The 115,343-nt window shown below is 38.8% G+C and carries 103 protein-coding genes and 3 pseudogenes (2 of these 106 cut by a window edge); 21 read left to right on the top strand and 85 right to left on the bottom strand.

What is annotated here, in order from left to right:
• The 5 genes and pseudogenes from IGJ95_RS03125 to IGJ95_RS03105 all read right to left on the bottom strand — a co-directional run.
• Window positions 1–20, bottom strand: the 5' portion of a protein-coding gene (locus IGJ95_RS03125) for a hypothetical protein (protein ID WP_023519169.1). 211 nt of this gene lie to the left of the window's left edge; only the first 20 of its 231 coding nucleotides appear in the window; its start codon is at window positions 18–20; its stop codon lies off the left edge, out of view.
• Window positions 21–405: 385 nt separating this feature from the next.
• Complete coding sequence (tnpB, locus tag IGJ95_RS03120) at window positions 406–1,557, bottom strand: IS200/IS605 family element RNA-guided endonuclease TnpB (protein WP_153830454.1); 1,152 nt, start codon at window positions 1,555–1,557, stop codon at window positions 406–408.
• A 42-nt stretch (window positions 1,558–1,599) separates the two neighbouring features.
• Window positions 1,600–1,926, bottom strand: a pseudogene (locus IGJ95_RS03115) (transposase).
• 140 nt (window positions 1,927–2,066) lie between these two features.
• The gene (locus IGJ95_RS03110; protein ID WP_153830453.1) at window positions 2,067–2,420 is read right to left on the bottom strand and encodes an MmcQ/YjbR family DNA-binding protein; all 354 of its coding nucleotides are present in this window, start codon (window positions 2,418–2,420) and stop codon (window positions 2,067–2,069) included.
• 130 nt (window positions 2,421–2,550) lie between these two features.
• The gene (locus IGJ95_RS03105) at window positions 2,551–3,177 is read right to left on the bottom strand and encodes a pentapeptide repeat-containing protein (protein ID WP_077151555.1); all 627 of its coding nucleotides are present in this window, start codon (window positions 3,175–3,177) and stop codon (window positions 2,551–2,553) included.
• A 233-nt stretch (window positions 3,178–3,410) separates the two neighbouring features.
• Here IGJ95_RS03105 and IGJ95_RS03100 point away from each other — a divergent pair, with 233 nt between their 5' ends.
• Window positions 3,411–3,587: a hypothetical protein gene (locus tag IGJ95_RS03100; protein WP_019724362.1), complete on the top strand. Its 177-nt coding sequence runs from the start codon at window positions 3,411–3,413 to the stop codon at window positions 3,585–3,587.
• Window positions 3,588–3,712: 125 nt separating this feature from the next.
• Here the strand turns inward: IGJ95_RS03100 and IGJ95_RS03095 are convergent, their stop codons facing one another.
• Window positions 3,713–4,096 (bottom strand): DUF7006 family protein, encoded by a 384-nt coding sequence (locus IGJ95_RS03095; protein WP_019724361.1) that lies wholly within the window; start codon window positions 4,094–4,096, stop codon window positions 3,713–3,715.
• A 1,035-nt stretch (window positions 4,097–5,131) separates the two neighbouring features.
• Between IGJ95_RS03095 and IGJ95_RS03090 the strand changes: the two genes are divergently transcribed.
• The gene (locus IGJ95_RS03090) at window positions 5,132–6,619 is read left to right on the top strand and encodes a helix-turn-helix domain-containing protein (protein ID WP_153830452.1); all 1,488 of its coding nucleotides are present in this window, start codon (window positions 5,132–5,134) and stop codon (window positions 6,617–6,619) included.
• Between the two features lie 241 nt (window positions 6,620–6,860).
• Here the strand turns inward: IGJ95_RS03090 and IGJ95_RS03085 are convergent, their stop codons facing one another.
• The 4 genes from IGJ95_RS03085 to IGJ95_RS03070 form a co-directional block, all read right to left on the bottom strand.
• The gene (locus IGJ95_RS03085) at window positions 6,861–11,732 is read right to left on the bottom strand and encodes a WxL domain-containing protein (protein WP_226076762.1); all 4,872 of its coding nucleotides are present in this window, start codon (window positions 11,730–11,732) and stop codon (window positions 6,861–6,863) included.
• Window positions 11,733–11,745: 13 nt separating this feature from the next.
• Entirely contained in the window at window positions 11,746–12,831 is a 1,086-nt protein-coding gene (locus IGJ95_RS03080; RefSeq protein WP_153830450.1) for a DUF916 and DUF3324 domain-containing protein, read from the bottom strand.
• A 75-nt stretch (window positions 12,832–12,906) separates the two neighbouring features.
• Window positions 12,907–13,710 (bottom strand): WxL domain-containing protein, encoded by an 804-nt coding sequence (locus IGJ95_RS03075; RefSeq protein WP_071866713.1) that lies wholly within the window; start codon window positions 13,708–13,710, stop codon window positions 12,907–12,909.
• Between the two features lie 22 nt (window positions 13,711–13,732).
• The gene (locus IGJ95_RS03070) at window positions 13,733–14,104 is read right to left on the bottom strand and encodes a hypothetical protein (protein WP_023519160.1); all 372 of its coding nucleotides are present in this window, start codon (window positions 14,102–14,104) and stop codon (window positions 13,733–13,735) included.
• Between the two features lie 265 nt (window positions 14,105–14,369).
• Here IGJ95_RS03070 and IGJ95_RS03065 point away from each other — a divergent pair, with 265 nt between their 5' ends.
• A complete protein-coding gene (locus IGJ95_RS03065; RefSeq protein ID WP_023519159.1) occupies window positions 14,370–15,887 on the top strand; it encodes a helix-turn-helix domain-containing protein in 1,518 nt (505 codons plus the stop codon).
• 216 nt (window positions 15,888–16,103) lie between these two features.
• On the opposite strand, the gene IGJ95_RS03060 is transcribed toward IGJ95_RS03065, so the two are convergent.
• From IGJ95_RS03060 to IGJ95_RS03030, 7 genes are all read right to left on the bottom strand, one after another.
• Window positions 16,104–17,267: a hypothetical protein gene (locus IGJ95_RS03060; RefSeq protein ID WP_023519158.1), complete on the bottom strand. Its 1,164-nt coding sequence runs from the start codon at window positions 17,265–17,267 to the stop codon at window positions 16,104–16,106.
• A 144-nt stretch (window positions 17,268–17,411) separates the two neighbouring features.
• A complete protein-coding gene (locus tag IGJ95_RS03055; RefSeq protein WP_438761433.1) occupies window positions 17,412–18,557 on the bottom strand; it encodes a pectate lyase-like adhesive domain-containing protein in 1,146 nt (381 codons plus the stop codon).
• Window positions 18,558–18,767: 210 nt separating this feature from the next.
• On the bottom strand, window positions 18,768–19,133 hold the full coding sequence (locus tag IGJ95_RS03050; protein WP_010736245.1) for a hypothetical protein: 366 nt from the start codon (window positions 19,131–19,133) through the stop codon (window positions 18,768–18,770).
• Window positions 19,134–19,173: 40 nt separating this feature from the next.
• A complete protein-coding gene (locus tag IGJ95_RS03045; protein ID WP_010736246.1) occupies window positions 19,174–19,731 on the bottom strand; it encodes a hypothetical protein in 558 nt (185 codons plus the stop codon).
• Window positions 19,732–19,756: 25 nt separating this feature from the next.
• A complete protein-coding gene (locus tag IGJ95_RS03040; protein ID WP_010736247.1) occupies window positions 19,757–20,275 on the bottom strand; it encodes a hypothetical protein in 519 nt (172 codons plus the stop codon).
• 32 nt (window positions 20,276–20,307) lie between these two features.
• On the bottom strand, window positions 20,308–23,151 hold the full coding sequence (locus IGJ95_RS03035; RefSeq protein ID WP_438761431.1) for a BspA family leucine-rich repeat surface protein: 2,844 nt from the start codon (window positions 23,149–23,151) through the stop codon (window positions 20,308–20,310).
• Window positions 23,152–23,417: 266 nt separating this feature from the next.
• Complete coding sequence (locus tag IGJ95_RS03030) at window positions 23,418–24,893, bottom strand: helix-turn-helix domain-containing protein (RefSeq protein ID WP_153830448.1); 1,476 nt, start codon at window positions 24,891–24,893, stop codon at window positions 23,418–23,420.
• Window positions 24,894–25,976: 1,083 nt separating this feature from the next.
• Here IGJ95_RS03030 and IGJ95_RS03025 point away from each other — a divergent pair.
• Window positions 25,977–26,597, top strand: a complete 621-nt coding sequence (locus tag IGJ95_RS03025; protein ID WP_023519152.1) for a hypothetical protein — start codon at window positions 25,977–25,979, stop codon at window positions 26,595–26,597.
• A 172-nt stretch (window positions 26,598–26,769) separates the two neighbouring features.
• Window positions 26,770–26,913 (top strand): hypothetical protein, encoded by a 144-nt coding sequence (locus tag IGJ95_RS03020; protein WP_153830447.1) that lies wholly within the window; start codon window positions 26,770–26,772, stop codon window positions 26,911–26,913.
• 142 nt (window positions 26,914–27,055) lie between these two features.
• Here IGJ95_RS03020 and IGJ95_RS03015 read toward each other — a convergent pair whose 3' ends face one another.
• The 3 genes from IGJ95_RS03015 to IGJ95_RS03005 form a co-directional block, all read right to left on the bottom strand.
• Window positions 27,056–27,652, bottom strand: a complete 597-nt coding sequence (locus IGJ95_RS03015) for a YitT family protein (RefSeq protein ID WP_023519150.1) — start codon at window positions 27,650–27,652, stop codon at window positions 27,056–27,058.
• A gap of 384 nt (window positions 27,653–28,036) precedes the next feature.
• Window positions 28,037–28,879: an S-formylglutathione hydrolase gene (gene fghA / locus IGJ95_RS03010; protein ID WP_375148370.1), complete on the bottom strand. Its 843-nt coding sequence runs from the start codon at window positions 28,877–28,879 to the stop codon at window positions 28,037–28,039.
• On the bottom strand, window positions 28,860–29,999 hold the full coding sequence (locus tag IGJ95_RS03005) for an S-(hydroxymethyl)glutathione dehydrogenase/class III alcohol dehydrogenase (protein ID WP_153830445.1): 1,140 nt from the start codon (window positions 29,997–29,999) through the stop codon (window positions 28,860–28,862). The genes fghA and IGJ95_RS03005 overlap by 20 nt, the downstream gene beginning before the upstream one ends.
• 312 nt (window positions 30,000–30,311) lie before the next feature.
• Between IGJ95_RS03005 and IGJ95_RS03000 the strand changes: the two genes are divergently transcribed.
• Entirely contained in the window at window positions 30,312–30,560 is a 249-nt protein-coding gene (locus IGJ95_RS03000) for a winged helix-turn-helix transcriptional regulator (RefSeq protein ID WP_231867632.1), read from the top strand.
• A 131-nt stretch (window positions 30,561–30,691) separates the two neighbouring features.
• Here the strand turns inward: IGJ95_RS03000 and IGJ95_RS02995 are convergent, their stop codons facing one another.
• Entirely contained in the window at window positions 30,692–30,991 is a 300-nt protein-coding gene (locus IGJ95_RS02995; protein WP_023519146.1) for a hypothetical protein, read from the bottom strand.
• A 414-nt stretch (window positions 30,992–31,405) separates the two neighbouring features.
• Window positions 31,406–33,234: pseudogene (locus tag IGJ95_RS02990) on the bottom strand (glucose PTS transporter subunit IIA).
• Between the two features lie 273 nt (window positions 33,235–33,507).
• On the opposite strand from IGJ95_RS02990, the gene IGJ95_RS02985 reads away from it, so the two are divergent.
• A complete protein-coding gene (locus IGJ95_RS02985) occupies window positions 33,508–34,707 on the top strand; it encodes an enolase C-terminal domain-like protein (protein ID WP_010736254.1) in 1,200 nt (399 codons plus the stop codon).
• A 374-nt stretch (window positions 34,708–35,081) separates the two neighbouring features.
• Here IGJ95_RS02985 and mazE read toward each other — a convergent pair whose 3' ends face one another.
• The 6 genes from mazE to IGJ95_RS02955 form a co-directional block, all read right to left on the bottom strand.
• On the bottom strand, window positions 35,082–35,312 hold the full coding sequence (gene mazE / locus IGJ95_RS02980; RefSeq protein ID WP_010736255.1) for a type II toxin-antitoxin system PemI/MazE family antitoxin: 231 nt from the start codon (window positions 35,310–35,312) through the stop codon (window positions 35,082–35,084).
• Between the two features lie 661 nt (window positions 35,313–35,973).
• Window positions 35,974–36,681 carry a GntR family transcriptional regulator gene (locus IGJ95_RS02975; RefSeq protein ID WP_010736257.1) on the bottom strand — a complete coding sequence of 236 codons (708 nt, stop codon included), beginning with the start codon at window positions 36,679–36,681 and terminating at the stop codon, window positions 35,974–35,976.
• Between the two features lie 189 nt (window positions 36,682–36,870).
• Complete coding sequence (locus tag IGJ95_RS02970) at window positions 36,871–37,770, bottom strand: LysM peptidoglycan-binding domain-containing protein (protein ID WP_071866708.1); 900 nt, start codon at window positions 37,768–37,770, stop codon at window positions 36,871–36,873.
• A 117-nt stretch (window positions 37,771–37,887) separates the two neighbouring features.
• Window positions 37,888–38,055 (bottom strand): hypothetical protein, encoded by a 168-nt coding sequence (locus IGJ95_RS02965; protein WP_010736259.1) that lies wholly within the window; start codon window positions 38,053–38,055, stop codon window positions 37,888–37,890.
• On the bottom strand, window positions 38,055–38,732 hold the full coding sequence (locus IGJ95_RS02960) for an NAD(P)H-dependent oxidoreductase (RefSeq protein WP_010736260.1): 678 nt from the start codon (window positions 38,730–38,732) through the stop codon (window positions 38,055–38,057). Before IGJ95_RS02960 ends, IGJ95_RS02965 begins: the two co-directional genes overlap by 1 nt.
• Before the next feature lie 68 nt (window positions 38,733–38,800).
• Entirely contained in the window at window positions 38,801–39,706 is a 906-nt protein-coding gene (locus IGJ95_RS02955; protein WP_010736261.1) for an AraC family transcriptional regulator, read from the bottom strand.
• Window positions 39,707–39,933: 227 nt separating this feature from the next.
• On the opposite strand from IGJ95_RS02955, the gene IGJ95_RS02950 reads away from it, so the two are divergent.
• Together IGJ95_RS02950 and IGJ95_RS02945 are read left to right on the top strand one after the other, a co-directional pair.
• Window positions 39,934–40,974 (top strand): aldose epimerase family protein, encoded by a 1,041-nt coding sequence (locus IGJ95_RS02950; protein ID WP_023519140.1) that lies wholly within the window; start codon window positions 39,934–39,936, stop codon window positions 40,972–40,974.
• Window positions 40,971–42,137 carry a galactokinase gene (locus tag IGJ95_RS02945; RefSeq protein WP_010736263.1) on the top strand — a complete coding sequence of 389 codons (1,167 nt, stop codon included), beginning with the start codon at window positions 40,971–40,973 and terminating at the stop codon, window positions 42,135–42,137. The genes IGJ95_RS02950 and IGJ95_RS02945 overlap by 4 nt, the downstream gene beginning before the upstream one ends.
• A gap of 271 nt (window positions 42,138–42,408) precedes the next feature.
• Here IGJ95_RS02945 and IGJ95_RS02940 read toward each other — a convergent pair whose 3' ends face one another.
• The 10 genes from IGJ95_RS02940 to aroF form a co-directional block, all read right to left on the bottom strand.
• Window positions 42,409–42,918 (bottom strand): type 1 glutamine amidotransferase domain-containing protein, encoded by a 510-nt coding sequence (locus IGJ95_RS02940; protein ID WP_010736264.1) that lies wholly within the window; start codon window positions 42,916–42,918, stop codon window positions 42,409–42,411.
• A 124-nt stretch (window positions 42,919–43,042) separates the two neighbouring features.
• Window positions 43,043–43,498, bottom strand: coding sequence for a type II toxin-antitoxin system HicB family antitoxin (locus tag IGJ95_RS02935; protein WP_010736265.1), 456 nt, complete (start codon window positions 43,496–43,498; stop codon window positions 43,043–43,045).
• Between the two features lie 34 nt (window positions 43,499–43,532).
• Complete coding sequence (locus IGJ95_RS02930; RefSeq protein ID WP_023519139.1) at window positions 43,533–43,694, bottom strand: type II toxin-antitoxin system HicA family toxin; 162 nt, start codon at window positions 43,692–43,694, stop codon at window positions 43,533–43,535.
• A 163-nt stretch (window positions 43,695–43,857) separates the two neighbouring features.
• Window positions 43,858–44,724, bottom strand: coding sequence for a prephenate dehydratase (pheA, locus tag IGJ95_RS02925; protein WP_023519138.1), 867 nt, complete (start codon window positions 44,722–44,724; stop codon window positions 43,858–43,860).
• A complete protein-coding gene (locus IGJ95_RS02920) occupies window positions 44,721–45,227 on the bottom strand; it encodes a shikimate kinase (RefSeq protein ID WP_010736267.1) in 507 nt (168 codons plus the stop codon). The genes pheA and IGJ95_RS02920 overlap by 4 nt, the downstream gene beginning before the upstream one ends.
• Complete coding sequence (gene aroA, locus IGJ95_RS02915) at window positions 45,227–46,510, bottom strand: 3-phosphoshikimate 1-carboxyvinyltransferase (protein WP_023519137.1); 1,284 nt, start codon at window positions 46,508–46,510, stop codon at window positions 45,227–45,229. The genes IGJ95_RS02920 and aroA overlap by 1 nt, the downstream gene beginning before the upstream one ends.
• Window positions 46,511–46,514: 4 nt before the next feature.
• The gene (locus tag IGJ95_RS02910) at window positions 46,515–47,594 is read right to left on the bottom strand and encodes a prephenate dehydrogenase (protein WP_010736269.1); all 1,080 of its coding nucleotides are present in this window, start codon (window positions 47,592–47,594) and stop codon (window positions 46,515–46,517) included.
• A 13-nt stretch (window positions 47,595–47,607) separates the two neighbouring features.
• On the bottom strand, window positions 47,608–48,774 hold the full coding sequence (aroC, locus tag IGJ95_RS02905) for a chorismate synthase (protein WP_010736270.1): 1,167 nt from the start codon (window positions 48,772–48,774) through the stop codon (window positions 47,608–47,610).
• Window positions 48,775–49,839: a 3-dehydroquinate synthase gene (gene aroB, locus IGJ95_RS02900; protein WP_438761428.1), complete on the bottom strand. Its 1,065-nt coding sequence runs from the start codon at window positions 49,837–49,839 to the stop codon at window positions 48,775–48,777.
• A gap of 14 nt (window positions 49,840–49,853) precedes the next feature.
• The gene (gene aroF / locus IGJ95_RS02895) at window positions 49,854–50,873 is read right to left on the bottom strand and encodes a 3-deoxy-7-phosphoheptulonate synthase (RefSeq protein ID WP_153830442.1); all 1,020 of its coding nucleotides are present in this window, start codon (window positions 50,871–50,873) and stop codon (window positions 49,854–49,856) included.
• Window positions 50,874–51,425: 552 nt separating this feature from the next.
• Between aroF and IGJ95_RS02890 the strand changes: the two genes are divergently transcribed.
• From IGJ95_RS02890 to IGJ95_RS02880, 3 genes are read left to right on the top strand one after another with little or no spacing between them, the layout of a single operon-like run.
• A complete protein-coding gene (locus IGJ95_RS02890) occupies window positions 51,426–52,817 on the top strand; it encodes a Y-family DNA polymerase (RefSeq protein ID WP_153830441.1) in 1,392 nt (463 codons plus the stop codon).
• Window positions 52,780–53,289, top strand: coding sequence for a hypothetical protein (locus tag IGJ95_RS02885; RefSeq protein ID WP_153830440.1), 510 nt, complete (start codon window positions 52,780–52,782; stop codon window positions 53,287–53,289). Before IGJ95_RS02890 ends, IGJ95_RS02885 begins: the two co-directional genes overlap by 38 nt.
• Before the next feature lie 16 nt (window positions 53,290–53,305).
• Window positions 53,306–53,545, top strand: a complete 240-nt coding sequence (locus IGJ95_RS02880) for a hypothetical protein (RefSeq protein ID WP_010736276.1) — start codon at window positions 53,306–53,308, stop codon at window positions 53,543–53,545.
• Window positions 53,546–53,694: 149 nt separating this feature from the next.
• On the opposite strand, the gene IGJ95_RS02875 is transcribed toward IGJ95_RS02880, so the two are convergent.
• The 12 genes and pseudogenes from IGJ95_RS02875 to IGJ95_RS02820 all read right to left on the bottom strand — a co-directional run bounded on the left by IGJ95_RS02875 (window position 53,695) and on the right by IGJ95_RS02820 (window position 69,307).
• On the bottom strand, window positions 53,695–54,561 hold the full coding sequence (locus IGJ95_RS02875) for an RsiV family protein (RefSeq protein WP_228760936.1): 867 nt from the start codon (window positions 54,559–54,561) through the stop codon (window positions 53,695–53,697).
• Between the two features lie 18 nt (window positions 54,562–54,579).
• Complete coding sequence (locus IGJ95_RS02870) at window positions 54,580–55,008, bottom strand: RNA polymerase sigma factor (protein WP_023519128.1); 429 nt, start codon at window positions 55,006–55,008, stop codon at window positions 54,580–54,582.
• A gap of 954 nt (window positions 55,009–55,962) precedes the next feature.
• Window positions 55,963–56,219: pseudogene (locus IGJ95_RS02865) on the bottom strand (type II toxin-antitoxin system YafQ family toxin); the annotation flags it as partial.
• A gap of 278 nt (window positions 56,220–56,497) precedes the next feature.
• Window positions 56,498–56,989, bottom strand: a complete 492-nt coding sequence (locus IGJ95_RS02860) for a glycosyl-4,4'-diaponeurosporenoate acyltransferase (RefSeq protein ID WP_071866705.1) — start codon at window positions 56,987–56,989, stop codon at window positions 56,498–56,500.
• Between the two features lie 9 nt (window positions 56,990–56,998).
• Window positions 56,999–58,078, bottom strand: coding sequence for a glycosyltransferase (locus tag IGJ95_RS02855; RefSeq protein ID WP_096081376.1), 1,080 nt, complete (start codon window positions 58,076–58,078; stop codon window positions 56,999–57,001).
• Window positions 58,079–58,093: 15 nt separating this feature from the next.
• Window positions 58,094–59,590, bottom strand: coding sequence for a phytoene desaturase family protein (locus tag IGJ95_RS02850; protein ID WP_071866704.1), 1,497 nt, complete (start codon window positions 59,588–59,590; stop codon window positions 58,094–58,096).
• 260 nt (window positions 59,591–59,850) lie between these two features.
• Window positions 59,851–61,380, bottom strand: coding sequence for a cardiolipin synthase (gene cls / locus IGJ95_RS02845; RefSeq protein WP_438761425.1), 1,530 nt, complete (start codon window positions 61,378–61,380; stop codon window positions 59,851–59,853).
• Between the two features lie 362 nt (window positions 61,381–61,742).
• Complete coding sequence (locus tag IGJ95_RS02840) at window positions 61,743–65,192, bottom strand: WxL domain-containing protein (protein ID WP_228065606.1); 3,450 nt, start codon at window positions 65,190–65,192, stop codon at window positions 61,743–61,745.
• Between the two features lie 5 nt (window positions 65,193–65,197).
• Complete coding sequence (locus IGJ95_RS02835) at window positions 65,198–66,265, bottom strand: DUF916 and DUF3324 domain-containing protein (protein WP_438761422.1); 1,068 nt, start codon at window positions 66,263–66,265, stop codon at window positions 65,198–65,200.
• A 129-nt stretch (window positions 66,266–66,394) separates the two neighbouring features.
• Window positions 66,395–67,207 (bottom strand): WxL domain-containing protein, encoded by an 813-nt coding sequence (locus IGJ95_RS02830; RefSeq protein WP_010736295.1) that lies wholly within the window; start codon window positions 67,205–67,207, stop codon window positions 66,395–66,397.
• 18 nt (window positions 67,208–67,225) lie between these two features.
• Window positions 67,226–67,579, bottom strand: a complete 354-nt coding sequence (locus tag IGJ95_RS02825) for an LPXTG cell wall anchor domain-containing protein (RefSeq protein WP_153830439.1) — start codon at window positions 67,577–67,579, stop codon at window positions 67,226–67,228.
• Between the two features lie 249 nt (window positions 67,580–67,828).
• Window positions 67,829–69,307, bottom strand: a complete 1,479-nt coding sequence (locus IGJ95_RS02820; protein ID WP_153830438.1) for a helix-turn-helix domain-containing protein — start codon at window positions 69,305–69,307, stop codon at window positions 67,829–67,831.
• Window positions 69,308–69,508: 201 nt separating this feature from the next.
• On the opposite strand from IGJ95_RS02820, the gene IGJ95_RS02815 reads away from it, so the two are divergent.
• The 3 genes from IGJ95_RS02815 (at window position 69,509) to IGJ95_RS02805 (ending at window position 72,467) form a co-directional block, all read left to right on the top strand.
• Window positions 69,509–69,805 carry an ArsR/SmtB family transcription factor gene (locus tag IGJ95_RS02815; RefSeq protein WP_010736298.1) on the top strand — a complete coding sequence of 99 codons (297 nt, stop codon included), beginning with the start codon at window positions 69,509–69,511 and terminating at the stop codon, window positions 69,803–69,805.
• Between the two features lie 76 nt (window positions 69,806–69,881).
• Window positions 69,882–71,252, top strand: coding sequence for an aldehyde dehydrogenase family protein (locus IGJ95_RS02810; RefSeq protein ID WP_010736299.1), 1,371 nt, complete (start codon window positions 69,882–69,884; stop codon window positions 71,250–71,252).
• Window positions 71,253–71,264: 12 nt separating this feature from the next.
• Complete coding sequence (locus IGJ95_RS02805) at window positions 71,265–72,467, top strand: NADH:flavin oxidoreductase/NADH oxidase family protein (protein WP_153830437.1); 1,203 nt, start codon at window positions 71,265–71,267, stop codon at window positions 72,465–72,467.
• A gap of 145 nt (window positions 72,468–72,612) precedes the next feature.
• On the opposite strand, the gene IGJ95_RS02800 is transcribed toward IGJ95_RS02805, so the two are convergent.
• From IGJ95_RS02800 to pfkB, 17 genes are all read right to left on the bottom strand, one after another.
• Window positions 72,613–72,789, bottom strand: a complete 177-nt coding sequence (locus IGJ95_RS02800; RefSeq protein ID WP_157733673.1) for a BspA family leucine-rich repeat surface protein — start codon at window positions 72,787–72,789, stop codon at window positions 72,613–72,615.
• Window positions 72,790–72,793: 4 nt separating this feature from the next.
• Window positions 72,794–73,435, bottom strand: coding sequence for a hypothetical protein (locus IGJ95_RS02795; protein WP_010736301.1), 642 nt, complete (start codon window positions 73,433–73,435; stop codon window positions 72,794–72,796).
• Between the two features lie 587 nt (window positions 73,436–74,022).
• The gene (locus tag IGJ95_RS02790; protein WP_153830436.1) at window positions 74,023–74,784 is read right to left on the bottom strand and encodes a tyrosine-protein phosphatase; all 762 of its coding nucleotides are present in this window, start codon (window positions 74,782–74,784) and stop codon (window positions 74,023–74,025) included.
• A gap of 45 nt (window positions 74,785–74,829) precedes the next feature.
• A complete protein-coding gene (locus IGJ95_RS02785; protein ID WP_153830435.1) occupies window positions 74,830–75,798 on the bottom strand; it encodes a dimethylarginine dimethylaminohydrolase family protein in 969 nt (322 codons plus the stop codon).
• A 32-nt stretch (window positions 75,799–75,830) separates the two neighbouring features.
• Window positions 75,831–76,124 (bottom strand): hypothetical protein, encoded by a 294-nt coding sequence (locus IGJ95_RS02780; RefSeq protein WP_438761418.1) that lies wholly within the window; start codon window positions 76,122–76,124, stop codon window positions 75,831–75,833.
• Window positions 76,125–76,405: 281 nt separating this feature from the next.
• Window positions 76,406–77,836, bottom strand: a complete 1,431-nt coding sequence (locus tag IGJ95_RS02775; protein WP_438761416.1) for a glycoside hydrolase family 1 protein — start codon at window positions 77,834–77,836, stop codon at window positions 76,406–76,408.
• A gap of 175 nt (window positions 77,837–78,011) precedes the next feature.
• A complete protein-coding gene (locus IGJ95_RS02770) occupies window positions 78,012–78,413 on the bottom strand; it encodes a PTS sugar transporter subunit IIA (RefSeq protein WP_023519111.1) in 402 nt (133 codons plus the stop codon).
• Between the two features lie 13 nt (window positions 78,414–78,426).
• A complete protein-coding gene (locus IGJ95_RS02765) occupies window positions 78,427–79,236 on the bottom strand; it encodes a PTS system mannose/fructose/sorbose family transporter subunit IID (protein WP_010736307.1) in 810 nt (269 codons plus the stop codon).
• Window positions 79,223–80,113: a PTS mannose/fructose/sorbose/N-acetylgalactosamine transporter subunit IIC gene (locus tag IGJ95_RS02760; RefSeq protein ID WP_062805684.1), complete on the bottom strand. Its 891-nt coding sequence runs from the start codon at window positions 80,111–80,113 to the stop codon at window positions 79,223–79,225. The genes IGJ95_RS02765 and IGJ95_RS02760 overlap by 14 nt, the downstream gene beginning before the upstream one ends.
• 13 nt (window positions 80,114–80,126) lie before the next feature.
• A complete protein-coding gene (locus IGJ95_RS02755) occupies window positions 80,127–80,606 on the bottom strand; it encodes a PTS system mannose/fructose/N-acetylgalactosamine-transporter subunit IIB (RefSeq protein ID WP_010736309.1) in 480 nt (159 codons plus the stop codon).
• 57 nt (window positions 80,607–80,663) lie between these two features.
• Window positions 80,664–81,641 carry a tagatose-bisphosphate aldolase gene (gene lacD, locus IGJ95_RS02750; RefSeq protein WP_010736310.1) on the bottom strand — a complete coding sequence of 326 codons (978 nt, stop codon included), beginning with the start codon at window positions 81,639–81,641 and terminating at the stop codon, window positions 80,664–80,666.
• A gap of 20 nt (window positions 81,642–81,661) precedes the next feature.
• On the bottom strand, window positions 81,662–82,840 hold the full coding sequence (locus IGJ95_RS02745; RefSeq protein WP_010736311.1) for an SIS domain-containing protein: 1,179 nt from the start codon (window positions 82,838–82,840) through the stop codon (window positions 81,662–81,664).
• 1 nt (window position 82,841) lies between these two features.
• A complete protein-coding gene (locus IGJ95_RS02740) occupies window positions 82,842–83,585 on the bottom strand; it encodes a GntR family transcriptional regulator (protein ID WP_023519107.1) in 744 nt (247 codons plus the stop codon).
• A gap of 376 nt (window positions 83,586–83,961) precedes the next feature.
• A complete protein-coding gene (gene lacD, locus IGJ95_RS02735; RefSeq protein WP_023519106.1) occupies window positions 83,962–84,945 on the bottom strand; it encodes a tagatose-bisphosphate aldolase in 984 nt (327 codons plus the stop codon).
• Window positions 84,942–85,397: a fructose PTS transporter subunit IIA gene (locus tag IGJ95_RS02730; protein WP_062805688.1), complete on the bottom strand. Its 456-nt coding sequence runs from the start codon at window positions 85,395–85,397 to the stop codon at window positions 84,942–84,944. Before IGJ95_RS02730 ends, lacD (IGJ95_RS02735) begins: the two co-directional genes overlap by 4 nt.
• Before the next feature lie 19 nt (window positions 85,398–85,416).
• Entirely contained in the window at window positions 85,417–86,808 is a 1,392-nt protein-coding gene (locus tag IGJ95_RS02725; RefSeq protein ID WP_077152070.1) for a PTS fructose transporter subunit IIC, read from the bottom strand.
• Entirely contained in the window at window positions 86,808–87,740 is a 933-nt protein-coding gene (gene pfkB / locus IGJ95_RS02720) for a 1-phosphofructokinase (protein WP_023519103.1), read from the bottom strand. The genes IGJ95_RS02725 and pfkB overlap by 1 nt, the downstream gene beginning before the upstream one ends.
• A gap of 155 nt (window positions 87,741–87,895) precedes the next feature.
• Here pfkB and IGJ95_RS02715 point away from each other — a divergent pair, with 155 nt between their 5' ends.
• Complete coding sequence (locus tag IGJ95_RS02715) at window positions 87,896–88,648, top strand: MurR/RpiR family transcriptional regulator (protein ID WP_153830434.1); 753 nt, start codon at window positions 87,896–87,898, stop codon at window positions 88,646–88,648.
• 129 nt (window positions 88,649–88,777) lie between these two features.
• On the opposite strand, the gene IGJ95_RS02710 is transcribed toward IGJ95_RS02715, so the two are convergent.
• From IGJ95_RS02710 to IGJ95_RS02630, 17 genes are all read right to left on the bottom strand, one after another.
• On the bottom strand, window positions 88,778–89,044 hold the full coding sequence (locus tag IGJ95_RS02710; protein ID WP_019723856.1) for a hypothetical protein: 267 nt from the start codon (window positions 89,042–89,044) through the stop codon (window positions 88,778–88,780).
• A gap of 383 nt (window positions 89,045–89,427) precedes the next feature.
• Window positions 89,428–89,709, bottom strand: coding sequence for a hypothetical protein (locus tag IGJ95_RS02705; protein WP_010736319.1), 282 nt, complete (start codon window positions 89,707–89,709; stop codon window positions 89,428–89,430).
• 289 nt (window positions 89,710–89,998) lie between these two features.
• The gene (locus IGJ95_RS02700; protein WP_010736320.1) at window positions 89,999–91,378 is read right to left on the bottom strand and encodes an FAD-dependent oxidoreductase; all 1,380 of its coding nucleotides are present in this window, start codon (window positions 91,376–91,378) and stop codon (window positions 89,999–90,001) included.
• A 120-nt stretch (window positions 91,379–91,498) separates the two neighbouring features.
• On the bottom strand, window positions 91,499–92,671 hold the full coding sequence (locus IGJ95_RS02695; protein ID WP_023519102.1) for a pyridoxal phosphate-dependent aminotransferase: 1,173 nt from the start codon (window positions 92,669–92,671) through the stop codon (window positions 91,499–91,501).
• Between the two features lie 35 nt (window positions 92,672–92,706).
• A complete protein-coding gene (locus IGJ95_RS02690; RefSeq protein WP_023519101.1) occupies window positions 92,707–93,801 on the bottom strand; it encodes an amidohydrolase in 1,095 nt (364 codons plus the stop codon).
• Complete coding sequence (locus tag IGJ95_RS02685) at window positions 93,761–95,110, bottom strand: aspartate kinase (protein WP_023519100.1); 1,350 nt, start codon at window positions 95,108–95,110, stop codon at window positions 93,761–93,763. Before IGJ95_RS02685 ends, IGJ95_RS02690 begins: the two co-directional genes overlap by 41 nt.
• Window positions 95,107–96,102, bottom strand: a complete 996-nt coding sequence (locus tag IGJ95_RS02680; RefSeq protein ID WP_438761414.1) for an aspartate-semialdehyde dehydrogenase — start codon at window positions 96,100–96,102, stop codon at window positions 95,107–95,109. Before IGJ95_RS02680 ends, IGJ95_RS02685 begins: the two co-directional genes overlap by 4 nt.
• A gap of 20 nt (window positions 96,103–96,122) precedes the next feature.
• On the bottom strand, window positions 96,123–96,818 hold the full coding sequence (dapD, locus tag IGJ95_RS02675) for a 2,3,4,5-tetrahydropyridine-2,6-dicarboxylate N-acetyltransferase (RefSeq protein ID WP_019723553.1): 696 nt from the start codon (window positions 96,816–96,818) through the stop codon (window positions 96,123–96,125).
• 1 nt (window position 96,819) lies between these two features.
• A complete protein-coding gene (gene dapB, locus IGJ95_RS02670; protein ID WP_019723554.1) occupies window positions 96,820–97,539 on the bottom strand; it encodes a 4-hydroxy-tetrahydrodipicolinate reductase in 720 nt (239 codons plus the stop codon).
• Window positions 97,536–98,417 (bottom strand): 4-hydroxy-tetrahydrodipicolinate synthase, encoded by an 882-nt coding sequence (gene dapA, locus IGJ95_RS02665; protein ID WP_153830431.1) that lies wholly within the window; start codon window positions 98,415–98,417, stop codon window positions 97,536–97,538. Before dapA ends, dapB begins: the two co-directional genes overlap by 4 nt.
• Window positions 98,414–99,220: a diaminopimelate epimerase gene (gene dapF / locus IGJ95_RS02660; protein ID WP_153830430.1), complete on the bottom strand. Its 807-nt coding sequence runs from the start codon at window positions 99,218–99,220 to the stop codon at window positions 98,414–98,416. The genes dapA and dapF overlap by 4 nt, the downstream gene beginning before the upstream one ends.
• Entirely contained in the window at window positions 99,207–100,463 is a 1,257-nt protein-coding gene (gene lysA, locus IGJ95_RS02655) for a diaminopimelate decarboxylase (RefSeq protein WP_153830429.1), read from the bottom strand. The genes dapF and lysA overlap by 14 nt, the downstream gene beginning before the upstream one ends.
• 274 nt (window positions 100,464–100,737) lie before the next feature.
• Window positions 100,738–101,379, bottom strand: a complete 642-nt coding sequence (gene trhA / locus IGJ95_RS02650; protein ID WP_010736330.1) for a PAQR family membrane homeostasis protein TrhA — start codon at window positions 101,377–101,379, stop codon at window positions 100,738–100,740.
• A gap of 91 nt (window positions 101,380–101,470) precedes the next feature.
• Window positions 101,471–102,316, bottom strand: a complete 846-nt coding sequence (locus IGJ95_RS02645) for a class C sortase (protein WP_065096265.1) — start codon at window positions 102,314–102,316, stop codon at window positions 101,471–101,473.
• Window positions 102,317–102,355: 39 nt separating this feature from the next.
• Window positions 102,356–104,224, bottom strand: coding sequence for a SpaH/EbpB family LPXTG-anchored major pilin (locus tag IGJ95_RS02640; RefSeq protein WP_438761410.1), 1,869 nt, complete (start codon window positions 104,222–104,224; stop codon window positions 102,356–102,358).
• On the bottom strand, window positions 104,221–105,573 hold the full coding sequence (locus IGJ95_RS02635) for an isopeptide-forming domain-containing fimbrial protein (protein ID WP_023519095.1): 1,353 nt from the start codon (window positions 105,571–105,573) through the stop codon (window positions 104,221–104,223). Before IGJ95_RS02635 ends, IGJ95_RS02640 begins: the two co-directional genes overlap by 4 nt.
• Complete coding sequence (locus IGJ95_RS02630; RefSeq protein ID WP_153830427.1) at window positions 105,570–109,013, bottom strand: vWA domain-containing protein; 3,444 nt, start codon at window positions 109,011–109,013, stop codon at window positions 105,570–105,572. The genes IGJ95_RS02635 and IGJ95_RS02630 overlap by 4 nt, the downstream gene beginning before the upstream one ends.
• A 354-nt stretch (window positions 109,014–109,367) precedes the next feature.
• Here IGJ95_RS02630 and IGJ95_RS02625 point away from each other — a divergent pair, with 354 nt between their 5' ends.
• The gene (locus tag IGJ95_RS02625) at window positions 109,368–110,864 is read left to right on the top strand and encodes a helix-turn-helix domain-containing protein (protein WP_010736335.1); all 1,497 of its coding nucleotides are present in this window, start codon (window positions 109,368–109,370) and stop codon (window positions 110,862–110,864) included.
• A 61-nt stretch (window positions 110,865–110,925) separates the two neighbouring features.
• Here IGJ95_RS02625 and efp read toward each other — a convergent pair whose 3' ends face one another.
• Window positions 110,926–111,486 (bottom strand): elongation factor P, encoded by a 561-nt coding sequence (gene efp, locus IGJ95_RS02620; RefSeq protein ID WP_010736336.1) that lies wholly within the window; start codon window positions 111,484–111,486, stop codon window positions 110,926–110,928.
• Window positions 111,487–111,859: 373 nt separating this feature from the next.
• On the opposite strand from efp, the gene IGJ95_RS02615 reads away from it, so the two are divergent.
• From IGJ95_RS02615 to IGJ95_RS02600, 4 genes are all read left to right on the top strand, one after another.
• Complete coding sequence (locus IGJ95_RS02615; protein ID WP_023519093.1) at window positions 111,860–112,777, top strand: PLP-dependent cysteine synthase family protein; 918 nt, start codon at window positions 111,860–111,862, stop codon at window positions 112,775–112,777.
• A 48-nt stretch (window positions 112,778–112,825) separates the two neighbouring features.
• Window positions 112,826–113,974, top strand: coding sequence for a cystathionine gamma-synthase (locus IGJ95_RS02610; RefSeq protein WP_019724150.1), 1,149 nt, complete (start codon window positions 112,826–112,828; stop codon window positions 113,972–113,974).
• 152 nt (window positions 113,975–114,126) lie between these two features.
• A complete protein-coding gene (locus tag IGJ95_RS02605) occupies window positions 114,127–114,585 on the top strand; it encodes an S-ribosylhomocysteine lyase (protein WP_019724149.1) in 459 nt (152 codons plus the stop codon).
• A gap of 297 nt (window positions 114,586–114,882) precedes the next feature.
• On the top strand, window positions 114,883–115,343 hold the 5' portion of the coding sequence (locus IGJ95_RS02600; protein WP_010736340.1) for a glutathione peroxidase. The gene runs 10 nt beyond the window's last position; the window shows 461 of its 471 coding nt (coding positions 1–461); the start codon lies at window positions 114,883–114,885; its stop codon lies off the right edge, out of view.

The following is a 115,343-nucleotide window of genomic DNA, read 5'->3' as shown; positions in this document are numbered from 1 at the left end:
TTTGTTCCTTCTTTCATCATAAAAAACCATCCTCTTCTATTTGTTTTAGTTATGTTTCTCTTGTTATATTTACTATCATACATAACAGACCTATTCTCTTTCTAAAGCTAATCTGTTTTTTGTGTAATTTTTTTGGTAATTTTTTTTGAACAAAAAGATAGCGCTTAAATTTCACACAAAAAAAAAACAACCCAAGTGATCGTTGGATTGTTTTGATGAAAGTGAAATCTTCCACTATTATTTTTAGCACTCATTCGGTGAACTACTCACCACTTTGCTAAACCTAACGGTTCTTAACACTTGAAGTGGGAGCTTCTTGGGAATAGAGCATACCTGTAAGTGTATTTCTTTACTCACAGCGGTTTCTCTTGTTTACCAAGCGATCTCCGTAGTTCCTACGGTTCTTTATGTTATCTCAGTCAGCGATTTTATGCGTAGTCCTTCGGTCAGAATATTGATACTAGCATTGATATCTCGATCATGATGCGCGTGACAAAGAGGGCACGTCCATTCTCGAATTTCGAGGGATTTCTTGCCGTCTTTCTGTCCACATTTCGAACAGATTTGACTAGATGGAAACCATTGATCCACCTTGATCATTTTCCGACCGTACCAGTCAGCTTTGTACTGTAGTTTTTTCACAAAGCTAGACCAAGACACATCAGAAATGCTTTTTGCTAATTTATGGTTACGCAACATACCTTTGGTATTCAAGTCTTCAATACAGATAATATCGTGATTTTTGATCATTTCTGTACTCAATTGATTTAGAAAATCATTCCGTTGATTCATTACTTTTTCGTGTAATCGAGCGACTAACCGTTTTTGTTTTTGATAATTCTTCGCTTCAAACAGATTGAACCCTCTCTGTTTAGCTAATAACGCACGTCTTGACAATTTAGGTTGTTCATGTTTAAGTTTCTTTGCCATTTTTGAGGTAAATTTATTGTTATCAATCTTTTGAACAGTTGAAAAAATGGCAAAATCAGTGATCCCAAGGTCAATCCCAATAGCGGAATTCGTTTGAGGTAGTTCGCTAATTTCTTCTTTACACAACAACGAAATATAGTATTTACCACTTGAATGACGCGAAATGGTCGCTGATTTGATCATTCCTTTCGGTCTTCTATGAAGCTTGATTTTAATTAATGACTTCAATTTAGGAACTTTGACGAATTTATGATCAATCAAACTAACTGTTCCATTTTGATTGTTGGTGGTGTAACTTTGAACTGGATTTTTTTTGCTTTTGAAACGAGGAAATCCAACGGATTTATCACGAAAGAAGTTCTTGTACGCCTTGTCTAGATTGAGTTGTGCATTCGCTAAAGCAAGGCTATCTACTTCTTTCAAAAACGGAAATTCTTCCTTGTATTTAGCGGGTGTTGGAAAATTCATTTTTTTAGAAGGATCATTTTTTACTTCTTGATAGGCTTTTTTTCGGTCATCAAGCATTAGATTGTAGACCTTACGGACACAACCAAAAGATTTGGCAAAGAAAATTTCTTGTTCTTCTGTTGGATAAATTCTAAATTTATATGCTTTCAGTCGTTCCATCAGCTTCATCTACTCCTTGTGATTGTTTCCTTGGCTTTGACTCTATTTCTTGATGTCACTAATAGATACGTCACCAGTAGTCAAAAATTTTTAGACGAAACCATTTCTTTTCAAAGAAACTGTTTGATTCGTGGGAAATCACGTTGATAAGCAGTGATGAATATTGTCAGTCCTGTTTTAGATGGGTTTTGCACATGATCTTTCTCATGATGCCACTCAACTAGAGGGATAAGATTCTGCCATTCGTACAAAAGTGGTTTTAGCAAATTCAGATCGTTCAGCGTCAATCACTTGTCTACGGTATTTAGTTACCAACACAAGGTGAGAATAGAGGAGAAATTCTGAATGGTGATTCGTGTCGAATGCCATTGTTCTATCCACTCATTTCTCCTATAGATTGATAATAACGTCGAACATAATAACCTGTCGGGTTTCGAGTTGCCAACGGCAATCCTCATACCGAACGACATTCATCACCCACCTAGAGAGGATGGGCGACTTCTGCCTAATTACGTTAAATCATAACTCTCTTTCAGTAGATAAAAGAGTTGCTTTTCTGTGACTGCACCATTCAAAGCTACACTGATCCAATGTTGTTTATTCATATAATAAGCAGGATAATAGCCTTTACTCTTTTTCAGGATGGAGATGATCTCTGGATCTGCTTTGACATTGACGAGGGGGACTTGACCTTCGCCTTCTATGCCTAATTTGTCTTTTTCAACAGATACGATCAAACCAAACCATTTACCTGTCGATTGATGTCGAAACACGATATAATCTGGAAATTTTCCAAAAGGATGATCCATTTGGACGGCTTCCAAGGTAGTAGCAAAATCGACAAGTTTTTCTGTCAAATCCATTGGTAAGTTCTCCTTTCTGCCAATAAACTAAATTAAGTGGTCATGAAATAATTCAACTATGCTCTAGGTTGATTCTAGGATGTATTCGATCAGATTGACTAATTTCTTAACATTGTTCGTTCTGTTTTATCTATTCAATTACCAATCCCAACCCAGCCGAAATAATGATCGCTTGTTCCTGATTGACGATCAGTCCGCGAAGTAATTCCATAGATAGATTGATTTGAGAAAATGTATTCGTTGTAAAATCTAATCCTTTCAGTGGCGTATTGACCCAATTTGAGCCTGAAAGGTCATTGTTTTCCACTACTAGATCTTTCCAATTGCTATCGAAAAAATCAGTATTTTTTAATTGATTGTCGCTAAATCGAACGAACTTCATATTCGTATAGCTAAAAGAAGAGAGATTTGCTACACACTCTTCGAAAACACAATCATGCAAGAAGCTGTCTGAGAAATTGGTTCCGGTCAATTTGCATTGCTTGAAATGCACACGATGAAAGCTTGCGCCAAACCATTCTAAATTTGAGAAATCACACTTCTCAAAAATGACATCGCTACATTCAAACCGCTCTAAACGAGATTTTTGCATCGCTAATTTTTTGATATGGCTACTCTTCAACACGATATTGCGAGAACTAAGATAACTTTGATCTTCCCCTTCAGAAAAAATACCTGAAAAGGTTGTTTCATCCTCTAAATAAAAGTTTCCCTCAACTAATTCGGGCAGCTCTGGAGAAGCAATTTTCTTTGCCATACATTCAGCTCCTTTCTATCTATTTGTTTTACTACCCTTATCATAACAGAATAAAGATAAGATAACGTGATTTATCTCATATAGATAAACTTGCTTTTACTCATATCTTATTGCAAGCTAATCGGCTTTATCCCCTGTCGATATTTGACAATGAAACAGCTTTCACCGTACACTATAAGTAACTAGTATTTTATTGTTTAAATAGGATATGTATCTTTCAGGAGGCTTTTATTTTGACTAATTATCATTCCAAACCATTCACATTCCTGCGCTTGGCATTATACACCCTTTGCAGTTTAAATCTATACTACCAATTCATCACAAATTCGATCTTTACTTGGGCGCTTTATTTGCTTGCAATGGGATTTGTTGCTTATGACGTTTTTGATATGATCAAGACACGGAAATAATCTATTAATTTTTATATGTATATGAGGTCGGGATAGAGATAACTTCTCTTGTCCCGACCTTTGTTTTTTTACCTGCGACTAGTTCGTTGAATTTTTTCTACCTTAATGAGAGCAATCAAGCTTCCTCAAGATTCACTAAGATAAATCAACTGCCATGGTACTGAGTGATTCATGTCAAGACCTGTTAGTTCTCTGTAAAAACATTTTTTATCTTTGGCGATCATTGAAATGATTTCTGATTCTGTCATCCCTAATTCTTCACATAAACTTTTGTTTGTACTTTTGATCAATTCTAATAGGATCTGTAGCTGTGCATCAATATCTAATAATATTGCTAATTTCAGAAAAAGAGTGGCATCTGTTTGCTGATAAGTCATTAGGAATTTTGTTCGTAAATCAAGATAAAATTCAAACATTTCTGGATGTTTACTGATAAAAGAATGATTGATTACTCTCTGATCATAATAGGCCAAGTATTCTTCAGGCGTTTCAATTCTTTTCGTTTCCATTCGCTCCCTCCTTAAAACATTAAAAACCACATTAATGTTTCTTTTAAGATTTATTTGTCAGATTCACTAAATTTAATTACGCTTACATTTTGATACTTCACTCAAGAAAATAATTACAAAAAAATATATCTTTCTTCACAGATTATTTTTATATTTACTCATTAATGAAAGTAACAGATTCTATATTTGATGTGTTTCATAATAACATTTAATGCAGAGAACATCTTACTAGATCCAAATCAGTTTTTCCCATTACTTAAAATTGTTTATGTGAGACTACCTTAAGAACAAGCCTCTTTCGTCGCAATAATTAACAAACAAATTGAACTAATAACACTCCTAATTTCTAACTTCTTCATGCAATTTTACAGTATTCAAATAATACTTCAATTGAATAATTTCATAGTTTTCTGAAATTTATAGATTGTTGTCATTAAGTTATTTTAATATAGTTATTAGGTAATATTAATTATCAATCTGAAAGCGATTTGTTTTTTAACCTTACGCTAGTGCAAAAGTGGATTGCTAAAAAAAATAGAAAGGACGAATATCCGGTAATTAATGGTATTAGTAGCTCGTTTATCTACTGAACACTTTGAACCACTATCAAAAACTGATCATAGAAGTAAAACCAACTCATTTGATACTGATTAAAATAACCATGTAAAATCGAACGCTCCAATAAGCAAATAAAAAACGTTAACCTTTCACTCAAAAGATAACATAAGTTACTTTTAATTTATATGAATGTCCACTACTCAATTTGAACATTACTCTCATATTCAACATATAAGAAACTTAGATCTAATGAGCTCCTAACTAAATGAATACTATGATAAAAGCAATTCTCCTTTACTCTTTTATTAAAAATATACATCTGAAAATATTCTAGCTTTTTTTGAATTTCTATCTCACTTGTTAACAAATAAGAAATTGGAAAATTCCAAAAATATATCTTTAACTTTCGCAATGGATGCAAGCCTATGCTCTATTTTCTATTCCCTAGAAAGATTTAGATAGGAGGTAAAAGTTCTATTGAAAAATTTTCAATTAAATTTTATAACAGATAAAGTAAAATTACGTTGGTTCCAAATCTTGAAAGAGTTAGAGTCTACTGGAATCTGTACGACAGCCCAACTGATTGGCATGACAAACAGTACAGCCAGGACATTAGTCAACGACATCAATTATTTGAGAGAATATTTCGAGAACGTCGCGGATATCCAATCCTCGAAACAAGGTTATTCTTTAAACATCCATTCTTCAGAAACCTACCTAGAAAAAAAAAGAGCGATTCTCGAAGATGAACCACTCTTTATTATTCTTGAACAAATTTTTTTCAACGAACTTCAGTCTATTTATGATTGGGCAGATTACTTTCATATCTCTGAGAGCACGATGATCACGTACGTTAAAAAAATTGCAGATCAAGTAAAAGAATTCAATATCACCCTTGAGCTAAATCCCGTCAATTTGATCGGATCAGAAGCCGATATTCGAAATTTTTATTTTGCTTTCTATTACGAATCAGATATTACACCCCACACGGTTTTTCCATCAATTGCGACGCAAGAAGTAGTGATTAAAATTGTTAACCTATTGGAGCGTCCTAATCAAAAAGTTTCTTCATTTGGTTATTTTAGTTATTTATTATACCTCTCTATTGAACGGATATTATGTGGTTGTATGGTGGAACTCGACCCTGAATTAAAAGATATTGTCCTTAATGATCCAGAGTTTCACCGACTTTCACCTGCATATTCGATTGTGAAGGATTATTTTAATATTGACCTAACACAAGAAGAAGCCATTTTTATTTTTAGTTCTGTTTTATGCCGTAGAGGTATCGAAAATCCGAAACAGGAAAAATATTTTTGTGAAAGGTATAATCGATGGCCACTAATAATAGCGCTTACAAGTAGCTATTATCAAATGATCAAGAGAAATACGCACACACAAGCACACGAGTTAATCTTATTAGAATCTTTTTTCACGTCCATCAAGCTACGTAGTCTATTGTCTAAAAGCGGAAATAAAAATATCCAAGATACAAATGAGTATGCCAAAACCTTGTTTAGCAATGAATATAAAAAAAATCGAGCTTTTTTAGAAAAAAATCCCTCCTTCCATCATTTGTTCTCTGATGATCATTTGGATGATATCTGTGCTAGTTTAACGATATTCACTGAGTCAATCAAAGAAAAATATTGGAAAAACCCTACGAATATCGCATTTATTTTTGAAGGAAATGAGTATATCAGTCAACATCTCGAAGCCTTAGTTCGAAAATATTTAGGGGGATTTCAAAATATCTACTTTCTTCGTCCAAATGAGCTATGCGCCTCTTATATTGAAAATCATGAGATCAATCTCTTAGTCACGAATTACAATGAATACTTGACATTTTCTTCGTTAGGTCTTGAATGTCTTTTATTAAAAACAGTACCTGATGCCTCAGATTGGAAAAAATTACTAAATAAAATTGATCCTCAATTATTACAAAAATTTAGAACGCAACATTAGTAAAACTTACAGTTATTCATTTTTTCTACTGCATAATGTAGTGATCCAAACAAGTAAATACAACTCCACCGATTCGGAGTAGATGGTCTTCGGACGACTCTTTCAGTGAATTTATACTTATAATCATCACTTGCTACATCTTACATCTAAAAAAGGAATTCAATTGACCTTAATGTACCGATCAATTGAATTCCTTTTTATTTTTTTCATTTCCAGTCAATTTTAATCACCACTGACTGGTTCATTCTATTCGATTTTTAGGAGTGGCTTGAAACGAGTAATTGATGTGCGTCGTATAGTTTGTTGCTTTTGCATTTGCTGTATTCGGCACATTTAGAAAGATACTGCTCTCTTTATTCGAATCATCCCCAAAATTATAAAACCATGTCTGCTTCTCTATGAATAGATTTGCATCGATCAATTGAATACTATTATTGTTAGGAATCAAGATCCCACTCGTGCGGATGATACCTAAATTATCTTCATTGCCGATTTCTCCAGTGCTTGAAATGGCTTGTCCATTTTTCCAACTAAGTTGGGCACCTTTCAATTCACCTGTTTTTTGATTAGAAAATTGTTCTTCTTGTTTGATGAACAAACTCCAGCCACTTATTTCTGATACCGGTCGCTCATCTGTCACCTGTACAAAATTCGGTCTGGAAGTTCCTTGCGCCGTACCGCCTACCTGACTCGGTAATGCATGGTACGTTTGTGTTTTAGTCGTAAGCGGTTGGGTCCCAAAGTCCCAATTACTTGCTTGATCGATCGTTAGCTCTCCATCGACCATACCACCGACAATCAATGTGGTAGCAGGAACAAACGTTGCATCCCGAAATGCTAATGGCGTTTTCGGATTGATGTTTCCTACGTGATTATTCGTCTCTGGTGGATTCATGACACCAGCTTCACTAGCAGAACCTTGGTGATCTCTTAAGAAGACTTGGATGACATCATCTACTGCTAAATTTAACTTCTCAACAGCAATCCTGATATCCCCTTTATCATCTATGGTAATGAGTGTAGGATCGATTGTTTCTCCATTATGAGTCGCCGTAACCTCTACCTCAGGATCGTCGGAATGACCTGAAATAACCCGCGCATTTGCCGGAACTAAATGATTGGAGAAAGTCGCAGGTGAAGGTGGTATGATAGGAAATACGGTGACATCTTCCACTTCATACACATTTTGAAAATCGCCTTCCATTTCACCTGCTAAAACCTCAACATCTGTTATACGTACAAGATCGCCTGCTTGTAAATATTCGTCAAGTTCGATTTCAAAAACGCCGCCTTGTGGCTCTTCATCATAGATACTAATACCTGGTTTTTCCGCTGTGTGACCATGTGTCAAGGTTTCGTATGTCTGAATCACTGCCCCATCTCTTTCGATTTCCACAGTTACCTTCACTTCATCTTGCCACGCGGGGCGGCTGTCATGGAGACCAACTGGCATACGGATCAACCCGTGGATTTTTTTATCCGCATTTGTCGGTACTCTCAATTCATTCACGATTGCCCAACGTGCATTGTTTGAGCTGAGTCGAGAATAAGAAGTCAAGCCCGCTGAGCCAAATGCTTCAAAATCGAAACGTTCTGCTGGTTCCATTGAAGTGAGCGTAGAAAAGTTAGTGCCAGAGAATGTATAATCCATATTGTTCGAGTGAAGATACGGATCGGCATCTAAGTCTGTACCATCTTTCCAAACAGCAAAATCACTTGCAGTAGCAGTTAAAGTGGAGCTCGCAATATTACTAAAAATATTCCCGCCACCTACACGATTATTCCGATAGTCCATAAATAGCGGATTATCGAAATTCACAGTAGTTGAACGACCACGAAAAATACCTGCATTTGCGCTTGCCGTACGACCGGAAGCTTCAAAATAACCTAAATTACTCACTCTGATCTCACCATTTCCACCGGCTGTATTTCCACCGGCTACTGTCGCATCACTCATATCCAATGCGGGACCATCATTCGCATAGATTCTTACTTCTGAACCCGGATCATTGACAGAAAACCCATTATTTGATCCAGCAGTATAATGGATTCCTTGGTTTCCACCACCTGTATTCCCATTATGAGCAATACCAGTCCCCTCATTGACTACTAACAATCGCCCCGCATTACTAACAGTCACTTGATTATTACTGCCCCACATCCGGATTGCTGGCGCCATTTGCGCCGCCCCCCCTGCGTTACCTTTTCTCTTAGTCACGGTCATATCCCCACCATTGATATTAAATTGATAGCCACCGTGCGTCGTTCCTGTATTATTTGGACCGGAACGTAAGAATCTTAAAGTAGCATTCGCATTATTTGCTTCAAGTTGTCCAGAAGGACCTGAATCTAACTTTAATGTCGCCTTGCTATTTACATTGAACTGTCCATTGATGCCTTGCAAGACTAATGCAGAGGATGAGTTCGCCCAAAGTGTGATATTTGCTGAATCGGATGCTCCTACAATTGGCTCACGCCCAATTTTTTCTGTTTCTTCTTCGCCTAACTTCACAGTGGATACACCATTTACAGTTGTTGCGATATAGTTACTTTTCGCATTGATACTTGTCTCTTTATTCTCTGCGAGGAGTTTGACATAATCACCATTCAATTGTATCGCTGTCGCTGCTTGCGTTTCCGCAGTTAACTTTCCGCCTTGATTAAGTGATAAAACAGCATTCGCACCGTCTAAGCGAATCCCTCTCTTCGTACCCGAGCGGACCAATACATCCACGCTAGCTCCTCGAGTAATTTCCATAGTAGGAGCATTTCCTTTTAAATAGATACTATTATTCGTTATGACGGTGTCAGCAGAATTAGTACTTGGAACTGCGACAGATAGTTGTGATTGGTTGTCAACAACCATTTTTGCTTGATTTCCTTGAAGAGAGACATTAGCAATTGCTCCGCCTTCATTTTCTACACTCATATTACTTTGGTTATCTAGGGTAAATAAACTAGTTTCACCCGTCAGAAGAACAGCTCCACCGGTACTTGTTGATTTCGTTGTCAAGTCACTTCTATCTAAATGGACAGATGGCTCAGCCCCAGATAGTTCCACTGCTCTTCCTGTCACGGTCTGTATGTCAGCCTTAGAATCTGCAAATGTAATACCCGCTTTCTTTCCTTGTAAATATATGCCATTGCCTGTTCCACTGTTGACTGTCAGATTCAGTTGAGCATTTTCTGAAAGAGTCGCTTTTGACTCTTCCCCGTAAAGTCCAATCAAACTATTCGCACCTGCGGTAGATACTAACGCACCTTGCACGTCTAGCGTTGCACCATTTTGCATACGTAACGTAGAATTTTTACCTAATGTGGTGGTGCCGAGTTGATTGATATCCTCGGTTCGGTTCCCTGTATTTGTAATAGCAACAGCACTATTATCAACAGTTAACATCGCTTCTTGATTCAACAATCGAATACCTGCCCCGGTTGTCGCAGTCATCTTCAAATCACTGTCATTAATCGTCATTGTCGGCGTTATACCAGTCATTGTCAGCCGATTGCCTGTACTAGAGTTGATTGTTACATTACTTGCGTCACTTACTTCAAAAGTTGCATCGTTTCCAGACATGACTAGACTATTTCCTGTAGTCGATTGGATTACTGCCGTTGATTTAGCTATGTTGAATGCGCCATTTGCACCTGTAAGGTTGATGGAATGCGCTGTATTCGATTGACTTTGCCATTGACTACCTGATGCCACATCGATTGTTGGGTTTTCCCCTGTCATGATAATTGCCTGTCCACCTGTAGTTGTCGCATTTAACCTTCCATTTTCCAGCTCAATGCTCGATTGATTCCCTGTCATCGAGAGCGCATTCCTACTTGTAGCGTCTGTCGAAGTAGATGCTGCACCATCCGCTTGTATTTGTAAGTTACCGTTGTTTTTCACAGAAACTGTCGCATTGCTTCCCGTAAAATAGACGGAATTTTGCAAAGCGGTTGTTCCACTGTTCGTAATAAACAGTTCTGCTCCATCTGCGACGGTCAGTTTTGCATTCGCACTCGTAAATGCCAACGCAGAATTTTGAGTATTCCCTAGCTTCACGACTGCCTGATTTTCTACGATAAATTCTTTTGTCGTAAAAAGCGCGCCTGGTAGATTGATCCTATTATCTATGGTTAACCCACCGCCAGTTATTCGTACCACTGCGCTTGAGATATCAGCTACTCTAAAATAATTGATCGATGAGCTGTCTCTTGAAACATCTTCCATTTGAAGGGTCCAATTTTCACCAGACGATTGCCCGATAACAAAGGGATTGGTATCTGTTTTATTAAGAAAAGTATTTTCAATTCTTAAAGTTTTGCTCTCAGTAGTCGTCAATAAACGCACTTGTCCGGTGCCGATATTTAAAGTATTCATTTGCCCATTGATTTTTAGTGAACGATCAATGTCCAAGTTTTCTGGACTGATAACTGAGCCTATATCGATCGAACGTTCCAAATTGATGATAGAAACCTCTGGATTGGCGAGTGCACTTAAAAATTCTGCACGAGTCGAAACCGGTACCGTTGCTCCTTGAATTTCTTCGTCCTGTTTCTCTTCCGAGCGATTTCTTTCTTCCTTTGGTTCGTCGTTTTCTGACTTTTCTTCTCCTGAAGAATGGTTCGGCTCAGCCTTCGTGATTTCTACTTTAACAGTTGCCACTTCTCCTACAGTTACTGAATAGGTTCCTGCTTCTGCAAACATCACAGGTACGGTAAATTCCTTTTTCGGAGTTTCTGATGATAAGAGCCACTGGTCGAACGTTTCATCATAACTGCTACTCATCCCTGATGACAATTCATCTTCAATGATCTCAGCAGTTGACGGAAGTTTGATTGCCACGTTATCCACTTCTTCTGTACTTATAAACGAAAGGGCAGTTACCGTCTTTTCAGTTCCCTTTATTACCGCTTGCTCCAAAGAAAAAGCGGGTGCCAGTGACTGGGTATCCTTCACTTCAGCTGATTCTGTTGATTGACTATTACTGTTCGGCGTGTTTATAGGTTGACTCCCTTGATCGATTGTCTCCGCAACAGCGAGGAAAGGTATACCCAAAGTATATAGTGCAAAGATTGAAATACTTATTTTAGTCATCATTTTACATACTTTTTGACGCATTGGTCCTCCTCCTCTAGTCATCTGTTTTATTTTCTGAAAGTGTATCCATGTATTTTTCTTGCATTAGTTTTGCTTTTTTCTTATTTTTGTATGTCGTATAGGCGAGTACACTAATAATGATCACGATTAGAACGATTGCTGCAATCAACCACCAGTTGGTATCTTTAACGGAAACATCTGATTGGTTCAAGCGTCTTGCTTCGTCTGCTGTCACATCAAAAGTTTCTTCCCAAGTCCATTCATGTTCGCCAGAGCGAGCCGTCATATTCAGCACATATGTCCCGCTTCTAAAACGTTCGCCATTGAGTGAGATTGGAAAATTAAAATTGGAGTTAGGTGCCATTTGCATCATCTCCTCTGATGCTCGATATAAAATCGTATCAGATCCTTCTCTACGTATCGAGGCTTCCACACTTAGTTCATTCACAAAAGTAGGTAAGAAATTCTGAATCGTCGCACTAAAGGCGTTTCTATAATTTATTTGATCCGCAAATACATCTAAAAGCGCCAATTCTGGAACAATCGTTTGTGTACGATCATTACTCGCTACGACACCAATTACATAAGAAAAAGAATTGATGATCTGCATTCCTTTATCCTCAGAATCCTCTTCCTCTTCTTCTTGTGTCACTTCGCTTAGTTGTAAGCCACCGGCTAATAATCCTTCTACCTCATCCTGAGGCATAGTGAGGGTTGTAACGATCCGTTTTTCCTCTCCTGCTTCTAAACGAATGGGTTCATCTTCGACATCCAGTAAGTCCTTCATTTCCACTTTTAATGTAGGATCGGGCTGGTCAGTTTCTCCGCCATATTCAACCACACCATTGATATTTGTGTAGGCAGTATGAGCTGTGATCGAGAGATCGATCGGGATATTTCTAACATTTTTCACCACTAACGTGAGTTCTTCTGTTTCTCCTGGTTGCAATTCCACATCAAAGTAGCCTTTATCATCCCCAAATTGACTTTCAGGCGTAATTGTGCGAACACTAAAATTTAGTTCACCATTGGCAAATACCTCTTGAGAAAAACCAACAAACCCGATCATTACATAAAGCATAACCAGAAAAGATGCTGTAAACTTGTTAAATAAAGGCATAGTTATCTCCTTTCTAAAAAACAACGATGCTGACTGCATCGTTGTTTTTTATCAACCTTTCAAATCTCTAGCTAGTTAATTGATATTTGCCGGTGTTGCAGACAATGTCCATAATAAATTAGTCGTATATTTGGAATTAGCATCTGTACGTGTTGTGCCAGGTACACTTAATTGTACAGAAGGATTAGCCAATCCTCCATCTACTTCACTGTCTTGCACTAAGTTGGTTTTATCTCCCCACATGGCAGTACTTAGTCCATAGCCTATGTTGCTTCCGGCAGTCATGATCACTCGGCTATTTTCCGGAATCAACGTGAAACCTGAATTTATCGTTGGTAATTCGTCACTTGTATTTTGAGCTGTCCCATTCGCAAACTTGACTTGAGCACCATTTAAGCTTCTTTCCCCATTCGTAAATTGTGCTTCTTGTTTCAATGCCAGGTTCCAACCTGTTAGGTCTTCACGTAAGTCACGTACTTGAGCAAATTGTGTACGTGCAGCTTGTTTTGTCGCTTCATTGACCCATGGGCTATTCATATCAGGATTAGGAAAATCAGTTGATTCTTCATCGATGTCAAACCACCAAGCGGCAGCTGGATAAGATTGATCTAATGCTGAATTTTGACGTAAACCAAAATCATAATCACCAACATATGCAATTGCAAAAGCACCATCTTGAGTAGGAGGTACGATGACTTCTTCTGGTCCCGGGTTTGGATCAATTGTTTCACCGTTGTCCTCATCCGCTTCACGATATTGGATCTGTCCATTCGTTTTTAGTGTTCCATCCTGATCTGTATTGTCTGCATGAACAACCATACTTCCTGTTGCTAGACTTGCTAATAACACTGACATTGATACTAGTTTTAATGCTTTCATTTATTCGTTCTCCCTATTTGTTTTATTTTTTTGTAAAACATCTACTTGATAGTGCGACTTGCTCGTTTATTTTCTTATCTCTTCGTTTTAACCAAGTTCGAATGACCCATAAAAGAATTAGTAGACCCAGCAACCCGTAACTTGGTATCACTTGATTTAATTTTGGTAATTGTCCATTTACCTGTACATATTCGTCTCTATCTGAGGGTTGCGCCTGCTCTTCAGAAGGTGGTTGTGGTTTAGGGTCCCCTTCATAATCGATTTCTCCGTAAAACCCTACATTCTTATTCGTTTCTACAGAGGAGCCTTCTGCCGCAAAGACTTGAACTGGTTGATGAAGCATCCCAAGAAACAATAAAATGGTCCATAACAAATACCAAGGCTTCTTTTTCACATTTATTTCATTCCTCCTATTCTAGGTAACTACATTTATTTTCTTCTAAATAACATTTTTATGACTCAAGTTTGTTTTTTAGAAGAGTACATTATATACTTTAAACAACACACGCATTCTTTCGCAATTAGCGTTTTTCACCATACTCTGAAATTATTACTATTTACTAATTATACTTAATAGATATAATTTACTTAAAATTAGCTACACCTAAAACAAAGAATCAACTACCCTAAACTAAACTGATCTATGAGAGGTGGGTACATTGAAAACATTCCAACTGAATTTCATTACCAATAAACCACTGATACGATGGCTTCAAATCCTCAATGAATTTGAAAAGAATGCTTGTTGCAACGCGAATGACTTAGCAATACTTACTGAGAGCACTTCTAGAACAATTGGTAAAGATATCTGTCAGATCCGAGATTATTTTGAAGATTCGATCACGATTGAATCTACCCATCAGGGGTATGTATTCAAACAATTAAAATTAGTTACTTACGAAGAGAAAAAAACTGCTTTACTTGAGAACGAGCCACTTTTTTTAATTCTTGAGAAAATTTTTTTTGCTGAATTATATACCCTTGACGATTGGTCCGATCAGTTACATCTCTCTAAAACGACCCTCTTGAAATACCTCAAAAAAATCCAATCACAGTTAGTTCATTTTGATTTGGATATCACGCATGATCCCGTAAATATCATTGGTCAAGAAGCAGATATACGACATTTTTTTTGCACGTTCTTTTATGAATCTGAAATCACTCCGCACACCATCTTCCCTTCTGTTTCCGCTCAGCAAGCGGTGAATGAAATCAGTTGTCTGTATAAGAATGACTTCTATCGAAATACCTCATTTTTCTTATACACTTACTTACTTTATATCTCGGTTGAGCGATTCATGCAGGGAAATACTGTGAACGTAAATAACCACTTACGCTGTGTCCTGACTGATCGGATGCAACAAGTACATGCCGAAAAAATAAATGACGTAATTGAAAAATATTACGGCATCCGTTTGCCTGAAGATGAACTGATTTTCTTATTCTGTAGCATTATTACACAGAGAAAAATGAGTGATATCATTGTTGAAAAACAATTTTGTTCAACATACAATCAGTGGCCAGAAAGCAAACGACTTGCAAAAGAGTTTCTAGAGATATTAGACTGTAGCGATGAAAATAAGCTCGTCAATCTGATCTTTTTAGAATCTTTTTTTACAACTGCGAAACTGAAAGAATATTTGTGCATTTCTGCTAATCGAAATACGCAAGATATCAATCGATTTATTAAAAAAATCTTCCCGAATGAGTGTCGTAAGTACCAATATTTTCTAGAAAACAGCTCGGCTTATCATTCGCTATACTCTCATGACTTTTTAGTAGATTTCGCTTCTAGCCTAGTGATCTACGTTGAAACCATTCGAGAACGCTACTGGAAAAACAAAAAAAATATTGCCTTTCTTTTTGAAGGCAATAATCATGTCATACAGTTCATTGAAGCCATATCGAATAAATATTTTATGGAATATCAATGTGTGTTCTATCCAAACGCTAGTGAAGTAAACAAGAACTATCTTCTTAAAAACAAGATTGATTTTTTGATCACTAATCATCCTGAACATGTAGAAGAATTCCAAGAAGTAACAGAATGTATTCTTTTTCGGTCTATTCCTTCTGCTTCTGATTGGAATCGCTTGCTCGAAAAAATCAATCCGAAAATCATCAATCAATATTTTTTAGCTGACAAAACGAGCTTTCCCTCATCCATATGCGAATGATAAATCCACCATACTCCAATGGCCTTTCGAATGGGTCTTTGCTAAGCAGATTTTAACTATGTCTACGATTACTCCTAACCTTGGCTTACGATTATTTTATCAGCACCTGTATCATGAAATGCTTGTTGTTTAGATTTGCAAATATGTATCGATTTTTAAGACAAAAAAACTCCCTCAAATGGAAATAATCTTTGAGGGAGTAAAAACGTGATAACGTTAGTCGTTCATTGATTCAGTTGAGGGAAATGTATCTGGGTACAGCTGACTAGCACTTCCAGCAGTATACTCTCGATAACCATTGAACCCTAAGAAATTCTGTGTAAAGCTATTGATGTTCGAAGAAACCACTTGACTCCCATTTGCACCACTTAACTGTGTTTGTAGATGAGCTGTCCAAGCATGAGTCGGTGTTGGTCCAAAATTATTATTCGCCCAGAAAGCATTTCGAACGGCATTGATCTGGATATTTGTTCCTAACGTATGGATCAATGGACTAGAATAAGCGGCAGAACCCGTTTGTCTTAAATGGATTTGGTAAGGATTATCAATTGTTAAATGTCCAGATCCAAGGACTTTTACTACTGGCTCTCCACCAGTATGATCTGCTTTAAATGTTGAGAATTCCCCCACATACATCCGACCATTTGTTGAAATTTGTACAGGTGATAAAATATTCGAATTGACAGTCAAACTACCGTTGTTGATCACATTCAATTGATTCGCCACGATGGCTTCATTCATGATCACTTGGGAGCCAGAGTCGATTTGCACTAGACCATCTGTTCGGATAAATGGTTGTTGTCTCTGTCTTGTTTGTTCATTGCCAACAACCAACGTATTCCCAGAAAAACTTACTGTTGAACCAGAGACACCTTGTATAAATGGTTGTCTGACTTGGTTTCCGTTTGTAACAATTGGTCGATTCGAGCTAGAGTTAAAATGAACATGTCCACCAAACCCTACATGTAGGGAATGATTATTATTCATATTGATAGTCGAATTATTGAGGAAATTGATTGTCACCGCTCGATTGACTGTGTTTAGACTAGTTAAAGCGCTATTGAAACTTGAAGTGACATTGATTACTGACACATTTGAATTATTGATGGCACTTCTAAATCCAGACCATGTTCTTACGGATGCAGTTGTGCGATTTTGATCATCTACAAAAAATTCCACGTCCTCATCATTTGTAAATGTTTCCCCATACATTGATAATGTTTCCCCATCTTTCAGAAAAACACCACCAGCAGTTTCGCCTTCTGTCAATAATTGTGCTTCTGGTACGATTTCACTTGCAGCGACATTCGTTACTGAAATTGGGCCAGCAAGGAGCATACCACTTAATAATAAGGTACTCATCAGAGTCATTCGTTTCATTTTCTTTCCTCCATTCATTTGATAATTTAAGATTAACGAAGAACTCACATTGAATCAAAAGTGTTTTTTCGTGACTATACGAAATTTTTTAATTGATTCTTTCAAGGTTCTTCAAAAGCTGTTGTGATTTCTACTTCAATCATGTTACTCCGGGAATGTATCAGGAAATAATGGCATCTCCATTCCAGCAGTATATTCTCGATAAGAATCAAATCCTAAAAAATGATTTTCAAAACTAACTGAATTTGAACGAAGAACTTGCGAACCATGGGGGCCACCCAATCGTGTCTGTAATTGACTATTCCAAACATGGGTGGGACGAAAACTCATATTATAATTCTCCCAAAAAGCGTTTCTCACGGCATTGATTTCCATGAGTACGGCAGAAGAATCGATCAATGGAGCGACAAGCCCGCCGAAGCCAGTCTGTTTTAAATGTATACTGTACGGATTATCAAAAAAAATCTCCCCGCCAGTCATTTTGATCACTGAATGACTCCCCCCATGCGTCACTTTTAACGAAGAAAATTCACCGACTCTAATCGTCCCATTGATCCCCATTTTTATGGGGGTGATTTCATGTGCGCGTAATTCTAAACGACCATAGTTGATCACAAATAAATCATTTGCTTCGATTGCTTCATGTATCCTTACATTGGAGCCAGACGGAACCTCGATCAATCCTTCTGTTCGAATAAAAGGTTGCTCTCTCAGTTCAGTTGAACCATCTCCGATGACCACCTCACCTTCTAGACTAATCGTACTCCCATAAGAACTTTGGATAAATGGTTGCTTTAATTGATTTTGACTAACAAATATGGGCGACTTGGCGTTCGCTTTGATTTCTAAAGTAGAATGCTTTGCCAGCTTGAGTGCATGATTATTTTCTAAATCTATACGAGCAGCATTGATAAAATTGATCGTCAATGGGCGATCAATCGTATCCAACGAATGAAAGGTCGTATTGAAGCTAGCTGACACATTGATAACGCTGACATTTTGATCATTGATAGCATTTCGAAATTGGTACCACGTTCTTACCTCCACTGTTTTACGATTTTCCTTGTTTACGACATAGTACGCCCCATCTTCACTGATAAAATGATGGACGTTATCGGCTAATGATTCACCATCTTCCAGCAAAATCCCATTGACCGATTCTTTCACTCCGATTCCAAGATTTGTTTGGAAATCATGCATTGTCGCTTCACTTGTTGTTGAACGTACAAAGAGTAAGCCTATTATTCCTCCTAAAAAAAATACCAAATTGAGCTGCATAATTTTTTTCATATCTAACACGCCTTCCTTTTATAAAGCGATCATACCTGAAAGCAAAATGGAATATCAAAAATGTTTTTTCTGCAAAGCAAGAATTTTTCTGTTTTTACAACTAGAAGTTGTGCTCATTCGGCATATACATCCACCATGAAACGAACAAACCAATAAGCCCCTTTCAATGACGGAGACCTATTGGTTTGTTTCTTCTTTATTATTTTGTTTTTAGTAACTATTCTTTTTCGGACGTTTGTTACCTGAGCGATGATTCTTTCTAGTCGAAATAACAAGCCAGGCGGTAACGAGTAAATAGCCAAGCCACAAGAAACGCTGACCGCTCAAAGCGTTTGTTTTTGGTAGCTTCCCTTGTTTTAGTTCGGAAATATCAGCGACAAGGGTGTGCTTCTTGTCCTCGTTTCCATGTGATCCATTGATCGTTATACTTTTTTCTGTGCTAGTGTCTTCTCCAATTCGTCCAGTGACAGTGATTTGTCCCGTTGTCGTATCTGCACCAACTACCTCAGTAAGCAATCCATTAGCGATAATAAAGAATAGTCCCGTGATATAGAACAACTTCATTCTTCTTTGCATACGATTGATCCCTTCTTTTTGGGATTTAAGTGATTCTTTTTTATGCTACATTAGGAGAGAAACTCAAAACTAATTTAAATGTTGGGTTTAACTCTGCTGAGGCATTGACCGGCGTGACTTTACCAGTGAAAGTAAATTTTCCTTCATTCGTCCCTTGATTTCCTTGGAGTCTGAAAAGTTCAGCTACCGTTTCTGTTGGCTTGCCATCTTCAAACAAATCAATCGTATTCACTTTCAATGAGTCTACTTCAGCCATATTCGTTGGTGTATCTACGCCAGAAACGGAAGCAATCACGCCAACAGCAGAATTATTCGTAATCGTGTGTTCAGGTGACGTAATTGTGGTATGATTTGAGGCTTTTGTTGTGTAAAATAAGGCGGTTGTTGGAATCGTCACATTGATCCATTGATCCAAATCCTCAGGATTTGGTCCAGGTGTCGTATTATCGAATTCACCGATGATCCCCCGTACAAGAACGTCTCCTGACGTCTCTCCTTCACGCCCGTCAATCACTTGCTCCGCTCTAGCGATTGTCCCAGTTGCCATAATCCCTGCGATTGTTGCTGTACTTATAAGTGCTGCTACTATTTTTTTCATCTAAATTCCCTCATTTTCTTTTTTTTTAGTTTTTAACGATAATCATTACTTCCGCCTCAGTGACCCCTTGTTTTTCTTTCGTTTCAGGATCATAAATATTAACGGTGGCTTTAGCAGGATACTCTCCTTTAGTTAATTGTTTTTCCAATTTTACATTCTCTACGAATTGGTTTGGATGGATGGCACCCGAAGAATAAATCAACTCTCCAGTAGAGAGTAAAGAAATATCAACTGCGATCGGATAAACATTCGTCCCAGGATTGACAATCTCGATCGAGCCTTCACTCTGTCCGTTCTCAAAGACGGCTTCTGGATTGATTTGTAATGTAAAATAATTGGCATCGGCTACTTCTTGCGCACGTTTCGCCAAGCGTTGATCAGAGGCATCACCAACTGCTGGTAAAAGATCCGCACTGATCAATGGAACCTGATCTTTTGATTGATTGAAATAATAGGCAAGACCACCGGCAATCAACGAAAATAGCAAAAACCACAAGAGCCATTTACGCTTATTTTTATTTTGTGCTTGGTTCGTTTCCTCCAATGGCTTCACCTCCTTGTTAACTATTTTTTTCTTTAAGTTCGTGGGACGAATCGTAACACGATTCGATAATTAGGCACGAGCATGTGCTCGTAATAGCCTCCTTGCTCAATATCAGGGTTATCAACCCACCGTGGATAATTCCCATAAAATTCTCCCGATAAGGAAAGGGGGGTACGATCTCCTTCAGATAAACGAATCAAATGTTGCTCTGACATCGTTGCGTATAACTGTTTTTTAGTCTCTTGCGTTTGGAGATGCAAGCGCAACAACGGCTTCGTAATATCCTCATAACTAGGATCTTCCACTGCACTTTCTGCATAATCCAGTGGATCTTCCCCTTTTTTTAAAAGAACGATTCCAGCAGAATCATCAATAGCAACTTGGTTGATATACGTATCAATAGCTACCGAAGATTGGTTGTGGATCTCATAGGTTTGGCTCTCAAACTGGCGGTTTGATTCTTTTTCGTCATACAATGATTCAAAAATCATTTTGACAGGAATCGTTACCCGCAAATGTTCAACTTTTGAGGTCAGATCGATACCGATCGTCATCTGATACGCTTTATTGCCGACTTCAAGAATCGCGTAGTAACTTCCGTCTTCTTCGCTATCTAACGAAAGATCGGTCTCAACGATGCGAAAATCATTGGTCATGTCTTCTTCAGATAAGATATTTTTTGCTTGTGCACGACTTTCTTGAAGAATAAGCGCATGTAATGCTTCGACAGTAGCTAACTCATTGAGCTTAGAACGATCTAACGTAAAGTTATTGCTCCGATAATCAATCCCTTTGATGACTGTTTGCTCTTCTGCTACATCACCAGTTGTGTCTCCTGAAGGTTTGGACAGTTTGATTTCGACCGTTGACCCCGTTTCAAGCCGTTCATTTTCTGTCAAATTGATTTGGAACGAGCGAACCTTCTCCTGGGTATCTTGATACTCTCCCCAGACGATGCGAGGAGAATCTTTTTCAAGAACTACTGTACTTCCTTCTGTGTTTTTATAGGTAATCGTCAAATGGTCAACTGATTCTGTGGCATGACCATGAATCGCTACAGATTGGTCACTCACAGGGTCAAATTTGGCAATGAGTTGTTCAGGAGGAACTGGCTCCCAGATATACGTACCTGGATTGGAGCCGTCATAATTAGTCATAAAGTCTGTTGAATTCTCAAATGCTATAACCCCAGATCCACTAGTCAAACTTTCTTCTAAGACCCATCTGCTCGTGTATAGGTTATCTTGTTGTCTATTTGGCAAATTTACTGAAGAATCAAAAATTGATTTTTCACCTAGGCTAATCCTCTTCAAATTATTTGTCCCAAAAAACATATGGTTCATTTTTGTTACTCGAGAAGTATTCCATTGACTAACATCTAAGGCCTGTAACGAGTGTGTTTGATTAAACATCCAACCCATATCCGTGACCTTGGAAGTATCCCAGTTGCTGACGTCTAGTTCTTTAAGTTCACGTGAATTTTGAAACATAGTGCGCATAGACGTTACTTGAGAAGTATCCCATTGACTGACATCTAACACCTGTAACGAGTGTGTTTGATTAAACATCCAACTCATACTCGTAACCTTGGAAGTATTCCAGTTACTGACGTCTAGTTCTTTAAGTTCACGTGAATTTTGAAACACACCATTCATACTCGTTACTTGAGAAGTATCCCATTGACTAACATCTAAGGACTGTAATGAGTATGTTTGATTAAACATAAAACTCATATTCGTAACCTTGGAAGTGTTCCAGTTGCTGACATCTAGTTCTTTAAGTTCATGTGAATTTTGAAACATAGTGCGCATAGACGTTACTTGAGAAGTATCCCATTGACTGACATCTAAGGCCTGTAACGAGTATGTTTGATTAAACATCCAACCCATACTCGTTACTTGAGAAGTATCCCATTGACTGACATCTACTGATTTTAAAGAGCTTGCGTATGAAAACATTTGCTCCATCATTGTTACATTTGAAACGTCCAAATTTCCAGCATTTTCTATCACTTCTAAATTTGTCAATCCGCTAAATAACCTAGTTGATATTTCAGGTAAGACAACCGTTTCTTCAACTATAATCTCTTTTACAGAAGAGTATACTTTCCACGGAGCATCTGCTACTTCGCCAGCTTCTCCACCATATAATGTGATTGTTTTAGTTCCTTCTTCATACGACCACGGGACCGTTCCCCATAGATTCTGTTCAGGCTCGTAAGTATAGACAACCGTTTGTTCTTCTACTCTAAAAGTCCCAGAGGCATTTTCGGGAGTCTTACTCAATTGCCAACCACTAATACTTAGCGCTGCGGTTGTATAAGTTTGATCAACTAAACCAGTCAGCACGCTAGGATCAGCTAATTGATTCCCTGCCTCATCTTCATGCTTTACAGTAATATTTCCACCTTGAACTGGTTCAAAAACTGCACGAATCACAGAGTTTCCAGCTTCCCTTTGGTTTACACTAAGATCTTCGCTATTTGAATCAAATATAAATATCGGACCTGAAACGACTTCCCAATGTAAAAATCGGTATCCTGGGTTAGGGAATGCCCTCATATTCCCTAAATTTCCTCCTACCGGAAGCCATACCACACTCGATCCTGAATCAGTTCGTCCAGGATTGCCTCCAGCGGGAGGGCTTGCAACTAATTCTAAACGATATTCAGTAGCACGATTACTTACCTCTTCACTTTCTTTTTTTCCCGATTCTTCTTGCTTTTCTGGATATTCCGTAATTGCTGCTACTTCATGATTATCAGAAGAGCTTGAATAATCATGTGCATAGGTTAGTTGAAATGGGAGCTGGGGTAAAAGCAAAATCATGATCAACAATAACTTTCCAATGATTCGGCTAATTGTATTTATGTTCATACCACTCCTCCTAGTATTTGACCTACTGTATTATTCTTATTAGAAACTTATAGCGAACAAAGTTTAGACATTCTTTTTATCAACTGTCATTTTTTGTGGGCTCGAAGATAACTCTTTTTTCAAAAATTCTGTAAGTCAATTTGCATGTTTATTACTTCACTAAGATTACATTGATTTTTTAATGAAATAAAATCATCTATTTCATTAACGTCTGAAATAGATGAAAAAAAACAGTCGCTATTTTTATTAGCAACTGTGGAAAAATATTAATTATAAGTTTTACGATAAGGATTTATTTTTCTTTCTAATCGTTGCCAATCATGTTCATCTGGAACAGCTTTTAACAAAAGAAAATCGGTCTCAATGATGTAATCTAAAAGATAGCGATTGTAGTTTGTCACAATTAAATCAATATGTGCGGCGTTCAATACTTCTTCTGCTAGATAATAAAGTGGCAAAAAAACTAATGTATGTTTACTCCCAAATTGTTGACGTACACGAGTTATAATTTGTTGACAAACAAAATGATCCCCTTCCAGAAGAAAGTAAATTGTTTTACTTGGTAAATAAAAATCGAAAATCAAATTACTATAAATCGTTAAACTCACACTTATATCTTCCATGTATTTTGAAGAAATAGAGTAGCTTTTCCTTTCTTTTTTTAAAAAACCTAAATTCCGCTGATAATTCTCATTATCTGAGCGTATGACTGCTTTTTTTATCTCTATCGCCTCTTTATTTAACACAGGTGATAACAAATCATTTATTTTTCTAGATAGAAAAAACGAGCGTAAGAATGTTGTGATTTTTTGATCAATATTTTTAGGGAAATCAAATTCCTTTAAATATCGATTCGTGAGTTGAGAAATTTCTGTGCCTTCATGAAAATCTTTATAAAACTTTTTCTCTGATTCTTCATGATCTAGGGTACGTTTACAGACAGTGACTAAATAAATCCAAGCGAATTCTTCTTTTGATAATTCGACCTTATAAAGTTTCTTGATGTCATCTTTCAAAGAATGAAGGAGAGAAAAATTCTTTGCTTTGTATGCTAATTTCGCTAATTTTCTTGGAATCTCTATAGAAAAACCCAGTCCTGCACGTTTGATTGCGATATAAAAAGTATAATAAAATGCTGCTGGCGTAGTTCCAGATCCAACCTCATCTTGGCCCAATTTATTGCTTAATTTTTTTAAAACCAATTCATGTAATTCAATATCAGGAACAAGCGTATAGGGCGTTTCTACTCCTTCATAATAAAAATCTTTGAAGAATTTTCGCAAATTAGCTTCTCTTCCTTCAATCGACAACGGGTTGGATGCCCACTGCAGTCCATAGCTCTTCAATACTGTGGTTGTTCGATTCAATAGCCGGCGAAAGGTACTCTCTGAAAAATGATAGTGATGGGCAAGTTCATCGATTGTTGATAATTCTCCTAAAAAAATATTCCCGATGATTTCAAATAGACACTCATTCTCAAGTAATTTCTGCTTTTTTTCTTGATACATCGAAGCTTTTTTTTCTTCAAAAAAGATTCCACTATTTCCTGAATCTAAACTGATACAATCATCAAAATAGTCTTTGATGTACTTGATATCATTGGCAATCGTTCGTTCTGTCACTTGCAGTTTTTCGGCCAATTCTCCAATCGTAAACAATCGTCTTCGTTCAATCATACTCAATATTCGAAACAAACGACTCGTCGTTCGATTACTGATAAATGCCAATTGTAAGTCTTTCAATTTTCCACCTCATTTTTTAAATGAACACTTTTCTTTATACTTACATATAAATAACACAACCAATCGGAATGATAAACTATATTGTTTCTCCTTGAAAGAAAAAACGAACGTAAAAGTGACAGATTTTAACGTTCTATTTTGCTTCTTAACCTTATGGTAGTTATGATTTATTCAATAGTTACACAACGCTTTCTAAATGATCATTTGTACCCATTTTTATATTTTTTTCAGGATTCCAAATGAATCCTACTGTTATAAACAGCATTACCAACAAAGTCATTCTTTAAATAAAAAGGACTATTTTTGCTAACTGACCAATCTTATTAGTTATTAACCATGTATGATCCAAAAAAGTTGATACACCTTACATAGAACCAACTTATTTATAACAATTTGTTCATGTATTCTTGCTTATTATCCATAAACTCAAGTTCTTGATCTCCCTTAAAATCCATTTGCTATTATCGTTTTTTGTCTTCCTTGCTCTAGTATCCTACAAAACAAATCCAATAAATAAAAAAACATGTCTTTCTCCTTCGTCAGATAATACGTAGAAGAAATACATGTTGAATATTTTGTTCATATCCAATTAAATAATTTATTGGGATCAACGTGGAGAGTTTTCTCTTTCACCAATACTGTTAACATTAACAACGACTATTTTATTCACTTTAACAATCACTTACCTATGGAATAGAAGATGAGAAATCAGAACGGTAAATGCGTAACCTTATAACCAGTCAGAATAGTCAAAAACCTAGGATAAGAACCAGCGATCACTGTGATATCTATCCTAGGTTTTTACTGTCTAGCTTGAGCATACATATTTTTTCCCTTAGCCAATCCACTCATTTACCCCTCTACCAATTAACAGATCTCTGCTTATCTCTTTGATTTTTTCACACCAGCATCCTATTTAGCGACAAATAGCAATCCAACGCCTTTTTTCATTTCGCCTAGATACGCTGACACTATCACCGACAATCCCAATTGCGTACTTACTTTAGTGATATAGACAGATACATCTCATCAACATGCTATAATTGATAGAAAGGAACAGAACCATAAACAAGTAGGTGATCCATGTATTCTCCAATTCAAGTACCCTATATCGTCAACCCAATCTATCAGAAATATTTCAAGTATCCAGCAATTGTCATTCCCTCATTACAAGACTTTGTGATTTGTCTATGGGAACACCAATCCTTGACTCAGGATTCCTACGAAGTGAATGATTTGATCATTCCAGATGGGTGTATCGATCTTTTCATTGATTTCAAAAAGCAATCATCGAATTTTCAGGTATCAGTAAAACAGAGTATGATTTCTATAGCAATTAGTGAGTTTAAGATACCTTTCAACCTCGACTATTTCTTCTCCCTATCCTATTCTCAACAAAAAGAATATTTTATTGATTACCTCCATCAATTGATTGAAGGACATACACCAAACCAGTTTATCAAATTGATTGATCGATTTAGCCAAATCCCTGCTTCTACAATTCAAGATTTGTGTCAGGATTTAGTTGTAGGCACACGGCAATGCCAACAGTTATTTAAGAAGTATTATGGCATTTCACCGCAACTGATGTTGCTTACATTGCGTTTTCAGTACTGCTTGAAAATACTAACCGATCCTCACGCTAGTGAAAAAAAGTTAATTGCGTTGCATTACTACGATCAGTCTCACTTGATCAAAGATTAAAAAAAACATATCGGCTTTACACCACTCGAATTTGTCCAGCTTTGTAAAGAGTTCAAAGCACAACCTTTGGATTAGATGATACGTCGTGAGCAAAGTGAGATGTCGTGTATTTACAATACAGTCTAAAATTCTCATGCTATAGTTGCTCGATCAAGTTCAGGGAGATGAAATCATGAATAAAATCAAGTGGAAAGGCTTTTTACTTACAACTTCTGATTCAGAAATCGAAGTGATCCACGATACATTGACCTATGACTGGGGACAAAAAGTGTTTCGTTTTTACGACTACGATAAACATATCGTTGAAGTTTCATAAAGCATTCAAGGTGTCTTCAATCGTCTATATGCGCAAGGATTGAGCCTTCCGGAAATCGCTGAACGCTTCGGTGAGCCACTAGAAATTGTCAAAGAGCGTTACAGTATCTCCTAAACTCCAAGAATAACTAAATTATCCACCTCTAAGAAGTTTGTCTATTCTCAATAGATTTATAGGATATCTTAGAGAATAGGTTCATCGTTAGAAAAACTAGAATATTTGAAGTCAAGGCAAGTAAAAATTGATCAAAACCAAAAATACTCCAATTTAGCAGTATGACTATACCATCTATGAAAAACAAGCCTGTAGAGAGTTTTATATTGAAATATTTTTTTAAAATTATCGGTGGAATGGACGTTCCTCCACTAGAAGAATTTTGTGAATAAACAATGGACATACCTACAGAAAAAATTAGACTCCCCAAAACGATCGATAAAATTTTATTTTCAGTAAACATTATTTTAGGTACATAAGTTAACAATAACGGTAGAACTAAGCTGCCATATAAAACTTTCATAAATACTTGTTTACCTAAATAAATGATTGCTAATAGCAACATAACTGAATTTAATGCTAGCACGACGAGTGAACGATTTACTTGAACAAGGTATTCAAGTAATATTCCTAGACCACTCGTTCCTCCAGCAGCAATATAATGTGGGCCAAAAAACATATTGATACTAATTGATAGTATCCACAGCCCCAAAGTAATCGTTAAATATTTGAATAGATTTTTCATATGCGCCTCCTAATATTTTTTAATGCAAGAACACAAAAAGGGATTAGATAAGAATATTCTTATCTAATCCCTTTGGATCCTCCGAAACTTTAATTAAGTTAACACATCTATTCTAAAAAGTAAACCTGTTAATTTTATTTTTTAATTTTGACTCACAGAATTACACCGCTATAAACAATTGAAACTAGTATCCGGCAGAACTCCTTTCACTAATTGGCTTTCGTGGCTCTGTGCACGATCTAGTCAAACTAAAGAGGTATCTCTCAAAAAAAAATTTCAGGTTTCACTGCTTATTGCTTATAGTTGCATCGTTCTGTCTTCTTCTGATTTTCCAGTTAGTTGCTCGTTTGTCTGACTCACATTCCATCTCTTACAATGGTCTTTTCACTGTTTCAAATAGCTCGCATGAAAAGCAATATGTTGTTCTACAAATGTAGCAATGGTGAAGTAGCTATGATCATAGCCTTCTTCTTTTCGGTAGAAAACTTCGTGTTTCACTGATTCTGCTGCTGATAAAAAAGCTTCTTCATTGAGCTGGACTTCGTAGAATGGATCAGCCGTCCCTTGTGTGATCAGGATAGGCGGTTGACTGGTTGTTTCTTTTTTGATCAGCTCAGTGGCATCCCATTCACTCCATGTCGCTTGGTCAGCACCTAGATAAGCGGTGAATGCTTTTTGTCCCCATGGTACGTTTGAGGGGTTCGAAATTGGTGCAAAAGCAGAGATCGAAGCAAAGCGTGCTGGATTTTTCAGACCGATCACTAACGAACCATGCCCACCCATGGAATGACCCATGATACTTTCTTTTCCAGAAAGATTTGGGATCAAGGAGTAGATGATCTCAGTCAGCTCTTTCGTAAGGTAGTCGTACATTTGGAAGTCTTTCTTCCAAGGTTCTTGTGTTGCATTCAAGTAAAAGCCAGCCCCTTGACCGAGATCCCAATCTTCACTGTCAGCAACATCTCCCCGAGGCGATGTGTCCGGCATGACGAAGGCGATTTGCTGTTCTGCTGCATAGCGTTGGAATCCACCTTTGATACTAAAATTATCATCTGTACTTGTTAAACCAGCTAACCACCATATGAGTGGGATTTCTTGATTTTCAACAGTGGTTTCTGGTAGATACACGCTGAATGTCATCTCACAATGTAGCGTTTCTGACAGGTGACGATATTTGATTTGTTGCCCGCCAAACGACCGATGTGTTTCAATTTTCTGTAGTTCCATCAGTATCACCTCCATAAGTGAGCATGGTACGAATGGATTCTCCACGATGCAACAGCTCAAGTGATTCATTGATTTGTGTAAAATCTAAACGATGGGTGATGAATGAATCTAAATCAATTCCACCGTTCAAGTAATCTTCCACCATACCTGGCAATTGGCTTCGCCCTTTGACACCGCCAAAAGCCGAACCACGCCAGACACGACCAGTCACTAGTTGGAACGGACGCGTGTGGATTTCTTTTCCAGCTCCGGCTACACCGATAATGATGCTTTCGCCCCAGCCTTTGTGACATGCTTCAAGCGCGGAACGCATCACTTCCACATTACCAATACACTCAAAACTATAATTTACGCCACCTTGGGTCATTTCTACGATGACTTCTTGGATTGGACGATCGTGTGTTTTAGGATCAACAAAATCCGTTGCGCCCATTTTTTTAGCTAACGGCCATTTTTCAGGGTTCATATCGATTGCAATGATTCGTTTAGCATTAGCTTTTTTCAAGCCTTGGATTACTGCTAAACCAATCGCTCCTAGTCCAAAAACAGCTGTGACAGCACCTTCTTCAACTTTTGCCGTGTTTTCAACAGCACCTAACCCTGTCGTTACGCCACACCCTAATAGTGGAACGGTATCTAGAGGAGCATCCTCTGTGATTTTCACCAAATTGATTTCATTGACGACAGTATACTCACTAAACGTACTCGTACCCATATAGTGATAAATCGGCTCGCCTTTGTAAGAAAAACGTGTCGTACCATCTGGCATTAGACCTTTTCCCTGCGTTTCACGGACAGCAGAGCATAGATTGGTTTTTCCTGACAAGCAAAACTCACACTTCCCACATTCTGGGGTATACAACGGAATCACATGGTCCCCCACTTCAACAGATGACACGTCATCACCAACTTTGACAACGATACCGGCGCCTTCATGACCTAAGACCGCAGGAAAAACTCCTTCTGGATCTTCCCCTGATAAGGTAAACGCATCTGTATGACAGACAGAAGTGTACAAAATTTTTACCATGACTTCCGTCGGTTTCGGATCAGCAACATCGATTTCAACGATTTCTAACGGTTTTCCTGGTTCAAATGCTACGGCAGCTCTACTTTTCATTTTTCTTCCTTCTTTCTTATTCCGCTCGTCTGGTTCTTAGTTAGCGAGCGAATCCGCAATCTTTCCACTTCATCGTATCATAGGCTGTGTTGAGAAACAAAACTGACAAACTTGTCAGTATCCTCAATTTCTTTACTTCCATTGGTGAGATTTGTATAATAGCAACTATTGCTGTCGAATAAATAAATCAAAGTGAGGTTCTTTATGTATCAATACCATGAAAAAGAGTTTACCAATACGAAAGATTTAGCCATGCACGTCCTGAGTGGAAAATACAAGATCGTCTTGATTTGATGTTTTTTACAACAACCGATTTTACGATTAAGTGAGATTGAAAAAATGTTACCAGACATCAACCAGCGAATGTTGATTCTCCAATTAAGAGAATTAGAAAGCGATCATTTACTCACACGTAAAGTCTATCCCGTAGTCCCGCCAAAAGTAGAGTATCAATTGACCGAGATCGGCCGCGAACTCTCAACGATCGTCCAACATATCTGCGATTGGGGCGATCATTATTATGAAGTCGTTGCTGATCTTTCAACGGATATAGCGGATTGATTCTGTAAATGATGGAAAGATGGTTTTTCTATCACAGTAAAGACAGTTCTTGAGATAATAAAAATCCCATATAGTTGATAGTAGAATGAACATCTTCTCTTATCGACCGTATGGGAAAGTGGGGAAGTATTTTAAAAAGTTGGGTCAATCAAAAACTCGAATGTTTCCGCTTCCAAAAGCGTCACTTCATCTTGTGGATTTTTGTTGATTTTGTAAGTCACTAATTTTTTGCTCTGTGTGGGGCCAAACATGTTGACTTTGCACAAGATCCAATAGTTTGTCCCAGCAACTACTTGTGTTCCTAATAGCGCAAATGGTATAGCCTCACTACTGTCATCTAACGTTTTGCGTGCTTCTTCTACCAGCTTCTTGTGTTCATCAGTAATCGTTGGTGCGTCTGGAATAGTGATTCCTCCAGCTAAATCAGTCATATCTATCGCCTACTAAGCTTACATCGAAAGCGCTTACCGCTTCTTAAAATAAGGATAATTTATTAAAAAAAAAAAACATCAAATAAAACAACCCGAAGAATTCCACACACTGAATGAATCTTTTTTATATTTCCCCTCTTTCGCCTATCCACCATACCATTCCCCACTGCATTAAAAACCACTAGCCCTCATAAAACAATGAAAACCAGCTGATAAACCAGTATTATCAAAGTCCCATAACACCTAGCAAATCATGGAATCGCATAAAATCTATTCATGTTTCACCCGATAAATTAAATAACTTTAAACAAAAATATAAATAACTAAATAAACAAAAAAATAAGGTTACCAACAAAAAAACATACGCCAATCTTTGAAGATGGCGTATGTTCTCTTGATCATGCTATTTTCATTTTACCCATTCAACAAGGCACGTTCCAAGAGCGCTCCAGCTTGGTGCTGCCCTTCTAGGTTTCGTTCCCCGGAGAATTTCGACACACGATCCATGTTCGTGATCACAACGATGACCATGCTCTTTTTGCCTTGACTATGGATATAAGGCAAATCCATTTGAGCAATTTTAGTGTCAACGGTTACCTGATCACCGACCTTTACAAGTACATCGAATCCTGCCCCATTCAAGTTGACAGTATCAATTCCCATATGGACTAATACTTCGACGCCATTACTAGTTTTAATTCCTAACGCATGTTTGGAAGGGAAAATCGTAGTGACTTTTCCGCTGACCGGTGCAAAGATGGCGCCATCGATTGACTCGATTGCAAAACCATCCCCCATCATTTTCGTTGAAAAAACTTCATCAGGCACATCTTCTAAAGGAATATATTCTCCTTTAGCTACAGCGTGTAGATTCACTTCGTTCGTGTACTCAGTATCTTCAGCTTGTTCGTTTGGTACTAAGAAATAAGTGATGGCGAATGAGGAAACCAAAGCGATCACTATCCCAAGTACCGCAAAAACAAAATACTGACCGATATAAGCTGGTAAGCTAAAAATACTTGATAAAATATAGCCGTAGATCCGAACACCGAAGAAACTGATAAACGCTGAAGCGATCGAGCTACCGATTGTAGCCGCCATAAACGCCTTCTTGTATTTTGATAAGATCCCAAATAGCGCTGGTTCAGTGATTCCTAATAGACCAGAAACAGCAGAAGATAGTACCAATGACTTTTCTTCTTTTGATTTTACCTTGAGATAAATTGCGCTGTCGCACCAGTGATCGCCATGTTCGCCATGAACATCATCGGCATCAACATGTCATAGCCTTGATTCGCAAAATTTTGTAAGGCAATTGGGGTCATCGCATGATGCAACCCAGTAAAGATTGCAATTGGACGGATCGCACCGACCACGATACCAGCTAACACTGGTGAGATTGAGAATAACCATGCCACACCAGCTGCTAAGAGGTTACCTAAATGAATACTGATCGGGCCGATCACTGTGAGTGTCAACAATCCTGCAACAAACAGGGAAATGGTTGGTGTGAAAACCGTTCGTAACACTTGTGGCAACAACTTATCCACCCAACGATAAATGTAGCTGAGTGCCAATACCGCAAAAATGATCGGGATAACTGTTCCTGCATAATTAAAGACAGGAACTGGAATGAGACCAAACAGTTGGAAAGCAGAGATCGAACCTTCAGCAACCGCTGTCGTCATGGTGGGAAATTGTAAAGTTGCAGCGATCGCAATCGCTAAATATGGATTCGTTTTGAAGATCCGAGCGGCAGAAGCAGCAACGAAAAATGGCAAGAAAGTAAATACGCCACTCGCAATCATATCAATGATCAAATACGTATCCGTCTGGTTCGAAATGACATTCAATGCCACTAAACCGGCCATCAAACCCTTGATCATTCCTGCCCCAGCAATTGCTGGTACGATCGGACCAAATACACCGGAAACAGTATCCATAAATAAGGATACGACGCCTTTTTTCTCTCCTTCACTGCGTTCACTTGTTTCATCTAACCCTAATTCTTTCGCAATTGGTGCAAAATAGTCAGCGACTTCTGTACCGATCACGACTTGCAGTTGTTCACTTTGATATTTTGTCCCCACCACTTTCGGTGTTTTTTCCAACGCAGCATAATCCACTTTTTTCTCATCTTTTAAATCAAACCGTAATCTTGTCATACAATGCCAAGCGTTGTTGATATTACTTGCTCCACCCACATGTTGTATGATTTGTTTTGCTATTTCTTCATGCTTCACATGTTCTCCCCCTTATTCTCATCAAACAATGATTCTTGTTTCCGCTTTCACCCAAATAGTAGCATGTGGAACGCCACTTGTAAAACCAGTCCTTTTTAGTAAATAACCAATGAAAAAGCTTTAATATCAACGTTTATAAAAATACTAACGTAAAATTGGACTGATTTTTAGTCGGTTTAGATGTTTTTATTAGACCAAATTGACAGGATGTTCTTCCCCATGTTTCAATGAGGATGCACATGATTCATATTTATGTATATTGGAGTGAAAAAAATGACACCAACGATCATTACAAATATAAAAAGTTACGCAATCAAACCAGATCGTCACAACTTGTTAGTCGTAAAAGTTGAAACAGATAAAGGCGTGACCGGCTTCGGTTGCGGCACTTTCCAATTTCGTCCTTTGGCTGTCCAGACCGTAGTTGAAGAATACTTAAAACCTTTACTGATTGGACGCGATGCGAATCAAATCGAAGACCTTTGGCAAGTCATGAATGTCAATTCTTACTGGCGGAATGGGCCAATCACAAATAACGCCATTTCAGGTGTCGATATGGCGCTCTGGGATATCAAAGGGAAAATCGCTGATATGCCATTGTATCAGTTATTCGGCGGAAAAGCTCGAACAGCAATTCCTGCGTATACGCATGCTGTCGCAGCTAATCTAGAGGACCTCGATCGTGAAATCGAAACATTTCTCGCACAAGGGTATCGTTATATTCGTTGTCAATTAGGTTTTTATGGGGGAAATCCAACGAATTTAGCAACACCTGAACAACCACTTGCTGGCTCTTATTTCGATCAAGAAGAATACGTGTCCACTACGCTATCCATGTTTGAACATATCCAAAACAAATATGGCGATCGTTTCCAAATGTTACACGATGTTCACGAACGCTTGCATCCTAACCAAGCGATCCGTTTTGCAAAAAAAACAGAAAAGTACAATCTTTTCTTTTTAGAAGATATTCTACCGCCAAACCAAAATGAATGGTTGGCTCAATTGCGAAGTCAATCAACGACCCCGATTGCTACTGGAGAATTGTTCAATAATCCAATGGAATGGAAAGAATTAGTTCGCAATCGTCAAATCGACTATATGCGTGCCCATGTCTCACAAATCGGCGGGATCACGCCTGCCTTGAAATTGGCACACTTTTGCGAAGCGATGGGGATACGAATCGCTTGGCATACGCCATCTGATATCACACCGATCGGCTTAGCAGTGAATACGCATTTGAACATCCACTTGCACAATGCGGCGATCCAAGAAAACATCGATGTTCCTGAAAATACGAAACAACTTTTCGGAAATATCCCCACACCAAAAAAAGGCTTTTTCTATCCGATCGAACAAAGTGGGATCGGTGTCACATTCAATGAAGAACAGGCGGCAGAATTTCCAGTTGTCTATCGTCCACACGAATGGACACAAAGCCGTACACCAGACGGCACGATCGTGACACCGTAATTCCAAAAAAAAGCTATCCTTACACGAAATATGTAAGGATAGCTTTTTTTGGTTCCGCTGTATTCCTATTATTATAATAATGAATACACGTGTAAACCTTAGTAGCTTTTTATGTAAAACATAGTTTTCAAAAATCAGTTTCTAAAGAATAATCTAAAATCTGTTTGACTTGAAGAAAATCGTCTCCTCTTAGACGATCAATAAATTCTTTACTAATAATCCGGTCAGTATCAAAACTATGAATTTGTGTAGCGTTCACTCTTCCACGTATCTTGTAAGCATTTGAGGAAACAACTAAAGCTGGCTGCTTTCCTCTTATTTCCCTGCTAAAAGAAGGCGTAGAATTAAGTCAGATCAAATCACCTTGTTGAGGTTCATACATTTTTCCCAATCTCCTCTTTTGCTATTGTTTGCCATCCCTCATCTTCATCCTTTTGAAATGGTTCATCCAATAAAAATGGATTTTCTATTTTTGGTGTGAATATTAATCCTCCATTCTTAGATTTATATACGACATATTTTGATCCAGCTTTAACCTGATACTGTTTAGGAATTGAAATAGAGATAGAATTCCCTACTTTACGAGCTTTTACATTAATCATCATTTATCACTCCTCACACAGCAAATTTTATTATGTAAAATTTAATTTTATAACGTAAAAGATACTAATACAAAAATAAATCAATAGAGTGTCTCAGACCTTCTTAATCTTTTATTTAATGCCACATTCTCATTAAACACTTATTGAATATTGACTTAAAAAAGGCATATAATCAACTTAAATCACAATAATAATTTTAAGGAGGATGAACATCTATGTCGAATAAAACCCAAGCTGCGAGAAAACTTGTTCAAGTTATTTGGTTGTTACAACTTTTAACTTTGTATACTTTTTTCCTAACAACTAACGATCAATCCTATCAGCTATCGAATCTGATCATGAAGTTACTTATCATGCTCTCTCTAGGTTTACAGAGTATTTTTATACGCAGTAACAGGAACTATAAATTTGGTATCATTTTTACATACAATCAATCAACAATAGCTCAAATAGTTGAAAGACTTATTTGGTTCATACTTATTGTAAGTTATTTTTTTGTGTTTTATATTTTCTATTATAAATAATATAACTTACTTCACTTATCAAGCATTTGTAAGAAAGCACTATCAACTAATTCGCTTTAATGTTTTCTTCCTTAACTTTCAAAAAAGCTACATTTTTACAGAAGTTTTTTCCTTAAGCTATTTTGAGACTACTCAAATCCTCAATCAATCCTCGAACGATGGATCTCACGGTCAAAGGGGCGGATGTAAGTCACAGAGTAGTCGATGGCAATGATACTGCTGTATTCATAGACTTGTCCATCTTCTAATATAGCTCGGTTCGTGATTTGCATGGCTGGTGTACCGCGTTTACATAGCAATATTTTTGATTGTTCTTTGGAAGTCGTGATTGGGTCATAACTCGTGATATAGTGAGAAATTCGATAGCCTTTTTGTTCCACGTACTTTTGGATGGAATGTTCGATGACTTCTTGGGATAAGTCGGGAAACATTGCTACCGGCATTTTTGACATTTCTAACTGCTCGATTTTATAATCAACGATTCGAATACGTTCAAATGTCCAAACTTCGGCGCCGTCATCAAGTTGAAAGATTTTTTGCTCATCCGCCGTTGCTGGTGCTTTGTTTAAACTGATCATTTTTGAATGGATCCGATCATAAGGGGTACGTGTCAAAGAATTGAAGATCAAGGGATTTTTGACCCATTTTTCATGGATAAAGATACCTGATCCTTGAACGACACGGACAATACCGATTTCTTCCAGGTTTTTGATCGCTTGTTGGATCGTAAAGCGAGAAACATGATAGATTTCCGCTAGTTTTCGTTGATTCGGTAATTTTCCATCTTTAAATTCTTCTTGATAGATCTTACTCAATAAATCTTGGACGATGAATTCTCGTTTTTTCATGATCTTCTCCTTTACGGTTTACATTCACTTCTTTATCTTAACAAAAAAACAACCAATCACAACCCACTCATGATGAGCCAGTGGAGAACGAAACGTATTTAGAACAAAAAAGCCACAAAAATTGGCAAAAAGAACCATTTTTGTGACTTCATCTAATCAATTGAAGTTGAATCTTTCTTCTTGATCTTCCTAATTCAAACGTAATTCTTGACCAGGGTTAAAGAAGAAATCATCCATCGTCATGCCATTCAAGGACAAGATCGTCTCAACTGGCACACCCGTCCGTTGCGCAATTTGATTTGGACCTTCGCCTTCACGTACAACGGTTGTAGCTGCTTGATTGGCTTGATTGCTCGTATCTTCTGTGGACTGTGCCGTGTACTGATCGGCTTGTGACTCCGACGTTTCTGTTGTTTCTGGTGTCGCTTCCGTCGAAGGTGTCGTCTCTTCCGAAGAAGATTCGCTACTAGGTGTCGCTGCTTGAAGTTCCGCACTTGTTCGCAGATAAATGTCGGAGATCCGAGCGACCTGCGCCGTATAACTTGCAGATAGCTGATTGATCATGGTATCTAGGTCGATATCCTCCTTGTTGGAAGCATCTTGGTACATCCCTCTTAATTTACTGATTCCTTCATCCGACAAGGCTTGAAGTTCTCTTGCTTTTCGGTTGGCAATGACCGAAAGACCATTGACACCGTCTTGATTGTTTTGGATCTCTGCTTGGTATTCTTCGATCAACACTGGGGTTTTATCTTCGATTTTCTTCGAATAATCTGCAACGACTGCTTGTAGTTGTTCAGAAATAGCTCCTGAAGGTTCTGTTGCTTCGCTGCTTTCTTGTGTTGCTTCAGTTTCAGATGAAGCAGTAGTTGAAGCTGTGGACGATTGCGTCGTTTCACTCGTCTTTGCTACCGAGTTTTCACTGGCATTGTTTCTACTATGGAGATATAATCCAGTACCTGCACCAACCAGTAGTAAGACTACTGCAACAGCGGCACCGATTTTCATCATACGCATGCGTGATGCTTGTTTCTGTTGTTGTCTTCGAGCTGATCGAACATTGCCACGCTGTTCATTTTCTTCATTCATTTCATTCACCACCTGTTATTTCTGTAAAAAAATAGCGTTACCAACTTTCTTGTAGTTCCATTGTAGCAAATAATAAGCGTTATGAACATTTTTTATTATGTTATTACTGAAGAAAAATCACCATTTTTGATGATTCCAAGATTCTCCATCGATTTCTCCTTGCAACTGCTCGATCCGTTCATTGATTTCGACAAATAAGCGTGACATTTCATGAAGTAAGGCTTTGCCCTCATAATCCGCTTGCGTACTCAATTCGGCTAATTGTTCTGTCAACCATTGATCCATTATAAGGTCTTTCCTTTCATCTCTTGTAGTATAAATGTCAGATCTTCAATATTTTCTTTGGCTTCTTCTAACATCGTTTCGATCATCTGCTGCTTCATCGGTGCTTTTTCCTTGATGCGTTCATTTTGTGCAAATCGTTCGATAAACCAATCGATCCGATTGATCAGTGAAGGTTTTTCGACTAATGTGAGATATTGCTGATAACTGATCAGGCGTTCAAACCGTTGTTCTTGAGTTAAGTACATGAACTGTGCTAAAACAAACGGAGGCAAAAAGGTCATCTGGAATTTATGGGCAATTCGTTGATACGGACGCAAATACTCCGAGATCGTATACTCTTCTTTCCCACCTGCTTGGTATTCTTTTTCACTCACGCCGGTTGTTAAGACGATCCCTAATTCTTTACCTGATAAGACTGCTGTTGCCGCTTCTAACACTTGGTCTTGCCACATTTTCAAATGGGCTGGCGCGCTATACCAATAGAAAGGAAATTGGAAGATGATCCGGTCATGCTCTTTCAATAAAGCAAGTTCTGCTTGAAGATCAATTTCCCCATCTGGATAACAAGCTTCTAGATGATGCCAAGTAGTCGATAGCTGGCTGGATGCTTCTTTAAAAAACTGTTGGTTCAACGATGTGTCAATTGTCGGATGGCTGACAATAATCAATGTTTTCATAGCTTTTTCCTCCCGTTTTCTAGTCTAGCATATCCCAAGAAAAACCCAGTCAACAATGCCTTTATGTCTTAGGTCGCCCAAGAAATGATGGCTTGTTCTTCTAATTGCTTTTTTAATTGTTCTGCGGAAACTCCTTTGATCTTTTCGTTATTCATTCGTCTACGATAGTTTGTCGCCGTCTCACCAGTGAATTTCTTGAACATGCGGCTAAATACGACCAAACTATTGAAGCCGACTTGATAAGCGATTGCTTCAACGGATTCTTCCGTCAGAGATAAGAGAAACGCTGCCCGATTGATGCGAACACCAATCATATATTCTTTGATACTGATCCCCATATGATTTTTGAACACACGAGAGAGATGACTTCGGTTAACGGATAATTTTTTTGCGATCTCCTCAACAGTCAAACGCTCGCTGTAATGTTCTTCGATATACTGTACCGCATCAACAGCGAGGGCTGAATAACTTTTTTGTTCTCCTAAATGAACATAGCCACCATCTTCTAATAAGAGCGCGAGCAATTGATACGTCAACGCATTTAATTGCAGCTCATCGACTAGATTTTTTGTCGAGTAATTCATACATGCCAAGATAATCTCCACATATCTAGCAATTTCTGAAGAAACCATCGTGTATTGATCATCTTTGAATAAAGAATGTTGAATGATTTTATCGGCTACTGCCCCACCGAAGGAAATCCAACAGTAGACCCAAGGATCTTCACCATCCGCCAAATAAAAAGTAGAATCACCCGGTCTAATCAAAAAAAGATCACCTTTTTTTAATTGATATTGCTGATCTTTTACGCGATAGACTCCTTTTCCTTCCATCACGATATGCAAAATATAATCTTGACGAATAGCTGGTCCAAATGAATGAAAGGGCAATGTTTTAGAAAAACCGCAAAAGTCAAAGTATAGTTCTTGTGAGATGGATTGATGTTCTTTTTTCAAAAAAATCGCTTTTTCCATTGACGTACCCTCTTTCGTATTTTCTTTATTCTACTATAGATGCAACAAAAAGTTAAATACTGCTCACAGAAATACATTCAAGCAAGTGCTCTTCTTTGATATGATTGAATGGTAAAAACAGTAAACGCCCCATTGTAAACGCTTCATTTAATGGTATAGTTAATTTGATTAGGCGTAAACTGCGCCTACACCAACTACTAATCCAGCACCAAGAAAGGACTACTTAAATGGACATTACTAAAAAAACATTTGGACAATCTGCACATTTGATTACTTTAACCAATCAACAGGGTACGACCCTCGCTGTTACCGATTTAGGCGCACGGATCGTCAGTTTGACATTCATGGGTAGAGAGTTGATTCTAGGTTTTGATTCAGCAGAAGAGTATCTCGAAAAAGATGCCTTTATCGGAGCAACGATCGGACGAACTGCTGGGCGGATCGATGCAGGCAAATTCACCCTCGACGGCCAGACGTATCAACTACCTGTCGATCCTGCAACTGGTCACTCCTTACATGGCAGTACGCCAAGTTTTGAAGAAAAAATCTGGCAATACGAAATCATTGATGGCGAACAAGAAGCCACTGTGGTCTTTACCACGACTAGTCCCGACAAAGAGCGTGGTTTTCCAGGGAATTTATCCGTAGAAGTTCGCTATACCCTTACAGAAGATAATATTTGGCGTGTCACAACGAAAGCAGTCAGTGATCAATTGACACTATTCAACCCAACCAATCATGTTTATTTCAACTTGAGTGGTGATGTGACGCAACCAATCGATGACCATACTTTGTGGGTCAACAGTCAAACCTTTGCTGCTTTACGACCAGATAGCATTCCGACAGGTGAACAAATAGAAGTGACTGGAACACCGTTTGATTTTCAAACACCAACAAAACTAACGACTGTTTTCACCAGTGACTTTCCACAAAAAGAATTATTTGATGGAATCGATCATCCGTTCTTCTTAAAGGACACAGGCTTAGATAAAACGGCCGCTTCTCTTTTAAGTCCAGATGAAACAATCAAAGTCAGTGTCAGGACGGATGCATCGAGTATCGTCATTTTCACTGCCAACTTTGGGGAAGATACACCTGAAATGCGCGGGCAACGTTTAGCGAACCATGGCGGCATCACTTTTGAAACACAAATCGCTCCAGGAGCAGAACGTTACCCTTCTTTCGGCGACATATCTTTGGTACCGGAAACACCATTTGAGACGATTACAGAATTCAAACTTGAAGCAAGAGAGGAACAAGACAGATGAATAAAACAGCACATTTAACAACGAAATTCAATGAATTATTTGGTGAAAAACCAACAACAAACTATTTTTCACCTGGGCGAATCAACTTGATCGGTGAACACACGGACTACAACGGTGGACACGTTTTTCCTGCATCGATCACTTATGGCACTTACGGCGTTGCTGCACGTCGAGAAGACAACAAAGTATTAGTTTACTCAACAAACTTTGAGGAAATCGGCGTGATCGAATTCACGCTTGATGACCTGACATTTGATAAAAAAGACAACTGGGCAAATTATGTCAAAGGAATGATCTTGAAACTAAAAGAAGCTGGCTATACCATCGAGAGCGGTTTTGAATTGGTGATTGAAGGAACGATCCCTAATGGTGCCGGACTTTCTAGCAGTGCTTCGTTAGAATTATTAGTGGGGGTTGTTCTGGAAGATTTGTTTGATTTAGCGATCGATCGCTTGACACTCGTTCAAACTGGAAAAAAAGTAGAAAATGAATTCATTGGTGTCAATTCAGGGATCATGGATCAATTTGCGATCGGTTTTGGAGAAATCGACCATGCCATCTTGCTAGATACGAATACATTACACTATGAAATGGTCCCAGTTAAATTAGATGGCTACGCCGTGGTTATCATGAACACGAATAAACGACGTGAATTAGCGGAATCAAAATATAATGAACGTCGCAGCGAATGTGAAGAAGCCTTGAAACGTCTACAAACGAAGCTGGACATCAAAGCTTTAGGCGAATTAGATGAAGCGACTTTCGAAGCGAATACGGACTTGATTGGCGATGATACCTTGATCCGTCGCGCACGTCACGCCGTCACTGAAAATCAACGAACATTAAAAGCAAAAGCTGAATTAGAGCAAGGAAACTTAGAAGCTTTCGGTCTATTATTGAATGATTCTCATTACTCACTCCGTCATGATTACGAAGTCACAGGCATCGAATTAGATACACTTGTAGATGCTGCACAAGCGCAACCTGGTGTATTAGGTGCACGAATGACAGGCGCAGGATTTGGTGGCTGTGCCATCGCTCTAGTCAAAGAAGAGGAAATCCCCGCCTTTAAAGAAAATGTCCATGCACGTTATTTAGAGGTTGTAGGATATGAGCCAGAGTTTTATGTAGCACATATCGGAAGCGGTACGACGAAAATTTAGTTAAAAACAGAAACATGCGTCTGGGCTTGGCAAACAACCAAAATCAGGCGCATATTTTATTGAATCATGATTTTGAATCTAGGTTAAATAATTTTGAAAAAATATAAAAATCAGCTGTTGATTAGTTGCATCTTATTTTAATTATAAATTTCTTTTTCAGTTAAAAAGACAGAAAGAATGTATTTGCATTCTTTCTGTCCCAAATCATTCTAAAATTCTTTATTCCTCGTATCACTATTTTGACTTGCAACGCTACAAAGTGTTCAGTCGTTTAACCCAAGATCTCAACAATTGCTTTGTTGAATTCAGGCAAGTCATCTGGTGTACGGCTAGTAACTAATTGATTATCGATCACCACTGCTTCATCTTTGACATTGGCGCCAGCGTAAGCCACATCTGGACGAACAGTATCGTAAGCAGTCATTGTTCTACCTTCTGTTAGACCGGTTTGGATAAACAATTGTGGGCCATGACAGATAGCAAATAACGGTTGGTCATTTTTCAAGAAGTAAGTAACGAAATCAACAAAACGTTGATCCTTACGTAATTGATCCGGTGAGAATCCTCCAGGGATCAAGAGCGCATCGAAATCTTCAGGAGAAACTTCATCAATGCTGCGATCGATCGTGAACTCGCCACCTTTTTTGCCTTTGATCGTTTGGTTTGCTTCAAAACCAATCGTTGTCACTTCATTCCCCGCATTTTCCAATGCTTCTTTTGGTGAAGTCAACTCAATATCTTCGACTAAATCAGTTACGATTGCTGCAATTTTTTTTGCCATTTTTCCTCTTCCTTTCTTATCGCTTGATTCTAGCCTAAAGGATTTCAGAAAAGTGTGCAAATCATCTGTTTATGATTTATAACCTATTTTATTTAAAAGAAAAATGATAGTTTCTCTTTTAAAGTTAAGCACCTAGTTTTTCACGAACAATGGCTTCAGTCAATGTCTTTGAAAAATTTAGATGCATTTCTTTACCTAACTTATCTGCCCATTTTGGGATCGTTAACGTCTTTTTTACAGGTTCCTCTGTGCCTAAATATTCTGTTAGATCTACAGAGACCATTGAAATAAATGATTTTTCAGCATCATATTCTAATATGAACTCAGAGTCACTTTTAAAAGGGTTATTTTCTATAAGTGACAATGAACTGATAAGAGATGGTTCAGGTAATGTTCGGTCTTCTTCTATCTCAGCCGCCAAAAGAATACCTAAGTAATCAGAGGCATTTTCGAGCGCTTCAGGAATGTCAGATCCGCTTGTACCAGCCATCTCCGGAAAATCTGGAAAGAAAACAGAAAATCCCGAGTCATAGCCTTCGCTTGTTTCTGAATAGAATAATGCCGGATATGAAATAAGCATGATCCTCCTCCTCTCTCAAGAAGCAGGAACAAAGCTATTTTAACCCTGCCTGCCTCAGTATCGCATGTTCTGTCCCTTTAGGTAGCTTGGAAGGAACAATAATTGGTCGATTTACTCCTGGTAGTTTCACTTTTATATGAGAACCTTTTCCACCTTTAACTTTTAACCCACTTATGGAAATCAAGAGTTTGACCATTTCCTGTTATGTCATTGGCATTGTTACAATACCTCCTGACATATCTATACTAACACGTGTAACACGTGAAAAAAATAAAAAACACGTGCTATACGTGTAAAAGCAAATATAGAAAAATTATTCAAAAAAACCAAGGCAGCTATCTAGGTTCAGCTGCTTTGATTTATTTTCTGTATGTCGCTTTTTTATCCTCACGGCTACGGTACACTGGATATTCTCCAATCAATTGGACCGGAAATGCTCGCTGTTCCAGTAGTTTGATTGCTTCGTTCAATTTTGTATCTGCTTGTTCAATCTCTACTTCGATCACGAAAAAGTATTCACCTAACGAGGTTTTTTGCGGTCTAGACTCGATTTTGGTCAAATTAAGTTTTTGTTCTGCAAACACCGCAAGTACTTGATATAACGCACCTGGGCGATTTTCTGGCAAGTCTACAAATAGCGTTGCTTTGTAAGTACTGACTGGTAATTGAGATGACATCGGTGAGGAACCTAGTAGCCAAAAACGGGTTTCATTGTTGCGGATCGATTGGATATCTTGCTGAACGATGGTCAAACCAAACTGTTCCGCAGCTTCTTTAGGTCCGATTGCCGCGATTTTTTGTTCAGGATGCTCGGCAACTTGTTGGGCACCTTGGGCAGTCGAACCCATTTGCTCGATTTCCACGTCAGGGAACTGTTGCTTCAAAAATACTTGCGATTGTGCCAACGCTTGCGGATGACTACAGATTTTTGTTACCTCTTGCCACATCTGTTGATGCTTAGGATGTACCATCAATTGTTGCTTGATTGGTAAAACGATTTCTCCTTGGATCGTTGGTAAGGTTTCATAGACATGGTCTAATGTGGGCAATACAGAACCTTCGATGGAATTCTCGATCGGTACCATCGCATAATCGATCGCATCGTTGATCTGGGCATCAATCAAATTTGTTAAAGCTTGATACGGAGACCAATCGCCTTCGTTGAAATAATTCTTTACTGCACTATATGTGAAGGAACCTTTTGGGCCTAGATAACCAATTTTCATCGATTCATCACCTGCTTTATGATTTCTGAGACAACTTCTGCTGGTGATTTACCAGTTGTTTCTATCGTAAGATCTGCTAATGTTTCATAGTGTTTTTTCCGCGAAAAAAATAATTCTTTTAACTCTGTATCATCTTTATCGAGTGCCAACGGACGGGCTTGTTTGTGATCTTGGCGGATACGTTTGATCAAAAGATCGGGATCAGCTTTTAAGTAAACCACCAGATGATCTGTCAGCAGTCGTTGATTTTCTTCTTGTAGGATAACTCCCCCACCTGTCGCAATGATCGCTTCTTCTTGCAATGAGTTTTTCAGTAGCTTCGTTTCTTCCTGTCGAAAGGCAGCTTCGCCATGTAATTCAAAATACTGACTGATTGAACAGCCAAACTCCTCGACTAGTTTTGTATCCATATCGATCAATGGTTTCTTTAACTGCATAGAAAGCTTGCGACTGATCGTTGTTTTACCGGCGCCCATAAAACCAATCAGCACAATTGCAGCCATTAGTTTTTCTCCTTGATCAGACCAGCTAGATCAGTGAAGAAGTCAGGATAAGAAATATTTACCGCTTCTGGATGGTTCAATTCAACTGGCTCATCGGTCAATAATGCGGCAATCTGTAACATCATGCCAATGCGATGATCCCCATGACTGTCAACAATTGCCCCATGCAAAGGTGTCGGACCATGAATGATCAGCCCATCATCTGTTGTTTCGATGTTTGCGCCCATTTTTATCAATTCTTCCGCTGTCGCATCGATGCGATTTGTTTCTTTCACTTTTAATTCTTGTGCGTCCCGAATGATCGTCGTGCCTTGTGCTTGTGTTGCAGCTAATGCCAAAATCGGTAATTCATCGATCAAGCGAGGAATGATTTCTCCTTCGATCGTACATGCCTGCAAGTTGGCAGAACGTACCATTAAGTCAGCCGCTTGATTTTGTTGATCGATTTGCATTTCTTGGATCGAAGCCCCCATTTCGATCAATACATCTAAAATCCCTGTTCGTGTTGGATTGATTCCTACTTGTTTCAATAAGACTTCACTATCTGGCAAAATACTTGCTGCGACTAGATAAAAGGCTGCTGACGAAATATCCCCAGGTACCGCCACGTTTTGTCCAACTAACCGTTGTCCGCCAGCAAGTGTGATCACTTTATCTTCTACTCTGATTTCTCCACCAAATTGTTTGATCATTTCTTCTGTATGATTCCGTGAGCGTTCTTTTTCGATGATCGTTGTCTCACCATCTGCTTGAAGTGCCGCGAATAAAATCGCTGATTTGACTTGCGCACTGGCAATCGGCATCTCATATTCGATTGGTTTCAAAGGCCCACCAGTCACTCGTAAAGGTGGTAGATCTGGATGTTCGATCCCTTTAAGATCTGCACCCATTTCACGTAAAGGATTCATCACTCTCCCCATCGGGCGACGATTCAACGAGTCATCTCCAGACACTTCTGCCGAAATCTTACTTCCAGCTAAAATCCCTAAAAGTAAACGGATCGTTGTACCAGAATTACCTGCATCTAAACGTTCTGTTGGTGTTTGTAATCCCTCTACGCCATAACCATAAACATGGATTTTCTCTTCTTCCTCTTCTATTCTCACACCTAATTGTCTAAATATGGACATCGTACTCAAGCAATCTTCTGCTTTTAAAAAGTTCGTTATCGTCGTTTTTCCATGACTGATTGCACCAAACATGATGCTGCGATGAGAAATCGATTTATCTGCTGGAACCGTTAGCTCACCTTTGATCCCATGTGTAGCATTAAGTAATTGCATTGTCTCAACTCCTGATCCAACAGTGAAAATTTTCCGCTTGAATCAATGCTTGTCCTTTTTCTAAATCGGTTTGATTTTTGAAGGACAATTCAAGGACTCCGAAAATATCTTCTCTAGTTTCTTGTATTTTTAGATTGATGATTGAAATATCTGCTTGGCTCAAAGCCGTTGTCACCTTAGCAACTGCACCGGCAATATCCGGAATATCAACGTATAGATCATAGAACGCTGGAATCGTTCCTTGTCGTTTCTTCGGCAACTGATCCCTTGTTTGCTTCGCTTGTGCAAAAAATCGATAAATGGCCTCTTCATCATTTCTCGCAAGTTGTGTTTTCAATGTTTCCATGGAGGATTGCCATTCTTCTAGTAAAGACAGCATGATTTCTTGATTCGTTAATAAGATATCTGTCCACATTTTTGGATCAGAAGAAGCAATACGCGTAATATCTCGAAACCCTCCGGCTGCAAGTTGGGAGGCTCTTGGATGTTTTTGATTGAGTTCATCACTGGTTTGCACTAAACCAGCAGCCACGATATGAGGCAAATGGCTTAAAACGCCGACGATCTCGTCATGATTTTTGGCTTCCATCAACACAAATTTTGCTCGAGTCGGTTCTAATAGTTCCATCAGTTCAGCTACACGATCACTCTCATGATCATTGGTCAATATATAATAAGCTTCCTCGAACAAATTGGGATTGCCGGCTTTGACTCCAGATTTATGCGAGCCTGCCATTGGGTGTCCACCAATAAAAGTAAAAGGTAATTCCTTAGCCGCTGTCATGATTGCTGCTTTCGTACTGCCAGTATCACTGACCAATACAGTTTCCTTTAGCGGAAGTGTCGCTAATTGTTGCAAATAGTCCAAACTAACTTGTACAGGAACCGCTAATAAAATAACATCCATTTGACTTGCTTCTTCGATCCCAGACACCAGATGATCCACTAATTGGACTTCTTCTGCAATTTTTCTTGTTTCTGCTGAATGATCCCATCCATAAAGAGTCACATTCGATCCTTTGATGGCTCGGCAAAGCGAAGCACCAATCAGACCTAAACCTAAGACAAATACCTTTTTCTTCATATCAGTCTCCTCACTAAAAGTCTTGGATCATCTGCCGATGACTGGCAACAGATTTTTTCAGCTCACTCATGTTATCCGCTGGGAAATGTTCAAGGATCTCCACGGCAAGTGCTGTTGCAATGACGTGTTCAGCCACCACAGAAGCTGCTGGTACAGCGGTACTGTCGGAACGTTCGACACTTGCTTTATAGGCTTCTTTCGTGTCGATATCCACACTCATCAACGGCTTGTAAAGTGTAGGGATCGGTTTCATCACACCACGAACGATGATTTGTTCCCCATTTGTCATCCCACCTTCAAATCCACCTAAATGATTGGTTGTCCGGCGGTAGCCTTGTTCTTGATCCCAGGTGATTTCATCCATAACTTTAGAACCTGGTAAAGTCGCTGCATCAAAACCGATCCCAAATTCTACCCCTTTGAAGGCATTGATACTCAGCATGGCTTGTGCTAATTTTCCATCTAATTTTTTATCCCATTGGACATAACTACCCAAACCAGCCGGTACATTTTCAACCCGGACTTCGACGACACCACCTAAGGTATCACCTGCTTTTTTCGTCTCATCGATCAATGTTTTGACTTGTTCTTCGATCTCAAGGTCTACCATATTGACTTCGGAGATCGTTGTTTTTTCCTTGATCACCGCCACAGGTAGCACTTCAGGAATCGTTGCTTTGACCCCTCCAAGAACTGCTACGTGACTGGCAATTTCAATATCTAGTGCTGCTAGGATCTGTTTTGCTAAAGAGCCGATTGCTACACGCATGGTCGTTTCTCTAGCTGAAGACCGTTCTAACACATTCCTAAGATCTTGATGTTGGTATTTCATTCCACCAACTAGATCCGCATGTCCTGGACGAGGTTTGGCTACTCGACGACGTGTGACATGTTTTTCTTCGATTGGCTCGACTGACATCACCGTTTGCCAATTCTTCCAGTCTTTATTCTCCACGATCATTGTGATTGGCGAACCAAGCGTTTTACCATGTCGAATACCTGAGGTGATTTGGACACGATCTTTCTCGATCTTCATTCTGCCACCACGACCGTACCCCCCTTGTCGTCTCGCAAGATCTTCATTGATTTTTTCAAGTGAAACTTCTAAACCTGCCGGGATACCTTCAATAATGGCAGTTAACTGTGGACCATGAGATTCTCCTGCTGTTAAAAAACGCATTTATTTCCCCTCCTTTAAATAGTCTTTCACGGACTCAAGCGGAATTTCTTGGATTCTTGCTTGTCCGATTTTATCTAATAAAATAATTTTCAATGTCTTTCCACGTGCCTTTTTATCGTGGGTGATCGCATCATAAAGGGATTGCTCCTCCCAAGGTTGGTACTTGATCGGTAACTGATACTTTTCGATCATTTGGATCAATTGCGCAGTGATGCCCACTGGTGATTTTCCCATTTTTTCGGCTTGTTTGGTGATTTGCACCATACCGATCGCTACGGCTTCGCCATGACTGATCTGACCATAACCAGCAGTATTTTCGATGGCATGTCCGATCGTATGGCCAAAGTTCAGTAACAAACGATTCCCGTTATCGAATTGATCTTCTTCAACAACTTGTTTCTTCACACGCAACGCCTTTTCAATGATTTTTTCACTATTAGCCAGTAAGTCAGCAACTCCTGTTAATTTTGCCAAATCTTGCCATAGCGTTTCATCACTGATTGCGCCACACTTGATGATCTCAGCGATCCCTTCTTGGATTCTACGCTCTGATAACGTCATTAACGTCTCTGGATCGATCAATACCCCGTCTGGTTGTGCAAATGTCCCAATCATATTTTTCGCCATGGGTGCATTGATTGCTGTTTTTCCGCCAATGCTTGAATCGACCTGTGCCAGTAGGGAAGTCGGGATCTGGACAAATGAAATCCCTCGCATATAGGTGGAAGCAACGAAGCTGGCTAAATCGCCGATCACTCCCCCTCCAAGCGCAATCACCGCATCACTACGCGTAAATTGTTCTTCTGCTAAAAACGCATAGAGGTGAGCTGCCATGTCGAATGATTTGCTGCTCTCCTCAGCTGGAACAACATAATGGACGACTTCGTAGCTTGCCCGCAACTGTTGACAAATTTTTTCGCCGTATATCGGAAAAACATTCGTATCACTGATAATCGCGATTTTTTTATTTTTCCAGATTCCTTCGATCCACTCAGACACATGATCGAGTGCATTTCGTTCAATGATGATCTCATAGCTTTTTTCTGGTAAGACAACTTCTAACATGACGCTCCTCTTTTCTATAAGGCTTTGATTTTATTCATTGCTTCAACTAAAATCTCGACTTCTTCCATCATTCGTAGGTAGTTCTTTTCATTCAATGATTGCTGTCCATCTGACCATGCGTGGATTGGATCAGGGTGGATCTCTACGATCATCCCATCTGCGCCACTAGCAACACCGGCTCTTGCCATTGGTGATACGAGATCCCAAACCCCTGTACCATGACTTGGATCAACGATGATCGGGAAATGACTTAATTTTTTAATGATCGGTACAGCACTTAGATCGAAGGTATTGCGTGTCGCTGTTTCGTAAGTACGAATACCACGTTCGATAAAGATGATGTTTGGATTGTTTTGTACCGCAATGTATTCCGCCGCGTTCAACCATTCTTCGATCGTTCCTGAAATCCCGCGTTTCAAGCCAATTGGTTTTTCTGTTTTCCCAACAGCTTCTAATAGACGAAAGTTTTGCATATTTCTGGCGCCGATCTGAATGATATCTGTGTATTCGCAAACGACATCGATATGGGCTTCATCCATGACTTCGGTAATGACTTTTAAGCCGTAATGATCCGCTGCTTTACGCATCATTTTCAGTCCTTCTTCTCCTAATCCTTGGAAAGCGTAGGGTGATGTTCTAGGTTTGTAGGCTCCTCCACGTAGGACCGTTGCTCCACCAGCTTTTGCCATACGAGCAGTTTCCATGATTTGTTCTTCGCCTTCTACTGAACAAGGACCAGCCATCGTCACAAAACTACCATCACCGATTTTCAGGCCATCCACATCAACGACTGTATCTTGCGGATGAAATTCTCGAGAAGTCAGTTTGTACGTATTAGAGATTTTTACTGCACGCTCCACCGTGTCGTATCTTTCAAATGGTACACCTTGGATAATTTTTGGATCACCGATCAATCCTAAAACAAGACGATCTTTGCCGTAGTTGATCTGGACATCCAAGCCCTCTTCCTTGATACGTGAAAGTACTGGTTCTAGTTGGTTTACTTCAATTCCTGGTTTAATAATCAAAATCATAAAATAACATCCTTTTTTATTTTTATTTTTTTATCACTGTTTGAACACTTGATCGACAATGGAAAATCGTTCGTTGTTTACTTAAAATAACTCGGTGGAAAATGAACTGATGTGGTTCTCCTTTCGTTAGGTATAAAAAAAGCCCGCCGTAGACAAATCTACAGTGGGCCTTCACCAATTCTAACAAAAAAGCCACTATAGATTTTCATCTATGTGGCGGACAAGTCATCTCAAACATCCTTAGCCATCATAGATACAAACGTTGTGTTTGCACCCATGAATGTCATGAATACAAACCTATCTAAAATAGCTAAAGTAATACGTATTCAGTTGTGAATTCAATGTGATTTTCATAAGAAATCGCTCCAAACTGATTTAAGATTGGTTTAAGTATAGATTTCTTTCTGAAATAAGTCAACTACTTTTTCAAATCTTTTTCTCTTTATGCTAATGATCCTTTAGAAGACCGATGTTTTTTTAAAGTTCCTATTGATTTTTTCGTTGACAAAAAACGCGAACGTGTGTTCTAATCATGTAGAAGAGGTGACTGTTATGTTTAAAAATCAAAATCCTGTATTTGACTATCATAAAGAACCTTCTAGAGATATTTTATGTATTGATTGTAAGTCGTTCTATGCTTCTGTTGAATGTGTCTCACTTGGTTTAGACCCTTTAACAACCAAACTAGTTGTTATGTCGTACCCCGGAAATTCATGGGAAGAACGTGGTAGCGGGTTGATCCTTGCCTCTAGTCCAGCTGCAAAAAAAGCCTACGGGATCACGAATATCAGTCGTGCGCGTGATTTGCCCTTTCCTTATCCCAGTGATCTATATATTGCCCCACCACGAATGGCTTATTATATGGAGAAGAACAAAGAAATCAATGCGATTTATAAAACCTATGCAGACGAGAGTAACCATCATGTCTATTCGGTCGACGAAAGTTTTTTGGATATCACAAATAGTTTGAATTTGTTCGATGCTCCTGATGCCCGGACACTTGCAAAAAAAATTCGTCAAGACGTTTATGACCAGACAGGGATCTATACCACGATCGGTATCGGTGATAATCCACTATTGGCAAAATTAGTTCTGGATAATGAAGCGAAGGATACCCGAGACATGATCGCCGAATGGCGTTATGAAGACGTCCCTGAAAAACTTTGGCGGATTCCTCAGCTGACAGATTTTTGGGGGATCGGTCGAAAAACAGCGATTCGTTTAAATAAAATGAACATCCATAGCATCTATGAGCTTGCACATGCGGATTACTATCGTTTAAAAAGTGCAATGGGGATAATTGGTACACAACTTTATGCCCATGCCTGGGGAATCGATCGGAGCTTTCTTGGTGAAGTCTACACCCCTAAATCAAAAAGCATCGGAAATAGTCAAATCCTCAATAAGGACTATACCCGCCGAGAAGAGATTGAAATCGTGATCAAGGAAATGGCAGATCAAGTAGGCACACGCTTACGTCGAGAAGAAGCAAAAGCACAAGTAGTTAGTCTGTGGGTCGGCTTTTCTTTGGGCTACACAGATGTTTCAGGAAAAACTGGGTTTCACCAACAGATGAAAATCGAGCCGACCAATGCCAGTCATGTTTTAGCAGAAGCACTATTGATGATTTTTGATCGACATTATCAACGGCAAGATATCCGAAGTATCGGCGTCAACTGTTCTCGCTTAGTTTATGCGACTGGCTTGCAATTGAATCTATTCGATGATCCTAAAGAGCAAGTCAATGCGGCAAAGATTGACTTTGTCGTGGATAAGATTCGACAAAAATATGGATTTAAAGCAATCGTCCATGCACATAGTTTACTAGAAGGTGGTCGAGCAATCGCCCGCAGTTCGCTTGTAGGCGGTCATGCTGGCGGAATGGCTGGTATTGAAGGTGAGGGACATGCGACGCACGAAAAAAGAATTTCTCGATTACAATGAATACCGTGATCGCCCCTTTGGCTTGAAATGGGGAACCGCTTTTGCCATGGATGAGCTAGTTAAAGGGATCGAAGAAAATGCAGCAGTCGCCTTAAAAGACCTCCCTCCCCAATTGCAAATGACGAGAGAGGAAATCGACCAAGTACTATTACAGTCCTTTCTCTACCGACAAAGAGTGACCATCCAATTAAACACAAAAGATGAATTTGGTCGATATAGAGAAAATATCGAGGGCGTTTTCTTAGGCGAATGTGATGAAGAATATCTGACGATTGACCAGTACCAGATTCTCTGGGAGAACATTCGTCACGTTGGTTTGAAACAAGAAATGAAATGGTTTGAGTTTAGTACCAACAAGACATATGACGAACAAGTTTCCCGATCAATCGATTGGAACAAGCCAAACCAACAAGCTGAGTTGCAATTGATCAAAGATGAATTTTATCAAGCTTTTGAAGAGGAAAATGACTAAAAGGGAGGCGTTGCCGATGACAATGGTAAAGAATCATTTCGAAACTGTCATAATCACTGCTTATATTGCCAAACAAGAAATTACGATCCAAACAAAAAAGGGAGAAAACTATAGAGGAAAGATTCAAAAAAAGATGACAGAAGATGGCTTTTATGTAAACGAGGGCTTTATTGCTTGGGATGAACTTGATTCGATCGATTTAGAAGAGGAATATTTTCATTTTTGGCAAGAAATCGTCAAGCAAGCGATTGAGTAATTCAGATAAGCATTGGATTCTTCGGCCATTATTGAATGCTATTTCTCTCAACCTAAAAAGCATCAACCGGTAAACATGTAAAAAAGATTCTACCGGTTGATGCTACTATTCTCAGCAAAGAACGATTCTATTCGTAAAGTCTGAAAGCTTTAGTTCAAATAGTTTGGGTCAGCCAATAAAGATTGGATTTTATTTGTATCAATAACGAATTCTTGTGTCCCCATAGCACCAGGTGCTACCTCGTATTTATCAAAGAAGATAACCAGCTGGTGTTCTTTATTGATATAAAAACTAGGATCTTTTTTTAATAAAAATGAGCCATTATCCTCTAGAGCAAAATAAGTTGATTCTGGATTTTTTTCCATACGATTTTTCATCTGTTCTTCAATTTCCTTTGAAAGAGCAATGAGATAATCATCATTTTTAAATAATAAAGGCAAAGACACAAGTACCTCATTTTGTTTATCTAACGTGTCAAATTGATTGTTCGTTTGCGTACTTGCAATTGTCTGTTCGATTGAACGATCAATCACTAAAAATCGCTCATCATTGACCAATATGCGATATCCACCTGTTGTATCAATCTGTTGCCCGTTTTTCTTGATTTCTTTCACTCCTTCCTCATAAGCTTGTTGTCCCTCTGCGAGATATTTTCGATTCAACTGGTCATGGATTTCTTCTTTTCCAATTATTTTTGGAACAGCAATCCTGATACCCGATTCCTCTTCTTGGAATGAATAGGTTTTCCCAGTAATGATCGAAACCAATTCTCCGAGAATAGGGATTTCTGTCGCCCATACGCGAAAGTCTCTATTTTGAACACCTGCGAACAAAATAAGTACAGAGCAGACGATCCCCAAACCGATATGAACAGCATGTTTTACTTGTCGTTTCACCTTCACTTTTTTCTTGGCAATCGTAAAACGCTTGAATAGCTCATCTTCTAGCTGTTCAGGAATTTCCCCCGCTCGATACGCCTGATTCATCATACTTATTTTTTTCTTTGTTCCTCCCATTTCGCTATCCACTCTCCTTTATTTTAAAATTTCTTTGTAATTATCTAGTGAGCGATACATTTTTGTTTTCACTGTATTCTCATTTAAATTTAAAATCTGAGCAATTTCTTTCAATGTAAATCCTTCAAAAAATTTCAAGATAATAATCTCGCGTTCTGGGCTAGGCGTTTGGCTCAATAATTCACGTAATTCCATGTAAGAAACATCATTTTGACAATCGATGAATTCAAGTCCTGGACAGTCTTCCAATTCAAAATTCAAAGGCATTCGTTTATTCTTGCGCCAATAATCAATTGCTGTGCGGACTAAGATTTTATAAAACCAAGCTTGAAAATGATCGATCTTCTTTACCTTTGAGAAATCCATCAGCGCTTTTTGAAAGCTATCTTGGATAACATCTAGTGCATCTTCCGAACAGTGTGTATAACTATAAGCGATTCGATACATTTTTTGATATTGTGTCTCAATCAGCTGTTCTAACTGAGATTCATAATGTCTGACTCGCTGCTTTTTTGCTATCCGATTAAAAATATTAGATCCCTCCCTATCTCAAATAATAAATTTCACCCAGTTCTCGCATAAAATCCTTGTTTGCTTCCTTACGTGGTTGTGTATCTTTCGTTCTAGTCGACTCGCTTGTCCCTATCTCTTGTGGCTTTTCTTCTATGATCGAAAATGTATCCATTGAATACATCCATAAAAAAAGGCTGGTAAACAGGAACAATAAGACTAGGAAAATTAGTTCTATCGTTAAAAATGAATAGTTTTTTTCATGTTTCATACGCTCACTCCGCTTTCTTTTTTTATACTTAATTAGACGATCGTTTTCTAAGAAAAGTTTCAAAAAAATCAACTTTATTTTGAATCACTAACTTTGCACAAAAGACAGTTTGTGAGATTCTGATAAAAGTGTTAAGCTCCGCTAAAAAGCACCAAAACCCCACAATTATTCATCGATGGATTTTGGTGCTTGTTTATGTAGTATTCACTTCTAGAAAACCATTTATTCGTTTTTAGCAATCACAGTACCATCTGGCAGCTTATCTTTCCATTTTTTATCCGAAATTTTTTCTCCCAAATAACTCCTCACTTTTCAAAAGGCACGAAACCAACGATGATATCTTTAAAAAAAAGAGTCAGCGATTTGACGTACTCCAAAGGATAGACCCAAGTGGAAAATAAACCAGGCAAGAATATCAAGAATCACTAACACTCCAGTGATCAAATGAATCAGTAGCATAAAAAGCTCCTAAAATTTGTTTTTTCTTCCTAAAAAAACGATTACACTATTTCTCTAGTAACTCCTAGAACAAAATAAACGAGAGAATCCAAACACTTTTAAAACAAGTTTTAGATTTTCTCGTTTATTTTTCTGAGTTGTCCATTTATTTCACAACTTCTTTAAAATAATTCACTATGGGATCCCAGCCTAGCAAGTATCAATATTAATTGATCATTATCAATCTTATATACTAATAGCCAATCAGGACTGATATGACATTCTCTAAATCCCACATAATTGCCGGTCAAATGATGATCACGATACAGTTTGGGGCATTTACGTTGGCTTGCAAATGAGATAGCACCTTTCTTAGTTTTGCTAAATCTTTTCCCTGTTTTTTCGTTTTTTTATAGTCTCGCTTGAATTGTGAAGTATAAAAAGTCCTCCAGCATCTTTTCTCGCTTGCAAAGTAGCCGAATTTTCCCTTTCAATTTTAAAAGGAAGTACCAGTTTAGTTACAGACTGTTTTTAAAAAACTGTAATTGCGGTTATCATATTCATACCCAACTCAGCAAATAATTGCTCAGCATCCTTTTTCAAATCCTCATCAATTGAGATATGGATTGGTTTCTTTTTTGTCGTTTCCATGTCATCACCTCTGCTATTTTTCAACATATAAACAACATAAAAGAAACATAAATCCGTTTTAAGAACCTACTTATTCCTCATTCTTCTAATGAACGCTCGTTCCAATCGTGGCCGATTATAGCGTTGGATCATAATAAATGGGATATTGACAAGAAGCGCATAAAAAACCATGACCCACCCCGCCCATTTGGGATTCCACAAAAAGAAAAGGAACGCTGGCGCAATCAATAGCCAATGTGTCAGCTCTGCTCTTTGTGTTTCAATGATGAATTTCTTCAGTGCGGCAGAATCAGTCTTACCAAGTCTTGATTTATCGAATCCACTCTTGGCAATCACAGTACCATCTGGCAGCTTGTCTTTCCATTTTTTGATTCGAAATTTTTTCTCCCAAATAACTCCTTGCTTTTCAAAAGAAAAAGAACGAAACCAACGACGCTTTCTTTCAAAAAAAGAGTCAGAAATTTGACGTACACCAAAGGATATACCCAAATGAAAAATAAACCAGGCAAGAATGTCGAGCATCACTAATACTCCAGTGGTCAAATGGATCAGTGGCATAAAAACCTCCTAAAGTTTGATTTTTCTTCCTTTCCAAGTCACTGATTTCAAAAGATAGGTTTGGATCAATGACCACAAAAACAAGAAAAGAAAGAAGATAAAAAAGAACGGAAAAACGAACAAGAAAATCGGCTTGAAATTTCCTACACGTTTGGCAAATACAATACATTGAAGCACATACAGGCAATAAATGACCAGTGCGAGCGGCCATTGTTCCATACCAAAAGCCAACACTGAGCCAACACCACCACTTATCCAGAGGATGACTCCTAACAAAATAAAGGGATTGGTTGCTCTAGAAGCTGTGGCAAAATCCTTTGTCCATCCTTGGATCAATTGCTTGAAACCTTCAGGATACATGCGAAAAGCAATCAACTCTTTCCCACCATATAAATGGATGGGAAATCCTGCCTTTTGAAAACGATTGGCTAAAGCCATATCATCTAAGATCCCACGAGGCATATCTTTATGCCCATCGACTTGGAAATAATCGGTTTTCGAGCATAAGATACACGGCCCAAACGCCCCCGCTGCTTTTAATTTTTCACCTAGCACAGAAAAAGTATTCAACCCTACTAGAATGACCACATTGAAAACAAACGAGAGCTGTTCATAAAAGCGAACAGTTTGATGAAACGGTTGAAGCGACAGCAAGCCACTATTCCCTCTTTTTTCGTATTCATTCAACAGTCTTTCCAAACTATTGTCTGTCTGAAAAAATGTATCTGCATCTAAAAATAAGAAATGCTCACTTTGGGCCTTTGTTGCACCTAACCAACAGGCAGCCGCCTTGCCATGCTGCTCACGATCATTTGAGAAAACTGTTGCATCTAAGTTCTTGGCGATTTCTGCTGTACCGTCAGTGGAATCATCATCCACGACGATGATTTCTCGTGGTTGGATCGTTTGCCTTTGGATCGATTGTAGCAATTTGGGGAGCGTATTTGCTTCGTTACGTACAGGAATAATGATTGAAACATTTGTGTCAAAACGTTTTGCAGAGGTTAGGTTTGTGATGAATGGCAGTCGATAAAAGATACACCAACCTGAAAGCCAAGCAACAAAAAGGACGATCATTATTAGTAACAAAATAAGCCTTCCTTCCTATACATCCGCTTCTCTTCGAGCAATCTTGTCACTCACTTGTTGCCCACTCAAAGTGACCATTGGCATACCTGCACCTGGATTGACTGTCCCACCTACAAAGTATAAGTTATCATAGCGCTCACTATGTTTTGCATGTTTGAACCCATGATTTTTCTTACGATCAGAGACAGTCCCATAGATTGCTCCACGATGGGATAAATAATTTTTTTGGATATCTTCCGGGGTCCAACGATTTTCATAGACAATATGTTTTCTCAAATCCGTTAATCCCATCGTTTCTAATTTGATCAAGATACGCTCCCGAAAGGCATCGTATTCTGCCTCTGTAAATGGTTGATCTTGTAAATAAGGGATGTGCGGTAAAATCTTGATGTTCTCATGTCCTTCGATGGTTTGAGAAGGATCAGTCTTATTGACATTCACAAGATAGATCGTTGGGTCGTCTGGCAACTGATGCTGATGGAAGTTTTGATCAAAGTTTTCTTTAGAAGCATTCGAAAAGAAAAAATTATGATGGGCTAATTGTGGGTATTCTTTATTAACACCTAGATGCAAGACAAAACCAGAACTTGCGGGTTCAAATTTCTTTTCTAATTTCTCGGTAAACGCTGGTTTTTCATCTAATAATTGTTCATAAGCTGGGATGACTTCCATATTCGAAACAAAATAATCTGCTTCGATCACCGTCCCATCCGCTAGTCGTGCCGAACGGATCTGTTCATCCACTACATTTAGTTTTTCAACCTGACAGCCAGTATGGAACGCTACGCCGAGCTCTTTCCCAAGATTGACGATTCCTTCAGCAATTTTATGCATCCCGCCCGGAACATACCAAATTCCTTGCTCATGCTGCATGTAACTCATCATATTTAAAACCGCTGGCGCATCATAAGGAGAGGAACCGACATATTTGCTGAAATACCCTAAGATATCTTGCATTTTTGGATGACTCACACGTTTAGCGATTCCATCATGCATCGAAGAAAAATAATCAAACCCTTTCAACGCTTTGATCACACCATGTTCTTTTAAAATCTCCATTGTCGAATCAAGCCCTTTGTCAAAATAACCGACTTCTGTGGCCGCATAGATTTCCTTCGCATAGTCTAAGAAATCTTGATACTCCATCATGTCTTTTTCAGTCAGCAAAGGATTTTCTTGGGCCATTTTCGTTAAATCACTGTATAGATCAATCGTTGTGTGATCAGGAAAAAAAGAACGCCACTGCAAATCTAACCGTTCGATCGGAATGTAATCTGCCATCTGTTTGCCACTCGTGAGAAACAGTTTTTCAAAAATTTGGGGCATCGTCAAAATCGATGGACCTAGATCAAAGCCAAACCCATTTGCTTCTAAACGGTTCAATTTCCCCCCTAAATGATCGTTTTTTTCATATAGCGATACGTCGAATCCTTCTTGGGCTAAGGAAACTGCTGCAGACAAACCACCAAGTCCACCTCCCAGAACAATGACTGATTTCTGTTTGTTTTTCACAAAATCACCTCTTACTTTCTAAGTCTTAAAGCACATTTTCACAGATGTAAATTCGTAAGATCCAACTGTAAAAAAACACTTTATATCTATCTCTATAGTAGCATATCTCTAAAAAAACTTATTTTATTGCGCATTGTATTGTTATAAAACACTAAGAAAGGATAAAAGAAAAAACAGAAGAAACAAACACGTATGAAACGCTTTGTCTATTCTGTCTTAAGCTAATGGCACGTTCTTATGCGCTGATTCCGTTGCTTCTATCAAAGTATCGGCACAAACAAGCCACTGATTTTCTCTTTGATTTTCGTCCATGCACTTCGCTCTTGCCATTCGTCTTTTTTGACCTTTTCAGCGTGGGCTAAATCTTCTGTAAAATGGACGTTCAATTCATCAATCGTTTTTGATGGACCATAAATGAACATTGACAGTTCATGATTGAGATAAAAACTGCGAATATCAAAATTAGTTGATCCAATCGTTGCTACCACATCATCAACGATCATATATTTACAATGGATAAATGCAGTCGTATCGTAGATCGACACTTCAACTCCTGCCGATAACAACTCATCAATAAACGAGTTCGTCCCATGAAATGAAATCCCGCGATCGCCTTTTCCCGGTATGATCAATTGTACTTTGATCCCACAGCGAGCTGCTCGTCTGAGTGCCCCAAGAGTTTCTTCATCTGGAATAAAGTAAGGCATAGCAATCTTGATCGAATCAACTGCTTTACCAATCAAGTCATTGAAAGAGTCTTTGATGATCCTCTCCTGATCATACGGCCCTCCGTAAACGACCTGTACGATTTCCGAACCTTTTGGTTGTTCCGTTTGTAATGGAAAATACAGCTCTTGCTGATTGATGAAATAAGTGATCGTTTCCGTTCCTTCATCGAGAAATAACCAATCATAAACGAAACATTCCTGCAACTCGAGTACAGAAGGCCCTTCGATTCGAACATTCGTATCCCGCCAATAAGAAAACTTTTTCCCGCGTCCACTATACTCATTCCCGATATTCATACCACCAGTGTGTGCAATTTCCCCATCGATCACAACGATTTTCCGATGATTGCGCCAATTGGCTTTGTTACTCAGCCACGGTGAATTCAATAGATCATAGGTTCTTACCTCTACACCATTTTCTCGCATCATATCTAATAATTGATTCGGGAAAGCAATTGATCCGACACTGTCATACATAAAACGTACTTTGATTCCCTGTCGAGCTTTTTCGATCAAAGCAGCAACTAGTTCTTCGCCAGTTTCATCCCCTTTTATAATATAGAAGAAAACATGGACATGATGTGTTGCCTGTTTGATATCTTGCAACAATGAAGCAAAAGCATCCGTCCCTTCTTTTAACAATGTCAATTGATTGTCTTTTGTGGGATACTTTGCGGAAAGATGGAAAATTTCTTTGGAAAGATCGTGCTTGGCATGAATGATTTCTGAATGTTCCTGAAGAATCTTGGACACCGTCTCTTGTATGTTTCGTTCATTGTCTAGTTGCTGTTTCGATAACTTGCGTAATCGTGGCTCACGACCAATCAGATAGTACAGCATGATCCCGACGACCGGTAAAAATAATAACGCTAAGATCCAAGCAATTTTAGAGGTTGCTTCTCTTTGATCAAAAATCACTAAATAGCCACAAAGAAGAAAGGCAAAAATTTCCACGATCAGCCACGCATAAATGATTTGATTCAAAAAAATAATCAGCGAAACAGCTACAAGAATCAATAATATCAATAATATTTTGTATTGTTGCAATTTATTCTTTATCATATCTATCTCCATATTCGCTCGCTTCGTTTTTTTGTTGCTTCTTTTTTCTGTGCCACTCAACGTTAATGGTGACAACACACCTTATATAGATTATATACGTTATAGTTACTCTAGTGTAAAGAAATCTCTCGTTTTCTTCGCACTTTTTTACAGAAAGTTTTCAACTAATAGAAAAATACTTTTTTCCCTCAGTTTTAAGAAAATGAAAGAAGTGAGATAATATTCATCATCTCATACTCCCTAAAACTGAGTAAATGTAATTAAAAAAAGGATGTTAGCAAAAATAAGCCAGAAATCCCGAAAATCTTAGCGGTTTCTGACTTATTTTTTGGAGCTGTATCTGGCTATCACAACTCTTTTTTTTATTGATTTTCTGGAACACTACTCAATTCCCAAGTAAGTGTCGTTGAATATTCTTTGGCTTCTGGATTCGTTCCTTTCGGTACATACAAACCAACACTTTTATCAGCTGTCTCTGCATTACCAAAACGATAGATCCAGGTTCCTGTTCCAGATTTTTCATCTGCTTGTAATAAGATTCTTTTAGTATTTGGTATGATTTTTTGGCCAGTTTCTTCTTTTAGCGCAGGCGCTGTTCCGCCTTGAGCTGTCACTAGTTCTTGATTGAGTAACTGGATCTCAGAACCAATCAATTCATGACCATTTTGATTACTGAATTGTCCATTCTGGGTAACCGATAATTGCCAACCACTTCGCTCATTGTCCGGTCGACGATCACTGATTTGGATAAAGTTTGGTCGTTCTTGTATTTCATTGACCGTGCCATCTTCGTTCAGTAAACGTTGGGGTTGGGCATAATAGGTTTGTTCATGAACAGAAATAGCTTGTGAGCCAAAATTGAAGGACGAAATAAAGTCAATGCTTAGTTGCCCTTGATCTTCTGGCAATTCTGGTTTATTTTCAGGTTCCACTTCTAATTCTGGATCCAAAGGATCTACCGGTGAGAAAGGTCCTACATCCTCAACGATTAATGTCGTAGCCGGTTCAAAAGTTACATCGTGAAATGTTAAGTCAGCGGCTGGGTTAATATTTCCACGTGCGTTATTTGTTTCTGGCGGATTGATCACACCTGCGGCTTCTGCCGAGCCTTCCGCATCTCTTAGAAAGACCTGAATCTCATCGTCTTCTTTTAAAGTTAAGTCAGATAAATTCAGGATAAAGTTACCCTCGTCGTCTACCGTTACATCAGAAGTGTCAAAGATTTGTCCATTATGAGTTGCGGTTATTTCAACCTCTTTGTTTTCAACATATCCCTGAACATGTGTTGCTGTTTTTCCGATGATATTCACAGGGAACTCCGCTGGTTTTGGTGGGATAATTGGAAAGACGACAACACTATCTATTTTGATATCGTCCGGCAAACTGGGAACTCCAACTTCACCAACACCGCGAAAAGCAGATAGAACGCTAATCCGATCTCCCTCATTTAAAAGTTCCGGTAATTTTACTTCAAATATTCCCTCTCTATCTGCTTCACCATAGATACTATCTACTTTAGTAACTGCTCTATGTGTTTCTTTTTCTCCAGTAAGTCGTTCAATTTCTATCTCTAGTTCTACCTCGCCTTCAAACGCTGATCTATAGTCACTCCCTTCCGGAATACTTACATGACCAAAAATAGACTTATCTGCATTGGTAGGAACTCTTAATTCATCTACAACAGCACGTGCGTTATTTGCACTAATTCTACTATATGCAGTCATTCCAGCTGGTCCAAAAGTACTTGTATTAAATGATTCCGGATCGCTAGTCTGTCTAATAGTATTAAAATTGCTTCCCGTTAATTCAAAATCAATCATATTCCAATACTTTTCTGCTTCAAGATCAAAATTAGAACCATTAGTCCATGCTGCAAAATTAGAATTTTTCAAATCAAATATAGAGGATGCCGATACACTATATATATTGCCTCCGTTTGGACGTGTATTTTTAAAATCAAAAAAAAGTGGATTATCAATAGTTATATTACTAATTGAACCATTAAATATTGCACCTGATGCAGTGCTCGATCTTCCAATTGCTGTAAAACTAGTTCCTTCCCTAACATTGATTTCCATCGAACTGTTTCCACCAATAGCAGGTCCAAAATCAGAGACAATATTTACTTCTGTTCCCACGCCACTCAAATCAAAAACTCCACCATCATTAGCAAATTCTATACCTTGATTCGCCGAATTATTAGGTGATCCGTTTCCACCATTGTACATTTGTAATTTACTATTTCCTTTTACAAAGAATTGACCATCCGCACGAAATCTTACTGCCGGAGCAGCTCCTTCTTCAGCCTCAATAATAACAGTACTATTATTATCTATATCAAATCGAGAACCTCGGCTTGCAGCCCCATAAAATCTAACTGTTGCATCATTTCCATCAAGACGAGAAGAGTAAAGTTCCATTTTAGAGCCATTGTCTACCAAAATTCTTGAATTCGTAGCAGTATCATAAAGAAGCGCACTAGTTTGAGGGGCTTCTATTTTCAAAGATGCTCCATTGTTAACCTCAATAAGCGATTCATTTGAATCAAATCTAATAACCCCTCCGTTTCTACCCGAGCTTGTTGAAGTTGTATTAATAGAAACTGTAGTGTCTTCATCCGTAATTTGAACTACCGGTAATACGCCTGAAATTTGTGCTAACTTTGCTTGCAGGTCCATACTTACTTTACTTCCATTTCGAGCAAAAAATTTATTGACTCGGAAGACAGCATCATCACGCCCATTCATAGTCGACCTATAAGTATTTTCGCCACCTATATATCCTGCCTTTGCATTCGGTGCATTAACTAAACCAGATACATTCCCACTTCCCGTATGAACATTTTCAAAATTTAATGTCCATCTTTGACTGTTGGCTGCTGTACCTGTAAAAATTGCTGTAGTTCCTGGTTTTGTTATTGTTATATTTTTTAAAGTAATTGTCGTCTCTACGCTCACTGCTCCAAGTGTGAATCCAGCAGTATTATTAGCAAAATCTATCGACCATCCTTGTCCGTCAATTTCGATATTTCTGTTGATCGTTCCTGCCGATCCAGCGTTTCTGACTATGTCGTTTTCCAAAATAATTTTTTGTACATCATCGTTACTTATGGCTTTTTGAAATTCTTCCCATGTAGAAACACTTACGAAAGGCTCTTTCTCCTTTGTTTGTTGATCCTGCGGAGCTTCTTCCTTAGGCTCATCTACTTCTTCGGATGTCTGATCATCCTCTTGATTTTCTTCTATTATATATTCTCCCTCTTTTGATTCCTTTTGTCCGCCTAGCTCATCATCAGGGGAGTCACTTTCTTCAGCTGGAAGTTCATCACTGATTGCTTCTGGCTCACTGATTTTTAGCTGAGTCGTCGTTTCTTCCACAGACAGTTCATAGTTTCCTATCTTGTCAAATACCAAAGGAAGAACAAACGTATTTTGCGCATGTTTTGAGTGAACGATCCATTCATGAGGCTGCTCTCCTTGTTCGATTGAAATCCCTGCCGACAATTGGTCTTGGATAAGCGTTGCTTCTTCTGGTAAGATCACTCGTGCCTCTGACACTTCTTGATCAGAAAAGAACGTCACTTGTAGCGGAACTTTTATCGTTCCTTGCAATTGAGATTGAGAAAAGAAAAAGTTAGGATTACTGGATAGTTCTTTTAAGGAGTTTTGGATAGCAGGACGTTCCATTGGCTCATGTTCCACATTGTCCATCGTGGTTTCTGCGTAGACCATGCCTATCGGTATAGTTACTGTTTGTATCACTAAAATTGTCGTCCCTAAAAAAATCATCGTTCTTCTTAATCTTGAGGGCATTGTATTCACTCCTTCTCATTACTCTTATTCGGTTGCTCTTTTTTTCTTTTATGGATTAGGTAAAGAATTATTCCAAGCAATAAAACAAGTAACATGATTGAACCAATCATCCACCAATTAATACTCGTATCGACCATAACATCCGCACGATTCAATGCTCGTGCTTCATCTGCTTCGATCGTAAAGGTTCTTTCCCATTGCCATTCGTCTTCCCCAGAACGTGCCGTCATTTTCAATACGTAGTCACCACTGCGAAAACGATCACCTTCTAAAGAAATCGGGAAATTAAAATTGGAATTGGGTGCCATTTGCATCTGTTCTTGACTGGCTTGGTATAAAATCTCTTCTTCGCCCACTTTTTGAACCGTAGCTTCGACTTCTAAGCGATTCACGAATGTCGGGGTGAAGTTTTGTAGATTCGCACTGATCACATTGCGATAGTTGAGTTGGTCAGCAAAAACATCTAACAACTCTAAGTCCGGTTGTACAGCATCTTGTTTGTTGCTCACAACCACACCGATGATATACGCAAAATCATTTTGGATGGCGACACCTTCTTCATTACTCGTTTCTTCTGTTGCTTCTTCTTTGACTTCTGACACTCGTAATCCACCAGCTAACAATCCTTCAAATTCTTCTTTAGGCATGTTCAAATCAAGCGTAACGATCTTTGTTTCATTTCCAGCAAGCTCAATGATTTCTGGTTGTTCAATCAACTCAGCCAACGAATGTTTGAGCGTTGGATCTGCTTCTTCCGCATCTTGTCCGTATTCTACGACCCCCATCACGTTGGTATAAGCAGTATGTGGGGTGATTTTGATTTTTTTGGCTTCTGCGTTTGCGTTTTGTAGTTTCAACGTTAGCTTTTCTGTCGTGTCTGGTGCAAGATTCAATTGAAAATAACGATCATTTCCTGATTTTTGATTTTCTGAGAACTCAGGCGTTACATAAAAATTCAACGTTCCTTCTTCCGCTCCAACCAACATGGGAGCCATCAGGCTGACAATCATGACGAGTAATACGATCCCCACTTGTTGGATTTTATTTTTTCGATATGTACTTGTCTTTTTCATAAACTTACCCCTTTCTTTAAAGGAGGTAGCGCTACAAAATTGTAACGCTACCACATTCACTTCTATAAACAAAAATCGGTTGCTTTTTAATGATTATGATTCGTTATGTTACTCATATTTTTTTTCTTGTTAATTTACACCACTAACATCAGGTGTATTGGATAATTCCCAAGTCAATGTTGATTTATATTGTGTCGCGTCTTTTGCTGTAGAACCAGGAACAAACAATTGGATCGCATTATTTGTTACTACTTCAACTTCATCGTTCACCTCTTGTGCATCTAGGTCTGCTTGGTTTCCCCAAACAACTGAAGATACCCCTGCACCTTTATCTTTTTCTGCTGTCATCACGGATACCGCAGAAGCATTTGGTATTAATTTCATTCCAGCTGGATGAGCTACTGGCGCATTACCAGGCGTGCTTCCTTCATACTGGATTCTTGGATCCAACAATGAAATTTCTGCACCGAGCAATGTATCATTTGTTGTATTCGTTGCTTTAAAGTCGGTCATGCGTACTTGCAGATTCCAACCAGCATTCGTTCCACGGACATCTTGTACTTGCGCAAAACTGACATACGGAACTTTGTTTTCTTCACCAGTTGTCCCCTTTTTTTGTTGTTTTTCTGCAACCATATTGTATGTTCGATCTTGATTTGAAATGACTTGTGAACCGAAATCCATTGTGACAGCTTTCATGATCGATAAAGGTCCAGTTGTTCCTGGCACTTCAGGCTCAATCTCGACATCTGGTTCTTTTACTGGCGGAACAACGACTAGCTCTTCATCTTCATTTGGTGTAAATTCAATCGTTCCATTAGTTGTTACATTACGTACTTCTTTTGATGTGTTTGTGGAACCATCTTCTGCAAATACAGTCATACCTCCGGCAAAAACTGTTGATGATAAGGCTGCAATTGTTGCTAATCTAACTAATTTCATTTATACACGTCCTACTTTCTATGATTGTTTTTTCTTTTTGTATTTCCAAAACCAAAAACTAAGTGTCACTATCACAAGAAAAACCCCTAAAATTATCCAACTACTCATTTGTTGTGCATTCATTTTTGGCAATCTTCTGTGACTGGCATCTCTCTCCTCTGACGGTTGTTGAGCGATTTCTTTCGGGAAATCTGGTTTGATTTCAACTTCTGGAGCTGGTACTGGATCTCCAGGCATTTCATACATGCCTGTAAAACCGACTGTCCCCTCTGTTTCAACCGATCGAACCTCTGTCCCGTATACAACCAAGGGTGCATAACATTGAATAAGTAACATACTCAGGCTTAGTATGTATTTTTTTTTACGATTCATTTCCCTCCTCCTATAACCTTTCTTACATAATAGTAATTATCATTACTTTCTGCATAAATAAGATTAACGTAGCTCAAAAAGAAAAGAAATTCATATTTTTCACTAACTAGTGAAGTGGCTTGTTCCCACTTTCACTATGTGACTTTGATAGATTCGCTCCTTTAGTTGCACAACAAAAAATCGATGAAGAACCGCGGAGATCAGTTAATCTCTTTAGTTACTTCATCGATTAACGTCGTTTTTTGCTTCTTACAGCATACTATTGAGTAAAGGATTCAACTGAGTAAAAATGTTGACCCAATCATTTCTATTAGGGACTCGATTGATCAACAAATAGTCCTTGTTCAACTGGTAATCCAATAAATAAGGACGATAATTCGTTACGATCAAATCAACATGCTCAACGTTCAAACGTTCTTCTGTCAATTCATGTAACGGAACAAACAGCACATGATGCTGCTTCGACAACAGTTGATTGGCTTGGACTTTGATCAACTGAACGAGTAAATGATTACCTTCCAAAAGAAACAACACTGTTTTCTTAGGTGAATAATAAGAGAACAAGATTTCTGTATACATCGTTAAACTTGCTATGATATCTTCTAAATATTTCTCTGAGAAAGACAGCAATGGTTGATTTTTTTGAATAAATTGTCGATTTTTCTCATAGGCTAAACCATAGAGACCTTTGATGATAATAATTTCTTCATTTAATAATTTATTCAGTATTGGTGCCATTTCATTATTGATTTTCCTCCCCAGAAAAAAGGCAGAAAGAAAGGTGGATAATATAGGATTAGTCTTACGGTCGATGTTGAATAATTGGAAGTAAGATTCAATCACTGGATCTATTTCAGGCCACTGATTATACTTCTCCAAAAAGACAGTCTCTTGCTCGATATGATCAATTGTTCGTTTGCTAATTATGATCAAAAAAAGCCAAATGATTTCATCTTGATGGATCGAAATACCATACTCCTTTTTGATCAGTGGAATCAATTCGGACATCAATAAAAAATCTGTCTCATTGCTAAAATCGATCTCTTTTATCCTACGAGGTAAAGAGATGATATGCCCATTCTTGTTTCTGATCATCGTGATATACAAACAGTAATAAAATCCTGTGACCATGATCCCTGTACCTATCTCATACTTACCAAGACGCTCACCTAACTTATCCAAAAACATTTGGTGGATTCTTTCCGGGGGATAGACCGTATACGGTGTTGGTTCTCCTTCATAAAAAAAATCAAAAAAAAACTTGCGGATATTTCCTTCTTTTCCCACAAGGTCCACTGGTTTTAAGCTAAGTGAAAGCTGATATTCTTTTAAAACCTCTTTGATTTGAGCGACTGATCGTAGCATCGTACTTTCTGAATAATTATAGCGATCAGCTAATTCTCCGACAGATACTAGCTCTCCATAAAAAATGTCACTGATAATTTCAAACCAAATCTCCGATTGTAACAATGCTTCTTTGTCTTCATGATACAGTCGTCGATTTTTTTCTTTAAAAAAATAGCCAGTGGTATTTGACTCAAAAATCGCACTCTCTTCAAAGTAATTTTTCAGTTCACTGACATCTTTTAGGATCGTACGCTTAGAAACACCAAGTTGTTGTGACAATCCGACAATCGTAAACATATTCTGTTGTTCGATCACATTTAAAATCCGCATCCACCTTTCTGTAATCGTATTTGTAATAAATTTTAACTGTAACTCTCGCATTTTTCACACCTCTTTTGCTTTTTATATCTATTCTAAAAAAAAATAGATTGTAAACATGTATATCAAAAAATATGTGAAAATACTAATAATAAATAAGTGAATAAACTAAAAAATAACATACTTATGATGGCTTTCCATAACGCGTTGACAAGTTTAAACATATCGTGCTATACTCACTTTAACAAATTGAAGGAGGTCACTATGCGAGAAACATTTTTAGCGTTATTACGCGATTCCACGCCCCTATTTACGACATTACAAGAAGAAAATCGTCAAGAAATCGTCAGTTTGCTAGTAGAAAAAGGTGGTTTAAGTGTGACAGAAATCACAGAAGAAATGTCTATTTCTCGCCCCGCTATTTCTCATCATTTAAAATTGCTTTTACAAGCAGGGATTGTGTATGTCGAAAAACGTGGCAAAGAGCGGATCTATTATTTAGATGTTGCTTGTATCAAACGTAATTTGAAAGGATTTATGCAACTATTAGAAAAAATATAAAAAGGCTTCGGCCTTTCTTTTTAAATAAATAGGTTCATAAGTTCGAACATATAAATATATTAAAAGGAGAAAACGCATGATCAACCAACTTTTACAGAATCAACAACATTTTTTTGAAACAGGAAAAACAAAATCAATCGACTTTCGATTAGCCCAATTAATCAAACTGAAACAGGCGATGCAAGAAATAGAGATTGAATTGACACAAGCATTATTCAAAGATTTGCGAAAACCAGCACACGAAGCATATGTCACTGAAATTGGTGTTGTCTATCAAAGTATTTCTGAGATGATCAAAAAATTAAAGAAATACGCTAAGCGAAAAAATGTTCATACACCGATTTATATGTGGGGGAAAAGTTATCTTGAGTATGAACCTTATGGACAAGTGTTGATCATTGCTCCTTTCAATTACCCATTTCATTTAGCTATTGAACCACTGATTGGGGCAATTGCGGCAGGGAATACGGTGATTTTAAAGCCAAGCGAATTAGCACCAAATGTGGCTAAAGTTCTGACAAAATTGATTCATTCAACTTTTGACAAAACATACATTGCCTCGGTCGAAGGCGGTGTGGACGTAACGACTGAATTACTCGCACAAAGATTCGATTATATCTTCTTTACTGGCAGTGTCCCAGTAGGAAAAATCGTAATGCAAGCTGCCGCAAAGAATTTGACACCCGTCACTTTAGAATTAGGTGGCAAGAGTCCCGCGATCGTCGATGATACTGCTAATTTAAAAGTGGCAGCAAAGCGCATCGTCTGGGGAAAATTGCAGAACAACGGACAAACTTGTATTGCGCCAGATTATGTTTTAGTGTCCCGTAAACGAAAAAACGCATTGATCAAAGAAATGATTATTGCCACGAAAGAATTTTATGGTTCTGATATCCGAAATAACACAGACTATGGCAGGATCATCAATGATCGCCATTTTATCCGATTGCAACAGATGTTAGAAGCTGACCACTCCTTTGTCGTATTTGGCGGTGAAACAGATCGGGAAGATTTATATATTGAACCCACAATTTTGGATTTACCTAGTCATGATGCCGCAACCATGCAAGAAGAAATCTTTGGGCCGATCTTACCAACCTTGACTTTTGATACCATCGATGATGCGATTTCTCAAGTTAAACAGTATGAAAAACCTTTAGCACTATATCTATTTACAACATCGAATCGGAAAAAAGAACAGCTCATGACCGCTATTTCATCAGGAAATGTGACGGTCAATGATGTTCTGAAACATATTGCCAATCCTCATTTACCTTTCGGTGGTGTAGGAGAATCTGGTATCGGTGGCTATCACGGAAAATATAGTTTTCTTACCTTTTCTCATCAAAAAGGAGTCTATGAAAATCGTTTAACCTTCAATGTTCCTGGATTATTCCCACCTTATTCAAATCGATCGTTGAAACTTTTAAAAAAAATACTGAAATAAAAGGAGAATTCAATGCTATTATCAAAAATCACTTTACCAAATCAAACAATCTTAAAAAATCGAATCGTCAAATCTGCAATGAGTGAAACACTTGCCGACAAAGAAAATAACCCAACTGAAAAACATATTCATCTTTATCACCGTTGGGCTCAAGGCGGTAGTGGACTTTTAATTTCAGGAAATGTCATGGTCGATCGTGATCATTTAGGTGAACCTGGAAATGTTGTTATAGATGAAAATACAGATAAATCAATTTTAAAAGCCTGGGCCAAAGCTGGAACAGAAAACCATACAAAATTTATTTTACAAATCAATCATCCCGGCAAACAGTCACCCAAAACAATGAACTCACAACCGGTTGCCCCTACTGCTCAACCGATAGGTGAAGAACTTCAAGGATTTTTTAATCCTCCAAGAGAACTAACTACTAAAGAGATCAAAACACTGGTGGAACAATTTGTCACAGTTGGTAAAATAGCGGAAGAATCTGGTTTTTCTGGGGTACAGATCCATGGTGCACACGGCTATCTCATCAACCAATTTCTTTCTCCAGCAGATAATCAGCGAACCGACCAATACGGTGGTTCTTTGGAAAATCGGATGCGTTTCCTTCTTGAGATCTACCAAGGGCTAAGAGAAGCCACTACACCTGAATTTATTGTTGGTTTAAAACTTAATTCCACAGATTTTACTGCTCAAGGGTTTAGTGAAGAAGACTCGCGTCAAGTTATTTTAAGAATGGCGGAACTAGGGATCGATTTTGTTGAGATTTCTGGTGGTAATTACGAAAAAACAAAATTCATGGAGGTTGGGGAAGGGGCATTTTTCCTTGATTTTGCTAAAGATATCCAACAGCAAGTGACAACCCCAATCATTCTAACTGGTGGACTGACACAACCAGAAACAATGGAAGAAGTAATCACTAAAGAAAAAATTGCGATGGTTGGACTAGCACGAGCACTAGCAATGAATCCAGAGTTGCCAAATCAACTAGCAGAAGGACATGCTCAATCCATTCAGTTACCACGTCTAACGACACATCTGAAAAATCTCGACAAAAAAGCTGGGAGCATTATTAGTCTTTCTTATTATGAACAACAAATGAATCGCTTAGCGACTGGTAAAGAAGCTAAATTTACAACCAACGCTTGGTCACCGCTTCTTGATGCAATGTTTAGACATGGTCTAAACATTCTAAAACCAAGACGCAGATGATGGTTGCTAGTCAATCAATAAAAAGAAAATCCGTTCGACTTTCTGTTTCTTAGTCGAACGGATCTTTTTTTGATGCAACACAGAAAAACTTGTTAGTTACCTCCTAAACGGATTATCTGATCAATAAGAAGATGATATTTTTCAGCTATTCTTTTTGACCAGATAACATGAAAGAGCAAACCGATGAGATTCGATAAAACAGACTGTTCATATTCGTTACATTTCTTGTATCAAAATGACTCACATCTATTTCTCTTAAATTGCGCATCTGGGTAAACATACGTTCCATATTTGTTACTTGACTCGTATCTAAATACTCCATTCCTTCAATTGTTTGGACATTTCGTAAATTTTTCAAAAAATCCTTGGTTATGTTCCCCCTGCTCAGCATTCGATAAGACACTATTTCTTGTTCCAATCAAACTTCCCCGTAATTCGATCCTCCCCGTGATAACGATGCCGTTGATCATTTCTTGATTCGCGGACGTATGATTAAAATAATCCGTCGCTCCATATCGACCACCAACATTATTTTCCTCATCGAAGATGCCAGAACTTAGAGTCAGTGTCCCAGAAGCATCGACTGTCCATGGAATCGTTCCTAATTGACCAGATTCAACGACTGCAGGATCAAACCCTTCAGTCTCATTAACAAACGCTTCTACATCGCTTTGCTCAATAGTCCACTCAGGCGCTTCTATAAGTTCAGTACTTATCTCCGCTCCCTCATAGAGCCTATCATTTTCAATTTCTTCAAATTGAGAAAACTCTTCTATCCCGTTTTCTTGCGGAATATTATTAAAATGGAACACATCGTCTTTTAAAACCAATTCGTCATTGCTATGTGCTTCTGGTGATTCCTCCGATTCTACGTGAATCGCAATTACTTGCCCAACTGGCAAAAGCATCATCATCATCACAACATTGAAAATCAAAAGTTGTTTTTTCCACAAACCTTTCTTTCTCATGTAGCCACCCACCCTAACTCTATATAAGTGAAAGAATTTGTCATTAATAGCTTATAGCCTACTCAAATAAACAATATATCTTAATCATGTATCTAATCTCTCAGCTATTAATAAAAAAGCTCTCTCTTTTTCAATAATATATCACCTCATTTAATCTTAATCCATTTATTATTTTTTTCTAATTCAGAAAAATTACTGTACTCACGCCTATTTCCCTGATATAAAAGAATGATTAAGTAAAAATAAAATAACGTTTGAAAGAAAAGATAAAAACAGCTCAAACCCTTACTTAGAATAAACTAAAAGCAAAAATTACATTATACTAAAAAAACACATCTTTATAACCATTAAGACAATGTGATGCACAACCTGAGATCCACTCCAATTCCCCTAAAAAAAGATATTTATTCCTCAAAATAAACCGAATCCCTTTTCAACTGTTCCTTGGATTATTGGAAGACAAAAAAAACTGACCTAATTTCTTAGATCAGCAAGTCTATCGATACAGTTGATTATAAATGGTTGGTTTCTTACAATTTTTTTGAAAAATCAATGTTTAAATTTTTGAAGTAATAAAAAATAGCAACTCAACCTTTAAGAAATTGATGATTCATTGCCTGTAAACTTAGTTGATCGATAGCCAGTGCTTGTTTCAAATAAGTTTGGATCGACCCGTATTCCTTTTCTACCACTTGATAAAAACGGTCCAAGTAACTACTGTCCACATTCAACGCAACATCTAAAGCAGCTAGATTCCCCTCAGTCAAGTGGACTTTTTTTGCTTGCGCCAAAATCAACGCATTTTCTTTTTTACGTAGTTCATTCGTACGTAAATAATCGACATAGATTGCCTTGCGAGGAACGTCTAATGACTCTAATATTAGTAAGGCTGCGATCCCCGTTCGATCTTTCCCAGCAAAACAATGGAATAAAAGACTTTCCTCTTGATCCAAAGTAAGTACTTCTTGGAAGAAACGAGCATACCCTTTCTGCGAAGTCGGATTCAATGCGATATCTTCATATATTTTTGTCATATAGTTCGTAGCTTTTTCAGGTGAGCCGATTTTCACAAAATCTTCCAGCCCAGCGCCTTCGTCTGCCACATCTTTTATGATGTCGATATGGATATATTTCGTCTGTGGAACCGTTTTATCTGGTCGAGCCTGAATTTCATCTTCGCCGCGTAAATCAACGATTTTACTTAAACGATAGGTGGTTTCTAAATGTCTAGCATCTTCTTCTGTCAAACTAGATAGTTCACCTGAACGCAAGAAAACATTTGTTAAAACTTCTTTGCCATTTCTATTTTTGATGCCACCGATATCGCGAAAATTTGTGATTTTTACCATTTCTGCAATGACCTTCCTTTTCCTATATTTTAGGATCGTTTCCACTTAGTTCCTCAGAAGCGGTTGCGTACTGCATCTGAAAGAACCACCAAAGATCCTTGTCAGTTGATAGTCAATATACTCGACTGTGATTCCTCGTTTCTCTAATTCTTCACCAATAAAAGTAAATTCTGGATCTGTGATATACGTTGTCTCGTTGATCGGCAGTCCGTTCGTCGCCAATCGAGAGGCTTGTGCTAAAGACACCTCTACCCGATCCCAATGGCTTAACTGTTCTGGGATACCATTTAGGAACGCTTCTTCACACACGATCATCAATCCATCTTTGACAAGGCTTAATGCGCAGTCTAAATGCAGGATCGTCGGATGAAGTGGCACTTCGATCACTTTGTAGCCGAATCGTTTGACTAGATTTCTTAACCATTCAATACTACGAGTATTGGATGCTAACCCTGAGTTACCTGCAAAAATCGTTTTTCCTAATACTAAAACATCTCCACCTTCTAAGAAAGGCCCTTGGTCTGAATCGATACCTTGCGAAATATCCGGCTTAGGAATAGAAAAATACAAGCAGTCATTCTCATTCGATTCATTCATGAGTAGCTCACGAATCGGTAGAATCTCATTTCTGCGGTGTGGGAGCTTCAATGAGCCTTCAATCAATAGATCCCCGATCGTAAAAAAGGGATCTCGGGTGAAAAAGTTACTGTAGCCATACTCTAGTCCTAGTTCTTTTTCAAAAGAGGTCAACTTTCTTGGTAAAAGGACTTCTACCTCATGTTTTTCTAGTACTTTTTGTAAATTCTTCCGTTCGACTTCCCAAGCTTTTTGTTGTTCTGGGAAAGCTTCACTAAAGTCTTTGCCTATCACTTCAGGCCCACTAAATAATTCATGGTTTTCTTCTGTCAAGAAATCGACACCGGTTAATTTTTTCGTAGGAAAGCCAAATTCAGACTGTGCTAAAACGACCCGTTTTAGCGGTGCAAACTCGCTTTTCACAAAAATATGATCCATCGTTTCTGCTCCTCCTCGATTTGTTCGAATCTTTACAGGAAATAACATGCGAAACCAACCAAAAATATTAAAACAATCAAAGCAATCAAAGCAATCATTGGTTCGACCCATGTTTTTTTCGAAGAAAGAAAGACATTTTTCTTATTTTTTACAAATCCCCAACCAAACTCTCTAGGGAGTTGTACTTCTAATATCATCCCACCTGATAAAGGCAAGAGTGCCACTTTATATCTGGATTTTGCAAACAAAAACAATGACATAAAATAAAGACCGAACTGGATGATTTTGATCAATCGAATGATTTGGATATTTTTGATTTTTCTCACTATTTCTCTCCTTCTATCCTAGCGGTTATCGTCTAACAATAACACCCTTTCTCTTTTTCTTAGGATATTTTTTAATTATTTGGTTAAAAGAGCGTTCTATTCTGTTACCTCTGCTCCCCAACCTCCACTATCTGCCAGAAGCAACTTTTTTTACTATAACATGAGTTGACTTCGTCTAGATCAAACCGATCATAATCGTTGGTTTTGGACTCATAACCTACAAAATCTCTCACTAAATAGCCCACATCCAGTCGATTGGAGGTGAGCTATTTTCTACCGAATTATTTCATTTCTACGCTTTCACCATTAGTCGCAATCACTTTTTGATACCAGTAAAATGATTTTTTAGGCGAGCGGGCCAGCGTTCCTTTGCCCTCGTCATCTCGATCGACATAGATAAAGCCGTATCGTTTACTCATTTCACCAGTTCCTGCACTGATCAAATCAATACAGCCCCAAGAAGTATAACCAATCAAGTCCACGCCATCATCGATTGCTTTCCCCATTTCTTGGATATGTTGGGCGAGATAATCGATCCGGTAGTCATCGTGGATCGAGCCATCTGGTTCAATTTTATCGACAGCCCCGAGTCCATTTTCTACGACCATCACTGGGATTTCATAGCGAGAATAGATTTGATTCAAGGTATATCGCAACCCGACCGCATCAACTTGCCATCCCCATTCGCTTGTTTCAAGATACTCATTAGCCACCCCGCCAAATAAATTGCCGCCACTTTTATCTGACCGAGTATTTAAATCATCTGCAATACACGTACTCATGTAATAACTGAACGTATAATAATCGACAACGCCTTCCTTCAAGAATGCCAAATCCTCTTCTGTGATATCCACTTCGATTTTTTCTTTTTCAAAGTAGCGTTTCATGTAATAAGGATAGGCTCCTTTGACTTGGACATCGCCACAGAAATAATTTAACCGGTCATTCATTTGTTGCGTCTTCAATACATCTAATGGATGACAGGTTTTAGGATACATCGTGATATACGCCAACATACAGCCGATCTGAAAATCAGGATTGATTTTATGTCCAGCAATCACCGCTCGAGCAGAAGCAAGGAAGACATTGTGTAAGGATTGATATTTTTCTGTTTCCGTATAAGTTCGATTAAATAATCCATTGATTTGTTTGCCATGTTCTAAGACACCAAAATTGATTTCATTGAAGGTCAACCAGTATTTCACTTTGCTTTTGTAGCGTTCAAAAAGTGTCGTTGCGTAACGTTCGTAATACTCGATCGTTCGTTTGTCTAAAAATCCGTCATACGTTTTTCCCAAATGAAACGGTAACTCAAAATGTGAGATCGTCACGATCGGTTCGATCCCATATTTATGTAGCTCATCAAACACTGCATCATAAAATTTCAACCCTTCTTCATTTGGCTGCTCTTCGTCACCATTAGGAAAAATCCGTGTCCACGCAATCGATAAACGATAGGCTTTAAAGCCCATTTCCGCAAATAATGCGATATCTTCTTTGTAGCGATGATAAAAATCAATCGCTGTATGGCTCGGATAGTAATACTTGGTTTCATCGATCACCAAATCAAAGGTACGTCGTTTCCCCATCTCACGATTGCCTGCACGATTGTGATCGCTGATCGAATCTCCTTTACCATTGACAGCCCATGCTCCTTCACATTGATTTGCCGCTGTTGCGCCACCCCATAAAAAATTCTTCGGAAAACTCATCAGTCATTGCCCCTTTTCAGTTTGATATGATAGCCTTACTGTTATTTTATTATTGAGTATAAAAAAAGACCTAATCAACCACCTAAAAAGGCCGTTGATCAGGTCTAGCTTAACTGAATAATCACTATCCTATCTAAAAAGATACTATTTTTTGTAAACGTTGTCAAACATTGATTTATTCGTCATCTTCAGCCAATGCAACAATCACTTGGTTCACATTCAAAATATTCTCTGCACCAGAGCGAACATATTCCGGCGCCGATCCAACCATTTGACTATTGATAAACTCGATGACCATTGGCATATTCATGCCCGCATATAATTCGATCGCTTCGCCTTCCATGATCAATTGGACAATACTATTGGCTGGCGTCCCGCCCATCAAATCACAAAAGACAACATAGTCTTCCAACGAAGAAACCACCGCAAGAAATTTTTCTTTGAAATCCTCTGTTCCTTCTTCCGGCAATAAAGGCACTGTATGAATATGAGCTTGCGGCCCCATGATCATTTCGGTACTTGCCTTTAGTCCTTCACAAAGTTGTCCGTGACTGACAAGAACTAACTGTTTGCTCATTTTCAACACCCTCCTATTTTGAGATCACACCTAAAGCGGATAAAACGACACAGATAATCAAGACGATAAAAATTGCTCTTGTTGATGTCATATTCTTTTTGCCTAATAACCAATAGACACCGCCAACGATCGCTGCTGGTAATAGTTTAGGAAGGATCATATCAATATTATTTTGCATGTTCATCGTCACATCACCAATGCTCGGCGCCCAGGAAACTTTCACATTCACCATTGTAGCAACTAATGCACCTACCATAAACACCCCTAACAAGGTTGCGGCATCTGTGAGCGCTGTTAATCGTGATTGCATCGTGGTCACTAAAGAAATCCCTTCTTTGTAAGCAAATTGCAATTGTTTCCAACGAAAGACCATGACTGCGATTTGTGCTACTATCCAGATAAAAATACCCGCGGGGTTCCCATTGATCGCCATATTTGCGGCTAATGCCCCAAAAATGGTCGGGATCAATGCGGCGAAAATGGAATCGCCAATTGCGGCGAAAGGTCCCATCAATCCAGCTTTCATCCCAGAGACAGTTTCTTTTGCAGCAATGCCCTCTTTTTCTTCAATTGCTAAATCGATCCCGGTAATGATCGTGTTGAAAAAGTTAGAGGTATTAAAAAATTGTGTATGAGTCTTCATTATTTCTTTTAATTCCGGCGTATCATCTCCGTAGATTTTTCGCAATTGTGGCAGGATCGTATAGAGATAGCCTGAACCTTGCATCCGCTCATAATTCCAGCCTAATTGGAAAGTCAACAAGCTTCGGCGGTTGATTTGTGTAAAGTCTTCTTTCGTTAACTTGTAATTAGATTTCGTCATCTTCGATTTCTCCTTCCTCAGAGGTTGTATGGGGACTTGCTACTTGCTGGTTTTCTGTTCGTTGATTGTTTTTATAGCTGATCGCTGCTAAAGAGAAACCGATCATTGCTACTGCCAACATCGGTAATGAATTGAAGGTTGCTGGCAAATCTTTGACGACACTTGCGACACTCGTGCCAAGCAACTGGACATTTGAGAACAACGTTGCTAATAAAGCAGTGATCGTAAAACCTAAAATCAGATAAGGAAAATGTTTCTTGACTGGTAAATAACGTAGTAAAATAGCAAAACCGACTGCTGGTAAAACGGCTCCTGCGACAGATAAGCCATCTCCTAACCATTTCAAATCGCCATTTAGCACAGCGACGACGTTTTCGACTAGTCCGCCACCAAATGCTAAGGCTAAAAAGACGGGGATCAAACGTGACAAGGACCAAGGAAGAGCACCTAATAAATAATTGCGTTCAATTGCTTTATAATTCATTGTTTCGACATGTTGGTCGATACGATGAGCGAAGTACGTATTCGCAAATCGAGCTAAAATATCCAATTGGATCATTAAACTAGCGACAGGAACTGCAATAGCTGCAATTGCCTGTTCTGGATTCATCCCTAATGAGATGGAAAAAGCAGTCGCTAGTATCGTTCCGGAGTTTGCATCGATCCTTGAAGCACCGCCAAATGTCCCAACACCTAGAACGGTCAATTGCATACTACCACCGATGATCAATCCAGCTTGTAAATCCCCCATGACTAATCCGGTGAACAAACCGGCAAAAACGGGGGCACTCATTGAGGAATAAATTTGTAGTTCATCTAAAATCTGATAACCTGCATATAAAGATAATAATAAGATTTGCCACCATTGAATGGACATCTACTTAACCCCCTTATTTATTCAAAAGACTCATAAAATCTTCTGACTTATCACTTGGTACCATTTGTGCGGTCAAATGGACCCCACGCGCATTTAACTGTTTGAAATCCTCAATATCCTTTTCCACCACATTAATCGATTTGGTGATTGATCTGGTTTCATTTGTCTGAGACATATTCCCTACATTGACTTCCTTGATCGGCACGCCTCGTTCAACAAGTTTCAATAATCGATCAGGTTTTTTTGCGACGATCAGTAAGCGTTGGGAGTCATATTTCCCAGCGAGAATATTCTCTGCGGCTTTTTCAATCGGTAAGACACTTAACTTTACTCCTGCTGGTGTGGCTAATTTCAAGCCACTTTTTTCTACTGTATTCATTGCGACCTCATCATCTACAACTAATATCCGAGTAATCGACAACTTCGTTACCCAAAGATTCGCGACTTGCCCATGGATCAAACGTCCATCGATTCTTACACCAATAATTGCCATTGTTCATTCTCCTTTACAAATAAATTGTTCATTCTCAAACTAAAGGTAACGCTTACATTATTCACCTGTTTTTTGATACCAAGGTGTCGCTGTCTGATTGATTACTTGATTCAAGTTCTCAATATTCTGTCTACCTTGTGTCCGTAACCATTTGACGGCTCCTTCTTTCCCAGCATCTACATAAGCTTTGACGCCATCTTTCCAAGTCGCTCTTCCGCACAAGACACCATTGAAGGTGGAACCTGACTCATGAGCAAAGACTAGCGTTTGTTGGAATAATTCAGAAGATACACCCGCACTCAAGAAAATGAATGGCAAGTGAGTCGCCTCGCTTTGCGCCTTGAAAAAGTCAGCTGCTTCTTTTTGACTATAGACGATTTCCTTGTCACCAAAACCTTCGACAAAGTTCATATTGACTGGTACTTCGACTTTCAAAACATCTACTTGGTAACGAGGATTGGAAAATTCTCTCATCATTTCAATCACTTTATGCGGTTTGACCTTTGCATACTCACGTGAAGCGCTATCATTTATTTTCGCATCATAAGATAGCAGTTCTAAATAAAACGGTCGATCCTCTCCTGCGCATTCACTTCCTAGACGTTCAATAAAGACGTGTTTCAAATGATTGATTTTTGGATCTTCATCAACGTCATAATAAAGTAAAAATTTCACTGCATCTGCTTGTTCTTCTTTTAATCTCAAGGAAGACCAGTCTCCTAATAGATCCGGTAACCGTCCAGGAGTCGATACATCATATCCCGTTTTTTCATACGCCAAGAGCAAACCAGCGGATTGATCACGTACTTTGGCAGCGGGCAAACCATATTCAGGATCTAATAAAATAGCTGAAGCATAGGGCGTCAACTCACTAGAAACCAACGCTTTGAACTCAATCAATTGTTCATCTGTGGGTGTTTCTCCTAAAGCCGACAGCATTTTCTTCAATGCTCCCCGCTGATCGATTGCTAATGCACTGATGATGCCGTCTTTTGTTGCTAATTGTTCCATCGCTTTTTTCTTATTTGGTGTCATCGTTTTTATTGACCTCCTTGTTATTCATTTTGGTACTCATGGATCGTCACACCTTTGACTACTCGATTCACCGTTCCTGTCGGTGAAGGTGTGTCAGGCGTATTACCAACTTTGATCGACATCTGAAGAGCAATGATTTGTGCGGTCAAAATCATCACTACGGATAGATAGGCATCGGGTAATTCTAGCGCGGCTGGTTCTAGGAAAAAGTTTGCTCCAGAAAAGTCTCTTTGCGTCGATTGAGCAATGGCTAACACCTTTGCAGCAATAGCATTGCCATTGATTTCTTCCAAAATATCTAAATCATAGTTGCGTGTGTACGCTTGGTTCGTCACAAACCCGATCACTAAAGTTTGCTCATTGACAAAGGATTTTGGTCCATGACGGAAACCCATCGAAGAATCAAAGATCGTCGCGATTTTCCCAGCCGTCAACTCTAAGATTTTCAGCTGTGCTTCCCTTGTGGCACCAGCCAAGCTACCTGAGCCAAGATATGCAACCCGATTGAATGGTACTGCTAACACTTGGATCAGTTCTTGCTCTCTTTTCAGAACATCTTTGCCGATATGGCTCAAGGATGTGACATACTTTTGTTTTGTTTCTTGGTTCGTTTGATCAAACAGCCAAAGGGCACTCAATAACATACATGTAAAGCTACCTGTCATGGCAAAGCCAGCGTCATTTGCTTTTTTTGGCATCAACAACAAGAAATGTTGCGATTGTTTACGTGCGACTTGTGCTAATTTTCCTTCTTCTGCACACGTAATCACTAAATGGAACAACGTATCCACAACTTGATCGGCAATTTTGACTGCTGCCAGACTTTCCGGACTATTGCCACTTCTAGCAAACGAAATCAATAACGTGGGTTGATCAGGAAACAAATACTCTCTTGGAGAAGCAACAATATCGGTCGTACCAAAACTATGAAAAGCAAACCGTTTGGTGTCTCCATGCTCATTCAAGTAAGGAACAAGCGTATCGCCTACATATTGAGAAGAGCCTGCACCGGTAAAGATGACTTGGATTTGTTGCTTGTTTGCCTGTTTTTCAAGTGCATCAAAGAAAAGGGCTAATTCATTTTTCTTCTCTTCTAAGATTTCCACAACCTCTTCCCACAGATCTGGTTGTTGTTTGATTTCTTCTGTAGTGATCCTTGCACCTATTTTTTCTAATTCATCCTTCGACAGTTCAAACATGTTATTTTCCTCCTAGATTACTCCGAACATGACGGATCTTATAATGGAATTGGTCTGCTCTGGCGACACTATCTGTGTATTCGATGATCTCGTTTTTGCTATTGAAGGTCGTCCGTTTCAAATGTAAAATTGGTGCCCCATCGCATATATGCAGTAATTCGGCATCATTTGCGTAAACAATACTGGCATAGAATTCTTCTTCTGCCACTTGGACATGTTGATCAAAATCTTCCAGAAAAACATCATACAAAGGCTTGCTTTCCAAAATCGGCAAATCAAGGCCAAGAAACAGTTTTGCTGGTAAATAAGACCGTTCAACCATCAAAGGGACATCATCCGCTAAACGTAGCCGCTTGATTTTGAAGATTGCTTCTCCTAGATTGAGATTCAATCGTTCAGCCAACTGCTTTGTCGCTGCTTGTTTTTCAAAAGCTAAAATAATCGTTTTCGGTGTACGCCCCAATGCCAACATTTCTTCTGTGAAGCTGTAAGCACCTGCTAAACTCGCTGCTTGATGCGATAAGTCACTGACAAACGTTCCTTTTCCATGTTTTTTATAAATATAGCCAAGTGTTTCTAATTCCTGCAATGCTAATCGAACCGTCGTCCGACTCACACCATAGTACAGACATAACTCTCTCTCAGACAGCAATTTATCATGCGGGATCATTTCTGCTTCAATTCGTTTCTTTAGTACATCAACTAGTTGATAATATAACGGTTTCCCTTTACGAGAATTTTCCATTTCTTTACCCCTTCCAACTGGTTATAACCACAAGACAATCGTAAAGTAATAATAACTACCTGTCAACATAAAAATCGCTTAAAAACCGCTATATAACAACGTTTTCACCAACTATATATAAAAACATTTTAAATACCTCGAAAATACCACTTAAAATAAAAAAACAGCATAAACTTCATAAAAAGAAGCATAAGGCTTAGCCTTAAAAAGCTTGTTTATCCTAGAAAATTTATAAAATAATGAACAAATCCAACGGTTCTTTTTCGTGCATTCCGCTAAATTCCAATGAAAAATAACAAAAAAAAAGAAACACTTCATTTCCCACGTCTAGGCGCTCAAAGTGTTTCTCTTTTGCTATTTCAAGATGACTAATCAACTAGCGACTAATCTTATTTTGCCAAGAAGAAGCTGTCTTCCTCAATACTCCATTTAATTCCTCAATGTTGTTTCTCCCTTGTTCAGCTAGCCATTTTATTGCCGCCTGTCTCCCTTGATCCACAAAAGGTGCCACACCATCTGCCCATGTAGCTCGCCCACATAAAACGCCATTGAACGAAGAGCCAGCGTTTTTGGCAAAATGCAACGTTTCTTGGAATCCTTCGGCACTGACACCTGCACTCAGAAAAATAAACGGTAAGTCAGTGGCTTGGCTTTGCTCGATAAACAAAGCGGATGCTTCTTGCTTGGAATAAATGATTTCTTTTCCAAAACCTTCAACATAAGTCATATTGACAGGTACTTCTACCTTCAAGACATCTACGTTGAACCTCGGCTCTGAGAAAATCTTCATCATTTCAATGACTTTTTTCGGTTTGATCTTGGCATATTCTTTGGAGGTCGTATCTGGGATCGTTGCATCATAAGATAGCAATTCTAAAAAGAAAGGAAGATCTTCCGCCAGACATTCTGAACCGATTCTTTCTACATATGCCTGTTTCCGTTCATTGACTTCTTCGCTTTCGTCTACATCATAGTAAAGCAAGAATTTGCAGCCATCTGCTCCAGCTTCCTTTAGTCTTTTGGCTGACCAAAAAGCTAAGGTATCTGGCAAACGTCCAGGTATCGTTGTATCATATCCTGTTTTCTCATAAGCCAACAATAGTCCAGCTGTCTTAGCGCGTTTTTCAGCAGCGGGCAACCCATATTCTGGATCTAAAAGAATCGAAGAAGCAAAAGGTGTCAATTCTTCGGACACGAGTTCTTTGAAATGGATCAAATCATCCACTTTGACCTCCTCTTGATGTCTCGCCATCATTTTTTTCAATGCGCCTCTTTGGTCAATCGCTAAAGCCCCGATGATCCCGTCTGGATTACTCATGTTTACCAATGCTTGGTATTTCCCCTCTGATACTTTCCTCATTTTTTCAACATCCCTTCTAACTTAGAATCAATCAAGCCAACAATTTCTTCTTGAGTGGAAGCAGTGATAAATGCTTGTTTAAAGCCTTCATCCATCAACATTCGTGCCATTTGTGAAAGAAGCGCCAAATGACTGGTTCCTGCTTCTGCAGCTGGAATAAACAACGCAATCACATACTTGATCGGTTGACCGTCTAAACTATCCCAGGCGACTGCATTCGTTAATTTCAAAATAATGATCGTTGGTTCTTCTATACTTTCACTTTTCGCATGAGGGATCGCAAAGCCATCCATCATACCAGTCGTACCTTCTGCTTCGCGTTGTTTCAAGCCGATTTCGACCGCCTGTTCATTGGTCGCTTTACCTACCTCAACGATTTTTGTTGAAAGAAACGCAAACACCGCTTCACGAGTATTCGCCGCCACATTGGTATAAACAAATAAATTTTCCATCAAATGAATCCTCTCCCTTTCACACACTCAGTGACTTTCTTTTTTGAACCAAGCCTAGTAATACTCCCCCTACAATAGAACCAGCAAGAATCGCAAGAATCCAAAGTAAGCCATGCGTCACTACTGGTAAAACGAGAAATCCGCCATGGGGTGCTGGTACTTGCACGCGAAAGAAATAGGTCAATACAGCGGCGATCGACGAACCAAGCATCATGATTGGCAAGACACGAAGCGGATCTTTTGCTGCAAAAGGAATCGCACCTTCCGTAATATGTGTTGAGCCTAGAATGAAATTCACTAGACCAGCATTCTTTTCGTTTGGCTCGAAGTATTTCCCAAAAAGCAAGACCGCAAAGCCAGTAATCAACGGCGGAGCAATACAGGCTGCAGAAACTCCCGCCATAAAGCTAGTATTTCCTTGTGCTAACAGGGCAGTTCCAGTAACGTAGGCTGCTTTATTGATCGGCCCCCCCATATCGAATGCGCACATACAACCGACGATCACCCCTAATACTAAAGGGCTTGAGTTTTCAAACCCTGCTAGAAAATCCATCATTCCTTCATTGATACTAGCCATCGGTCCTGAAATGACTGTCATGATCAATCCAGTAATCAACACCCCTAGTACGGGATATAAGAAAATTGCCTTTAAACCATCTAGTGTTTTAGGCAAAGGTTGTAACGCTTTTATTAATCCCAACACCACATATCCTGCCAAGAAACCTGAGATAATTCCACCTAAAAAACCTGTACCACCATCTGAGGCAATCAATCCGCCGACAAACCCCACAACCAATCCAGGACGTTTTGCAATTCCTTCAGCAATAAACGCGGAAAGGACCGGCACCATCATACTCATTGCAAAACCACCGATTCGATTCAAACTCGCAGCAAATTCATTGTATTGCGCATTGGCAGGATCGGCAGAATAAATCCCCCATAAAAAAGAAATGGCGATCAAGACTCCCCCACTGACAACAAAAGGCAACATGTGGGAAACACCATTCATCAAGTTCTTATAGATGCTGTGACCAACACTCTGTTGTGCATGTTGTTTTTCCTTATCTCCTTCTGCCATTTCGATTTTTTCAGAAATCACTCCTTCACCGTTTAAAGCCGCAGCAATCAATTGATCGGCTTCTTTGATCCCTTTCGAAACAGAAACATCAATGATCCGTTTCCCGGCAAATCTTTCAGGCTGAACATCTTTATCCGCCGCAATAATCACTGCTTCCGCTTCAATGATTTCTTGATCTGTCAAACGATTTTCTACCCCTACTTGCCCATGGGTCTCCACCTTGATCGTAATGCCTTTTTTCTTTGCTGCCTGTTCCAGTGCTTCTTGTGCCATATACGTGTGGGCGATACCTGTGGGACAACCAGTTGCAGCAATTAATCGATACTTAGCCATTATCTGAATTCCTCCTTATGAATGGTGATTTGTTTTTTCAACTCTGCGACATCGGTAAAATCAGTCAATCCTTTTTGAAACGCAGTCGAGCTACCCGCAGCTAAACTGTCCTTGAAACAATCCGCACTATTTTCTTCTTTGATCAATCCTGCCAGAAAAGTGGCTAGGAGTGTATCCCCGGCGCAAGCGGTATTAACGACTTTTCCTTGCGGGGCGTTTCCTGTCAAACAATAATTTTCGTTCACATAGATCCCACCCGCTCCACCTAATGACAGCAATACATTTTGTGCACCTGCGGCTAATAGTTTCTTGCAATAGTTTACATATTCCGTTTCTGCTATTTCTTCATCAAACCATTCTGCCAATTCCTGCTCATTCGGTTTCAGTAAAAATGGTTGATACTTTAGACATCGTTTAACGATTTTAGCACTCGTATCTAAAATCAAGCGCACTTGATTCTCATGACAGATTTTACTGATCATTACTAAGATTTCTTCTGGTACACCTCTTGGCAGACTCCCAGAAACACAAAGATAATCTCCAGCTGACAAATGACTGATTGTCTCAAGCAATTCTTCCATCGCTAACTGGTCGATTTCTGGTCCACGATTGACCAATTTATATTCACTTGATTCCTCATTCACTTGTGTAAATACGTTGATGCGAGTCATTCCGGGTATAGAAACAAAATGAGCGTCGATTCCTTCCTTCGTCAAGCATTCCTCAATATAAGCCCCAGTAAATCCTCCGCTAAAGCCCAACGCAGTATTTGGTATCCCGAGTTTTTTTAAAATCAATGAAACATTGACACCTTTCCCATTTGCTTGGATATCATCATCGATTGAGCGGTTCACGACATTCGGTTTGAGTTGTGCCACTTCAATAAACAGATCAATCGCCAGATTCATCGTACATGTATATACGTTAGCCACCTGTATCCCTCCTCACTTTATCTACAGTATGGCCTGTTTTTGGATGTACATGTTTTCTAAATAAGCAAAATTTTAGGTAAATGTTTACAAAATAAAACTCATCTAAGTAAGGGTTTACATCAATGGTAGAATAAAAAGAAAAGGGGGAGGACTAAATGGAAACTAAATTAAGCGAGGCAGAACATTTTTTATGGGAGTATATGATGAATCACATCCAAGAAATCCCAAATCTATCAATTATCAAACTAAGCGAACGAGCCAACGTATCCACCACGACCATCGTTCGTACCATGAAGAAAAAAGGGTACGAAGGCTATACTTCTTTTAAGCATCATTTAAAGGAAAAGAAGAATACCACCATCAATTTTGCTACGGTCAATAAAGTAGATGAAGAAATAAAAACCTCTATTCTAAAAAACGAACAGGAAGTCGTGCGTACCATCAATCTATTGGATACAGGGGTAATCGAAGATGCGATTCAAAAAATCTGGAGTTCACAAAGAATCATTATCTTTGCCAGAGGATTTTCAGAAATGATTGGAGAAGAAATACAAACAAAATTCCAACTACTCGATAAGTATTGTGTCCTTCATACCGATCCAAATATCATCAAAACCGTTAGTCGCAAATTGCACAAAAAAGATGTCGTTCTTTTTATTTCCTTAAACGGTGAAACAGAAGAACTCGTAGCAGCAGCGGAGAATTGCTACCGCGAGGAAATCAGTTCGATCCTGATCACCGCCTCACGGGAAAGTCGCTTGAACCGATTAGCAGAATTATCTTTGATCGGCTTCAAATCCGAAATCTCTTTTTTCCCTGAATATGAAGTCCGCTCTCGCCTGCCACTTTCTGTGATTGCGCGGATCTTGCTGGATTCGTATGCGATACGGGTGAAGAAGGGGGATTGAGGAACAAGTATAAGAAGCATCAATCACCGAAAATGTGAAGTTTTTTCGGTGATTGGTGCTTCTTTACGAAAGAGTTCATTCAATTTTATTTACGTTTGATTCATGACGTTCATCTACATTCATGTCTTGTCATAATGCCAAAACAAAACAAATAATCGAAACTACAACTGTCAAAACAAATTCAACCTTCACTTCCGTTCCATATGTTTGATTCGGTAGATAGATGGCTTTTCGTTCCGATTGATAAGGAATTTTAGGGCGGTTGGGTTGAGCAGACTCAATAAGTATTGATAATAAAATCAGTGTGAAGTAAATAGTATTTTGCTGGGCCGCAAAATAAATACTTGAAGCTAATAAAATTAAACTAGTCCCTTTGAGTATTCTAGCGTAGGTCATTGTTATCTCTCCATTCTATTCTTCTTTTATTTGTAGATTTTCTGTCCTGTTTTCTAACTATTTTCTATTATTTTTATACCTCCATGAGGTTGTGACAGAAGTGTCTAGCTCCGAGAAATAAGCCGAGAAAAACGAAAATTGTTCTTCAAATTTTTGGATTTCTCGGCTTATTTCTGAAGGAGTTACTTCTGGAACACCGTTTATTAAGTTTAAGGTTAGAAACAAAAATGAATTTTATTTTTGTTCCCAATCACTAGATAGGAGGTGAGAACAATTATTTGGCTTACTCGGTTCACCTTCTCTAAAATTCTCATACGATCGATACTTTTATGTATTCATTTTTATTACTAACTAAATAGATGTGGTTCAAATTATTCCTGTTACTAAAAATGATACAATTCTAATTCCAAAATGGAGCAAATCATAAGAACTAAAATCGTGGGAATCAGCGCAAACACCACTTCCGTTCTAGATGTTTGATTCGGTAGATAGATTGAATTTTTTCCCGATTTGTAAGGAGTTTTAGGTTGCTCGGATTGGGTATATTCAATAAATAGTGATAGCATAATCAGTATGGTATAGATCGTATTTTTCATTGCAGCAAAATAGATGCTTAGCGCCAATAAAACCAGTTGGATTATTTTGAATATTCGAATGTAGGTCATCTTTCATCTCTCCATTCTATGTATAAATAGTAACCGATCCCTCTCTACAAATATATATACGTAAAGCACTAAAATATTACTTTAACAAATTAAAATAACTTCCATCTTAATCATATCAAAAAATATCAAAAAAAATTATTACATTCCTAAAAAGCTGTTTTAACAGCATAATCGTCAACATTTCCCTTCAACCCAAACAACTCTTACGAATAAATAAAAAAACGGAACAACAGGCTGAATGTTTCCATCCACCTGTTATTCCGTATTTACTATTACTTAAATTTAGTTTTTACTCCACAAATGGCTCTTCACCTAGTGCTTGTTGTGCCGCTAAGTTTAGTAAGCTCCATTGACGGTCGTGTCCTGGTTGGAAGAAGAAATCTGCTTCTGCCAAGTCTTCGATCGTTAATTTTTGTTGGATTGCTAGTGCTAAGACATTGCCTTGTGCAGTGATGTCCTTCGTTGATAAAACAGCGCCACCTAGCAATTGGTGCGTAAATGGATCATAGGCTAATTGTACAGCTGCTTTTCCGTTCCCAAATTCTTCTGGTACGAATTTTGGACGGATCGTATCTTCATAGAAGGCTGTTTTGATGGCTACGCCAGCGCGATCAGCTGTGAAGCTGTTCAAGCCACTTGCAGCAAAATGATAGTCAAACACACGTAACGCAGATGAGCCGACTAAGCCACCAAATGGTTTGCTTGGTGTTTGTTCAAATAAGTGTTGAACGACATAGCGTGCTTCTCGACGTGCAACTGTTGCTAATGCGATCGGCACTTTTTTGCCTGCTGGGATCGAATAAGCAAGTGTTGCATCTCCTACTGCATAAACATCAGGTAAGTTTGTTTGTAGGTATTCATCTGTGATGATCCAGCCACGTTCATCTAAATCAACGATGCCTTTCAACCATTCGGTATTCGGTTTGACACCGGCAGCTTGGATGATCAAATCTGTTTCGATCGTGCCACTGTCTGTTTCGATGGCTGCGACTTTACCGTCACCTGTGAAGGCTTTGATATTCACGCCAGTTTTGATGTTCATGCCTTTTTCTTTTAAGTGCGCTTCTAAGATATCTGTCATTTCCTTATCTAAGTAAGTACCTAAAGGACGATCGATCATATCTAATAACGTTACTTCTTTCCCTGCATTCAAGAAAACTTCTGCTGCTTCGATCCCGATGTAACCTGAACCGATCACAGCTACTTTTTTCACTGCTGGGTCTGTCATGCGTTCTTTGATTTTCGTTGCCCAATTATAGCCACGCATCAAATATACATTTTCTAAGTCTGTTCCTGGAACAGGTAATGAGTTTGGTTTAACACCTGAACTCAAAATCAATTTATCGTAAGCATACTCTTCTGTATGTCCATCTTCTTTACGTGTAACTGTAACGGTTTTTTTATCTGCATTGATTGTGTTTACTTCGTGGTTATTTAATATCGCCACATTTGGTTGTGGAAAGTTTTCCGGTCTGAAATTACGGACATCATTCACACTAGTGACTTGATCCTCTAAATATAATTCCATGCCGCATGACATAAATGAAACATAGTCGCCTGCTTCAAACAAGGTGATATCCACATTTTCTCCGTATCTAGATAGTAATTCTAAAATGGATTGATGCCCTCCATGTGATGCACCGACAATAATTACTTTCGTTTTTTCCATTGACAAAACCCTCCTCATAACAATTGTTTAGAATCATTCTAAACAATTTTACGATATCATTCTAAGAATAATAATGCAAATGAAAAGGCTTGCCTAAAAATTTTATTCGTTATTTTAATATTATTTTTTTAATTGTGCTAAAAATGTGCCGATACGTTTACACGCTTCTTGTAGGTCATCCATCCCACTTGCATAAGAGATTCGGATAAATCCTTCACCTTCCGGTCCAAAAGCTGAGCCAGGGATACAGGCAACCTTACCTTGTTCTGCGAGTGCTAAACAAAAATCCCACGAATTCATCTGGATTGTTTCTGGTAAGCGACAGAACAAATAAAACGCACCATCAGGTTGAGAGATTTGAAAACCTAATTCCGTAAGTTGCGGCAATAGATAATCTCGGCGTTCGACGTAGCGGGCCTTCATTTTTTCCCCTTCGTCCATACTCGTTGTCAAGGCTTCGACCGCAGCTTTTTGAGAAATCGTTGTGGCAGAAGTAACTAAATATTGGTGGACCTTGATCAATTCATCGATCACTGGTTTTTGAGCAAAGAGAAACCCAATGCGCCAACCAGTCATGGCATGAGATTTAGAGAGTCCATTCACGACGATCGTTTGTTCAGGCAAGTACGTAGCCATCGAGACATGATCTCCCACGTAGTTCAACTCCGAGTAAACTTCGTCACTGATGACAAAGACTGGGTGCTGGCTTAAAACTTCTGCAAGTTTGCTCATTTGCTCCGCAGATAACAATGTTCCCGTTGGATTACTTGGGTAATTCAAAATCACTGCTTTGATTTCGTCTCCGTATTTGGCAAACGCCTCTTCTAGTTGTTCTGGCTGACAAATAAAGCCAGTGTCTGATGTATCGATCGTGATCAATTCGGCGCCTGCTAGATCAACAATTGGTTGATAGCCGGGATATGCAGGTGCTGGGATCAATACTTTATCCCCTTCTTCTAAGACCGCTAATAAAGCTGTCGCGATCGCTTCTGTGGCACCGATCGTTGTTAGTACTTCCGTTTGCGGATCATAAGAAAGACCGTAACGTTCTTTTTGGAAGAAACAAGCTGCTTCACATAATTCTGGTAAACCTCTCATCCCGGTATAATGAGAATAGTTTTCTTTGATGGCTGTGATCCCTGTTTCTTTGACTGCTTCAGGTGTTGAAAAATCTGGCTCACCTAATGTCAATTTGATGATGCCCGGAATGCTTGAGATTTGCTGATCGAACATACGGATCTGCGAGACTTCGATTTTAGCCAGCCTTGGATTAAAACGATGGTGTAGATTCATAGACTTCTCCCCTTTTGGTTACTATCCTTATTTTTTCAGAAAAGTTCCTCGGTGTAAAGGATTGTTTGGTACCATTCCAATCCTTTTTCTAAAACAGCCATGTCGAAATCAAAGGTGGCATCATGCAGGGCTGGTGTATCACCTACACCTAAGAAGAAAAAGACACAAGGATAGTGTTCCGTATAAACACCAAAATCTTCTGCTTGTAAGACAGGCTCAGCCAACTCATGTAATAACTCTGAGTGGGCAAGTGCTGCATACAACTGTTCATCGTTACGTACAGCAGGATACCCATCGTTATAACGAAATGAGATTTTCGCTGGGGAAGTTTGTTGGAATTCTTTTGCTAGTCGTGCTAGTTGCATCTTTAAGTCCGTTTGGGTCTTACGACTGTATGAACGAATGCTGCCTGAGATCACGACTTCATTGGCTAAGACATTGCGGATCGTCCCACCTGTAATCTGACCAAATTTCAAGAGATGTTCAAGGTTTTCTGGCAGAGATTCATCAAAGTCATAGACTTGTTTCATAAAACGCACAGCTGCTTCTAGACTGTCGATGCCTTGACTGCTTGAGGCGATATGCGCAGATCTGCCTTGGACGATGATATCTGTTTCACTACTTTGCGCCATCAACGCACCTGGTCGTGAAAATACTTTTCCTTCTGGCAAGCCTGGCCATAAATGAAAACCAAAGATTGCCTGTACCTTGTAATGTTCCAACCACCCAGAACGGATCACACTATCTGCCCCGCCAGCAATTTCTTCTGAGGGTTGAAAAATCAAGACGATATTGTGCCGCATCTCTTGACGGTGCGTGGCAATATAATCGGTCAATCCTAAGAGCATTGCCATATGACCATCATGTCCGCAGGCGTGCATGAATCCTGGGTGTGTAGACGCAAAAGGTAACCCTGTGGCTTCAGTGATGGGCAACGCGTCGATATCTGTCCGAAAAGCAATCGTTGTGTCTTGTTGCTGATCAAAATAAACCAACAAGCCTGTCTCATCGATTTCATGGATCACGCCACCACAGTTTTTGATTTGTTCGTAAAGGTATTCTTTCGTTTTAAATTCATGAAAGCCAAGTTCAGGAATTTGATGTAACGCCATTCGGTGTGTTGCCAACATGTCGCCTCACCATCCCTTCATAGATTCCTTTTACCACGGTTTCATATTGTGTATTGGGTACGCCGATGATCAAATTCAACTCTTGCGCACCTTGCGATAAAATCGAGGTCCTGATTTCTAACTCATTCAAAATCGATAATACTTTTCCAGAAAGTCCAATTGGTTCCTTATGTGGGCCACCTACAACAGAAATCAAAGCCAAGTCTTCGATGATCTCGATTTCCTCTACGCCTAATTCCTCACGTAATTCTTTCGTGATCAAAAACAATTTATCCATGATCAATTCCGCCGAAACGACGACACCGATATTATCGATGCCAGAGGGGATATGCTCGATCGAGATGCCATGTTTTGCAAAAATACTCATGGCTTTCCAAATAAAACCGATCTCGTCTGACATATGTCGTTTGAACAAGGTGATTGAAAGAAAGTCTTTTCTTCCTGCAATCCCCGTCAATCCATTTTCTTTTTCGACTTCATGATTTGAGATTTTTGTTCCATGATCATTCGGTCGATTCGTATTTTTGATTTGGATCGGGATATCAGCTTCTTGTACAGGAAAAATCGCGGATTCATGCAAGACATTGGCACCCATATAAGCCATTTCTCGTAATTCACGGAAAGAGATCTCTTCAATTACTTTCGGTGAGTCAATGATTCTTGGGTCTGCCATCATGATGCCTGAAACATCCGTCCAATTTTCATAAAGATCTGCCTGTAAGGCACTTGCTAAAACGGAGCCGGTAATATCACTGCCCCCACGACCAAGTAATTTTTCTTTTCCTGCTGGGTTGGCACCATAAAATCCTGGGACGATCAACTTTTGGTGTTTCTGGTACATCTCGCGTACTGCTTGCTCTGTACGCGGAAAGTCGATGCCTCCTTCATAATCAAAGTAGATCAGCTCACTTGCGTCTGCAAAGGTATACCCTAAATATTCCGCCATCAATTGCGCAGTCAGATACTCCCCACGACTGACTAAATAATCGATCGTCACTTTTTCCTGTTTTAGATGTGTTTCGATCGTGGTTAATTCTTTTTCAATCGGAAAGTCGAGTGACAGAAGATCCCTAACTTGAATAAAACGTTGTGTGATCCGTTCCCATAGTGGCGTCCAATCAACCTTATGTTGAAGATACGCATGGATCAAATAGAGTAAATCGGTCACTTTATCGTCTTCATCGGTTCTTTTTCCTAAAGCGGAAACGACAACGACTTCTCGATTAGGATCAGCTAACACGATCTCACGGACTTTACGGAACTGTTCTTCATGAGACATCGAGCTTCCACCAAATTTTGCGACTTTCATGAAAGGACCTCCTCTTGTAGAAGCGCCAAAGCAATTTGCACCGCGTTAGCCGCAGCGCCTTTGCGAATATTGTCAGCCACGGTGTAAAAGAGTAAGCCATTTTCAACAGAGAGGTCGTGACGAATACGCCCAACGTATACTTGGTCTGTGCCTCTTGCTAATGTACTTGTGGGATATTGGTGTTCTGCTAAGTTATCGACAACCAAAATCCCTGGAAACTGACTGAAGCAAGCACGGATTTGTTCCAATGAAAATTCCTTTTCTAACTCAACAGCAATCGAGACACCATGGCCATTTTCAATCGGTATACGGACACAAGTCGCAGATACAGGCAAATCTGGTTGATGCAAGATTTTTTTCGTTTCATTGATCATTTTTTGTTCTTCTTTGGTATACCCATTTTCCATTGGGCGATCGATTTCTGGAATGACCGTTTGACTGATGTCATGGGGATAAAAAGTTGCTGGTTCACCATTTTTTGTCGCCTGTAGATCAGCGATTCCCTGTTGCCCTGAACCTGAAACAGCTTGATACGTCGTGTAATTGACACGTGTCACACCAAAGGTATTCTGTAGTGCTTTCAGTGGTAACACGGACTGGATCGTCGAACAATTTGGGTTGGCAATCAATGGATCTAACGTATGATCCTCTAGATTTACTTCAGGGACGATCAACGGGATCGTAGGATCTTCTCGCCACGCTGAAGAATTATCGATGACTACTAAGCCGGCTTGACGTGCAATTGGGCCAAATGTTTGAGACACGGATGCTCCAGCTGAAAAAAGCGCCAAATCATACCCAGAAAAAGAAGTCTTAGTCAGTTCTTCGACAACATACTCTTTTCCCTTAAACACAGACAGACTCCCCGCAGAGCGTTTGGATGCTAAAAGCTTGAGTTTTCCTACTGGAAAATCGTACTCCTCTAATACTCTTAACATAGTTTGACCGACTAATCCCGTCGCTCCGACAATACAGGTATCTATTTCGCGCATGTTTTTCATCCTTTCTTTGTCTACAATTCTCTTAGTGCTGCAATCAATGCGGTATTTTCTTTGGTTTGATCATCTTTTATTTTTAATACACGTGCCGGTGTACCACCAACGACCGTCTCAGGGGCAACGTCTTCTAAAACGACTGCACCTGCTGCGACGACTGCATTCTTTCCAACACGAACGCCTTCGACGATCACTGCATTCGCACCAACTAATACACCATCTTCGATCACTACTGGTTGAGCGGAAGCTGGCTCGATGACTCCAGCTAACACAGCTCCAGCACCGATATGACAATTCTTACCGACAGTCGCACGTCCGCCTAGGATTGCTCCCATATCGATCATGCTATGATCCCCGATCTCAGCACCGATGTTGATCACAGCGCCCATCATGATCACTGCTTGATCGCCGATGGTCACTTGATCACGAATGACAGCGCCTGGTTCGATGCGAGCGTTGATGTCTTTGACATCCAGTAAAGGAACTGCACTGTTTCTAGCAGTTTGTTCTAGTTCGATCGCTAAGATTTTTTCCGCTTCTTTTTCTAGTACCGGCGCGATGTCTTTGTAATCTCCAAAAACGATTGGACTATGCACTTCACCAAATACTTTCGCATTCGGAAACTCGACAGGTTCTGATACATTTAAATAAACTTTGACTGGGGTCTTTTTTTCTGCTGTTTGAATAAAACGAATGATTTCTTGTGCGTTCAACTTAGGCTCCTCCTCTAGGTTCAAATAAATCTTCTAATTGATATGAACCGGCTGACTGCTCGGCCAACCAGATACTTGCTTGAACTGCCCCTTCTGCAAAAATTCGATTTGAAAAGGCTTCGTGCTTCACTGAAAGAACTTCATCTTTGGTTGCAAAAAGGACTTCATGTTCTCCTGGAAAAGAGCCTGCACGTAGGCTATGGACACCGATTTGTTGGTCTTCTCGTGATTTGTCCGCCCATTGATAGACAGGCGTCAGCTCTCGAACAGATTGTAGTGTTTCTACTAAGCGCTTGGCTGTGCCAGAAGGTGCGTCTTTTTTTTGGCTGTGGTGTTTTTCGATTAATTCGATCTGCCAGCTGGCTAAGTCTTTAGCTGCTTGTTTGATCAAGCGATTCATCACCATAATCCCTAATGAAAAATTAGCACTGTAGAGTACAGGGATCGTTTGAGCTGCTTGGGCGATTTCAGCAAATTGCTCTTCGGTATAGCCTGTTGTGCCAATCACCAGTGGGACTTGGTGAGCTTTGCTGTATCGCAAGATTTTATCCAAACCAGCTGGATGAGAAAAATCGATCATGACTGCTGGTGTCTGATCAAACGATAATTCCTCCGTTGCTTGTAAGGATTCGGTCAAACTCAATGGCTGATGTTGATATTCTTCGGTAACTTCTGCAATTCGCTTACCCATTTTTCCACTTCCGATGATCCCTATATTCATGTGCTTGCCCCTCCGTTTTCTGTTAACAGTGCGATAAGTTGTTGCTTTTTCTCCTCGCCTAATTCAATCAGTGGTAGTCTTAATGGTCCAGCAGGTAAGCCTAAATGATTCATTGCTGCTTTCACTGGAATTGGATTGGTTTCACTGAATAAGGCATTGATCAACGCTAAATGAGTCAATTGTTTTTCTTTTGCTGAAGGACTGTTTCCGTTTAAGTAATCATGAACTACTTCATGGACTACTTTTGGCTGGATATTTGCCCAAACACTGATCACACCGATACCACCAATACTTAGAATAGGTAAAATCAAATCATCATTGCCACTGTATAGTGCAAATGATTCATCAATCAGTTGCGCCACTTCCATTGTATAGGACATATCACCAGAGGCTTCCTTGATGCCGATGATTCGTGGATGCTTCGCTAGTTCTGTTAATACAGGTAACGAAATCGTCATCCCTGTTCGTGACGGTACGTTATATAAGATGATTGGTAGCGAGGAAGCGTCTGCGATCGCTTTAAAATGAGCCAGTAACCCTACATCACTCGTTTTATTATAGTAAGGGGTGATCACTAATAATTGGTCTGCCCCAAGTTCAGCAAAGCGTTGGACTTTCTTGACCGTTTTCGCCGTTGCATTTGATCCTGCACCAGCAATCACTGGGATACGTCCATTGACTTTTTCAACGGTGAATCGTAAGATCTCTTCCTCTTCCTCCTCAGATAGTGTGGGTGATTCCCCAGTTGTTCCAAGGACCAGTAAGCCGTCTGTTTGTTCTTTCAGATGAAACGCAATCAGCTGCTCCAAGCCTAGATAATCCACTGCACCTGTTTCCGTCATTGGTGTCACTAACGCGACAATTGAACCTTTGATCATGCCTCTACCTCCAAATTTTTATGCCATTCATAGGTGGCTGGTCCCGCCATCGTGATCGTTTTATCGCCAGAAATCAGTAAATCGCCTTGCTCTAAATGAATCGTCGCTTGTAAGCCGGAAAGGTATCCTTGATCTCTTGCGACGACATACGCTGCACAACAACCTGTACCACAAGCTAGTGTCCAACCGACCCCACGTTCATACGTGCGGACGATCAATTCTTCTTCATTGACAGATTGGACAAAATTGACGTTTGTTTTTTCTTTGAATAAGGGATGATGGCAGAGTTTTTCTCCAGTCTCTTTGGTTAATTCAGCCAACGCATCTTCAACAAAAACAACTGTATGGATCGTCCCCATGAATAAACTAGTCAGCTCTACCTTTCGCTCATCAATCGTCAGCGTTTGTTTGATGATAGGTGTTGATTGTGCTACGCCTACTTCCTCTGGTTGGTAGTCCGGCGCTCCCATGTCGACTGTGCAATAAAAAGGCTCTCGTGAATGGATTGTCACATGGATCATCCCAGCAAGCGTTTTGACCGCAAATTGTGGCGCTTCAAGTAATTGTTGATCGCTGACATAATTGGCAAAACAACGGATACCGTTGCCACACATCGGCGCACGGCTACCGTCTTTATTGTAGTAGATCATTTCTAAAGGTTCGGTTTTAACAGCAATCAATCCATCCGTATCGTAAGCCGTGGGTGCACATAAGCTTTGAGCCAAATGACTATAGTCGATCGTTTCATCGTAATCTAAGAGAATAAAGTCATTGCCACAACCATTATATTTATAAATATGCATAGACTTCTCCTCTCAATAGATCCGCATAAGTTTGCCGACGCACGACTTCTCTCGACACGCCATCTTTGACAAAAACAACTGCTGGTCGCAGTGCACGATTGTAATTGCTACTCATCGAATATCCGTAGGCTCCTGTGGCATACACTGCCAGAAGATCACCTGGCTCTGCAGGAGGCAACTGTGTTTCTTGGATCACCACGTCTCCTGATTCACACATTTTTCCGGCAACCGTCACTTTTTCTGTTTTTTCAATGTCTAGTTTATTTGCTAAATCACAGGTATATTCTGCTTGATAAAGTGCCGGTCGAATATTATCTGTCATCCCACCATCCACAAAATAATATTTCTTGTGAGGTGTTTCTTTGATATAGCCGACTGTATAAAGTGTTGTTCCGGCTTCACCAACGATACTTCTCCCAGGTTCAATCAATAAGCGATCGATCGTTAAGTTTCTGTCAGCTAGCGTCTGCTCTGTGTGTGTAACCAGATGTTTGACTGATTCTGCAATTGGTAAAGGTGTGTCCGCTTCGGTATAACGGATACCAAAGCCCCCTCCCAGATTTAAAGAAAGCGGTTGTTGAAAATCTTCAAGGTAGGTAACCAGCTGGTCGATCTCAGCCAGCCAAGCAGTCATATCAAAGATTTGTGAGCCGATGTGGGCATGAAAGCCTTCCAATCTAAGAAATTCACTTTGTTGGATACGTGCAATCGCTTGTTGGCAAACATCGCTATCGTAAAGCATGCCGAATTTTGAATCGATATGTGCGGTGACGATGTATTCATGGGTATGTGCTTCGATCCCTACGTTCAATCGCAACATGATCTGTAGCTTTTTCTGATATTCTCGGCTTAACTCTTCCAAGACTTCGACTTCCATCCCATTATCTGCAACAAAATGGCGTATATCATTTTCAATGGCATATCTTAATTCATCAATCGTTTTGTTGTTGCCATGGAAATAAATATCTTCTAAAGGAAATCCAGCTTGTAACGCGGTATAAATCTCCCCACCACTTACGACATCTAGACCTAACCCTTGTTCAGCAATTAGATGGAGTAATTCTACCGTTTGAAAGGCTTTAGACGCATACAAGATCTTTGTTTGAAAAGAATCAGAATCAAAGTTCAGCTTAAACGACTTTATCGTTTCTTCCATCTTTTTTTCATCATACACATATAGGGGTGTTTGATATTCATTTGCTAATTGACTCACTGGAATTTCGCCGATCGTTAATTCTGTCATTCTCTTTTCCCTCTTTTCAAAAAATTATTTTCTCATCAAATTGAAATATCCTTAGATTATAATTTGAATTTTATTTGAATAATATTAAACAAAATTGTTTGAATTGTCTAGTTTAAATCGCTATTTTCAGCAAAAATGTTTAATTTTTCAATTTTATTGCATACAGAAAACAAAAAATAAAAAACTACTATTTATTTTCACATAATTCTCTTAGAAATAGACAAAAAAACTGACCAATAAATTGGTCAGTTTTTTGAATCATATTTTCCTTAAATCAATTACTTACATAGATTGCTAAAAACATCAACGCTGCACCTAACATGACAAATAGATGCCAAATCACATGGGTGAATCGTCTGCTTTTCATGCTATAAAATAGTGATCCCACAGAATAGGCGATTCCTCCGCCAACTAGCAGTAGCAAGCCAGTCAAATCGATATTCTGATAGAGCTTAGGTAGCACAACGATGATTGCCCACCCCATCACATTGTAAATGATCGTTGAAACTTTTGATACCTTGTTTGTCTTTGTTAAAGTCAAACATTTATAGATGATGCCAATCACTGCTGTCGCCCAAATAACACTTAGCAAAACTAGTCCTGTCGTTCCTTGCACGACTAGCAGACAAAATGGCGTGTAGGTTCCAGCAATCAAAAGGTAGATCGAACAATGATCAAATACCTGAAATACTTTTTTTGCTTTCGTAAAAATCAAACTATGAAATAACGTAGAAGAAAAGAATAGCAGAAAAAGAGAACTACCATAAATCGCAAAAGCGACATAATCTAAGGTTGTATGGGCGCGATCCATCAGCAAATTGAAGCAAAGCAGACTTAACAAAGCTGCAATCCCATGGGTCACCGCATTTAATACTTCATTGACGATTTGGTACTTTCGGCTAAATTCTATCTCCATCTTGATCCACTCCATTTCGTTTGTTCAATTTCATTATACATGAAAGATGTTCTGTTTACAAAAACTTTATCATCTAGTTTCCGAAACTATATTATTTTTTAATAACTTTTGTAAAATATTTTATCATCATGATAAGAAATAGCAACAAAAACACACTGATCAAGCCATTTACGAGTAAAAATGCAGTACGCTTCGCCCGTTTCACTTTTTCTAACGATTCTTTTATTTCTTCTGGTTCAACAGCGACCCTGTGTCCGCGTACTAATAAACGGTGACTGTTGACCATATACGGAGTACAAGTAACCAGTGTGACTAAATCTTGATTTTCTTGGATTTGTAGCGCTTCTGTTTCTGTCGGTGCTACGGTTTTAATCTGATCGACTTGATACGCAAGATACTGTCCATTGATTTCAATATAAAAGTGATCTTCTATTTTTAATTGAGGTAAATCTGTAAACAATTTTGCTTGCGGCAAGCCTCGGTGGCTGGAAAGTACCGCATGTGTCGATTTGCCTCCGATCGGGTATGAGGTGCCCTCGAGCAGACAAGCGCCTTTTTCCAATAGTTTCGTCGTTGTTTGATCAAAAATCGGTAAGCTGACATTGATTTTGGGGATCGTCAAAACACCAACGGTATGTGATTCGATATACGATTTCTGAGATTTTTGATCATTCTTTTTTTTCTTGGAAAATGGGTCTGCTTCTGGCATCGCTACGTTTGATGCCAGTTGTTCATTTTTTTTGATCATCCGCTTTTGTAATTCAGCAAGTTCTGTCGCATGTTCAGACTTTGCCTTTTTTTGATAATTTTTGATGATCTGCTGGTCGAGATAATTATTCAACGTATCACTGACAAAAGGATACGCCAAGCTGAGGACACCGATAAAAAATACCGAGAACATGATTAGATCTAACAGACGCCATTTTTTTTGTTTCATTTTATTCTCCTCAGCGAGTCACTTGTTCTTCATTTGATACTATTTAACTTTTGGTCGTTTTAGCCAGTATGCACCCACGATTGTCAGTAAAACCACACCTAAGAAAATGTACAATGAAATGCCTTTGCCACCAGTTGCTGGTAATGTCCCTTTGTGTTTGTTTGGTACTTTCTCTGGTGCAACCAATTCACCTGTAACAGCATAAGATTGCTGATCGACCTTAAACGCAATTCGTTCAGTTAGTTTCACATAATTGTTTGGTGCTTTTGTTTCTTCTAAATAATACGTACCATAAGACAAGCCTGTGATATCCACTAATCCATCACTTGTTGTCGTGAAAATCGTTGCTTCTTCCTGTGAAGTCGTCCACGCTACTGCTTTTGTTACTGGATCAATGATCAAATATTTCGCTGTTGCTTCATCTTGATCACGTACCACAAACGAAGCGTCTGCTAATGGTTTGATATCAGCTACTGCTCCATCTACTTTAATGAATCGTTTCCCACCTGTCAGTACTTCCACAGTTGGTGGTGTTTGATCTGTCGTATGTCCAGTATCAACATTTGCTTCGTTGTTATAGCCTTGGGTTGGTTCTGCTAACTGATTCAAATGCATGTAATAAACAAAACGCAACGTACCACCTGGAGTCAATGAAGGAATATAAGTTGGTTCAATCGTTACTGTGAAGCCGTTTGTTTGTTCAGTTACGTGGTAATTTGTTGAATCAATGATCGTTTCACCATCGTAAAGTGCATAACCTGTTTCTCCCGTTGATTGGTTCATGAATGTTAAAGCTGGATCATGTGTATCAATCAATTTGAAGGTGGTATATTTATTGTTTGATCCTTCTTTATCCGCGATCCCAAGAGGAATATTGACGCTGATCTCATAATTGATCGGTTCTCCGATTGCTACGTCTTGCCCATCTAATTGCGGCGTTTCTTTTTCTACTTTCGTCGTATCATTTTTCACTATAAGTTCAACTGGCGTTTGGCTACCAACAACAATTGTGAATGGTGTCTTCGTTTGCTCAGTGATCATCGCTGCATTTTCAGGTGCTTTTACTTCTTCTAACACATATTCGCCAACTTCTAATCCAGTAATGAGCATTTGACCTTTCTCTGCTTCATTTTCAGCAACGTCCTCTTCACCGATTTCATAGCTTTTGCCAGTCACAAAGTGTTTTGCTTTAGATTTATCAGTTGTCCATGTATACATTCCTTGTGCTACACCTTGCAAATATTTGGCAACACCTACATCTTCTTTCACAATGACAAATTCCGCACCGTTTAGTGCTTCACCTTCTGCTGAACCTACTTTTTTGACCTTCAGCGTTCCTTCATTTTCCACGACATTTTTAGGATATAAATGAACTACGTCTAGTTCTTCTGTCCCATATTGATATGAACCGTCGGATTGTTTGATCAGTTCATATACTGGAAATGCCACAACCATATTTGCAGCAGCTGTTACTCCTGATTTTGCTTCTTCTTCAATCACATAAACTGCATCTTTTCCAGCTTGTTTTTTTGGCAATGCTAAAGAAAGATCCCCCTGAGCGTCTGTGGTACCAGAAAGAAGAGCTGTGCCAGAAGTCTGTGATTGGACGATCGCTTTTGCTTCTTCAATCGTCGCGCCATTTTTTCTTGCTTCAGCAAATGATTCGGTGACATCATACACATGGAACGTCACATCTGCCAACCCTTGATAGTTGTTGAATTCAGTCATTTCTTTCCCTGTATTTTGGATCTCTTGTTGTGGGAAATCTAACATTTTCTTTTTGTGGATCACCAATTGTGCATCCATTCCTTCAGCAAACACTTGTGGATTAGGAAGTAATGCCACCAGTGTAAGTAGTGATGAAATAAGACATAGTAATACTTTTTTGAAATTTTTTCTATTCTTCATTCTTCTTTACTCCTGTTCTTTTGATAAATAATGAAACTACCTATGATCGATATGCCACCAATCATACCAACACTTATTTTTTCGTCAGTTGTTTTTGGAAAAAGAAAACTCGTTTCTTGTTTCTGATTAGTGATTTTCAAAGGTTCACTAGGTTGTCCATTGATGGCATATGACATACTTTTTACGACAAACGAGACAGCATAAGGATTTCTTTTATACCCTTTTGGTGCTTTGATTTCTTCAAGTAAATATTCTCCGTCTGCTAAGCCATTGATGGAAAATAAGCCATTTCGATCAGAAGTCAGCGTTATTGCATCTCTTGCTCGTTTTTTCCAGCAATATTTTCCATCTTTCAAATGCAGGTATTCTTCCTGTTGGTTTTTGATCATAAACATTGCATCTTCTAGCACCTGTTGTTCCTTATCTTTTGTAACTTTTTGAAACCACTTCCCTCCTGTTCGAATACGTGTACTTCGTGACAATGATGCTGTTCCGATATCTAATGTCGCTTGATTGATGATCGATTGATCAGCGATTGCATCTTGTCGTAAACGCATCTGATAGTTGATCCTCACTGTTTTACCTGCCAGATCTTGCAAGTCTTGACCGTTAAACGCAATACTGAATCCTTGACTATGGCTATGAAACGTCAGATTTTCCAAGCGTTTTTCTTCACTGTGGACTTTGAGCGATTCAGTTAGCAACTCCAACTCTTTCGTCGCACTGTCAGTGACTACACATGTTTCTTCAGTTGCTATTCCATTTGGAAACTGGATATCCAATTGATAGTAGATCTTTTCACCAATCGAATAAGTGTTTTTTTCCTCTACAAGCTTTTTTTCAAAGACGATCGCAGATGGCTCTTGGTTCATTTTAGGATAGAGATGGATTGCCTTTTGTGGGTGATCATATGAATCATAAAGAGGCAAAACCACGACTACATTTTGTGATCCTACAAACGCATCTGCTATGTGAGTGGTTTCGTTCACTAAATAAACGTTACCTATTTGATTCGTTGACTCACGTAGATCAAAGATTGCTACATCTTCTCCATCATTGTTCGACTTCACCAGTTTTTCCATTAGAAAAGAACCTGCTGAAGTACCTTGTCGCGCAATGATTTGTTGTGTTTCTTCGACAGTAAATCCTTTTTTACGTAATTGATAAAATGATTTTGTCACATCGTAAACCGCAAAACTCGCTTTATGAGATTCCGTTTGTTTATCTGATGAGGGTTGCGTAGTATGGACAATCAACTGGACCATCTCTTGTGTTTGGGCGATACACGTTTTGGCACCACCAACTAACAGAAAAGGCAACAACAGCAAGAACCAATAATACTTGGTCAACTTGAAATGCCTCCTCGTCTCATCCCCCTTAAATAAACGACAAATGAAACAATCGCAAGGATACCTAATAATAGGAAGCCAAGTCGGCCAGATCCTCCGGTTTCAGGCAGTGGGATCAATGCCTGATTGGTGATGACCAAATGGATTTGGTTGTTCGTATGATCAGTTTGTAACTGGATTTCTGATGGTTCACCATCTACAGTTACTTTTCCATCCGTTTGGATAACGATCTGTACGGGTTGCTCTAACCCCAGATAACCTTCTGGTGTTTTGATTTCCTCCAACGTGTACTCACCCGGTTTTAGGTTCTCAAAAACAAATGTATCAGTTGCTTTATCGTCGTTTGGTAATTCAACCTGTCCATCTGAACCGGATAGTCGGAAGACTGCCCCTTTTAACACCTGTCCTGTATCCGTTTGCTTTAGGACTGTTAAATCAAAAGGTTTGATTTGATTCATATGCGTCAATGTCCAAACGGTATCTTCCTCTACATTTTCTCCGTCATAGAGAATCGTACCGTAAGGGTCAACTTTAAATTCATAGTTTCCTGGAATCGTATCGTAACCAAGCGGTCCTGCTGTTTCTACTAAGCGATATTCACCCGCTTTTTGTATCACGAATTCTGCCAATCCTGATGACGCGGTAACTTCCTCTTTCAGTGTATGATAGGTTCCTGTTTCTCCTTTTATTTGTAAAGCAAAAGTTGCTCCTGCCAGATTGATTTTTTGTTTGTCCTTTTCAGTATATTTTCTTATGGCTATCGGAAGGTCTGCAAATGGATTCTCAATCGTCAATTGGATCACTTGATCAGTGACTGTAGCTTGTTGTTTGTCCACTGTTACTTCCCCATTGTCAGAAATAGCAATTTCCCACGCCTGCTTTTCCGATTTTTCATGTCCAGCAGGTGCACTGATTTCTGTCAATGTATAAGATTTTCCTTTTTCAAGGCGTGTGCCTTCTGGCAATGAATAGGTACCATCCTCATGGTCGATCAGCTGAATCTCCTGACCTTCAATCGTTAGTTGAAACACTGCTCCTTTTAGGAGATGGTCAGCTGACGAAGTTTTCTTGGTTATTTTTAAATCTAAAGGAACAAATTGTTTTTTATTTTTCCAAGTCGTTGCGTTGACTTTTTCTGATTGATATCCTGGTACATCTAACTCATTCACCGCTTCATAGTGAAATTCTTGCCCTTGATTGTTGTGTTTTGGCAAGCTGAGGGTTTCACGAGACGCTTCACTGGACGCTAGAAGTTTGGTGATATTGGTTCGCTCCCAAACATTGGTGTTCTCCTCTTCCGGTTTACTTAATTGTACATAGCCACTTTCCCAACTAGATGTTTCGGTGATTCCTGTTCGCTTGATTTCGTAAATCACTTTCTCTGGTCGAGTCGTCGTATCTTGATCAAATTCTTCCCATTCTTTGAAAAAATCAAGAGATACACCTGGTGCTTTGGCTGACGGCACACCGAATTTAGCAAAAACATCTGGGTTGCTCGTTGGTTGGAAGATTGTTTGCCCATTCATTTGATACCAAGTATCAGTCTCGAACATTTTGCTTTCTGTTTGGAGTCTCACTTGATAATGTAGTTGGATTTCTTGCCCTTTTTCTAAATAGATTTTATCGACGTTGATCGTTTGCCCATCAATAGAGAGAAGTGGCTCAATCGATAGAGGGGTTGTCCCTACACTTGTAACAGAAGCGCTGTCTGGTTGATAAACAAATGGATCAATGATTGGATCAGTGATTTTTCCATCAACGACTGTTCCAGAAAGCTGCACAGCTTTTTTGGCTAGATAATCAGCAATATCTGTAGACTCATTGGCAGATTCATAATATGCCGTGCCGTCTTCGCCAGTGGAAACCATCTTACGCATTCGACGTTCTACTTCCTCTTTCGTGATGCCTTCAGTTTCATCTCCTTGCAACTGTATACCCAAGCCATGGATCTCGATTCCTCGTTGTTTCAATGCCATTGCTTCACCAATCGTTGCTGTAAACGTTGAATTGATCCAACGCCATTGTGAATATTGGTCTCTAACAGGTACAAGATAAGGCGGGGAAATTTTTGAAGTATATTCGGGATGATCGACTTGATTGCTAAAAGTCGCGCCATAATAACTAACGTCCTCTTCAGTCACCACACTTGATACGTGATAGGAGCATGTCGGAACACCATCAGTCAAAAGAACGATCACCTTTTTGTGACCATTTTGTTCAGACAACATCTCGCCTGCCTGACGTAAACCATTTTGAGTAAACGTACCACCACTTGTTGAATCAGGTGTGGCTGCTTGGATTTCTTCCTTTACAGAATCAAATCCTGCAATCGGTATCGTTCGATTGTCGTAGCCTTCACTAGAAAAACCAACATAACCTAAATTGATTTTTTCCGTTACACCACTTTCTGATAAGGTATCGACAAATCGATCAATCCCATTCTTCACTTCAATAATACGATTGTCCTCATTCATACTGCCAGACCAGTCAACAACCAGAACGACATCTAAAGGAGGGATATTTTTTTGGGTATTTCCTCGAACATTCAGATACAAGTCAAACAATCCAGGAGTCGCTGTCTCTTTGGCAAATTTACGGATTGCGTAATCGGCTTCTTCTTTTTCCCCACCATATTCAATATAAGAATTGTTTTGATTGGTTGGGTCACCATCCCAATTCGTCAATCCATCCCATTGTGATTGACCATGACGATTCCCTTGATGATTTCGTACATTCTCGTCATTTTCCGGTTGCCACATCGCTTGCGGATAGGTTCCTTGCTCATCTGTGGTATATTCCGGTTCAATCGTCGCTAACCCTTTCGGTTTCAACTGTTCATTGAATAATTTTGGTTGTTCAAACGGACGATATTCGTTTTTAGCTATCGATGAATCATCCGACACCTCACTGTTTTCAGAAGAAGTCGTGGTTTCAGACGTTGGTTCACTCGTTTGTGCAGTTTCCTGATTCTCGTTATCTATAGAAAATGAAAAGGAAGCTGGGTCAGATAAAAGTAACTGACCCGTTTTTTCTTCTATCTGAATATTGAGTTGAAATTCTTTGCTCGTACTCGGCAATTCAATGGTCAATTCTTTTTCTTCAATGGCTTGAGAAAAATCACCTGCTAGCCATTTTCGTTGTTGCTCATCTGTGTATTCTTGATATTCCTGAGAAACAGAGGAAAGCAGATTCGTTTCAGGTGCATCTTTTGGATGTAACTGGAATAAAAATCTGTTTTCTTGTGTTTGCTCATTTAATCGATACACGACCGTTAGCTGACGATCTATTTTCCTAATACTTACTTTGCCATATTCATTATTTAAGACTTCAATGGTTGCCTCTTCATTAGCTGCCACAGTCTTTCCTTTTTGGAAATAGAAATAGGTGACGAAAAATAGAGAAAATAGACAGAAAACGATGAAATAATTTCGCTTCTTCATTTATGGATACCTCCTTAGAAAAACTTTAAAATTCAATTAGATAATATAAAAAAAAGAAAAAATTCACTAATCTTTCTAGTTCTCTTCTCTTTTGTCTCTAACTATTAAATTACAGTTATTTTAAGGAGCTTTAAATTTGATATAGTAAAACGAATACATTGAATGATTAGTTATTTAAAACCGATTTATTATTCTTTTCTCTCACAAAATATACTCATTGAGCAATAATTTTGAGACAAATTTTAAAAAAATATTTCTAAATCCGATAGAGTTTTTTTAGAAAATTGAGACAAGTATTTACAAGGAAAAATAAATACGGTATTAATAATAAAAATATAAAAAGAAGGTGAAGAATTGATTGAAAAAATTTTATTAGATGACCATGCAAGAATGAAATTAAATGTGTATGGAAAGATAATGACCTTATGGCCGGGGGAATATAGTTTAGATCATGTACGAGAAAACTTAGATTTCTATTTCAGTCCGACCCGTTTCAAAAAAATCCTATGTGCTATACAAGATGATTTAGAACAATTTACTGATATTAAACTGTTACATACTAAAAACAAGTTATCCATTCCTGAACAACTTGTTCAATATACCCAATACCAACATTTCCTATCAACAGAAAGTGTTCCTTATAAATTATTGATCAGTCTTCTGACTGAACAAGATGAAGATCTTGCAGCTTTTTGCAATCGCCATTTTATCAGCCGCTCAACATGTTTTCGACAAACAAAAAAATTGGCTGAATATTTGAAGGAGTACAATATCAATTTGAATTTATCGAATCTTACCTTATCTGGTTCTGAAATGCTGATTCGTATCATTTTTTTCAACTTCTTTTGGTTTGTTTCATTAGGAGAAAGTCTGGATAGTATTCCTTACAGCCAAGAAGTTCGCGCATTGATTTATAAGCACGAAGGATCGCAACACAAGAATAAGTTTGATTTAGGAAAAAAACAAGCTAGTCTCCATTGTCTGATTTGTTTGCTGAGGATCGAAAATAATCATTTTACGGATATCTATCGATTATCGAGAGATTCCTTTATTCCAAGTGAAACAAACATTGACTTTTTTTACGACTTCTTCAAAATTGCGAATCTTCGTTTAGATATCTTAGAGGTAAACTCTTTGTTTTATTTGTTCTATTATTGGCCGTTTCTTACCTCTAATCAAGATATTCGTGTGCCGATCGTGCAACATTCCTATCAACAACCGAGTAATGAGATCAAAGCTATTTTAGAGGAATTTCAAGAGCACTGTCAGACATTTATTGGTACATTCCATTTTGAAAAAGAGCCCGCTTTGCTTTTGAATCTCTATCTATCCATCGGTAACTTTAGCATGTTCAAGCAAAAAATTCCTTTGACCACATTATTTATCTCTTCTTATATTCAAGATAAATACCCACTTTTACGTATCTTGACAATCAAAATCGAAGGGTTTTGGAAAAAAATCGCACAACGAAAAAACTATACCTGGTTGAAATCTTGCGTAAGTGAATTAGCCTTTCTACAAGCCAGTTTACTTTATCCATATTATTCAGAAATCGATGAAAACTATAAATTGAAAGTTGGGTTTGTCAACGTCTCTGAGCATCTGATCTCCGCAGAAATCTTGAATTTAGGCAAGAAGATCCCCTTTGTAGATATCGAGCGACTCACGCTTCCCATCACTGAAGAATATGACTTTTTCATCTTTGGTTCCCCCCTGCTGATTCCTAATGGTCTTGATTCTTCTAAGTATACAGTCCTTGATTTTTGTCATTATAGAGACTTTGAGACAAATCTGTATCAACGACTGTTAGAAGTCCATCATTTAAAACTACAAACATTGTTTGCTGATTAACTGATTAATATAAAAAAAAGCTTTTAAGCATCCTGCTTAAAAGCTTTTTTACTACACTCGGTTATTTTGCACGTTTTACGTATGAACCTTCTGCTGTATTGATTTCTAGTAATTCATCCGCTTCAATGAAATCAGGAACATTGACTACTAAGCCTGTTTCCATCGTTGCAGGTTTACCAGAACCAGTCACTGTCGCACCTTTGATCGATGGTTGTGTTTCAACGACACGTAAGACAACTGTTGTTGGTAATTGGACACCAATCACTTCGCTACCGAAGAATTGGATTTTAACTTCCATGTTTTCTAAGATAAATTTCATTTCTTCAGCTACAGTTTCTACAGGGATCTCATATTGTTCGTATGTTTCTAGATCCATAAAGAATGCTGTATCATCCATTGTGTATAAGTATTGAACTGGTTTTGTATCAATGTGTGCTTTTTCAAATTTTTCGTCTGGTCTTAGTGTCGTATCATAAGTAGCACCAGTACGAACATCTTTTAGCTTCATACGCATCACAGTATTTCCTTTACCAGGTTTGTGATGGCTTGCATCAATTACTTTGATCAATTTTCCGTCTTGGACAAATGTCATTCCGGCTTTTAAATCGCTTGCTGAGATCATTATTTTTTGCTCCTTTTTTTCTTAATCATAATCACCCTTATTGTATCAGACAAACGTCTATAAAACTAGGAAATTATTGCTTTTCAAATGATAGTCTTTGACTTTCTTATTTTTTCATGCTATTTTTAATTAAATCATTATTGGAGGGATAAACATGGCAATCAATTACTTAAAACAATTGAAGTGTTGTTGTATGGTGTATAAAAACAGCATACTGTTTGCCATGTCTATTAATTGCCCTTCATAGTTGAATGAAAGATCTCTTTCTGTAGTGAAAGTGTTTTCTTTCTTGGTCTTTTCAATTTATGATCTTACGAGGAGCTGATTAAATAGTCAGCTCCTTTTTATTTTACTTTTTTGGAGGTTTGGATTCGTGATCATTTCATCAATTACTGAAGCAATCGGGCATACACCCGTCTATAAATTTACTGCGCAAGATTTTCCTATGCCAAAAGATTCCGTGATCTATGCAAAACTGGAATACTTGAATCCAGGAGGTAGTATCAAAGACCGTTTAGGTTTGTATTTATTGACTTCCGGTCTTGAGAGCGGAAAAATCGATCAAGAAACAACGATCATTGAGCCAACTGCTGGTAACACAGGGATTGGTTTAGGTCTGGCAGCTTTGAAATTCAATTTAAAAACAATTTTTGTCGTACCAGAAAAATTTAGTATAGAAAAACAAAAAATCATGCAGGCACTAGGCGCAAAAATCGTACACACTCCTACAGAAGAAGGAATCGTTGGTGCGATCGAAAAAAGTAAACAATTAGCTTCTGAGATCCCAAATAGTTATGTTCCCTTGCAGTTTGAAAACCCAGACAATCCAGCCACTTATTACCAAACATTGGGGCCTGAATTGTTTCAAGAATTGGAAGGGTCAATCAATAGTTTTGTTGCCGGTATTGGAAGTGGTGGTACGTTTGCTGGAACCGCAAAATTTCTAAAAGATCGTTTACCTGAACTTCGCCTGATTGGTGTTGAGCCAGAAGGATCAATTTTGAATGGTGGTCCTTCACATGGGCACGAAATTGAAGGCATCGGCGTTGAATTTGTCCCCCCTTTTCTTAGTGAGTTGACAATTGATCGATTTGAAACGATTTCTGATGCTGAAGGATTTGCTTACACACGTCAACTAGCAAAAGAACACGGATTATTAGTAGGCAGCTCGAGCGGAGCCGCTTTTGCCGCAGCCTTAAAAGAAGCACAACGTCTACCGAACGGACAGTCTATCCTGACCATATTTCCAGACACGTCCGATCGTTACTTATCAAAAAATATTTATCTGTAAGCAACAAACGACACAATAAACTCAATGAAGAAATTGGAGGAAATAATTATGCATATTCAAACAAAATTGATCCATGGTGGTATTAGTGAAGATCCGACAACCGGTGCAGTTAGCGTACCGATCTATCAAACATCGACTTACCGCCAAAATGCAGTTGGACAACCGAAAGAATACGAATATTCACGTTCAGGTAATCCAACACGTTTTGCTTTAGAAGAATTGATCGCAGACTTAGAAGGTGGCGTTCGTGGCTTTGCCTTTGCCTCAGGTCTAGCAGGAATCCATGCAGTCTTTTCCTTATTCCAATCTGGAGATCACATTCTCTTAGGCGATGATGTCTATGGTGGAACTTTCCGTTTATTTGATAATGTTCTTACAAAAAATGGGTTAGAGTATACGATCGTCGATACAAGTAATCTTGCACAGATTGAAGAAGCAATTCAAGACAATACAAAAGCTTTGTACCTAGAAACACCAAGTAATCCTCTACTTAAAATCACCGATTTGAAAGCAGGGGCTGCCATTGCAAAAAATCGTGACCTGTTAACAATCGTGGATAACACATTTGCTACACCATACTTTCAAAAACCTTTAGAATTAGGCGCTGATATTGTTTTACACAGTGGCACAAAATATCTAGGCGGGCATAGTGATGTCGTTGCTGGATTAGTTACGACAAACAACCAAGAGTTGGCGGAACAAATTGGTTACTATCAAAATGCCATCGGTAGCGTATTAGGTCCACAAGATAGTTGGTTGATGCAACGCGGGATCAAAACTCTTAGTGTGCGTATGGAAGAACATCAAAAAAATGCCTATGCTGTAGCAGAATTATTAGCGAACCATCCTGAAGTTGAAGCAGTCTATTACCCTGGTCTAACAACCCATAATAATCATGAAATTGCGAAACAACAGATGTCCGGCTATAGCGGAATGGTTTCCTTTACCTTGAAAAACGACGCAGATGCAATTCCTTTTGTAGAAGCTTTGCAACTATTTATCCTCGCTGAAAGCTTAGGTGGTGTCGAAAGTTTAGTGGAAATTCCTTCTGTGATGACTCATGCCTCTGTACCTAAAGAAAAACGCGAAAAAGCTGGAATCAAAGACGGATTGATTCGTTTATCCGTAGGAATCGAGTACGCCCAAGATCTTTTAGATGATTTGAACCAAGCCTTTACCCAATTGAAAAATCACTGATCCATTTTATCTTTAAAGAATTGAAAAAAAATCAATCAGTTTTCTACACCTGACCTGCAATAAGTGTTAGAATTTAGATAAATCGACCCAATCTTTTTAGAGGATTTTCATTTCCCTAAAAAGAATCATCAGATAGTTAGGAGTAATTCAATATGAAAATGAATGTCGAAAGTTTTAATTTAGACCACCGTAAAGTAAAAGCCCCTTATGTTCGTGTAGCTGATCGTAAAAAAGGCGAGCATGGCGATTTGATCATCAAATATGATGTCCGTTTCAAACAGCCAAACAAAGAACACATGGATATGGCAGGTTTGCATTCTTTAGAACATTTAACTGCCGAAAACATCCGTAACCATGCAGATTATATTGTAGACTGGTCACCAATGGGATGCCAAACAGGCTTCTATCTTACTGTCATCAATCATGAAAATTATGACGATATTTTAGATGTTTTAGAAAAAACGATGAAAGATGTGCTACAAGCAACAGAAGTTCCAGCAAGTAACGAAATCCAATGTGGCTGGGCTGCAAACCATACGTTAGAAGGCGCACAAGCTTTAGCGCGTGAATTTTTAGCAAAACGAGATGAATGGTCAGACGTCGGAGTATAAACAGACCATACATTTATTTAATCATAATAGAGATTGAGGAAAGTGACCTCTATCTCATAGTCATAAGCCGTAAAAGACAAAAGAACATGCCAAATCTTTGTCTTTTACGGCTTGTTTTGGTAAGTTATGAGAAAGACAATTTGGCGTGAACTTTAAGAGAAAACTCAAATAATATCTCTTAGTCTTCCATGTTGGCTAATGATCGAAGGCATTGACTTTCGCTCATTATGTTTTCAGTTTAGGGGACTACGTCAGCAAACCCTTTATTATACATCAACAAATAGGAGGAAAAAACGAATGGATATCTATGATTTTAACGTCACATTAGAAAATGGGACAACTTACTCATTGGACAAATACAAGGGCCACCCTATGATCATCGTTAATACTGCAACAAAATGTGGTTTGGCGCCGCAATTTGAACAGTTGGAAGAGCTTTACCAGATGTATCAGGAAAAAGGGTTAGTAGTGTTAGGTTTCCCATCGAATCAATTCAAGCAAGAAGTAGCTTCTGCAAATGAGGCTGCGGAAGCCTGCCGAACAACGTATGGTGTTACATTTCCCATGCATCAACTAACGGTAATCAATGGCGGGGATGCTGATCCCCTATTTGATTATTTAAAAGAACAAGCACCAGGTACTTTGACACCTGCAATCAAATGGAATTTTACAAAATTCCTTATTGATAAAGACGGTCAAGTAATTGAACGTTTTGCGCCAAAAACTTCACCATTAAAAATGAAAGAAGCAATCGAAGC

This window comes from Enterococcus sp. AZ156 (genome assembly GCF_051714165.1).
In the GTDB taxonomy this organism is placed as follows: Bacteria; Bacillota; Bacilli; order Lactobacillales; family Enterococcaceae; genus Enterococcus_B; species Enterococcus_B pernyi.
This window is presented reverse-complemented; position numbering and strand designations above follow the sequence as displayed.

Bases quoted from the DNA above. Each gene is read 5' to 3' on its own strand.
- IGJ95_RS02890 (WP_153830441.1), top strand. From the start codon at position 51,426: ATGTTTAAAAATCAAAATCCTGTATTTGACTATCATAAAGAACCTTCT.
- IGJ95_RS02645 (WP_065096265.1), bottom strand. From the start codon at position 102,316: ATGAAACAAAAAAAATGGCGTCTGTTAGATCTAATCATGTTCTCGGTA.
- IGJ95_RS02835 (WP_438761422.1), bottom strand. From the start codon at position 66,265: ATGAAAAAGACAAGTACATATCGAAAAAATAAAATCCAACAAGTGGGG.
- IGJ95_RS03055 (WP_438761433.1), bottom strand. From the start codon at position 18,557: ATGAAAAAAATTATGCAGCTCAATTTGGTATTTTTTTTAGGAGGAATA.
- IGJ95_RS02770 (WP_023519111.1), bottom strand. From the start codon at position 78,413: ATGAGCAAACAGTTAGTTCTTGTCAGTCACGGACAACTTTGTGAAGGA.
- IGJ95_RS03050 (WP_010736245.1), bottom strand. From the start codon at position 19,133: ATGCAAAGAAGAATGAAGTTGTTCTATATCACGGGACTATTCTTTATT.
- IGJ95_RS02875 (WP_228760936.1), bottom strand. From the start codon at position 54,561: ATGGGAGGAACAAAGAAAAAAATAAGTATGATGAATCAGGCGTATCGA.
- IGJ95_RS02970 (WP_071866708.1), bottom strand. From the start codon at position 37,770: ATGAATGAAGAAAATGAACAGCGTGGCAATGTTCGATCAGCTCGAAGA.
- dapA (WP_153830431.1), bottom strand. From the start codon at position 98,417: ATGATCAAAGGTTCAATTGTCGCGTTAGTGACACCAATGACGGAAACA.
- IGJ95_RS02760 (WP_062805684.1), bottom strand. From the start codon at position 80,113: ATGTCCATTCAATGGTGGCAAATCTTATTATTATCTTTATATGCAGGT.
- IGJ95_RS02685 (WP_023519100.1), bottom strand. From the start codon at position 95,110: ATGAAAGTCGCAAAATTTGGTGGAAGCTCGATGTCTCATGAAGAACAG.
- IGJ95_RS03045 (WP_010736246.1), bottom strand. From the start codon at position 19,731: ATGAAAAAAATAGTAGCAGCACTTATAAGTACAGCAACAATCGCAGGG.
- IGJ95_RS02960 (WP_010736260.1), bottom strand. From the start codon at position 38,732: ATGAAAACATTGATTATTGTCAGCCATCCGACAATTGACACATCGTTG.
- IGJ95_RS02830 (WP_010736295.1), bottom strand. From the start codon at position 67,207: ATGAAATTAGTTAGATTAGCAACAATTGCAGCCTTATCATCAACAGTT.
- IGJ95_RS03025 (WP_023519152.1), top strand. From the start codon at position 25,977: ATGTATTCTCCAATTCAAGTACCCTATATCGTCAACCCAATCTATCAG.
- IGJ95_RS02860 (WP_071866705.1), bottom strand. From the start codon at position 56,989: ATGCCACTGATCCATTTGACCACTGGAGTATTAGTGATGCTCGACATT.
- IGJ95_RS03035 (WP_438761431.1), bottom strand. From the start codon at position 23,151: ATGAACATAAATACAATTAGCCGAATCATTGGAAAGTTATTGTTGATC.
- IGJ95_RS02695 (WP_023519102.1), bottom strand. From the start codon at position 92,671: ATGAATCTACACCATCGTTTTAATCCAAGGCTGGCTAAAATCGAAGTC.
- IGJ95_RS02935 (WP_010736265.1), bottom strand. From the start codon at position 43,498: ATGCTTATTTCATATCCGGCATTATTCTATTCAGAAACAAGCGAAGGC.
- IGJ95_RS03075 (WP_071866713.1), bottom strand. From the start codon at position 13,710: ATGAAAGCATTAAAACTAGTATCAATGTCAGTGTTATTAGCAAGTCTA.
- IGJ95_RS02680 (WP_438761414.1), bottom strand. From the start codon at position 96,102: ATGCGCGAAATAGATACCTGTATTGTCGGAGCGACGGGATTAGTCGGT.
- IGJ95_RS02715 (WP_153830434.1), top strand. From the start codon at position 87,896: ATGGAAACTAAATTAAGCGAGGCAGAACATTTTTTATGGGAGTATATG.
- IGJ95_RS03005 (WP_153830445.1), bottom strand. From the start codon at position 29,999: ATGAAAAGTAGAGCTGCCGTAGCATTTGAACCAGGAAAACCGTTAGAA.
- IGJ95_RS02700 (WP_010736320.1), bottom strand. From the start codon at position 91,378: ATGGAAAAAACGAAAGTAATTATTGTCGGTGCATCACATGGAGGGCAT.
- IGJ95_RS02640 (WP_438761410.1), bottom strand. From the start codon at position 104,224: ATGAAGAATAGAAAAAATTTCAAAAAAGTATTACTATGTCTTATTTCA.
- aroF (WP_153830442.1), bottom strand. From the start codon at position 50,873: ATGATTTTGATTATTAAACCAGGAATTGAAGTAAACCAACTAGAACCA.
- lysA (WP_153830429.1), bottom strand. From the start codon at position 100,463: ATGACAGAATTAACGATCGGCGAAATTCCAGTGAGTCAATTAGCAAAT.
- IGJ95_RS03020 (WP_153830447.1), top strand. From the start codon at position 26,770: ATGAATAAAATCAAGTGGAAAGGCTTTTTACTTACAACTTCTGATTCA.
- IGJ95_RS02940 (WP_010736264.1), bottom strand. From the start codon at position 42,918: ATGGCAAAAAAAATTGCAGCAATCGTAACTGATTTAGTCGAAGATATT.
- IGJ95_RS02755 (WP_010736309.1), bottom strand. From the start codon at position 80,606: ATGGCAATTATTGGTGTAAGAATCGATGGACGTTTGATCCATGGGCAA.
- IGJ95_RS02975 (WP_010736257.1), bottom strand. From the start codon at position 36,681: ATGAAAAAACGAGAATTCATCGTCCAAGATTTATTGAGTAAGATCTAT.
- mazE (WP_010736255.1), bottom strand. From the start codon at position 35,312: ATGATGATTAATGTAAAAGCTCGTAAAGTAGGGAATTCTATCTCTATT.
- IGJ95_RS02725 (WP_077152070.1), bottom strand. From the start codon at position 86,808: ATGGCTAAGTATCGATTAATTGCTGCAACTGGTTGTCCCACAGGTATC.
- aroA (WP_023519137.1), bottom strand. From the start codon at position 46,510: ATGCAATTACTTAATGCTACACATGGGATCAAAGGTGAGCTAACGGTT.
- IGJ95_RS02610 (WP_019724150.1), top strand. From the start codon at position 112,826: ATGCATATTCAAACAAAATTGATCCATGGTGGTATTAGTGAAGATCCG.
- IGJ95_RS02765 (WP_010736307.1), bottom strand. From the start codon at position 79,236: ATGACGAAATCTAATTACAAGTTAACGAAAGAAGACTTTACACAAATC.
- lacD (WP_010736310.1), bottom strand. From the start codon at position 81,641: ATGACACCAAATAAGAAAAAAGCGATGGAACAATTAGCAACAAAAGAC.
- IGJ95_RS02825 (WP_153830439.1), bottom strand. From the start codon at position 67,579: ATGAATCGTAAAAAAAAATACATACTAAGCCTGAGTATGTTACTTATT.
- IGJ95_RS02820 (WP_153830438.1), bottom strand. From the start codon at position 69,307: ATGCGAGAGTTACAGTTAAAATTTATTACAAATACGATTACAGAAAGG.
- efp (WP_010736336.1), bottom strand. From the start codon at position 111,486: ATGATCTCAGCAAGCGATTTAAAAGCCGGAATGACATTTGTCCAAGAC.
- IGJ95_RS02805 (WP_153830437.1), top strand. From the start codon at position 71,265: ATGCTATTATCAAAAATCACTTTACCAAATCAAACAATCTTAAAAAAT.
- IGJ95_RS02870 (WP_023519128.1), bottom strand. From the start codon at position 55,008: ATGTATCGAATCGCTTATAGTTATACACACTGTTCGGAAGATGCACTA.
- IGJ95_RS02730 (WP_062805688.1), bottom strand. From the start codon at position 85,397: ATGGAAAATTTATTTGTTTATACCAATGTGGCGGCGAATACTCGTGAA.
- IGJ95_RS02800 (WP_157733673.1), bottom strand. From the start codon at position 72,789: ATGGAGTATTTAGATACGAGTCAAGTAACAAATATGGAACGTATGTTT.
- IGJ95_RS02950 (WP_023519140.1), top strand. From the start codon at position 39,934: ATGGACATTACTAAAAAAACATTTGGACAATCTGCACATTTGATTACT.
- IGJ95_RS02710 (WP_019723856.1), bottom strand. From the start codon at position 89,044: ATGACCTACGCTAGAATACTCAAAGGGACTAGTTTAATTTTATTAGCT.
- IGJ95_RS02790 (WP_153830436.1), bottom strand. From the start codon at position 74,784: ATGGTAAAAATCACAAATTTTCGCGATATCGGTGGCATCAAAAATAGA.
- IGJ95_RS02985 (WP_010736254.1), top strand. From the start codon at position 33,508: ATGACACCAACGATCATTACAAATATAAAAAGTTACGCAATCAAACCA.
- IGJ95_RS02840 (WP_228065606.1), bottom strand. From the start codon at position 65,192: ATGCCCTCAAGATTAAGAAGAACGATGATTTTTTTAGGGACGACAATT.
- IGJ95_RS02605 (WP_019724149.1), top strand. From the start codon at position 114,127: ATGAAAATGAATGTCGAAAGTTTTAATTTAGACCACCGTAAAGTAAAA.
- IGJ95_RS03095 (WP_019724361.1), bottom strand. From the start codon at position 4,096: ATGGAAACGAAAAGAATTGAAACGCCTGAAGAATACTTGGCCTATTAT.
- trhA (WP_010736330.1), bottom strand. From the start codon at position 101,379: ATGGAGATAGAATTTAGCCGAAAGTACCAAATCGTCAATGAAGTATTA.
- IGJ95_RS02815 (WP_010736298.1), top strand. From the start codon at position 69,509: ATGCGAGAAACATTTTTAGCGTTATTACGCGATTCCACGCCCCTATTT.
- lacD (WP_023519106.1), bottom strand. From the start codon at position 84,945: ATGAGGAAAGTATCAGAGGGGAAATACCAAGCATTGGTAAACATGAGT.
- IGJ95_RS02945 (WP_010736263.1), top strand. From the start codon at position 40,971: ATGAATAAAACAGCACATTTAACAACGAAATTCAATGAATTATTTGGT.
- IGJ95_RS02930 (WP_023519139.1), bottom strand. From the start codon at position 43,694: ATGGTCAAACTCTTGATTTCCATAAGTGGGTTAAAAGTTAAAGGTGGA.
- IGJ95_RS02785 (WP_153830435.1), bottom strand. From the start codon at position 75,798: ATGGATCATATTTTTGTGAAAAGCGAGTTTGCACCGCTAAAACGGGTC.
- dapF (WP_153830430.1), bottom strand. From the start codon at position 99,220: ATGCATATTTATAAATATAATGGTTGTGGCAATGACTTTATTCTCTTA.
- IGJ95_RS02995 (WP_023519146.1), bottom strand. From the start codon at position 30,991: ATGACTGATTTAGCTGGAGGAATCACTATTCCAGACGCACCAACGATT.
- tnpB (WP_153830454.1), bottom strand. From the start codon at position 1,557: ATGGAACGACTGAAAGCATATAAATTTAGAATTTATCCAACAGAAGAA.
- IGJ95_RS02690 (WP_023519101.1), bottom strand. From the start codon at position 93,801: ATGTTGGCAACACACCGAATGGCGTTACATCAAATTCCTGAACTTGGC.
- IGJ95_RS02745 (WP_010736311.1), bottom strand. From the start codon at position 82,840: ATGTTTGAACTGTCGAAGGATGAATTAGAAAAAATAGGTGCAAGGATC.
- IGJ95_RS03015 (WP_023519150.1), bottom strand. From the start codon at position 27,652: ATGAAAAATCTATTCAAATATTTAACGATTACTTTGGGGCTGTGGATA.
- fghA (WP_375148370.1), bottom strand. From the start codon at position 28,879: ATGGAACTACAGAAAATTGAAACACATCGGTCGTTTGGCGGGCAACAA.
- IGJ95_RS02885 (WP_153830440.1), top strand. From the start codon at position 52,780: ATGCGACGCACGAAAAAAGAATTTCTCGATTACAATGAATACCGTGAT.
- IGJ95_RS02920 (WP_010736267.1), bottom strand. From the start codon at position 45,227: ATGGCTGCAATTGTGCTGATTGGTTTTATGGGCGCCGGTAAAACAACG.
- IGJ95_RS02775 (WP_438761416.1), bottom strand. From the start codon at position 77,836: ATGAGTTTTCCGAAGAATTTTTTATGGGGTGGCGCAACAGCGGCAAAT.
- IGJ95_RS02880 (WP_010736276.1), top strand. From the start codon at position 53,306: ATGACAATGGTAAAGAATCATTTCGAAACTGTCATAATCACTGCTTAT.
- pheA (WP_023519138.1), bottom strand. From the start codon at position 44,724: ATGAAAATTGGTTATCTAGGCCCAAAAGGTTCCTTCACATATAGTGCA.
- IGJ95_RS03105 (WP_077151555.1), bottom strand. From the start codon at position 3,177: ATGGCAAAGAAAATTGCTTCTCCAGAGCTGCCCGAATTAGTTGAGGGA.
- IGJ95_RS03060 (WP_023519158.1), bottom strand. From the start codon at position 17,267: ATGAAACGAATGACTCTGATGAGTACCTTATTATTAAGTGGTATGCTC.
- IGJ95_RS02910 (WP_010736269.1), bottom strand. From the start codon at position 47,594: ATGAAGAAAAAGGTATTTGTCTTAGGTTTAGGTCTGATTGGTGCTTCG.
- IGJ95_RS03080 (WP_153830450.1), bottom strand. From the start codon at position 12,831: ATGCCTTTATTTAACAAGTTTACAGCATCTTTTCTGGTTATGCTTTAT.
- IGJ95_RS02740 (WP_023519107.1), bottom strand. From the start codon at position 83,585: ATGGAAAATTCTCGTAAAGGGAAACCGTTATATTATCAACTAGTTGAT.
- dapB (WP_019723554.1), bottom strand. From the start codon at position 97,539: ATGAATATAGGGATCATCGGAAGTGGAAAAATGGGTAAGCGAATTGCA.
- cls (WP_438761425.1), bottom strand. From the start codon at position 61,380: ATGATAAAGAATAAATTGCAACAATACAAAATATTATTGATATTATTG.
- aroB (WP_438761428.1), bottom strand. From the start codon at position 49,839: ATGTTAGAAGTTGTCTTACCAGAAAAAAGCTATGAGATCATCATTGAA.
- IGJ95_RS02965 (WP_010736259.1), bottom strand. From the start codon at position 38,055: ATGGATCAATGGTTGACAGAACAATTAGCCGAATTGAGTACGCAAGCG.
- IGJ95_RS02810 (WP_010736299.1), top strand. From the start codon at position 69,882: ATGATCAACCAACTTTTACAGAATCAACAACATTTTTTTGAAACAGGA.
- IGJ95_RS02705 (WP_010736319.1), bottom strand. From the start codon at position 89,709: ATGACCTACATTCGAATATTCAAAATAATCCAACTGGTTTTATTGGCG.
- aroC (WP_010736270.1), bottom strand. From the start codon at position 48,774: ATGCGTTTTTTAACAGCAGGAGAATCTCATGGTCCACAGTTAACTGCC.
- IGJ95_RS02795 (WP_010736301.1), bottom strand. From the start codon at position 73,435: ATGAGAAAGAAAGGTTTGTGGAAAAAACAACTTTTGATTTTCAATGTT.
- IGJ95_RS03085 (WP_226076762.1), bottom strand. From the start codon at position 11,732: ATGCGTCAAAAAGTATGTAAAATGATGACTAAAATAAGTATTTCAATC.
- IGJ95_RS02630 (WP_153830427.1), bottom strand. From the start codon at position 109,013: ATGAAGAAGCGAAATTATTTCATCGTTTTCTGTCTATTTTCTCTATTT.
- IGJ95_RS02955 (WP_010736261.1), bottom strand. From the start codon at position 39,706: ATGGAAAAAGCGATTTTTTTGAAAAAAGAACATCAATCCATCTCACAA.
- IGJ95_RS03110 (WP_153830453.1), bottom strand. From the start codon at position 2,420: ATGGATTTGACAGAAAAACTTGTCGATTTTGCTACTACCTTGGAAGCC.